This window comes from Chloroflexota bacterium, assembly GCA_026708035.1.
Lineage (GTDB): Bacteria > Chloroflexota > UBA11872 > UBA11872 > UBA11872 > JAJECS01.
Genome location: JAPOVQ010000035.1, coordinates 115344 through 230686 on the forward strand (window position 1 = coordinate 115344; position 115343 = coordinate 230686).

At 68.3% G+C, this 115343-nt stretch carries 114 protein-coding genes and 3 pseudogenes (2 of these 117 cut by a window edge); 41 read left to right on the forward strand and 76 right to left on the reverse strand.

From position 1 onward, the window contains the following. On the forward strand, nt 1–593 hold the 3' portion of the coding sequence (locus OXG33_14225) for a hypothetical protein (protein MCY4115072.1). It extends 310 nt beyond the left edge of the window; only the last 593 of its 903 coding nucleotides appear in the window; the start codon falls outside the window, past its left edge; the stop codon is at nt 591–593. Between the two features lie 31 nt (nt 594–624). Here the strand turns inward: OXG33_14225 and OXG33_14230 are convergent, their stop codons facing one another. Then, nucleotides 625–1779: a lactonase family protein gene (locus OXG33_14230; protein ID MCY4115073.1), complete on the reverse strand. Its 1155-nt coding sequence runs from the start codon at nt 1777–1779 to the stop codon at nt 625–627. 43 nt (nt 1780–1822) lie between these two features. Between OXG33_14230 and OXG33_14235 the strand changes: the two genes are divergently transcribed. Then, the gene (locus OXG33_14235) at nt 1823–3019 is read left to right on the forward strand and encodes an amidohydrolase family protein (protein ID MCY4115074.1); all 1197 of its coding nucleotides are present in this window, start codon (nt 1823–1825) and stop codon (nt 3017–3019) included. Between the two features lie 128 nt (nt 3020–3147). On the opposite strand, the pseudogene OXG33_14240 reads toward OXG33_14235, so the two are convergent. The 6 genes and pseudogenes from OXG33_14240 to OXG33_14265 all read right to left on the reverse strand — a co-directional run bounded on the left by OXG33_14240 (nt 3148) and on the right by OXG33_14265 (nt 9412). Beyond that, nucleotides 3148–4134: pseudogene (locus OXG33_14240) on the reverse strand (ATP-binding cassette domain-containing protein). Then, nucleotides 4134–5192, reverse strand: coding sequence for an ABC transporter ATP-binding protein (locus OXG33_14245; protein ID MCY4115075.1), 1059 nt, complete (start codon nt 5190–5192; stop codon nt 4134–4136). The pseudogene OXG33_14240 and the gene OXG33_14245 overlap by 1 nt, the downstream one beginning before the upstream one ends. A gap of 235 nt (nt 5193–5427) precedes the next feature. Next, nucleotides 5428–6912, reverse strand: a complete 1485-nt coding sequence (locus OXG33_14250; GenBank protein MCY4115076.1) for a SpoIID/LytB domain-containing protein — start codon at nt 6910–6912, stop codon at nt 5428–5430. Between the two features lie 161 nt (nt 6913–7073). After that, nucleotides 7074–7364, reverse strand: coding sequence for a twin-arginine translocase TatA/TatE family subunit (locus OXG33_14255; GenBank protein MCY4115077.1), 291 nt, complete (start codon nt 7362–7364; stop codon nt 7074–7076). A 215-nt stretch (nt 7365–7579) separates the two neighbouring features. Next, nucleotides 7580–8722, reverse strand: a complete 1143-nt coding sequence (locus tag OXG33_14260; GenBank protein MCY4115078.1) for a D-alanyl-D-alanine carboxypeptidase — start codon at nt 8720–8722, stop codon at nt 7580–7582. A gap of 6 nt (nt 8723–8728) precedes the next feature. Beyond that, nucleotides 8729–9412: a phosphoribosyltransferase family protein gene (locus OXG33_14265; GenBank protein MCY4115079.1), complete on the reverse strand. Its 684-nt coding sequence runs from the start codon at nt 9410–9412 to the stop codon at nt 8729–8731. A 233-nt stretch (nt 9413–9645) separates the two neighbouring features. Between OXG33_14265 and OXG33_14270 the strand changes: the two genes are divergently transcribed. Next, on the forward strand, nt 9646–12288 hold the full coding sequence (locus OXG33_14270; GenBank protein MCY4115080.1) for a valine--tRNA ligase: 2643 nt from the start codon (nt 9646–9648) through the stop codon (nt 12286–12288). Here the strand turns inward: OXG33_14270 and OXG33_14275 are convergent. After that, nucleotides 12285–13253: an HD domain-containing protein gene (locus tag OXG33_14275; GenBank protein MCY4115081.1), complete on the reverse strand. Its 969-nt coding sequence runs from the start codon at nt 13251–13253 to the stop codon at nt 12285–12287. The genes OXG33_14270 and OXG33_14275 overlap by 4 nt on opposite strands. A 114-nt stretch (nt 13254–13367) precedes the next feature. Then, a complete protein-coding gene (locus tag OXG33_14280; protein ID MCY4115082.1) occupies nt 13368–13808 on the reverse strand; it encodes a hypothetical protein in 441 nt (146 codons plus the stop codon). Between the two features lie 108 nt (nt 13809–13916). Between OXG33_14280 and OXG33_14285 the strand changes: the two genes are divergently transcribed. Further along, nucleotides 13917–15500 (forward strand): hydantoinase B/oxoprolinase family protein, encoded by a 1584-nt coding sequence (locus OXG33_14285; protein MCY4115083.1) that lies wholly within the window; start codon nt 13917–13919, stop codon nt 15498–15500. Here OXG33_14285 and thpR read toward each other — a convergent pair. Next, nucleotides 15484–16110 carry an RNA 2',3'-cyclic phosphodiesterase gene (gene thpR / locus OXG33_14290; GenBank protein MCY4115084.1) on the reverse strand — a complete coding sequence of 209 codons (627 nt, stop codon included), beginning with the start codon at nt 16108–16110 and terminating at the stop codon, nt 15484–15486. The two genes, OXG33_14285 and thpR, sit on opposite strands and share 17 nt — an antisense overlap. A gap of 93 nt (nt 16111–16203) precedes the next feature. Here thpR and OXG33_14295 point away from each other — a divergent pair, with 93 nt between their 5' ends. Together OXG33_14295 and OXG33_14300 are read left to right on the forward strand one after the other, a co-directional pair. Further along, nucleotides 16204–17505 (forward strand): hypothetical protein, encoded by a 1302-nt coding sequence (locus tag OXG33_14295; protein MCY4115085.1) that lies wholly within the window; start codon nt 16204–16206, stop codon nt 17503–17505. An 18-nt stretch (nt 17506–17523) separates the two neighbouring features. Further along, entirely contained in the window at nt 17524–18399 is an 876-nt protein-coding gene (locus OXG33_14300) for an amidohydrolase family protein (GenBank protein MCY4115086.1), read from the forward strand. A 241-nt stretch (nt 18400–18640) separates the two neighbouring features. On the opposite strand, the pseudogene OXG33_14305 reads toward OXG33_14300, so the two are convergent. Beyond that, nucleotides 18641–19288, reverse strand: a pseudogene (locus OXG33_14305) (corrinoid protein). A 211-nt stretch (nt 19289–19499) separates the two neighbouring features. On the opposite strand from OXG33_14305, the gene rdgB reads away from it, so the two are divergent. The 17 genes from rdgB to OXG33_14390 all read left to right on the forward strand — a co-directional run bounded on the left by rdgB (nt 19500) and on the right by OXG33_14390 (nt 38855). Further along, nucleotides 19500–20105 (forward strand): RdgB/HAM1 family non-canonical purine NTP pyrophosphatase, encoded by a 606-nt coding sequence (rdgB, locus tag OXG33_14310; protein MCY4115087.1) that lies wholly within the window; start codon nt 19500–19502, stop codon nt 20103–20105. 71 nt (nt 20106–20176) lie between these two features. Next, on the forward strand, nt 20177–20848 hold the full coding sequence (locus tag OXG33_14315; protein ID MCY4115088.1) for an SDR family oxidoreductase: 672 nt from the start codon (nt 20177–20179) through the stop codon (nt 20846–20848). Next, nucleotides 20833–21561: an SDR family NAD(P)-dependent oxidoreductase gene (locus tag OXG33_14320; GenBank protein MCY4115089.1), complete on the forward strand. Its 729-nt coding sequence runs from the start codon at nt 20833–20835 to the stop codon at nt 21559–21561. The genes OXG33_14315 and OXG33_14320 overlap by 16 nt, the downstream gene beginning before the upstream one ends. Nucleotides 21562–21603: 42 nt before the next feature. Continuing rightward, nucleotides 21604–22428 (forward strand): 16S rRNA (adenine(1518)-N(6)/adenine(1519)-N(6))-dimethyltransferase RsmA, encoded by an 825-nt coding sequence (gene rsmA, locus OXG33_14325; GenBank protein MCY4115090.1) that lies wholly within the window; start codon nt 21604–21606, stop codon nt 22426–22428. Beyond that, nucleotides 22425–23054: an aminoacyl-tRNA hydrolase gene (gene pth / locus OXG33_14330; protein MCY4115091.1), complete on the forward strand. Its 630-nt coding sequence runs from the start codon at nt 22425–22427 to the stop codon at nt 23052–23054. The genes rsmA and pth overlap by 4 nt, the downstream gene beginning before the upstream one ends. Next, complete coding sequence (gene mfd, locus OXG33_14335; protein MCY4115092.1) at nt 23029–26502, forward strand: transcription-repair coupling factor; 3474 nt, start codon at nt 23029–23031, stop codon at nt 26500–26502. The genes pth and mfd overlap by 26 nt, the downstream gene beginning before the upstream one ends. Nucleotides 26503–26552: 50 nt before the next feature. Continuing rightward, nucleotides 26553–29264 carry a type I DNA topoisomerase gene (topA, locus tag OXG33_14340; GenBank protein MCY4115093.1) on the forward strand — a complete coding sequence of 904 codons (2712 nt, stop codon included), beginning with the start codon at nt 26553–26555 and terminating at the stop codon, nt 29262–29264. A gap of 328 nt (nt 29265–29592) precedes the next feature. Then, on the forward strand, nt 29593–30636 hold the full coding sequence (gene rpsB / locus OXG33_14345; GenBank protein ID MCY4115094.1) for a 30S ribosomal protein S2: 1044 nt from the start codon (nt 29593–29595) through the stop codon (nt 30634–30636). Then, the gene (locus OXG33_14350; GenBank protein MCY4115095.1) at nt 30629–31108 is read left to right on the forward strand and encodes an elongation factor Ts; all 480 of its coding nucleotides are present in this window, start codon (nt 30629–30631) and stop codon (nt 31106–31108) included. Before rpsB ends, OXG33_14350 begins: the two co-directional genes overlap by 8 nt. Before the next feature lie 21 nt (nt 31109–31129). Next, nucleotides 31130–31840 carry a UMP kinase gene (gene pyrH, locus OXG33_14355; GenBank protein ID MCY4115096.1) on the forward strand — a complete coding sequence of 237 codons (711 nt, stop codon included), beginning with the start codon at nt 31130–31132 and terminating at the stop codon, nt 31838–31840. Between the two features lie 41 nt (nt 31841–31881). Further along, entirely contained in the window at nt 31882–32403 is a 522-nt protein-coding gene (gene frr / locus OXG33_14360) for a ribosome recycling factor (GenBank protein MCY4115097.1), read from the forward strand. Further along, nucleotides 32400–33158, forward strand: coding sequence for a polyprenyl diphosphate synthase (gene uppS, locus OXG33_14365; GenBank protein MCY4115098.1), 759 nt, complete (start codon nt 32400–32402; stop codon nt 33156–33158). The genes frr and uppS overlap by 4 nt, the downstream gene beginning before the upstream one ends. 6 nt (nt 33159–33164) lie before the next feature. Further along, entirely contained in the window at nt 33165–33950 is a 786-nt protein-coding gene (locus OXG33_14370) for a phosphatidate cytidylyltransferase (protein ID MCY4115099.1), read from the forward strand. Between the two features lie 46 nt (nt 33951–33996). Next, nucleotides 33997–35157, forward strand: coding sequence for a 1-deoxy-D-xylulose-5-phosphate reductoisomerase (gene dxr / locus OXG33_14375; protein ID MCY4115100.1), 1161 nt, complete (start codon nt 33997–33999; stop codon nt 35155–35157). Continuing rightward, nucleotides 35154–36587, forward strand: a complete 1434-nt coding sequence (locus OXG33_14380; protein MCY4115101.1) for a site-2 protease family protein — start codon at nt 35154–35156, stop codon at nt 36585–36587. Before dxr ends, OXG33_14380 begins: the two co-directional genes overlap by 4 nt. A 94-nt stretch (nt 36588–36681) precedes the next feature. Beyond that, entirely contained in the window at nt 36682–37785 is a 1104-nt protein-coding gene (gene ispG / locus OXG33_14385) for a flavodoxin-dependent (E)-4-hydroxy-3-methylbut-2-enyl-diphosphate synthase (protein ID MCY4115102.1), read from the forward strand. A 29-nt stretch (nt 37786–37814) separates the two neighbouring features. Continuing rightward, a complete protein-coding gene (locus tag OXG33_14390) occupies nt 37815–38855 on the forward strand; it encodes an alcohol dehydrogenase catalytic domain-containing protein (protein MCY4115103.1) in 1041 nt (346 codons plus the stop codon). Here OXG33_14390 and OXG33_14395 read toward each other — a convergent pair. After that, nucleotides 38852–39742, reverse strand: a complete 891-nt coding sequence (locus tag OXG33_14395; protein MCY4115104.1) for a DMT family transporter — start codon at nt 39740–39742, stop codon at nt 38852–38854. The two genes, OXG33_14390 and OXG33_14395, sit on opposite strands and share 4 nt — an antisense overlap. 376 nt (nt 39743–40118) lie before the next feature. Between OXG33_14395 and mutS the strand changes: the two genes are divergently transcribed. The 3 genes from mutS (at nt 40119) to OXG33_14410 (ending at nt 45318) form a co-directional block, all read left to right on the forward strand. After that, a complete protein-coding gene (mutS, locus tag OXG33_14400; protein MCY4115105.1) occupies nt 40119–42629 on the forward strand; it encodes a DNA mismatch repair protein MutS in 2511 nt (836 codons plus the stop codon). Then, nucleotides 42626–44341 (forward strand): DNA mismatch repair endonuclease MutL, encoded by a 1716-nt coding sequence (mutL, locus tag OXG33_14405; GenBank protein MCY4115106.1) that lies wholly within the window; start codon nt 42626–42628, stop codon nt 44339–44341. The genes mutS and mutL overlap by 4 nt, the downstream gene beginning before the upstream one ends. Nucleotides 44342–44532: 191 nt before the next feature. Beyond that, nucleotides 44533–45318, forward strand: coding sequence for a glucose 1-dehydrogenase (locus tag OXG33_14410; protein ID MCY4115107.1), 786 nt, complete (start codon nt 44533–44535; stop codon nt 45316–45318). A gap of 31 nt (nt 45319–45349) precedes the next feature. Here the strand turns inward: OXG33_14410 and OXG33_14415 are convergent, their stop codons facing one another. The 4 genes from OXG33_14415 to OXG33_14430 all read right to left on the reverse strand — a co-directional run bounded on the left by OXG33_14415 (nt 45350) and on the right by OXG33_14430 (nt 49342). After that, nucleotides 45350–46777, reverse strand: a complete 1428-nt coding sequence (locus tag OXG33_14415) for a sulfatase (protein MCY4115108.1) — start codon at nt 46775–46777, stop codon at nt 45350–45352. Between the two features lie 96 nt (nt 46778–46873). Next, nucleotides 46874–47710 (reverse strand): bifunctional 5,10-methylenetetrahydrofolate dehydrogenase/5,10-methenyltetrahydrofolate cyclohydrolase, encoded by an 837-nt coding sequence (locus OXG33_14420; protein ID MCY4115109.1) that lies wholly within the window; start codon nt 47708–47710, stop codon nt 46874–46876. After that, nucleotides 47707–48333: a cyclodeaminase/cyclohydrolase family protein gene (locus OXG33_14425; protein MCY4115110.1), complete on the reverse strand. Its 627-nt coding sequence runs from the start codon at nt 48331–48333 to the stop codon at nt 47707–47709. The genes OXG33_14420 and OXG33_14425 overlap by 4 nt, the downstream gene beginning before the upstream one ends. A 1-nt stretch (nt 48334) precedes the next feature. Further along, the gene (locus tag OXG33_14430; GenBank protein MCY4115111.1) at nt 48335–49342 is read right to left on the reverse strand and encodes a methylenetetrahydrofolate reductase; all 1008 of its coding nucleotides are present in this window, start codon (nt 49340–49342) and stop codon (nt 48335–48337) included. A gap of 90 nt (nt 49343–49432) precedes the next feature. Here OXG33_14430 and miaA point away from each other — a divergent pair, with 90 nt between their 5' ends. From miaA to OXG33_14455, 5 genes are read left to right on the forward strand one after another with little or no spacing between them, the layout of a single operon-like run. Next, nucleotides 49433–50332, forward strand: coding sequence for a tRNA (adenosine(37)-N6)-dimethylallyltransferase MiaA (gene miaA / locus OXG33_14435; protein ID MCY4115112.1), 900 nt, complete (start codon nt 49433–49435; stop codon nt 50330–50332). Between the two features lies 1 nt (nt 50333). Continuing rightward, nucleotides 50334–51173, forward strand: coding sequence for a diaminopimelate epimerase (gene dapF, locus OXG33_14440; GenBank protein MCY4115113.1), 840 nt, complete (start codon nt 50334–50336; stop codon nt 51171–51173). 34 nt (nt 51174–51207) lie between these two features. Beyond that, a complete protein-coding gene (locus tag OXG33_14445; GenBank protein ID MCY4115114.1) occupies nt 51208–52383 on the forward strand; it encodes an LL-diaminopimelate aminotransferase in 1176 nt (391 codons plus the stop codon). A gap of 37 nt (nt 52384–52420) precedes the next feature. Then, entirely contained in the window at nt 52421–53650 is a 1230-nt protein-coding gene (gene hflX, locus OXG33_14450; GenBank protein ID MCY4115115.1) for a GTPase HflX, read from the forward strand. Next, nucleotides 53647–54981, forward strand: coding sequence for a hypothetical protein (locus tag OXG33_14455; protein MCY4115116.1), 1335 nt, complete (start codon nt 53647–53649; stop codon nt 54979–54981). The genes hflX and OXG33_14455 overlap by 4 nt, the downstream gene beginning before the upstream one ends. A 104-nt stretch (nt 54982–55085) precedes the next feature. Here the strand turns inward: OXG33_14455 and OXG33_14460 are convergent, their stop codons facing one another. The 3 genes from OXG33_14460 to OXG33_14470 all read right to left on the reverse strand — a co-directional run bounded on the left by OXG33_14460 (nt 55086) and on the right by OXG33_14470 (nt 58838). Further along, nucleotides 55086–56141 carry a tyrosine-type recombinase/integrase gene (locus OXG33_14460; protein MCY4115117.1) on the reverse strand — a complete coding sequence of 352 codons (1056 nt, stop codon included), beginning with the start codon at nt 56139–56141 and terminating at the stop codon, nt 55086–55088. Between the two features lie 154 nt (nt 56142–56295). After that, nucleotides 56296–56880, reverse strand: a complete 585-nt coding sequence (locus tag OXG33_14465) for an HD domain-containing protein (GenBank protein MCY4115118.1) — start codon at nt 56878–56880, stop codon at nt 56296–56298. A gap of 701 nt (nt 56881–57581) precedes the next feature. Continuing rightward, on the reverse strand, nt 57582–58838 hold the full coding sequence (locus OXG33_14470) for an enolase (GenBank protein ID MCY4115119.1): 1257 nt from the start codon (nt 58836–58838) through the stop codon (nt 57582–57584). Between the two features lie 101 nt (nt 58839–58939). Here OXG33_14470 and OXG33_14475 point away from each other — a divergent pair, with 101 nt between their 5' ends. After that, entirely contained in the window at nt 58940–59650 is a 711-nt protein-coding gene (locus OXG33_14475) for a M23 family metallopeptidase (GenBank protein ID MCY4115120.1), read from the forward strand. Beyond that, complete coding sequence (locus OXG33_14480; protein MCY4115121.1) at nt 59635–60600, forward strand: hypothetical protein; 966 nt, start codon at nt 59635–59637, stop codon at nt 60598–60600. Before OXG33_14475 ends, OXG33_14480 begins: the two co-directional genes overlap by 16 nt. A 10-nt stretch (nt 60601–60610) precedes the next feature. Here OXG33_14480 and gcvPB read toward each other — a convergent pair whose 3' ends face one another. Genes gcvPB through gcvH form a run of 3 tightly spaced genes read right to left on the reverse strand, consistent with a single transcriptional unit; the run spans nt 60611 to nt 63789 of the window. Then, nucleotides 60611–62083, reverse strand: a complete 1473-nt coding sequence (gene gcvPB, locus OXG33_14485) for an aminomethyl-transferring glycine dehydrogenase subunit GcvPB (GenBank protein ID MCY4115122.1) — start codon at nt 62081–62083, stop codon at nt 60611–60613. After that, nucleotides 62055–63413 (reverse strand): aminomethyl-transferring glycine dehydrogenase subunit GcvPA, encoded by a 1359-nt coding sequence (gcvPA, locus tag OXG33_14490; GenBank protein ID MCY4115123.1) that lies wholly within the window; start codon nt 63411–63413, stop codon nt 62055–62057. The genes gcvPB and gcvPA overlap by 29 nt, the downstream gene beginning before the upstream one ends. Next, nucleotides 63397–63789 (reverse strand): glycine cleavage system protein GcvH, encoded by a 393-nt coding sequence (gcvH, locus tag OXG33_14495; GenBank protein MCY4115124.1) that lies wholly within the window; start codon nt 63787–63789, stop codon nt 63397–63399. The genes gcvPA and gcvH overlap by 17 nt, the downstream gene beginning before the upstream one ends. Nucleotides 63790–63908: 119 nt before the next feature. Between gcvH and OXG33_14500 the strand changes: the two genes are divergently transcribed. The 6 genes from OXG33_14500 (at nt 63909) to scpB (ending at nt 68606) form a co-directional block, all read left to right on the forward strand. Then, on the forward strand, nt 63909–65183 hold the full coding sequence (locus OXG33_14500) for a hypothetical protein (GenBank protein MCY4115125.1): 1275 nt from the start codon (nt 63909–63911) through the stop codon (nt 65181–65183). Nucleotides 65184–65276: 93 nt separating this feature from the next. Next, nucleotides 65277–66041, forward strand: a complete 765-nt coding sequence (locus tag OXG33_14505) for an SAM-dependent chlorinase/fluorinase (protein MCY4115126.1) — start codon at nt 65277–65279, stop codon at nt 66039–66041. Between the two features lie 58 nt (nt 66042–66099). Beyond that, nucleotides 66100–66750, forward strand: coding sequence for a site-2 protease family protein (locus OXG33_14510; protein MCY4115127.1), 651 nt, complete (start codon nt 66100–66102; stop codon nt 66748–66750). Further along, nucleotides 66740–67228: an HD domain-containing protein gene (locus OXG33_14515; protein MCY4115128.1), complete on the forward strand. Its 489-nt coding sequence runs from the start codon at nt 66740–66742 to the stop codon at nt 67226–67228. Before OXG33_14510 ends, OXG33_14515 begins: the two co-directional genes overlap by 11 nt. Next, nucleotides 67225–67998, forward strand: a complete 774-nt coding sequence (locus tag OXG33_14520) for a ScpA family protein (protein ID MCY4115129.1) — start codon at nt 67225–67227, stop codon at nt 67996–67998. Before OXG33_14515 ends, OXG33_14520 begins: the two co-directional genes overlap by 4 nt. Then, the gene (gene scpB, locus OXG33_14525; GenBank protein ID MCY4115130.1) at nt 67995–68606 is read left to right on the forward strand and encodes an SMC-Scp complex subunit ScpB; all 612 of its coding nucleotides are present in this window, start codon (nt 67995–67997) and stop codon (nt 68604–68606) included. Before OXG33_14520 ends, scpB begins: the two co-directional genes overlap by 4 nt. Before the next feature lie 7 nt (nt 68607–68613). Here the strand turns inward: scpB and rpsI are convergent, their stop codons facing one another. The 54 genes and pseudogenes from rpsI to OXG33_14795 all read right to left on the reverse strand — a co-directional run bounded on the left by rpsI (nt 68614) and on the right by OXG33_14795 (nt 113387). Beyond that, complete coding sequence (gene rpsI / locus OXG33_14530; GenBank protein MCY4115131.1) at nt 68614–69006, reverse strand: 30S ribosomal protein S9; 393 nt, start codon at nt 69004–69006, stop codon at nt 68614–68616. A gap of 4 nt (nt 69007–69010) precedes the next feature. After that, nucleotides 69011–69424, reverse strand: coding sequence for a 50S ribosomal protein L13 (gene rplM, locus OXG33_14535; protein MCY4115132.1), 414 nt, complete (start codon nt 69422–69424; stop codon nt 69011–69013). Continuing rightward, on the reverse strand, nt 69421–70212 hold the full coding sequence (truA, locus tag OXG33_14540; protein ID MCY4115133.1) for a tRNA pseudouridine(38-40) synthase TruA: 792 nt from the start codon (nt 70210–70212) through the stop codon (nt 69421–69423). Before truA ends, rplM begins: the two co-directional genes overlap by 4 nt. Next, nucleotides 70209–70559 (reverse strand): 50S ribosomal protein L17, encoded by a 351-nt coding sequence (rplQ, locus tag OXG33_14545; GenBank protein MCY4115134.1) that lies wholly within the window; start codon nt 70557–70559, stop codon nt 70209–70211. Before rplQ ends, truA begins: the two co-directional genes overlap by 4 nt. A 2-nt stretch (nt 70560–70561) precedes the next feature. Next, the gene (locus tag OXG33_14550) at nt 70562–71530 is read right to left on the reverse strand and encodes a DNA-directed RNA polymerase subunit alpha (protein ID MCY4115135.1); all 969 of its coding nucleotides are present in this window, start codon (nt 71528–71530) and stop codon (nt 70562–70564) included. Between the two features lie 57 nt (nt 71531–71587). Further along, on the reverse strand, nt 71588–72220 hold the full coding sequence (gene rpsD / locus OXG33_14555) for a 30S ribosomal protein S4 (GenBank protein MCY4115136.1): 633 nt from the start codon (nt 72218–72220) through the stop codon (nt 71588–71590). Between the two features lie 24 nt (nt 72221–72244). Further along, the gene (gene rpsK, locus OXG33_14560) at nt 72245–72634 is read right to left on the reverse strand and encodes a 30S ribosomal protein S11 (GenBank protein ID MCY4115137.1); all 390 of its coding nucleotides are present in this window, start codon (nt 72632–72634) and stop codon (nt 72245–72247) included. A 1-nt stretch (nt 72635) separates the two neighbouring features. After that, complete coding sequence (gene rpsM / locus OXG33_14565; protein MCY4115138.1) at nt 72636–73019, reverse strand: 30S ribosomal protein S13; 384 nt, start codon at nt 73017–73019, stop codon at nt 72636–72638. A 12-nt stretch (nt 73020–73031) separates the two neighbouring features. After that, nucleotides 73032–73145, reverse strand: a complete 114-nt coding sequence (rpmJ, locus tag OXG33_14570) for a 50S ribosomal protein L36 (protein ID MCY4115139.1) — start codon at nt 73143–73145, stop codon at nt 73032–73034. 9 nt (nt 73146–73154) lie between these two features. Continuing rightward, on the reverse strand, nt 73155–73484 hold the full coding sequence (locus OXG33_14575) for a translation initiation factor IF-1 (GenBank protein ID MCY4115140.1): 330 nt from the start codon (nt 73482–73484) through the stop codon (nt 73155–73157). After that, a complete protein-coding gene (map, locus tag OXG33_14580) occupies nt 73484–74272 on the reverse strand; it encodes a type I methionyl aminopeptidase (protein ID MCY4115141.1) in 789 nt (262 codons plus the stop codon). Before map ends, OXG33_14575 begins: the two co-directional genes overlap by 1 nt. Beyond that, nucleotides 74269–74844 carry an adenylate kinase gene (locus tag OXG33_14585; protein MCY4115142.1) on the reverse strand — a complete coding sequence of 192 codons (576 nt, stop codon included), beginning with the start codon at nt 74842–74844 and terminating at the stop codon, nt 74269–74271. The genes map and OXG33_14585 overlap by 4 nt, the downstream gene beginning before the upstream one ends. A gap of 1 nt (nt 74845) precedes the next feature. Further along, complete coding sequence (secY, locus tag OXG33_14590) at nt 74846–76126, reverse strand: preprotein translocase subunit SecY (GenBank protein MCY4115143.1); 1281 nt, start codon at nt 76124–76126, stop codon at nt 74846–74848. Further along, complete coding sequence (rplO, locus tag OXG33_14595) at nt 76123–76569, reverse strand: 50S ribosomal protein L15 (GenBank protein MCY4115144.1); 447 nt, start codon at nt 76567–76569, stop codon at nt 76123–76125. The genes secY and rplO overlap by 4 nt, the downstream gene beginning before the upstream one ends. A 7-nt stretch (nt 76570–76576) precedes the next feature. Beyond that, on the reverse strand, nt 76577–76771 hold the full coding sequence (gene rpmD, locus OXG33_14600) for a 50S ribosomal protein L30 (protein MCY4115145.1): 195 nt from the start codon (nt 76769–76771) through the stop codon (nt 76577–76579). Further along, entirely contained in the window at nt 76764–77306 is a 543-nt protein-coding gene (rpsE, locus tag OXG33_14605) for a 30S ribosomal protein S5 (protein ID MCY4115146.1), read from the reverse strand. Before rpsE ends, rpmD begins: the two co-directional genes overlap by 8 nt. A 2-nt stretch (nt 77307–77308) precedes the next feature. Then, on the reverse strand, nt 77309–77662 hold the full coding sequence (gene rplR, locus OXG33_14610; protein ID MCY4115147.1) for a 50S ribosomal protein L18: 354 nt from the start codon (nt 77660–77662) through the stop codon (nt 77309–77311). After that, nucleotides 77662–78216 (reverse strand): 50S ribosomal protein L6, encoded by a 555-nt coding sequence (gene rplF, locus OXG33_14615; GenBank protein MCY4115148.1) that lies wholly within the window; start codon nt 78214–78216, stop codon nt 77662–77664. Before rplF ends, rplR begins: the two co-directional genes overlap by 1 nt. Nucleotides 78217–78224: 8 nt before the next feature. Continuing rightward, on the reverse strand, nt 78225–78617 hold the full coding sequence (rpsH, locus tag OXG33_14620) for a 30S ribosomal protein S8 (GenBank protein ID MCY4115149.1): 393 nt from the start codon (nt 78615–78617) through the stop codon (nt 78225–78227). A 6-nt stretch (nt 78618–78623) separates the two neighbouring features. Continuing rightward, a complete protein-coding gene (locus OXG33_14625) occupies nt 78624–78863 on the reverse strand; it encodes a type Z 30S ribosomal protein S14 (GenBank protein MCY4115150.1) in 240 nt (79 codons plus the stop codon). A gap of 8 nt (nt 78864–78871) precedes the next feature. Further along, nucleotides 78872–79423, reverse strand: coding sequence for a 50S ribosomal protein L5 (gene rplE / locus OXG33_14630; GenBank protein MCY4115151.1), 552 nt, complete (start codon nt 79421–79423; stop codon nt 78872–78874). Further along, the gene (rplX, locus tag OXG33_14635; GenBank protein MCY4115152.1) at nt 79423–79755 is read right to left on the reverse strand and encodes a 50S ribosomal protein L24; all 333 of its coding nucleotides are present in this window, start codon (nt 79753–79755) and stop codon (nt 79423–79425) included. Before rplX ends, rplE begins: the two co-directional genes overlap by 1 nt. 2 nt (nt 79756–79757) lie before the next feature. Continuing rightward, nucleotides 79758–80123: a 50S ribosomal protein L14 gene (gene rplN / locus OXG33_14640; GenBank protein ID MCY4115153.1), complete on the reverse strand. Its 366-nt coding sequence runs from the start codon at nt 80121–80123 to the stop codon at nt 79758–79760. A gap of 205 nt (nt 80124–80328) precedes the next feature. Then, a pseudogene (gene rpsQ, locus OXG33_14645) lies at nt 80329–80583 on the reverse strand (30S ribosomal protein S17). Then, nucleotides 80583–80795: a 50S ribosomal protein L29 gene (gene rpmC / locus OXG33_14650; protein ID MCY4115154.1), complete on the reverse strand. Its 213-nt coding sequence runs from the start codon at nt 80793–80795 to the stop codon at nt 80583–80585. The pseudogene rpsQ and the gene rpmC overlap by 1 nt, the downstream one beginning before the upstream one ends. Nucleotide 80796: 1 nt before the next feature. Beyond that, complete coding sequence (gene rplP, locus OXG33_14655) at nt 80797–81222, reverse strand: 50S ribosomal protein L16 (protein MCY4115155.1); 426 nt, start codon at nt 81220–81222, stop codon at nt 80797–80799. Nucleotides 81223–81226: 4 nt separating this feature from the next. Then, nucleotides 81227–81976: a 30S ribosomal protein S3 gene (rpsC, locus tag OXG33_14660; GenBank protein MCY4115156.1), complete on the reverse strand. Its 750-nt coding sequence runs from the start codon at nt 81974–81976 to the stop codon at nt 81227–81229. Nucleotides 81977–81978: 2 nt separating this feature from the next. Then, nucleotides 81979–82317, reverse strand: coding sequence for a 50S ribosomal protein L22 (gene rplV, locus OXG33_14665; protein MCY4115157.1), 339 nt, complete (start codon nt 82315–82317; stop codon nt 81979–81981). Between the two features lie 4 nt (nt 82318–82321). Beyond that, a complete protein-coding gene (gene rpsS / locus OXG33_14670; GenBank protein MCY4115158.1) occupies nt 82322–82618 on the reverse strand; it encodes a 30S ribosomal protein S19 in 297 nt (98 codons plus the stop codon). A 6-nt stretch (nt 82619–82624) separates the two neighbouring features. Then, nucleotides 82625–83455 (reverse strand): 50S ribosomal protein L2, encoded by an 831-nt coding sequence (gene rplB / locus OXG33_14675; GenBank protein MCY4115159.1) that lies wholly within the window; start codon nt 83453–83455, stop codon nt 82625–82627. A 2-nt stretch (nt 83456–83457) separates the two neighbouring features. Continuing rightward, nucleotides 83458–83745: a 50S ribosomal protein L23 gene (rplW, locus tag OXG33_14680; GenBank protein MCY4115160.1), complete on the reverse strand. Its 288-nt coding sequence runs from the start codon at nt 83743–83745 to the stop codon at nt 83458–83460. Next, nucleotides 83738–84343: a 50S ribosomal protein L4 gene (gene rplD / locus OXG33_14685; GenBank protein MCY4115161.1), complete on the reverse strand. Its 606-nt coding sequence runs from the start codon at nt 84341–84343 to the stop codon at nt 83738–83740. Before rplD ends, rplW begins: the two co-directional genes overlap by 8 nt. After that, complete coding sequence (gene rplC / locus OXG33_14690) at nt 84343–84981, reverse strand: 50S ribosomal protein L3 (protein ID MCY4115162.1); 639 nt, start codon at nt 84979–84981, stop codon at nt 84343–84345. The genes rplD and rplC overlap by 1 nt, the downstream gene beginning before the upstream one ends. Nucleotides 84982–84985: 4 nt before the next feature. Beyond that, nucleotides 84986–85279, reverse strand: coding sequence for a 30S ribosomal protein S10 (gene rpsJ, locus OXG33_14695; protein ID MCY4115163.1), 294 nt, complete (start codon nt 85277–85279; stop codon nt 84986–84988). A gap of 101 nt (nt 85280–85380) precedes the next feature. Continuing rightward, on the reverse strand, nt 85381–86583 hold the full coding sequence (tuf, locus tag OXG33_14700) for an elongation factor Tu (GenBank protein MCY4115164.1): 1203 nt from the start codon (nt 86581–86583) through the stop codon (nt 85381–85383). A gap of 41 nt (nt 86584–86624) precedes the next feature. Further along, a complete protein-coding gene (gene fusA / locus OXG33_14705) occupies nt 86625–88694 on the reverse strand; it encodes an elongation factor G (GenBank protein MCY4115165.1) in 2070 nt (689 codons plus the stop codon). 17 nt (nt 88695–88711) lie between these two features. Then, nucleotides 88712–89182: a 30S ribosomal protein S7 gene (gene rpsG / locus OXG33_14710; protein ID MCY4115166.1), complete on the reverse strand. Its 471-nt coding sequence runs from the start codon at nt 89180–89182 to the stop codon at nt 88712–88714. A 94-nt stretch (nt 89183–89276) separates the two neighbouring features. Further along, complete coding sequence (gene rpsL, locus OXG33_14715; protein MCY4115167.1) at nt 89277–89690, reverse strand: 30S ribosomal protein S12; 414 nt, start codon at nt 89688–89690, stop codon at nt 89277–89279. Between the two features lie 72 nt (nt 89691–89762). After that, nucleotides 89763–94289 carry a DNA-directed RNA polymerase subunit beta' gene (gene rpoC / locus OXG33_14720; GenBank protein ID MCY4115168.1) on the reverse strand — a complete coding sequence of 1509 codons (4527 nt, stop codon included), beginning with the start codon at nt 94287–94289 and terminating at the stop codon, nt 89763–89765. A gap of 14 nt (nt 94290–94303) precedes the next feature. After that, nucleotides 94304–97762, reverse strand: coding sequence for a DNA-directed RNA polymerase subunit beta (locus OXG33_14725; GenBank protein ID MCY4115169.1), 3459 nt, complete (start codon nt 97760–97762; stop codon nt 94304–94306). 650 nt (nt 97763–98412) lie between these two features. Further along, a complete protein-coding gene (locus OXG33_14730; protein ID MCY4115170.1) occupies nt 98413–98787 on the reverse strand; it encodes a histidine triad nucleotide-binding protein in 375 nt (124 codons plus the stop codon). A gap of 122 nt (nt 98788–98909) precedes the next feature. Then, on the reverse strand, nt 98910–99803 hold the full coding sequence (locus OXG33_14735; protein ID MCY4115171.1) for a 50S ribosomal protein L11 methyltransferase: 894 nt from the start codon (nt 99801–99803) through the stop codon (nt 98910–98912). After that, on the reverse strand, nt 99800–100906 hold the full coding sequence (dnaJ, locus tag OXG33_14740) for a molecular chaperone DnaJ (GenBank protein ID MCY4115172.1): 1107 nt from the start codon (nt 100904–100906) through the stop codon (nt 99800–99802). The genes OXG33_14735 and dnaJ overlap by 4 nt, the downstream gene beginning before the upstream one ends. A gap of 20 nt (nt 100907–100926) precedes the next feature. After that, entirely contained in the window at nt 100927–101601 is a 675-nt protein-coding gene (locus OXG33_14745) for a nucleotide exchange factor GrpE (GenBank protein ID MCY4115173.1), read from the reverse strand. A gap of 151 nt (nt 101602–101752) precedes the next feature. After that, the gene (locus OXG33_14750; protein MCY4115174.1) at nt 101753–104485 is read right to left on the reverse strand and encodes a hypothetical protein; all 2733 of its coding nucleotides are present in this window, start codon (nt 104483–104485) and stop codon (nt 101753–101755) included. A 49-nt stretch (nt 104486–104534) separates the two neighbouring features. Further along, a complete protein-coding gene (locus OXG33_14755) occupies nt 104535–105944 on the reverse strand; it encodes an undecaprenyl-phosphate glucose phosphotransferase (protein MCY4115175.1) in 1410 nt (469 codons plus the stop codon). Beyond that, nucleotides 105941–106831 (reverse strand): glycosyltransferase family 2 protein, encoded by an 891-nt coding sequence (locus OXG33_14760; GenBank protein MCY4115176.1) that lies wholly within the window; start codon nt 106829–106831, stop codon nt 105941–105943. The genes OXG33_14755 and OXG33_14760 overlap by 4 nt, the downstream gene beginning before the upstream one ends. A 4-nt stretch (nt 106832–106835) precedes the next feature. Continuing rightward, nucleotides 106836–107762 (reverse strand): glycosyltransferase, encoded by a 927-nt coding sequence (locus tag OXG33_14765; GenBank protein ID MCY4115177.1) that lies wholly within the window; start codon nt 107760–107762, stop codon nt 106836–106838. After that, complete coding sequence (locus OXG33_14770; protein MCY4115178.1) at nt 107759–108967, reverse strand: glycosyltransferase; 1209 nt, start codon at nt 108965–108967, stop codon at nt 107759–107761. Before OXG33_14770 ends, OXG33_14765 begins: the two co-directional genes overlap by 4 nt. Then, nucleotides 108964–110067, reverse strand: a complete 1104-nt coding sequence (locus OXG33_14775) for a glycosyltransferase family 1 protein (protein MCY4115179.1) — start codon at nt 110065–110067, stop codon at nt 108964–108966. Before OXG33_14775 ends, OXG33_14770 begins: the two co-directional genes overlap by 4 nt. Continuing rightward, nucleotides 110027–111343: an O-antigen ligase family protein gene (locus tag OXG33_14780; GenBank protein ID MCY4115180.1), complete on the reverse strand. Its 1317-nt coding sequence runs from the start codon at nt 111341–111343 to the stop codon at nt 110027–110029. Before OXG33_14780 ends, OXG33_14775 begins: the two co-directional genes overlap by 41 nt. 35 nt (nt 111344–111378) lie before the next feature. Next, on the reverse strand, nt 111379–112326 hold the full coding sequence (locus OXG33_14785; protein ID MCY4115181.1) for a glycosyltransferase family 2 protein: 948 nt from the start codon (nt 112324–112326) through the stop codon (nt 111379–111381). After that, on the reverse strand, nt 112319–113182 hold the full coding sequence (gene rfbD, locus OXG33_14790) for a dTDP-4-dehydrorhamnose reductase (GenBank protein ID MCY4115182.1): 864 nt from the start codon (nt 113180–113182) through the stop codon (nt 112319–112321). Before rfbD ends, OXG33_14785 begins: the two co-directional genes overlap by 8 nt. Next, the gene (locus OXG33_14795) at nt 113175–113387 is read right to left on the reverse strand and encodes a hypothetical protein (GenBank protein ID MCY4115183.1); all 213 of its coding nucleotides are present in this window, start codon (nt 113385–113387) and stop codon (nt 113175–113177) included. Before OXG33_14795 ends, rfbD begins: the two co-directional genes overlap by 8 nt. Nucleotides 113388–113489: 102 nt before the next feature. Between OXG33_14795 and OXG33_14800 the strand changes: the two genes are divergently transcribed. Together OXG33_14800 and OXG33_14805 are read left to right on the forward strand one after the other, a co-directional pair. Beyond that, nucleotides 113490–114824 (forward strand): MiaB/RimO family radical SAM methylthiotransferase, encoded by a 1335-nt coding sequence (locus tag OXG33_14800; protein ID MCY4115184.1) that lies wholly within the window; start codon nt 113490–113492, stop codon nt 114822–114824. 44 nt (nt 114825–114868) lie between these two features. After that, a protein-coding gene (locus OXG33_14805; GenBank protein ID MCY4115185.1) for a hypothetical protein crosses the window boundary here: on the forward strand, nt 114869–115343 show its beginning. It continues 1289 nt past the right edge of the window; the window shows 475 of its 1764 coding nt (coding positions 1–475); the start codon lies at nt 114869–114871; its stop codon lies off the right edge, out of view.

The window sequence follows — 115343 nt, forward strand, 5'->3', positions numbered from 1 at the left end:
TTTCGGCGGGCGTCCACGGGCTCTATCTGGCCCACGTGCGCGACCCTGAAGCCGTGCGGGCGTTCGTCGAGGCCTGCCGCTTTCCGCATCAGACCGTGGGCATGGGCGACGACCTGGGCATCGGCACCCGCGGGCACGGCGCCGAGGGCTTTCCGGCCGACATCTGGGGACTGGACGTTTCCGACTACGTGCGCGTCGCCGACCCTTGGCCGCTCAATCCGGCGGGTGAGCTGGCCCTCGGCATCAAGGTCGAGGACCGCTTCGGCCTGCCGCACGCCGACGCCTGCATGGCCGTGCCGGGAGTGGCGTTCGGCGAGTGGGGCCCCGGCGACATGGGCCTGTTCTTCGGCCATCCGGAGTGGAAAAACGCTCCCTACAGCCCGCAGATGGAGGCCGCCTGGCGGCAGGTAAAGACCGCCTGCGACCGTGCGGGCATCCGCTTCCTCTGCGCCTGGGACGACCCGGCGCTCACGCCCGAGCAGCGGGCGGACCTGCTGATCAACGAAATCGGCGCCAAGCTCATCGCCGCTGGCGACGGTCCCATCCTGGCCGCCGCCGGCCGGGCGCTCACCGGGCGCACGATGCCCGTGTAGCCGCGCGATCCGCGCGGCGCCGACAGCCCGGCTATTCGCGGTGGGACAGCAGTTTCAGGCACACGGGCGCGGGCACCGCAACCTCGTGGCCGGAAAACTCAAGCTCTCCCGAAGCCCTATCGACCCGAAACGTGACGATACTGCCGGAGTTCTGGTTGGCGGCGAGCAGGAAGCGGCCGTCGGGCGTGATGAGAAAGTTTCGCGGGATTTCGCCGCGGGTCGGGGTATGACCAAGCGGCGTGAGCCGCCCCGTGGCGGACTCCACCGCAAACGCCGCAATCGAGTTGTGCCCCCGGTTCGAGGCGTACACGAACCGGCCATCGGGCGACACATGAATGTCGGCGCAGGTGCTGTCGCCGCTCCACGCCACGGGTAGCGTCGAGATTCTCTGCGTGACGGTCAGCGCCCCCGTTGCCGCGTCGTAGTCGTAGGCGGAGACTGACGACCCCAGTTCGTTGACCGCGTAGGCGTGGGCGGAGGCCGGATGAAATGCGAAATGTCGCGGCCCGTCGCCCGGCTCGGCAGGCACGCTCAAGTCCGGTTGCTCGATCAGCCGCCCGGTCGCGTGATCGATGCGATAGACCACGATGGCGTCCATGCCAAGGTCGCAGACGTACACGAGGGTGTTGGCGCCGTCGATCATCACGCAATGCGCATGGGCCTGTCGCTGGCGCTCGGGATTGACCGACGAGCCGTGATGCTGGACGAAATCGGTGCGCGCTCCCAGTGACCCATTCGCTTGGATCGGCAGGAGACTCACGCTGCCGCCAAAGTAGTTCGCCACGACGACGTAGGAATCCGTCTGATCAACTTGCAGGTGGCACGGCCCGGCGCCACCGGTGTGCGCCGAGTTGAGCAACGTCAGGGCGCCATTCCCATTGATCGCGTAAGCCGTGACCACACCGTCGCCGGAAACCTTCTCACAGGCGGCATACAGGTGTTCCCCGCTTGGGTCGATGACGAGGAACGTCGGATTCTCGATGCCCGGCTGCACGTCAACGCATTCGACGGCGCCGGTCGCAACGTTCAGGCGGCAGGTGTAAATGCCTTCGGCGCCCAGATCGGTATAAGTGCCCACGAACAGGAAGCGCTCGTCGTTCACGCTCACACCCTCATTTCGCGCGTCGTCGCCGGTGAGATTGGCGGACGATAGCACCGGATGCGGCTCGCCATGTCGAATTGTCATTCGCGGGCACAATGCGACCAGGTCGACGACCGGAGAGCCGCCAATGCACACCCACAACCACGAGTCCCACGGCTCGTCGCCGACGGGGCGAACTGTCGTGCGCGCCGGCAAGCTCTTCGACGGCGCGAGCCGCACGCTCACCGACGACGCCGTGGTAGTGGTCGCCGGCGGACAAGTGGCCGCCGCCGGACCGGCGTTCGACATCGAGATTCGTCCCGACGACCAAGTGATCGATCTCCGGCCTTGCACGGTGTTGCCGGGACTGATCGACGCCCACGTCCATCTCATGGGTCAGAACCCGGCGCACGCGCATCCCGGCCCCATCGAATACCGCGCCATTCGGTCGGCGGCGCAAGCCAAAGCGCTGCTCGACGCCGGATTCACCACCCTGCGAGACTTGGGCTCACAGACCTCCGTGGCTCTCAAGCAAGCCATCGACGACGGCGCCGTGCCGGGTCCGCGAATGATCGCCGCCGGCTACGCCATCGCCCGCACCGGCGGCCCCTGGTTTGGCATGGAGCCGTCGTGGCGCTGGGTGCGACCCGCCGAAGGCGTCGACGCCTGCCGCCAGGCCGTGCATCGCTGCATTCGGGAAGGATCAAGCGTCATCAAGATCGGCACCTCCACCGGGCGAGGGGACGCGGCCTGGGGTGAGATCCCGACCTACACGGTGGCCGAGGTGCAGGCCGTGGTCGAGGAGGCGCATGCCTGGGGCCTGCGCGTGGCGGCGCACGCCATGGGCGACGAGGGCGTCCGCCGGGCGGTGCTCGGCGGCGTCGACACCGTCGAGCACGGCTACAACATCACCGACGACACCCTGGGCTTGATCATCGAGCGCGGCGTCTATCTGGTTCCGACCCTGCGCGCGCGGGCCTTTACCACCAGCGACAGCGGACGACGGACCTACGCCCACCAGGTTCGCTCGCTGCGGCGGGCGTATGCGGCCGGCGCGCGGCTGGCGCTGGGAACCGACACGACGGGCGGCGCCGAGATGCCGCACGGCCACGAGAACGCGGTTGAATTCAGACTCATGGCCGAGACCATGGAGCCCATCGACGCGCTGCTGTCGGGTACGCGGGTGGCGGCGCAAGCGCTTGGGCTTCATCCGCACGTCGGCAGCCTGCAACCCGGAGCGGCCGCCGACCTGGTCGCCGTGCGCGAGAATCCCCTGCGTGAGCTCGACACCCTGCAACGGGTCGAATTCGTCATGCAGGGCGGCCGGGTGATCCTGGCGCCCTGACCCACGCGCCGCTTGACCGAACCTCGGTCCTATGCGGTCGTCGAAGTCCGGACGGAGTCGGTGATGGCGTCGTGCATTTCGCTGCTGAGCTGCGGCAGCGCCGTGCCGCGCCGGTCGAAATCCTCCGCGACGTGGCACGCCACGAGGTGACCATCGCCGAAGTCGCGCAGGGGCGGCTCCTCGTTGAAGCACACATCCTGGGCGACGGCGCAACGCGTATTGAACCGACACCCCTGGGGCGGGTTCGTCGGACTCGGCAACTCGCCGGGAATGATCAGGCGTTCCCGCTGCTCCGACGGGTCGGGGACCGGAATCGCGTCCATGAGCGCCCGGGTGTAGGGGTGAATGGCGTTGCTGAAGAGCTCCGGCGTATCGGCCTGCTCCACGATCTTGCCCAGATACATCACGGCCACGCGGTCGCAGACGTACCGCACGACGGCCAGGTTGTGGGCGATGAACAGGTAGGTGAGGCCAAACTCACCCTGCAGATCGCGCAGCAGGTTCAGAATCTGCGATTGAATCGAAACGTCGAGGGCGGAAACCGGCTCATCGCATACGAGAAATTGCGGGCGCAGCACCAGCGAACGCGCGATGCCGATGCGTTGCCGCTGACCGCCGGAGAACTCGTGCGGATATCGCTGCGCGTAGTGGCTGCTGATCCCGACGATATCCATGATCTCGCGGATTTGGTCGTTGCGTTCATCGGGCGAACCAATCTTGTGGACCTCGAGGCCCTCGCCGATGATGCCGCCCACGGTGATTCGCGGATCCAGCGATCCATAGGGATCCTGGAAGATGATCTGCATGTTGCGGGCGAGCACCTTGCGGTCGAGCTTCGACACATCCTCGCCGCCGAAGTAGATTTCGCCGCTCGTTGGCGGATAAATGCGGAGGATGGTGCGGCCCACGGTGGTCTTGCCGCACCCGCTCTCGCCCACCAGGCCGAACGTTTCGCCGCGCTTGATGTCAAACGAGACCTCGTCCGCGGCGTGCACGTGGGCGATGGTGCGCAGGAGGATGCCGCCGCGCACCGGAAAGTGCTTGGTGAGCTTCTGGACCGAGACGAGGACGTCGTCGGACGCGCCGTTGCCCGAGCCGGCGATTTCAGTAGCCATCAGTTCACCGATCCCGCGGTCGCTCGAGCCTGTGGCAGCGGCTCGCCGTCGTGCCCGGATGGTCGCTGGGGATACAGGTGACAGCGCACCGTGCGCCCATCGTCAAGCCGCTGAAGCTGCGGGCGATTGTCGCGGCAAATGTTCATCGCCTCCGGACAGCGCGCCTGGAAGAGGCACCCGAGCGGCAGCCGCATCATGTGCGGCACCGATCCGCGGATGGTCGAGAGCCGTTCGCTGCGATCCGTCATCAGGCTCGGAATGCTCGTCATCAGCCCGCGGGTATACGGGTGCTTCGGCGCGGCAAATAGAGATCCGACGTCGGCGTACTCGACCACCTCGCCCGTGTACATCACCGCCACGTCATCCGCCATCTCCGCAATCACCCCGAGATCGTGCGTGATCAGCAACAGCGCCATGCCCGTCCGGGCCCGGATTTCCCGGATCAATTCGAGAATCTGGGCCTGAATCGTCACGTCGAGGGCGGTCGTGGGTTCGTCGGCCAGGAGCAGCTGGGGTTCGCACGCCAGCGCCATGGCGATCATCACACGCTGCCGCATGCCGCCCGACAGCTCATGGGGATACGCCTTCACCCGCTGCTCCGGTTGGGGAATCCCCACCAGCCGCAGCACCTCGATGATCCGCTCGTAGCGCTGCTTGCCTGAGAAGTCGCGATGTTCACGCAGAACCTCGCCAATCTGATTGCCGGTGTTGAACACGGGATTCAGCGCCGTCATGGGCTCCTGGAAGATCATGGAAATCTCGTCGCCGCGCACGCGGCGCATCTCCCGATCACTAAGGTCGCGCAGATTGCGGTCCTGCCATATCACCTCGCCGCCGACAATGTCGCCCGGCGGACGAATCAGACGCATCACACTGAGCGCGCTGACGCTCTTGCCGCAGCCGGATTCGCCCACCAGCCCGAGCGTCTTGCCGCGTTCGATGGCATAGGACACGCCGTCAACGGCCCGAAGCACTCCGTCGCGAACCCGAAAGTGCGTGCGCAGGTTTCGCACCGACAGCAGCAGGTCGCCTCTTTCGACCCGTTCCGGCAGCTGCATGCCAGGCTCGGGCGCGCCGTTAGCTTCGCTCATGGCCGTTGCGGCGCGCGCTCCGCGCCGCCAGTCCAAGTCCGTGGGTCGTTCCGACGATGCACTACAGACATTGGTTGAACCGTTACTCCGTAGGTTGAGGTCCGGTATCTACCCGTGGGCGCCTCGCGCACGCTTCACGGACGACTGCTCAGCCGCGGGAATGAGTTTAGGTGCGAGCGCCGCTGGGCGTCAACGTGCAAACTCATGTCAATACACGCAACTCGATGCCCGTGTAGTAGTGGGTCAGGATTTCGTCATAGGTGTGCCCGGCCAGCGCCATGCCCTGCGCACCCCATTGGCTCATGCCCAGGCCGTGGCCGAATCCGCGACCCGTGAGGACCAGCGACGGCGGGCGCTCGAATACCGCGACGTGCACGGCTCCGTTCACCAGCTCGATATCGGACGGCGCCGTGGCAAAGGCGACGCTGCGGCGCACGGACGTGATGCGGTGCCCCTCCTGGAGCAACGCGCCCAGGCGGCGGGGCGCCGCGCCAATCAGCTCCAGCGACGCCACCGGGGCAAGCTCCAGCTCCACAAACGCGCTGGGCAGGCCAAGCGCCGTGCGCACGGCATCGCCAAAAAGCTCCACCTCTCCCGCGGCGCCGACCACCAGGACACGCAGCGGACGTCCCGCCGGCGTGCGCTCCAACACGCGCAAATCCACAATCGCGCCCACGCCTCCGTTGCGAAAGGCCCGATAGTCAGCCAGTTCGGACAGCGGAATCGTCCGCGTCCAGCGATAGCCCTCGGCGCCCCATGACACGGTCAGGGCGGCGGCGTCACCGGGTGACGGCACGCTGCGAAGATAGGGAATGGGCGTGCCCCACACGTGCTCGGAGCTCTCGGTCACATCGCCGGCGTTCGCTGAGTACAGCGCTTCGATCGGCGCGCCGTTGAACATCGCCACGACTCCCGCCGTCGCCGCCACCGCGGCCTGCGTTCGCTCGGACTCGCTGCGGGTGCCGCCATAGGCCTGGCAGTTTTGGTTGTCGCAAATGTCGAAGGTCTCGTTGGGTCGCAGGTGCTGGATGGCATAGGTCCGCGCCGCCACCGCCTGCGCCTTTAGCGCCTCCATCTCCCAGTTTCGGGGCATCTCCGCGCCCACCACCGACGCCAGGTAGTCGGCAAGGCCCACGTGATTCACCACGCGAAAGCCCCTATCGACCCGACGAATATCAAATCCGCCGCGGTAGGGCGTGCCGTTGAGCCGCGTCGTGGCATGAATCTCAGCCGGCCGCACGTCGAGCCGCTCCGGAAGCTCAAACGTCGCCCAATCGCCAACCGCCAGCGTGGGGCGCGGCGGCAGGACGCGTGCGCCGACGCCAGCCTCCGTCCGGAGCAACCGGCGGTGGCGCTCGAGCACCGCCAGGTCAAGGTAGGGGCCGAGATGCACGTGGCCCGGCTCGGCCGTCCGCACCGGGCCGCCGACGCCGATCTCGAGCGCCCACGGCGCCGCCGCCTGCGCGGGGAACGCCAGGAATCGCGACGAGCGTCCGACGACAATCCGCTGCCCCGACGCCATGTCCCGCGCGCGGCCATCGACAACCGCCGTCGAAGGGCCTTGGGGCTCGAGCGTGAGCGTGTCGCCCACGTCGCCGAGCAAGACCCGAATGACCTCGGGCAACGCCAGGTCGCGCTGCTGGGCGCCCACGCCGGTCGTCGCGAGCAGCGTGACCACAAGCGCCACGCCACCCGCGGCAGCGATTGCGATCAAATGCAGACGAGCGGTTGAACGACTCGCCGCGCCGGGGCGCAAGCGAGCGCCCGCCTCACGCGGCAGAAACATCAGACGCTCACGGTCCACCACCGCAAGTCAAGGTCGCCTGCGGTGCAGTGGGGAGCGTCGGACTAGGACTCGGGCTTTTTCTCGGCGGGGGCCTCGGCTGCGCCTTCGGCCGTGGCGTCGGCGCTGGCCATTGTGCTCGCGGGGGCCTCGGCCGATTCCGCAGCCTTCGCCTCGTCGTCGCCTTCGCCTTCTTCCTCTTCCTCGTCCTCGAGGCCCGCTCGCGCCTCGCTGCGGAACTCGCGCACGCTCTTGCCGAGCGCCTGCCCCACGCCCGCGATGCGGCCGGCGCCGAATAGCGCGATCACGATGAGCAAGATGATGAGCAGCTCAAGCGGCCCAAGTGATGTGAACACGGCTAATTTCTCCCTCGCTGCGGCAGCGAGAGCGCTGCCCTTGGTGGACGAGTCCTCATTGTCGGGGTTCTGCCACAGCCGCCCGCGCGACCGTTCCACGCGTCGCGACCGACGCGTTCCCGACCACGGTGTTTCGATACACCGTACGCCACTTTACCTTTTCCCGACGCCTTGGGATGAGAAATCGTCGCGCCTAACTTCGCCAACGCCGCATCCTAGCCCTGCGCGTTGAGGAGTTGGAATCCGAAGTCCAGCAGCACCGCCGCGTCGCGCTCGCGCTGGCTGCTCCCCAAGAGCACGACCATCAGACGGCGCCCGTCGCGTTCGGCAGCGGCGATGATATTGCCGCCGGCGTCTTTCGTGCGCCCCGTCTTGACGCCCAGGGCGCCGTCATAGGACCACAGCAGGCCGTTGAGGCTCGTGGCCGTGTAGGCGCCGTGGTTCGGACGGGCCGGAATCACATAGGAGCGCGTGGAGACTATGCGCGCGATGAGCGGAAAGCGTTCGATCGCGTCGGCGGCGAGCACGGCCATCTCGAAGGCGGTGCTCCGGTGGTCGGGCGAGTCAAATCCCACCGGGTTGGCGAACGTGGTGTTGCTCAGCCCCAGCCGTCGCGCGAGGTCGTTCATCTGCGCCACGGTGTAAGCCTCACCGCCAATCCCGTCCGCCACCGTCACCGCCGCATCGTTCGCCGACGGCAACAACATGGCGAACAGCAGATCTTGCAGCGTGAGTACCTCGCCGGGACGCAGGCCGAGAACGTTAGGCGGCTGCTCGGCGGCTTCAGGCGGCACCTGGATTCGCAAATCGGCCGGCGCCTGCTCCAAGGCGACCACGGCTGTCGCCAGTTTGGCCAGGCTCGCGGGTGCATGCGGCACATGCGTGTCGCGCCCATACAGGATGGTGCGCTGCGAGAGATCGACGACCATCGCCGAGGCAGCCGTGATGGGCGGAGCTTCGAGCGGTTGGATGAATGGGTCCTCGATAAACGCGGCGTTGCCGGTCCGAGCCAACGTCGGGGCATTGGCCTGCACGCGCTCGATGTCGCGGTCGAGCAAGTTCACCACCCGGCCCATGTCCGGCAGCGGCGCCTCCACCGACGAAAAGATCCGCGTCAGCACCAGCACGCCGGCAACGGCCGCCAGCAGGACCAGGAGCAACTCCGCGCCCCGGCGAAAACGCATCGCCTGCACCCGGCGCACCCGCGGCTTCTGCGCCGGGTGCCGCAACTGGGCGTGGTAGATCGGCGGCGGCACCGCGACGCCGGTCGCGTCCCCGGCGCCGGCGTCAAGCAATTCCTCCTGTCGCCAACCGTCCAGCGCCCGGCGTGCCCGGCGATCTCGTTTGCTTGTCGGCATGGCCCGCTACACCACCTGATGCCGCGCGATGTAGTCGAGGCTGCGGCGGTAGTCCGCTTCCCGGATCAACTGCTCGCTCATGTAGTAGTTGAGCATGGTGCGCAGCGAGAGGATGGGCAGCAGGTGCAAGCCGTGGTGCTGGAGACGGCGAGCCGCCCCCAGATCGCGATCGATCAGCACGATGACGTCGCGGACCACGAGCCCCTGCTCGCGCATGGCGTTCGCCGTGGCGATCACCGATCCGCCGGTGGTGATCAGATCGTCGACCAGCAGCGCATGTTGCCCCGGCAGGAATCGACCTTCGAGCAACAGTCCTTCGGATGACGGCTGGGGCGACAGGTAGACGAGCGGGACGTCGGTGGCCAGGGAGTAGGCGGTCGCCAGATGCAGGCCGCCCATGGGGACGCCCGCCACAAGCTCCCATGGCTCGGCGGGATGGTGCCGGCGCGCCACCGCAAGCTCCGCCGTCTGGCGCACCAAGTCGGCGGCGGCGCGAAGCGCGGCGGGGACGGCGATGAGACGCTTCGGGTTTACATAAACCGGCGAATCGACCGTCGACCGGCCGAGCGTAAAGCTGCCAAACTCAATGCCGCCGAGCTCGTAAATCTGGCGAGCCAAGCCCAGCGTCGTGTTGTCGTCGGCCGTCACGCGCGCCTCGCGCAAGCTGCGACGCGCCGCGCCCGCCGCCACGGCCTCCCAGGCGGACCCTGCGTCGCCATAATTATTGGGGCCAGGCCACGCGCGGTCAAGAATCGCCGCGCCGAGGGGCCTGTCGTGGAGTCCGCCCGCCGGGCCTGGGTGAGGTTGAGCTTCGCGCCAGACGCGGCAACGACGGCTGGCGCACCTACAATGCCTCGGAATTCGGTTTACGCACAGGAAAACTCGTGGCCCACGACCCCGTCCAAGCTCCCGCCATCGCGGGCATGGAGGGACCCTACGACGCCTCGCGCGTCGAGACCCACTGGTACGACCTGTGGGAGGACGCCGGCCACTTCGCCCCCGCCGAGGACCCCGCCCGCGAGCCGTTCGTTATCGCCATTCCTCCGCCAAACATCACCGGCGCCCTGCACAACGGCCACGTGATGTTCGTGGCCTACCAGGACCTTATGATTCGCTGGCACCGCATGCGGGGACGCGCCGCGCTGTGGATTCCGGGCACGGACCACGCCGCCATCGCCACGCAAGCGGTGATCGAGCGCGAGCTGCGGCGCGAAGGCACATCCCGGCACGAGATCGGCCGGACAGCGTTCGACTGCCGGTTTTGGCAGTGGCGCGACACCTACGGCTCCCGCATCACGCAGCAGCTCCGTCGCCTGGGTGCGTCCGCGGACTGGACGCGCGAGCGATTCACGATGGACGACCAGCTCTCGCGCGCCGTGCGCGAGGCCTTCGTGCGCCTCTACGAAAAGGGCCTCGTCTACCGCGGGGAATACCTGGTGAACTGGTGCCCGGAGGATCGCTCCGCCATCAGCGACCTCGAGGTCGAGCATGAGACCGTCGAGGGGCACCTCTGGCACATCCGCTACCCGCTGACGGACGGCAATCACGTCGTCGTCGCCACTACCCGCCCGGAAACGATGCTCGGGGACACCGCTGTCGCCGTGCATCCGGACGACGAGCGCTACCGCCATCTGGTCGGTGGCACGGCGGTCGTGCCCGGCGTCGGGCGCGAAATTCCCGTCATCGCCGACCCCGAGGTCGACCGCGAATTCGGCACCGGCGCGGTGAAGATCACCCCCGGCCACGACCCCAACGACTGGCGCATGGGCCGGCGGCACGGTCTGCCCGTCGTCAGCATTCTCAACGACGACGGCTCCCTCAACCAGGCAGCCGGACAGTGGGCCGGCATGGACCGCTTCGAGGGGCGCCGCGCCTACGTGGCGTACCTCGAGTCCGAAGGCCTGCTCGACCGCGTCGAGTCGCATGCCTACGCCCTCGGCCGCTGCCAACGCGACGGCTCGGTGGTCGAACCGCGCGTGTCGGAACAGTGGTTCGTCAATGCGCGGCCCCTGGCCGACCGCGCCGCGCAAGCTGTCCACGACGGCACGCTGACGTTCTATCCGCAACGCGCCGCCGCCGAGTTTCTGCGCTGGATGGAGATGATCCAGCCCTGGTGCATCTCCCGCCAACTGTGGCTGGGGCACCGCATCCCGGTGTGGTACTGCGGCGACTGTGGTGAGACGCTGGTCACCCGCACCGATCCGAAGTGCTGCTCGGCATGCGGCAGTGAAGACCTCGCCCAGGACCCCGACGTCCTCGACACCTGGTTCAGCTCCGGGCTATGGCCCTTCTCGACGCTCGGCTGGCCGGACGAGACGCCCGACTTCCAGCGCTTCTATCCCACCGACGTGCTCGAAACCGGCAGCGACATCATCTTCTTCTGGGTCGCGCGCATGGTCATGCTGGGACTCGAGCTCACCGAACGGCTGCCGTTCCACACTGTCTATCTGAACGGCATGGTGCGGCATGCCGACGGGTCGAAGATCGAGAAATCGAACTATCAGCCCGGCGACGATCCCGCCGACATCATTGAACCGTACGGCGCCGACGCTCTTCGCTTCATGATGGTGACGTCCACCGCCGAAGGCGCCGACCTGCGCATCAATCTGAAGCGCGTCGAGGCCGCGGCCCACTTTGCCAACAAGCTGTGGAACGGGGCCAAGTTCGTGATCGGCGCCATGGGGCGCACGGCGGAGTCCGACGCGCCGGCCCCGCCGACGATCGTCGATGAGTGGATCACCGCCCAGTTCGGCGCGCTGCACGCCGACGTCGTCCGCCTGGTGGAGGGCTACCAATTTGGGGAGGCCGGCCGCCGGTTGCACGATTTCCTGTGGTCCGAATTCTTCGACTGGTACGTCGAAGCGGCCAAGATTCGCCTCTACTCCGGCATCCCCGCTGAGGCGCGTCGGGTCACCGCGACGCTGGATCACGTGCTGGACGGCAGCCTGCGACTCCTGCATCCGTTCATGCCGTCCCTAACCGAAGAGATCTGGCATCACTTCCGCGAGGCCGGCGGCGCGCCCGACGCTCCCGAGTGGCTCATCGTGACGCCCATCGACGAACCACCGCCGCCGGGCAACGCGGAGGCCGTGCGCCAGGTTCGCGACCTCATTGCCGTCGTGCAAGGAATTCGCAACGCGCGGCACGAGTCCCAGGTGGAACCAGGCCGCATGATCGAGGCGCGCATCATCCTCAACGGCCAGGCCGCCTTCATCGAGCGCGAGCGGACCTTCGTGGAACGGCTCGCACGGGTGGAGCCGTTGTCATTCCATCCCCAGGGCACGCAGTTCGACGATCCCGCGGTGACGGTGCGCACGGCCGGAGTCGAAGTGAATCTTCCGCTCGCGGGGATGATCGACATCGCCGTCGAGCATGAGCGCCTGGCGCGTGAGCGGGCAGAGCGCCAGGCGGATCTCGAACGCGCGGAGGCGCTCCTCGGCAACGAGGCCTTCACGCAGCGCGCGCCCGCCGCCGTGGTCGAAAAGGAACGACAAAAGGCCGATGCCGCGCGAACGGCGCTGGCCCAGATCGACGACCGCCTGGCGGCCCTCCCGCCGCGGTCTTAGCGCGAGCTTCGCGCGCCGTCGTCGCCGACGGCGCGCACGTAAAGCTGACGCAGGCTCGTGGCGCCGCGCACCGTGCCCCCGCTGACGCCCTGCGCCTTGGCCGCCTTGACGTCTTCCAGCGCCGGCCGCACCTGCGACGAGAGCTGGTCGATGAAGTGCAGCGCGATGGCCTCCGGAATCATGGGCTCGACCACCGCCGCGAACTCACGCGTGCCCTGGTGGCTGAGGACCAGATGCCGCAGGAGCATGACGGTTTCCGCATCGCACTCGACCTCGTCGATGACGGCGTCGAGCAGTTGCACGCCATGCACCATGTGGCCTTCGAGGTTGCCGGCGGGCGTATAGGAGAACTCACTGGTCACGTCCAGCTCCAGCACCTTGCCCAGGTCGTGCAGAATCACCCCGGCCACCACCAGGTCGCGGTCCAGCTCGGGGAATGTCTCGGTCACCCGCTCCGCCAGCTGCAACATTTCGACTGTGTGCTCGGCCAGCCCGCCCACCCAGGCATGATGTCGTCCCTTGGCGGCGGGCCACGTCGTCAGCCGCTCCGCGACCGCCGGCTGCGCCAGCACCGCCTTCACCACGGCCTGCACGCCGGCGTTGTCGATCGACTCGGCGGCAGAGGCGATGGCCGCGCGCAGCGCCGCGGGATCGCGTTCGCCCTGCGGCAGCAGGGCCGTGGCGTCCCACTGCACCTCGGAGCGCTCCATGCGCGTCAGCTTCACGTTCACGCGCCCCCGAAATTCTTCCGCGCGGCCTTCGACGGTGTAGGTCTGGCCGGCGTCGACGGCAGCGGCAAGCTCCGGCGGCACGGAAAAGTAGAGCGCATCAATCGAGTCGCGGTCCTGATCCCGCAGCGTCACGCGCAAATACGGGTCGCCGGTGCGGCTGGTGCGCACGTCGGGCGAGGCGATTACGTAGGTCCCGGACACCATCTGTCCGGGACGAATCTCGGCAATCCTCACGGGCGGCTATCCAGGAGAAGGACGGCCCATCCTACCCGCGGCCGCCGAACAACAGGTCCGCGCCGCACGCCGAGACGGCGCTCGTCCGAGGGCATGGTTGACGCTGGCCGGCGGTTAGCGACGGCGGCGCCACCAGGCGCGCAATCGGTCGCCAAACGTCGACGCCGGCCGGTGGTCGTTGAGATCGATCACCTGCCCGCGCCACATTTGCGGACTCGACGGCTTGGCGGGACCGGTGCCCGACCGGCGCTCGATGATGCCGCGGCCAATGGCCAGGAGAAACGTGATCCCGCCGGAAAGCGCAAACACCGCGGCCACGGGCCGCAGCGGCGTGGCATAGAGCAGCAACCCCAGGACGACCAGGCTGGCAGCCGTCACCAGCATCTCGTTGGTGGTGGCAAAGCGGCGGCGCAGCCATGCGCCGAAGGTATCCAGCCAGGGGCCGCGGGATTGGTCGTGGTCAGGCTCTGACCGGGGCGGCTCGCCGCTCGCAGGCGAGTTGAAGTCGTTCTCGTCGAGGATGTCTCGAACTTCCTCGCGCCAGTCCTTGGTCACGCGTTCTCGCCGCTGCAGCACTGCCTACCGGCAATTATACCCGCGACCCGTTTCGACCATGCGCGTTTTCTGTATCGGAAGGTCCGGCTTCGATATGCTCCACAAATCGTGGCCGCCGTAGCTTTTGAGCTCGAAGTCTTTCGCCATCTCTTCGCGTCGGTTGCCGAGGAGATGGGCGTCACCGTGCAGCGCAGCGCGCACTCCCCCAACATCAAGGAGCGGCGCGACCACTCCTGCGCCGTGTTCGACCACGAGGGCCAAATGGTGGCGCAGGCGGCCCACGTTCCGGTGCACCTGGGCGCCATGCCCATGGCGGTGCAGGCCGCCGTCGACTTCTACCACGAGCGCGCGCCCGCCGCGGGCGACGTGATCATCGTCAACGATCCCTATCTCGGGGGCACGCACCTTCCCGACATCACCACCGTGTCACCAGTGTTCGTGGGCGAGCCGCTCGAAATGTGGGGCTGGGTGGCCACCCGCGCCCACCACGCGGACGTCGGCGGGCTGACCCCCGGCTCGATGCCCATGTCTACGGAGCTCTTCCACGAGGGCATCGTCATCCCGCCCCTCAAGCTGGTAGACGCGGGGAGGGTCGACGAGCAGTTGGTCGAGCTCATCTGCCGCAACGTGCGCACGCCCGACGAGCGCCGCGGCGACCTTGCGGCCCAGCTGGCCTCGCACCAGGTCGGCGAGACGCGGCTGCAAGCATTCGCCCGGCGCTACGGTCCGGGCGAGTTGAGTCGCATGGCGCGGGAACTCATGGCGTACACCGAGCAACTCGTGGTCGCGCGACTGCGCCGCGTCCCCAACGGCGAGTACGCGTTCGAAGACTTCCTCGACGACGATGGGAGAGGCGGCCCCTCGACGCCGCTTCGGGTCACCGTCACCGTGCGCGACGGGCGCTTCATCGTCGACTTCGCGGGCACGGCGGCGGCGGTGCCCGGATCGCTCAACGCGCCGTCCGCCATCACCCACTCCGCCGCGCTCTATATCGTGCGCTGCCTGGCGGGCGCCGATGTGCCGGCCAACGACGGCGCCAGGGCCGTGCTGGACGTCCGGGTGCCGCTGGGGACGGTGCTCAATCCGCAACCGCCCCACGCCGTGGCGGCCGGCAACGTCGAAACGTCCCAGCGAATCGTGGACGTGCTGTGGGGCGCCCTGGCCCAGGCGCTGCCGGACGAAGTGCCGGCCGCCAGCCAGGGGACGATGAACAACCTGGTCATCGGGGGAACCGATCCGCGATCGGGCGGCGCCTATACCTACTACGAGACCATCGCCGGAGGCGCCGGGGCGGGTCCCACACGACCGGGGGTCAGCGGCGTCCACGTCGCCATGACCAACACGTTGAACACGCCCATCGAGGCGCTCGAGCTCGCCTATCCGATGCGCGCGCGGCGCTATGCCCTACGTCCTGGTTCCGGCGGCGCCGGTGCGCATCGGGGCGGCAACGGCGTCGTGCGCGAGGTCGAAATGCTGGCGCCGGCGTCGGTGACCATCGTGGCCGAACGTCGGCGAATCGGTCCCTGGGGCCTGCGCGGCGGTGGCGACGGCCGCCGCGGACGAGACCGGATCCAGCGCCGCGGTCGCTGGCGCGACGTTCCGGGCAAGGGAACCCACAACCTGGGGGCCGGCGATCTGGTCCAGGTTTCCACGCCCGGCGGCGGCGGTTGGGGCGCTAGCGCCGCCGATTGAAGAGACGGAAGCCCCGCTCGGCCTCCACGGCCGGCGGCGCGTCGGCGTCAAAGTCGACTTCAAGCACCTCGCGGTAGACGGCGCCGGCCGGCGACAGGTCGCTCTCGAACAGCGACACCGCCGCCACCGTATGGGCGCCCAGCGTCCCGAGGCGCGCGGCCTCGAATCGACGCGCCACGCCCATCCGCGTCGACAGCGTCGCCTGTCGACCGATGCGCGCCAGCGTGACGTGCGGGCTGAATGGCCGGGCCCCCATGCGCAGGCCGATTGCCTGCATCTCGCGCGTGACGGCTGATTGCAAGTCGCGCACGGCGTCGAGGTCGCCGCTGACTCCGACCCACGCCACGCGCGGCTCGCCGCCGGTGGGAAACGTGCCGCCGCCGCCGAACCTGAGCACGAAGGGCGAGCGCCCGCGCGTCGCGGCCTCCAGGCCCGAGCGGATGCTGTCCGTGGTGTGGGCCGGCACTTCGCCCAGAAACGCCAGCGTGAGATGCAGACTCTCGGCCGACATGCAACGCACGTCGCGCACGTCGCCGACCAACGATCGTGCGCGTCGGGCAAGCTCGACCCGCAGGTCCTGCGGATATGAGATCGCGACAAACGCTCGCATAGGCTGCGAGTATAATTTCACGCCTCGGGTGGGCCTGATCGCCGGCTACGCCCGCTGCAACGCTCGGGGCGTTCCCACGCGCGAGGTACAACCATGGCCGCGGCCGAAGGCGTCCTCATCAGCGACGGAACCGCGCCGCTGGACACCGCGCGCCGACACGAGCTGGGCGAGCAGCTCCGCGAGCGCATGCGCCGCGGCGACACCGGCGCCTCGGCATCCGCCATGGCCGCCGCCGACCTGGCCGTGGCCATCCACACCACGGTTCCCAACCCGGCGACGACGGTGTTTTGGGATGCCGGCGGCCACACTGACGCCTACCGGCACCTGCTGGGTCGCCCACCGTCGACCGCGGCCCCGCCGGCGCCGGGGCGCGCGGTGTCCGAGGCCGTCGGCGCAGCCGTCGCGCGCCTGTTGCAACATGAGCCGACGTCAATCGTTGCGGTCATCGACGGACAGGGCCTCAGCGCCGGTCTGGCGTTCGAGGCGGTCAATCACGCCGGCCATCTGCAACTGCCGCTGGTGCTGGTGCTGGTCGACGCCCCGACCACCCGCACCCGCAGCGTCGGCGCGGTGTCGCGTCACCTCACGCGGCTTCGCGGGCACCCCCGCTATGCCGATGCCAAGGTCCTGATCGAGCAGGCGCTCAGCCGGATGCCCGCCGGCGGCCAGGCCGTCGAGGTCGCCCGCAGACTCAAGAACTCAATGCGCGAGTTGCTCATTCCGACGGAGATCTGGGAGGAGTTGCTCGGCTTCACCTATCTGGGACCCGTGGATGGAGCCGGCGCCGACGCCCTGGCGGAATCGCTGGCGCTGGCCTTGGAGGTGCGGCGGCCGGTGCTGCTGCACGTGGCGGCCCCCGCCGGGGCGGCCGTGCGGCGTCCACGGCTCGACGCCGACCGCAACGGCGTCGCCGCCGCGCGCGCGGCCTGGCTGGGGGCGGCGGCGACCGCCCTCGCCGACCTCGCGGAATCCGACGAGCTGTGCGTGACCGTCAGCGCGGGCGCCACGGCCCGCGGGGCGTTGCACGCCGTGGCGGAGCGCGTGCCGGAGCGGTTCCTGGATGTCGAGCTCGGTGAGGCGCACGGCATGTCGCTGGCGGCGAGCTTGGCCCGAGAAGGGCTGCGACCGGTGGTGGCGCTCGCCGCATCGCGCACGCTGGCCACCATCGCCCCCCTGCTCGACGAAGCGACGCAAGCCCATGCGCCGCTCACGATCCTGGCCTATCCGGACGCGGCGCCCGACGCGGCGGTCGATGTGCTTTCGCGCAACGCCGTCCCGGGTCTCGACGTGGTCGTCCCCTCGCAACCGCACGACTTGAAGGACCTGCTCGCGGCGGCGCTGGTCAGCCCGCGCTGGACCCTCATTCAGTTGCCCGCGTCCGTCACGCAGGAGTAACCGTCCGTCGGCGACGCGATGCACGGCGACCCCTCACCAATCATCGACGCCCACACCCACGTCGTGCCCCCGGAGGTTGCGGCCGATCGGGAGCGATTCCTCGAAGCCGATCTCTGGTTTCGCCGTCTCTACACCAATCCCCGGCGAACCCTCGCCACCGCCGACGACGTGGCGCTGGAGATGGCCCGCTCGGGCGTCGACACCACCGTGGCCTTTGGCTTTGCCTGGCGCGACCCGAGCCTGTGCGTGCTCAACAACGACTACATCCTGGAGCAGGCCGCGGCGCACCCCGATTCGCTGGTGCCCTATTGCGTGGTTTCGCCGTCCGACCTCGAGTTCAGCATCGTCGAGATGGAACGCTGCCGACGGCGGGGCGCGGTCGGCGTGGGCGAGCTATTTCCGGAAGGCCAGGGCTGGAACCTGAACGACCGCGGCGCCTTGCGGGCGTTCATCGGCGCGGTGCGCGGGCTCGAGTTGATCCTCAACTTGCACGTCAGCGAACCGGCCGGCCATGACTATCCCGGCAAGGACTCGACCACGCCCGCGGCCATCTGGCCGCTGATCGAGATGGCGGGCGGCGAGGTGCCCATCGTGCTTTCGCACTGGGGCGGCGGCGCCGCGTTCTACGAGCTGATGCCGGAGGTGCGCGACCTCACCCGGCAGATCTACTACGACTCGGCGGCCAGCCATCTGCTGTACCTGCCGGCCGTATTCGACGTGATGGCGCGGCTGGCGCCCGGCCGGATTCTCTTCGGCAGCGATTTCCCGCTGATGACGCAGCGTCGGGCGCTGCGTCACGTGCGGGCGGCGGGACTCGACGATGAGACGATGGCGGCATTGCTGGGCGGCAACGCTCGCATGCTGGGGCTGGGCGGCGCCTCTAAATTGACATAACGGACACGACGCGAGTTCGCTAGCGCGCCAGCTCCCGTTCGATCTCGGCGGTGAGGCGCGCCAGGTGGGTCGGGTCATAGCCGACCCCTGCGGCCTGATCCACGAGCTGACGCGTTTGCTCCAGCCCGCTGCGGTGCTCGGCCGATCCAGGCTCCTCGCGCACGGCCACCTGCAGCGCGTCCCGCGCTTGGAGGTAGAGCTGACGCCCCTGCTCCTCCGGCGACTCCTCCTGGACACCGACGCCGAGCAGCCGCTTGGTCAACGTGACTGCGGAAGCTGCATCCGGCGCGTAGCCGTCGGCATTGATCTCGTCGGCATAGCGCTGCGTCACCGGCGCGCCGCCGATGATGCACTGCACCTGGTCATCGAGACCCGCCGCCTCGACGGCTTCGATCGTGCTGCGCATGTTCGTCATCGTCGTGGTCAGCAGCGCCGACATGCCCACGATGTGCGCGCCCTGACTCAGCGCTTCCTGGACGTATTCGTCGGGGTGGGTGTCGATGCCGGTGTCGGTGACGTCGAACCCAGCGCCTTCGAGCATCATCGCCACCAGGTTCTTGCCGATGTCGTGCAGGTCGCCGCGGACCGTGCCGATCACCACTCGGCCCAGCGGCTCGATTCCCGACTCGGTCAGCAGCGGACGCAGGATGGCCATCCCCGTCTTCATCGCCCTGGCGGAAATCAGAACTTCCGGCACGTAGTACTGGTTCGTGCGGAACAGCTCGCCCACGACGTCCATCCCGGGGATCATGCCGTCGTTGATGATCGCTCCGGGTGATACCTCGGCCTCGAGGCACGCCTTGACTAGGCGGTCCACGCTCGGCGCGTCGCCCTTGATGATGCTGTCGCTTAATTCCTGGAATGCCGCGTCGATGTCGATATCCGCCATTGCACGTCCTGGGTCGTGGGGGGAAGTCTTGCCGGCCCTCCGCCGCGTCCTCTTCCACGTAGCGCGTACGGACCCGGTCCAGCCGCGAGCGTACCATCACCACGAGCCGCGCGACCGCCAATCGAGTCGCGCACAGGTGAGCGGCCCCGTGCCACGATGGGCTGCCCGACATTGGTGAAAAGGTCTCGTGCGCTGGCCTCAACCGTCCGCCGTGGTGCTCGCCAGCGGCAGTCCGCACAAGCTGGCCGAGTTTCGGCGGTTGTTTCTCGGCTCGCCGGTTCGGATCCTGCTCGCGGCGGAGGTGGCTTCGCCGCCGCAGGTGGAAGAGACCGGCGCCACCTTCCTGCAGAACGCGCGGCTCAAGGCCAACGCATATGCCCAAGCCTGCCGGGCGTGGTGTCTGGCCGATGACTCGGGATTGGCGGTTGACGCGCTGGGTGGCGCGCCGGGCTTGCGGTCGGCGCGCTACGCCGGGCCCGCGGCAAGCGATCACGCGCGCAACGCCAAGCTGCTCGCAGCGATGGCCGATGTACCCGATGCGCGGCGCACCGCGCGGTTTCGATGCGCGGTGGCGCTGGCGGCACCGGACGGATCGATCGCCTACACCGCCGTTCGCAGCTGCGAAGGCCGCATCGCGCATGCGCCGAGAGGCGACCAAGGATTCGGTTACGACCCGCTCTTCATCGTCGGCATGGGGGATCGCACCATGGCCGAGATGACGCCCGACGAGAAAAACCGCATCAGCCATCGCGGGCAGGCGGCCCGCGCGGCGCGACGTTTCGTGGAAGGCCGCCTGGCGACGACGGCGCCCACCTGACCGCCGCCGTTTCGCGGCGCGCGGCACCCCCTTTGCTACGCTCCGGCGCGGCAGCGATCCCCCACCGACACGTGCCACCCGACGCCCGCGCCGTCCTCCTCACCGCCGCCGGATCCCTCACCTCGCAAGCGATCGGATGTCGCCTGGCGCGAGACGGAGCGTGCGTAGCGTTCGCCGACGCCGACCACTACGCGGCATGCGCGGCCGCGCAGGCCATCCGCGCCGACGGCGGAGAGGCGGTGGGGTTCGGGATGGATGCTCGGGACTGGACGTCGACCCAATCCTCCGTGCAAGCGGCGCGAGATCGTTGGGGGCGGCTGGACCTTTTGGTGAACCTGGTCGACGACCTGCCGGCGGCGCCCTTCCTGGCGCTTTCCGAAGCCGACCTCGCCGAGTCATTCGACGCCGCCCTGGTCAGTCTCATGCACGGCGTGCGGGCGGCCACGGAGCAGATGCGGGCGGCGGGTGCGGGATGCATCGTCAACGTGTTCCCCCTCGGCGGTGAAGACAATGTGCTCGGCAGCGCGACGGCGGGCGCGGCGGAGATGCTCACGCGCGCCGCGGGCGTCGAGCTCGCCCTGCTCGGCATCCGCGTCGCCGGGATCGCCGCCGTGAGCGTTCGCGAGGACCCGGCGGCCGTTGCCGACGCCGTGGCGTTCGCGGCCTCATCCGACGCCAGCTATGTCACCGGGTCAACCCTGGTGATCGCGGAAAGGCACACCCAGCAGTGGATCGCCCGGTAGCCATCGTCACCGGCGCCGCTCACGGCATCGGACACGCATGCGCCCTGCGCCTGGCCGACGAGGGCTTCTACGTCGCGGCCACGGACATTGACGACGCGGTGCACGCGCACGCCGCCGAAGGCCGCATCGAAACGCATGAACTCGACGCCGCGGATATCGCCGCCGGCCGCTCGCTGGTCGACGATCTTTCCGAGCGGCTCGGCGGCGTGGATGCACTCGTAAACAACGCGGGATTCACGGAGCGCCGATCCATCGAAGAGCTGGAAACCGCTGAGTGGAGTCGCATGCTCGACGTGCACGTGCGCGGTCCGCTGTTTCTGATTCAGGCCGTCGCGCGCAATCTCATTCGTCGGGGCGCGGCCGGCGCCGTCGTAAACATGACGTCGATCCGCGCCATCGTGGCCGAGCCGGGCCAGCTGCACTACTGCGCGGCCAAGGGCGCCCTCCACGCGCTGGCGCCGGCGTTGGCCCCGGAACTCGGGCGGCACAACGTCAGGATCAACAACGTCTCGCCGGGCCTCGTTGCCACGCGCATGACGGCCAATGTGCGCGCCGACCCCGAGGCCCTGTCGCTGCGCCTGCCCCGTCTGCCGATGGCACGCTACGCGGAACCGGCCGAGGTCGCGGCCTGCGTGGCGCATCTTCTTTCGGACGACGCCCGGGCCATCTCCGGGCAAACGCTGGCGGCCGACGGCGGGTATCTGGCTGGCTAAGGCGAGTTCGGACTCGGCCGCGCCGATGCTTGATACTTGAGTATGCGTGTCTCCGATCGGCCGGCGTTTCGCCCCTCGCGCCGGCGCGGCCAGAACTTCCTGGTGGACCGCGGTATTCAGCGCCGCATCGCCCAGGCGGCGCAGCTGCCGCCCGAAGCGGTGGTGCTGGAGATCGGCGCGGGCACCGGCTTGCTCACCGAAGCGCTCCGACCGTTCGCGTCTCGCGTGATCGCGGTGGAAGTCGAACCCCAGCTGGCGGAGCCGTTGCGCGAGCGCTTCGCCGACGATGAAGCGATCACCGTGGTCAACGCCGACGCGCTGGCGTTGGACATCGCCACCCTGGGCGTCGGCGACTACCACGTCGTCGCGAACCTGCCGTTCAGCGTCGGCACCCGGCTGCTGGTGGAGTTGCTGCAATCCACGTCGCCGCCGCAGAGCCTCACGGTGCTGCTGCAGCGCGACGTGGTCGACCGCGCCTGTGCGCCCCCCGGCAAGATGCGGCTGCTGAGCGTGATCGTGCAGTCGCTGGCGGAGCCGCGGCGGCTCTTTGACATCCCGCCGGGCGCGTTCCGGCCTCGACCCAAGGTCACGTCCACGCTGCTTCGCTTGCGTCCGAGACCGCTCGACGCTCGGGATCGCGTCCACGTTTCCCGCCGCATCGCCGCCGCCCGCCGGGCGTTCGGGCAGCCGCGCAAACAGCTGGCCAATGCCCTGGGGTCGCCAACCGGAATCGCCGCGTCGCTGGAAGGACGCGGCATCGATCCGAAGCGGCGACCCGAGACGCTCACACTGGAGGAGTGGGACGCCGTGGCCGAGGCGCTTGCATACCTGCCAACGACCGCCACGACCGTTTCGCTAGCCCCGTGAGCTGGCTCCGGCGCTTTCGGCGCGACTCCACGAAGTTTGGCCCGGCGTACTTGATCGTTGGACTGGGAAACCCGGGGCCGGAATACGCGCGCACGCGGCACAACGCGGGCTTCGACGTGTGCGATCGACTGGCGGACCGGCGGCGGGATTGGCGCCGCACGCGCGATACGCTCACCTGGCAAGGCGAGGTTGCAGGCGTGCCCGTGACGCTTCTCAAGCCGAGGACCTATGTCAACGCCTCCGGACCGGCCGTCGGCCGTGCGCTCGACTCGGCCGGCCTTCCCATCGACCGCCTCATCGTGGTGCAGGACGATCTCGACCTGGCGTTTGCGCGCGTGCGCCTGCGGCACGGCGGATCGTCGGGCGGGCACCGGGGTATCGACTCGATCCTGCGTTCCGTGGGCGGCGCTCAATTCCTGCGCGTGAAGATCGGGATCGGGCGCCCGCCGCCGGAAATGGACCCGGCGGCATACGTCCTGCAACGATTCGCCGCCTCCGAGCGCGAGGCAATCGACGACGCGTTCGATCGCGCCGCAGACGCGGTGCGGGCGCTCCTGACGCGGCCGCCGGCCGACGTGATGCAAGAGGTGAACCAACAGCATGCGGCTGTCCGACCTCGCGGCTGAGTTCGCCGCGGAACCGACGCTGGCCGCGGCGCTGGCGGCGGCTGACCAGCGCGACGATGCGCTCACCGTCGAGCTGCGCGACGCGCTAAAGCCCCTGTACGTCGCGTTGCAGGTCGAACGCCTCGGGCGCCCGCTCATCATCGTCACCGCCGAGGAAACGCGAGCCGGCGAGCTGGCGCATGACATCGGCATGTGGGCCGGCGACACTCCCGTGCTCCACTTCCCCGACGTGGATCAACCGGCATTCGCCATGCTGGCCATCAACCACGAGCTGCTCGCACGGCGGGTGGCGGTTATGGGCCGGCTGGCCCACGCGAACGAGGGCGATCCCATCGTGGTGGTCGCGTCGGCGCGCGCCCTCATGCGGCGACTCATGCCGGTGGACGAGTTCCGGAGCAACTACCTCACACTGGCGCCGGGCGCCGTCACCGACCTGGAGGCGTTGACTCGGCGCCTCGTGAGCCTGGGCTACGAACCGACCCCGCTCGTCGAACGGCCGGGCGAGTTTGCCCATCGTGGCGGCATCGTGGACATCTTTGCTCCCGGCGCCGCGCTGCCGGTGCGGGTCGATTTCTTCGGAGACGAGATCGAGTCCGTGCGCACCTTCGATCCCGATTCCCAACGCTCCCTGCGACCGGCGCCGGAGCTGATCATCACGCCGGCGACCGAGGTGCCGATTTGGCTTGGAAATCGCGTCGCCGGGCGCCTGCGCGAGCTGCCGCTTTCCGACCTGCGGCCCGAGGATCGCCAGACCTGGAGCAGCCACCTCGATCGGCTCGAAGGCGGCGAGTATTTCGACGACGCCGCCTTCTACACCACCAGCCTGCTCCCGGATGCCGTGTCGCTGCTCGACTACGCGCCGCAGGGCATGTGCGTCATCGACGAGCTGGAGCAGCTGTGGCTGGCGCTGCGCGACACCGAGCGCACCGCGACGGAAAACCGCGAGCGCCTGGCGTCCAACGGGGAGCTGCCGGCGGACTTCGCGTCACCGCTGTTTCCCGCATCCGCCATGGTGGAGCGCGTCGAAGTCGCGCCGGTGCGCTTGACCTACGTGCCCAGCCTGCCCGGCGCCGCGGAGGGCCGGCGCGCGGTCGTCGAGGCATTCGGCCCCGTGCCGTCCTATGCGGGCCGCCTGCGGCGCCTCTCCGACGACCTGGAGGCGCTGCGCCGCGACGGCCGCCGCGTCGTGATCGTGAGCTATCAGGGGCGCCGCCTGCAGCGGCTGCTCCTCGATCAGCACCTGCCAACGACGTCGCTGGAGGAACTGAAGCAATTGGATGCCTCGGGTTCAATCAGCGTGCTCGGCGGCACGCTCAGCGAGGGGCTGCGCCACGACGGTCTCGGCCTTACGTTGGTCACCGACGCCGAGGTGTTTGGCCGCCGCCGTGTCCGGCGCGGACGCCGATCGCGCCGCGGCGCGGAGCGCACCTTCCTCGCCGACCTCCAACCCGGCGATTACGTGGTGCACGTCGACCACGGCGTGGCGCGCTTCAGCGGCATCGTGCAGCTGCAGGACACCGGCGGCGCGCGCGAGTACCTGCTGCTGCAGTACACGGGCGACGACCGCCTCTACGTGCCGGTGGACCAGGTCGCCCGCGTGCAGAAATTCGTCGGCATGAGCGACGCCGAGCCCAGGCTCAGCCGGCTCAACACCGCCGATTGGCAGCGGGCGAAGCGGCGCGCGCGGAAGTCGGCCGAGTCGATTGCGGGTGAGTTGCTCGAAATCTACGCCGCGCGCGAGCTGGCCACCGGCATGGCGTTCGGCGCCGATTCCGCAGCGCAGCGGGATTTCGAGGAAGCCTTCGCCTTCATCGAAACCCCCGACCAGCTCACGGCCATTGCCGACACCAAGACCGATATGGAACGCGAGCGCCCCATGGATCGCCTCGTGGCCGGCGACGTCGGCTACGGCAAGACCGAGGTGGCTTTGCGCGCGGCCTTCAAGGCCGCCATGGACGGACGGCAGGTGGCGGTGCTGGTTCCGACCACGATCCTGGCGCAGCAGCACTTCGACACCTTCGTCTCGCGCCTCACCGACTTCCCGGTCAAGGTCGAGCTGCTCAGCCGCTTCCGCGGCCGCCGGGAGCAGTTGGACGTCCTGGCGGGCCTGGCCTCGGGCGACGTCGACATCGTCATCGGGACGCATCGGCTCCTGCAGAGCGACGTGACCTTCGCCGACCTGGGATTGATCGTCGTCGATGAAGAGCAGCGCTTCGGCGTCGCGCACAAAGAACGGCTCAAGGCGCTGCGCAAGAACGTGGACGTGCTCACGCTCACCGCCACCCCGATTCCCCGCACGCTGCACATGGCGCTGGCCAGCCTGCGCGAGATCAGCGTCATCGAGTCGCCGCCCGAGCAGCGCCTCGCCGTCAAGACCTACGTAACGACCTACAACGACGACATCGTGCGCGATGCCGTCCGCTCCGAGCTTGGGCGCGGCGGTCAGGTCTACTTCCTGCACAACCGCGTGCAGACGATTTACACCTGGCAACGCCGACTGCAGGAATTGCTGCCGGACGTGGAGATGCAGGTGGCCCACGGGCAAATGCCGCCGGCCGAGCTCGAGGAGGTCATGTACCGCTTCGCGCGGGGCGACGCCCAGGTGCTGGTGGCCACCGCCATCATCGAGAACGGGCTCGACATTCCGAACGTGAACACCATCATCGTCAACGATGCGTGGCAGTTTGGCCTCGCGCAGCTCTATCAGCTCCGGGGGCGCGTTGGCCGGGCCGCGGCCCAGGCCTACGCCTACTTCATGTATCAGAAGGGGCACACCCTCACCGAGCAGGCGCAGAAGCGCCTCCAGACGATCCTGGAAGCCTCGGATTTGGGCGCCGGATTCCGCATCGCCATGCGCGACCTCGAGATTCGCGGTGCGGGAAACCTGCTCGGAGCCGAGCAGCACGGCCACATGAGCGCCGTGGGATTCGACCTCTATTCGCGCATGCTGGCGGAAGCCGTGGACCGGCTGCGGGGCGTGGCGCCCGAACCCGAGCTGCCGTCCGCGGTGGTGGACCTTCCGCTGGACGCCTATCTGCCCGACGACTACATGGGGTCCTACGCCACCAAGGTGCGCGAGTACCAACGGCTGGCGCGGCTGCGGGGGATCGACGAGGTCGAAGCGGCGATCACGGACATCCGGGACCGGTTTGGCGCGCTGCCGGAGCCCGTGGACAATCTGGCCTATCTGCTCCGGATCAAGGCGCGGGCGCAAGCGTTAGGATTCTCTGCCGTCACGACGTACGGGCGAGAGCTCATCATCAAGGCGCCGCCGGAGTTCGCGCCGAGCCCCACGGTGATGCTCAAGGCCGCCGGCTGGGGCGTCAAGCGCGGACAGGCCGGACTCGTGTGGCCGGATTTCGCGCGCGATGCAGAATGGCAGGCCAAATTGATGCGCTTGCTTGACGACCTCGTACGCTGGGACGCGCTCGCGCCGGCGTCTCGGTAGGGTCGGCACCGCACCAGGCAATCACAGAGGCAAGGACACCCGACACGACCATGGCCGCACGCAAACGCGCCGCCACCGCGGCGACCAAGACCCGCGGGGGAAAGAACCTCGTCATCGTGGAGTCGGGCGCCAAGGCCGCCACGCTGCAGCGCTTCCTGGGGTCGCAGTACAAGGTCGTGGCCTCGGTCGGGCACGTGCGCGACCTGCCGGCCAGCGCCGCCCAGGTTCCCAAGAACCTCAAGGGCAAGAGCTGGGCGACGTTGGCGGTCAACGTGGACGAGGGTTTCCGTCCCGTCTACATCGTGCCCGCCGACAGGAAGCGCGTCGTCGCCAATCTGCGGAGCGACCTAAAGACCGCCCAGGAGCTGTTGATCGCGACCGACGAGGACCGGGAGGGGGAGGCAATCGCCTGGCACCTGGTGGAGGTCCTGAAGCCGAAACTGCCGATCCGGCGCATGGTGTTCCATGAAATCACGCGCTCGGCCGTCGAGGAGGCGTTGGGGCAAACGCGCGACATCGATCAGCACCTGGTGCGCGCGCAGGAAGCGCGTCGCGTGCTGGACCGGCTGATCGGATATCTCGTGTCACCCGTGCTCTGGAAAAAGGTGCAGAGCGGCCTCTCCGCCGGTCGGGTGCAGACGCCGGCGCTGCGGCTCATCGTCGACCGCGAGCGCGAACGCATGGCCTTCGTGCACGCGGCGTACTGGGGCCTGACGGCCACACTGGCGCCGGCCGATCGCCCCGACGGCGAGTTTCCCGCGCGCCTTGTGCAACTCGATGGCCACGACATCGCGACCGGCGACGACTTCGACCCATCCACCGGCAGCTTGCTGGCCAACCGCCGGGTTCGCCGGATTGACGAGGCCGACGCGCGCCGCCTGACGGCGGCGCTTGCCGACGCCGCGTTTCACGTCGTCAGCGTGGACAAGCGCCCGGTGACGCGCCGCCCGGCGCCGCCATTTATCACGTCGACGCTGCAGCAGGCCGCCTCGCGCCGATTGCGCTTCAGCGCTCGCCAAACGATGCGCGTGGCCCAGCAGCTTTACGAGGGCGGCTACATCACCTACATGCGCACGGACTCGCCCACGCTGTCCCAGCAGGCGATTGCCGCGGCGCGGGACGAGGTCGATCAGCGCGCCGGCAAGGAGTACCTGCCCGAGAAACCGCGGCGATATCGGGCGCGGGCGGCTCGCGCGCAGGAGGCCCATGAAGCCATCCGGCCCGCGGGCGAGCGCTTCCGGCACCCGGATGACCTGGGCGACGATGTGGACGCCAATGGCCGGCGCCTCTACACCCTGATCTGGCAACGCACGCTGGCCTCGCAGATGCGAGACGCCCACTTCGAGCGGACGCGCGTCCGGATCGAGGCGGCGGCAGGCGACGACGGGACCGCGGTCTTCCAAGCCAACGGACAGATCGTGGTTTTCGACGGCTTCCTGCGGATCTACGGCGGCGGCGACGGTGACGACGACCGGGTCCTTCCGGACATGTCGAGCGGCGATGTCCTGAAGGTCCATGGCCTCGAGCCCAGCGAGCACGCGACCCGACCGCCCGACCGCTGGACCGAAGCCAGCCTGATCCGCGAGTTGGAGCGGCTGGACATCGGTCGCCCGTCCACCTACGCAACCATTCTCGAGACGATTCAAGACAAGTACGTGGCGCGCAAGGGGTCGGCGCTGGTTCCCCGCTGGCACGCGTTCGCCGTCATCCAGCTGATGGCCGTGCACTTCCCCGAGTTGGCCGACGCCGACTTCACCGCCCGCATGGAAGACGGGCTCGACCGGGTCGCCGCGGGCGAGCTCGACCCGCTGCCCTGGCTGTCGGCGTTCTACTTCGGCGCGGACGGCGCGTCGGCCAACGGCAAGGAGGCCATGCTGCGCGACGGCCTCCACCACCGCATCGACGCGAGTTGGGACGCCATCGACGCGCGCGCCGTCTGCACGATCCCGCTGGCGGGAACGAACGGCGCGCGGGCTTCGGTCCGCATTGGCCGCTATGGCCCGTACATCGAATCGGCGGAGGGCGGCCGACGCGCGCGGGTGCCGGAAGACCTGGAACCCGATCAGCTGACCGCCGACGCCGCCGCCGAGCTGCTGGAGCAGGCGACGCGGGGCGATCAACCGCTCGGCGCCGATCCCGATTCGGGGCTGCCCATCTATCTCAAGCAGGGCCGCCGTGGCGCGTACTTGCAGCGTGGCGAGGGCCAGACCGGCCGTGGGGCCGGCGGTCGAAAGCGCCCGCAGACCACCAGCGTGTGGCCCACCATCGACCCCGAGTCGATCACCCTCGACCAAGCGCTGGAGCTGCTCGCCTATCCGAAGCGGCTCGGCACGCACCCCGAAACGGGCGAGGACGTGACGGCGCAGGACGGGCCCTACGGCCCCTACGTGAGATGCGGCGGCGAATCTCGCAGCCTGCCCGGGCGCGGCAACGCCCGGTACGAGAAGCTGGCCTCCGTCGAGCTGGCCGAAGCCCTTGAGTTGCTGCGCACGCCGCGCCAGACACGCCGCCGGGGTGAGCCGCCGCCGTCGCTTGCAGAGCTCGGCGCCCATCCCACCTCGCAGGCGCCCATCACGGTCCGCGACGGTCGCTACGGCCCCTATGTCACCGACGGCACGCTCAACGCGAGCCTGCCCAAGGACCGCGAGCCCTCTTCGATCACCCTGGACGAGGCGGTGGCGCTGCTGGCGGCTCGCGCCGAGCGGGTCGCCGCCCAGGGCGGGCGCAGCCGACGGCGGTCGGGCAGGCGGCGGCGGACGTAACGTCGCCCGTGCGTCCGCGTCCGGGTCATGGGTTGCTTTGGTTTAGCCCAAGATCGTTTCCCTGCCCGCGTCTCTCGTCCGATCCCCTCTCCCCACCGTGGGAGAGGGTTAGGGTGAGGGGGTTCCGCGTCGACCGCGCGCCGCCCGGACCCAGATGACCCACTAGCCGCATCGGCCCGGCAAGTCGCCTGCGATATGCTTGGCGCACGCCCGTGACTTACGGGCGAATACGCACGCTGTCTGATCTGCTGCGCCCTGCCGCGAAAGCGGTTGGCAGCCGAGTCGACGACGGCGGATGAGCCAAGGGCAAACGAAAGGACGATGCGGCATGGCGGTTGCGACCATGCGAGACCTGTTGGAAGCCGGGGTGCACTTCGGTCACCGCACACCACGGTGGAACCCGAAGATGCGCCCGTTTATTTTTGGGGCCCGGGGCGGCATTCACATTGTCGACCTGCAGCACACCGTGCGCGGATTGATGGCCGCGCAGGCGTTTACGCGATCGGTGTCCGCCGACGGGGGCGACATCATCTTCGTCGGCACCAAGCAGCAAGCGCAGGAAGTGGTGCGCGAGGAGGCCGAGCGCTGCGGGGCCCACTTCGTGGTGCACCGCTGGCTCGGCGGCACGTTGACCAACTTCGACACCCTGCGGACGCGCGTGCAGCGCCTCCGCGAGTTGCAGGCGCGCCAGCAAGCCGGCGACTTCGAGCGCATGTCAAAGAAGGCCGCGCACGCTCACGCCATCGAGACGGCCCGGCTTGAGAAGCGGATGGGCGGCATTCGCAATCTGTCGCGGCTGCCCGCCGCGCTCTTCATCATCGATCCCAAGCGCGAGGCGATCGCCGTCAAGGAGGCCCGGCGCCTCAGCATCCCCATCATCGCCCTCACCGACACGAACTGCGATCCCGAGGACGTCGACTACGTGATTCCGGGCAATGACGACTCGATCCGCGCCGTTCGAGCGATCACCGAGCAAATCGCCAACGCCATTCTGGGCGGACGCGAAGAGCACGAGCGGCGCGAAGCCGAGCGCGCGGTGCGAGCCGCCCGCGAAGCCGAAGCCGCCATGGCCGCCGCGGCTCGCGCCGAGCAGCAGGGCGCATCCACGGCCGACATGGAAGCCGCCATGCTCGAAGCGGCCGGGGAAGTGGCGGCGACGCCATCCGCCGAGGCGCAGGAATCCGCCGAGCCCGCGGCTCCGGCCCCGGCGAAACCGGCCGCAGCAGAGGCCGCATCGGCCCCGCGTGCCGCTCGTGGCCGGCGACGGCCCGCGGCGCGATCCGGAGCCGCCCCGCGAGGCCGGCGCAAGCCGCGCGCCGCAGCGTCACCTCCGAACCCACCCGCCCCCCCACAGGACGCCAGCGATGCCTAAAGTCTCAATCGAGGATATTCGGGCACTTCGGGCCGAGACCGGCGCCGGCGTCATGGACGTCAAGCGGGCGCTCGAGGACGCCGACGGCTCAATCGAGAACGCGCGCACATTGCTTCGCGAGCGTGGCCTGGAGCTTTCCGCCAAGCGCGCCGACCGCGAAACGGGCGAGGGCATCATCGAGGCCTACGTACATCCGGGCCGTCCGCTGGGCGCAATGCTCGAGATTCGCTGCGAAACAGACTTCGTCGCCCGCACGCCCGAGTTCACGGCCCTGGCGCACGATCTCGTCATGCACATCGCGGCCATGGCGCCCGAGCGGGTCGCCGACGACGACGCGGGCGACGGGCAGGCCTTGCTCGACCAGCCGTGGTTTCGCGACACATCGCAAAAGGTGCACGAGGTCGTGCAGGAGGTCGAGGCCCGAGTCGGAGAGCGGATTCAGATCGCGCGGTTTAGTCGCTACGAGATTTAGCGCCGAAACGGGGGGACAGCGGTGCGAGCCCACACCTACCAGCGCGTACTCCTGAAAATCGGCGGCGAATCGCTCGCCGGTGACGACGGCTTCAGCATCGAGACAAGTCGCGCGCGCGCGGTGGCCGACCGCATCGTCGAAGCCCGCGCGCTGAACGTCGAGATCGCCATCGTCATCGGCGGCGGCAACTTCTGGCGCGGTGGCGAAATGCCGACCATGGCCCGCTCGACCGCCGATTACATCGGCATGCTCGGCACGGTGATGAACGCCCTCGCGCTGCAAGAGGCGCTTGAAAGCGTTGACGTCCCCACCCGTGTCCAAACGGCCATCGAGATGCGCGAGGTGGCGGAGCCCTACATCCGGCGCAAGGCCATGGCCCACCTCGAACAGGGGCGCGTCGTGATCTTCGCCGCCGGCACGGGCAATCCATTCTTCACCACGGACACCGCCGGGGCCCTGCGCGCCATGGAGATCAACGCCCAGGCCCTGCTCAAGGCAACCAAGGTCGACGGCGCCTATACGGACGATCCCGAGCTGAACCCCAATGCCACCCGGCTCGACGAGATCACCTATCTCGACGCGCTCAACCGCGGGCTGCGGATCATGGACGCGACCGCATTCAGCCTCTGCATGGACAACGACCTGCCCATCGTCGTCTTTCGGCTCGAAGATCCGGGCAGCCTGCAGCGCGTGCTCACCGGCGAGCGCGTCGGTACAGTGATCGCGGCATGAGCGAGCTCATCGACGAATTCCTGGACGACGCGGCCCACCGCATGCGGCAGGCCGTGGCCCACCTGGAACACGAGTTGCTGGCCACCCGCACCGGGCGCGCCTCGCCGGCCTTGGTGGAGAATCTCAGCGTCGAGTACTACGGCCAGCCGACGTCCCTCAAGCAGATCGCCGGCATCTCCGTGCCGGAAGTGCGGCTGCTGGTGATTCAACCTTGGGACAAGTCCGCCATTCCCGACATCGAGCGCGCGATCCTCAAGTCCGATCTCGGCATCACGCCGTCCAACGACGGCACGGTGATTCACTTGCCGATTCCGCCGCTCAGCGAGGACCGCCGACGCGACCTGGTGAAGCTTGTGCGCACCCGGGTCGAGGCGGCGCGCGTGGCGGTGCGCAATGTTCGGCGCGATGTGCAAGACGATCTGCGCGACCTGTCGCGCCAGAAGGAGGCCTCGGAAGACGAGGTGCGCCGTGGCACTCAGCAGCTGCAAGACCTCACCGACAGCCACATTGCGCAAGTCGACGCCGCCGGCGGGCGCAAGGAAACCGAGGTGATGACCGTCTGAACGCCAGCGCGGACGAAACGGGATCCGACACGGCGACGCCCGATCATGTTGCCATCATCATGGACGGCAACGGGCGCTGGGCGCGCAGCCGTGCCCTGCCCCGAACCGAGGGCCACCGCGAGGGCGCCCTGCGGGTGCGCGGGATCGCCGAAGCCTGCATCGACATCGGCATCTCCACCCTCACGGTGTTCGCCTTCTCCACCGAGAACTGGGACCGGCCGCACGACGAAGTGGACGTGCTGATGGCCCTGATTCCCGAGCGCCTCGCCGCCGAACGCGCCACCATCTTCAACAATGACGTGCGCATTCGCGTGCTTGGCGAAATCGAGTCGCTGCCCCTGGCGGACCGCGTGGCCGTGCGAACCATCGTTCGCCAGACCGTGAAGCACCAGGCGCTCACCCTCAACATCGCGTTCAACTATGGCGGTCGCTCGGAGATTCTGCGCGCGGTGCGCAATCTCATGCGGGACGGCATTGCCCCGGAAGACGTGAGCGAGGACCTTTTCGCCTCCTACCTCTATACCAGCGACATCCCCGACCCCGACCTTGTGATTCGCACGGCCGGGGAGCAGCGCTTGAGCAACTTCCTCATCTGGCAGGCGGCGTACGCGGAGCTCTACTCCACGCCGACGCTGTGGCCCGATTTCACCCGCGATGAGTTCGACAAGGCCCTGGCCACTTACCGGCAACGCGAGCGCAAGTTCGGGCGCGTGGCGGACCAGCCGCGCGTGGTCAGCGACCTGATCTCCGGATAGCCTTCGCTGCGCGCGCGCGTCCTCAGCGGGGCCGTCCTCATTCCGGCCGTGGTGGCGGTCGTCTGGTGGCACCCCTCGGCGCTGGCGGTGCTGGTCATCGTCGGGGCGGCCCTCACCGCGCGCGAGCTGGCGCACCTGCTGCTGCGCGGCCCCCGCCAACACCTGCGGGCGCTCGCTCCGGCGTTGGCGGCGTTGGTCGTGGCGCTGGCGGCAGTGCCCGAAGGCGAGCGGGTGTGGCTGGGGACGCTCACGGCCGCACTGCTTGCCGCGGGGCTGATTGCCCAATTGGCGACGACGGACTCGCACCGCTTTGCCAACTGGGCGCTCGCGGCGGCCGCCGGCGGCTACGCCGGGGCGCTGCTGGGGCTGGCCGTGGTGCTCCGTACCCTGCCCGACGGATTCGCCTGGACTCTGCTGGCGCTGGTGGTCACCTGGGCCTACGACTCACTGGCATACGCCGCCGGTCGCACGGTTGGGCGCCACGGCTTCATGACGCACATCTCGCCACGCAAGACTTGGGAAGGCGTGGCCGGCGGAACTCTCGGCAGCATCGCCGCCACGGCGGCCTTCGTACCGTTCCTTCCAATCGAGGCATGGCAGGTCGTCCCCTTTGGCCTGGCCTGGGCCGCCGCCGCGCAGACTGGCGACCTCGTGGCGTCGATGGTCAAGCGGGACGCCGGCGCCAAGGACAGCGGTCAGTTGATCCCCGGCCACGGTGGTATGTTGGATCGCGTGGACGGCCTGCTGTTCGTGGTGCCGGCCGTGTTCGCCGCCGCCCACTTCATCGGCTAGCGATCCCGAGGCGCGGGCACCCCGCCCCACCTATCCGGAGCACGCGATGACGACGGCCCGCAAGCGAATCGTGATCCTCGGCGCCACCGGATCCATCGGCACCCAGACCCTCGACGTCGTGCGGACGCACCCCGATCACTTCGAGGTCGTCGGGCTCACCTGCAACGCAAGCGTCGACCTGCTGATCGAACAAATCAACGAGTTCAATGTGCCGGCGGCCTGCCTGCGCGACGCCTCGCGGGCAACCGCGGAGTGGCCGGAGGCTTGCGAGCGCCTGCCCTATCCGGAGGGCCTGGAGCAGCTCGCGGCGCGCGACGACGTGGACATCGTGGTGGTGGCGACGATCGGCGGCGATGTCGGATTTCGCCCCACCGAGGCCGCCCTTCGCGCCGGCAATACCGTCGCCCTGGCGAGCAAGGAGCTGCTGGTGATGGGCGGCCGGTTGTTCCGCGATCTTGCGGACGGCACGGGCGCCCGGATTCTGCCGATTGACAGCGAGCACAGCGCCCTGTGGCAGTGCCTGGTGGGTGAGGACCCAAACTCGATTCGTCGGTTGATTCTCACGGCGTCGGGCGGACCGTTTCGCGCGACCGACGGCGCCGCGATACGCGACGCAACCGCCGAGGAAGCGCTCAAGCACCCGAACTGGGTCATGGGGCCGAAGATCACCACCGATTCCGCCAGCTTGATGAATAAGGGATTTGAGGTCATCGAGGCCCACTGGCTGTTCGACCTGCCCTACGACCGCATCGAGGTGATCATTCATCCTGAATCCATCGTGCACTCCATGGTTGAATTCCACGACGGTTCGCTGAAGGCTCAGCTCGGGACCCCGGATATGCGCCACCCCATTCAATACGCGTTGGCCTACCCGGAGCGACTGGACGCCGCCCATTCCAGCCTGGCCTTGGACGAGCTCCAACAGCTGCGGTTCGAGACGCCGGACCTGGAGCGCTTTCCCCTGCTGCGCGCGGCCATGGACGCCGGGCGGGCGGGCGGCACGGCCCCGGCCACGCTGTGCGGGGCCGACGACGCCGCGGTCGAGATTTTCCTGCGCGGGGACCTGCGCTTCGGGGAAATGGTTGACGCCGTGCTCGACGCCATGGCGGCAACGCCCGTGCGGCCCCTGGATTCGCTCGACACGGCCCTCGACGCCCATCGCGAGGGCGTCGAGCACGTTCGCCGGAGCCTCATCGCCGCGTCGTGAATCCCATCCAGGCTCTGCTCGACTCCGGGGCGAGCATGCTGGTGGTGATCCCGATTTTCCTGGCGCTGCTGTCGCTGATCGTGTTCGTGCACGAACTGGGGCACTTCGCCTTCGCGCACCGCTTTGGCGTCGCGGTCCACACCTTCGCCATCGGCCTTCCGCCGCGTCTCTGGTCGCGACTGCGCGGCGACGACGCCATCCCGGCGGAGCCGCTGGCGCAGGACGCCGCGTCGCAAGTCGACGGCGCGGTGCGGCTAGTGGGCGCGTCCGACTCGGACGCCCCCGGGCCGCGCAACCCCATCCTGCTGTACAGCGACATCGAGCCGCCAACGCGCGCGGAGCTGCGCGCCGCGCAGGCGACCGGTGCGGTTGGCGCCATTCTGGCCGTGCCGCCCGAGCTGACCGCGCACCTCGCGGGCGCCGATTCGCTGGCGCTGCCGGTGGTCCGCGTCGACCCCGAAACGGGAACCGCCATCGCCGCGCGGCTGCGCCAGGGTGAGCTCCAGGCCGAGTTGCGCCGGGACCGCCAGGCGGCCTTTGACGCGGCCGGCGCGTCCATTCATCTCGGCGGTACCAGGTTCGCCATCAACGCACTGCCGCTGGGCGGCTATGTGCGCCTGGCGGGCGAGTCCGACGACTTCGACGCGCCGCAGGGGTTCGCGCAACGGAAGCCCTGGCAGCGCGCGCTAATCCTCGTGGCCGGCCCGCTGATGAACTTCCTGCTCGCGCCGCTCCTCTTCATGCTCGGCTCGCTGATCGCCGACGAAGTTGGGGCGCGCATCGTGGACGTCGCCGAGGGCTCGCCGGCGCAGAGCGCCGGTCTGCTGGCCGACGACCGGATCATTTCGGTTGACGGCGCCGCCGTGGCCAGCGTGAGCGACCTGATCCGCGCCTTGGACGGCGCGGCTGGACGACCGGTCACCTTCGAGATTCGACGCAATGCGGGCACCGTCACCGTGCGCGCCGTGCCGCGTGCCCAGCCGCCTCCCGGTGAAGGCCCCCTCGGCATACGCATCGGTCAAGTGCGCGAGTCCGCCCCCATCCACATCGCGGCGGCGCGCGGCATCACGCGCACCATCGAGTCGCTCGCCCTTGTGCCGCTGGCCATTGGGGAATGGATCGCCGGCGGCCCGGTCCAGGTCGCCGGCCCTGTCGGCATCGCCGCGGTCGTCGACCAGGCGGCGAGACTCGGCCTCGAACGGGTGCTCTTCCTGGGCGCCATCCTCTCGGCCCAAATCGGGCTCATCAACCTCTTGCCTTGGCCCGGTCTGGACGGCGGCCGGCTGGTGTTCGTGGGCTTCGAGTGGCTCACCGGCCGGCGGCTCAATCCGCGCCGCGAGGCCGCCTTTCACTTCGTGGGCATCATGCTGCTCATGGCGCTGGCGGTGGTCATCACCGTCAGCGACGTGCAACGCTTGGCGGGGTTCTAGCCCAGCGGATTGCTGGAGTCTGTCCCGATAACCGGCTACGCTCGGAGCGACCCAGGTTCGTGTCCGCATATGTACAGGGCGAGGTGAAGCCACGGTGATTCGACGCCGAGGGTCATTCCCCATCAAGGTCCGCGACGTGGAGATCGGCGGCGGGGCGCCCATCAGCGTCCAGTCGATGACGATCACCGACACGAAGGACGTCGCCGCCACGCTCGCCCAGATCCACCAGCTCGTCGAGGCCGGCTGCGACATCGTGCGCGTGGCCGTGCCCGACAAATACGCCGCCGCGGCGCTCCCCGAAATCCGCGCGGGTACCGATGCGCCCCTTGTCGCCGACATTCATTTTGACCACCGGTTGGCGCTCATGGCCGCCGAAGCCGGCATGGACTGCCTGCGCATCAACCCCGGCAACATCGGTGGACGCGAGAAGGTCGAGGCGGTGGTTCGCGCCTGCAAGGAGCGCGAGATCCCGATTCGGATCGGGGTCAACGCCGGGTCGATTCAGGAGGCGTGGTCGAAGAAGATCGACCGGCGTCCCGAGGGCCAGGAACTCGTCGAGGCCATGGTCGAAGACGCCCTCGAGCACGTCAAGATTCTCGAAGACCTCAACTTCGACCAGATCAAGATCTCGCTCAAGTCGTTCGAGGTCGAGGTGACCATCGAGGCCTACAAGGCCATCGCCCAGCGCACCATGTACCCCTTCCACATCGGAATCACCGAGTCTGGTCCGCCGCGCACCGGCATCATCCGCTCGGCCGTCGGGCTCGGAAGTCTGCTCTACGACGGCTACGGCGACACCATGCGCGTATCGCTGACGACCGACCCCGTGGAGGAAGTCTTCGTCGCCAACGAGATTCTCAAGGTGCTGGGGCTCAAGGAAGCCGGTCCCACGATGGTCTCGTGCCCGTCCTGCGGGCGCTGCGAGATCGACCTCTTCGGCCTCTCCGACTCGGTTGAAGAGGTGATGGGCACGATCAAGGAGCCGCTCAAGGTCGCGGTGATGGGCTGCGTGGTCAACGGCCCCGGTGAGGCGATGGACGCGGATATCGGCATCGCCGGCGGCAAGGGCCGCGGCGTGATCTTCCGCAAGGGCGAAATCCTGCGCACCGTGGACGAGACCGACATGCTGCCCGTGCTCACCGACGAGATCCGCAAGCTGGAGGCCGAGTTCGCCGCGAATGGCGATTCGTCCGACTAAAGTTTCGGTCAATTCCAAGTAGGACTCTGATGACGTCGATGCTTGCCGTCCGCAAGGCCGCGCCCACCCCCGGCGTCGAGCTGGCCGAGTTGCCGCGGCCCCAACCGGCCGCCGATGAGTTCCTCATCAAAGTGCGGCGCAGCGGCATCTGCGGCTCGGACAAGCACCTCTACCTCTGGGACGAGTGGGCGGCGGGCAACTACCCCACGCCGTTCACCCTGGGGCACGAGCTGGTCGGCGAGGTCGCGGAATTGGGAGCCCACGTGCGGGGGTTCGCGCCCGGCGACGTCGTGGCCATCGAGAGCCACATCTTCGACGGCACGTGCCGTCCCTGCCGCACCGGCAACGCCCACGTATGCGAGAACCTGCGCATTCTCGGCATCGACGTGTCCGGTGGCTTCGCCGAATACGCCGCCGTGCCGAGCCGGCTCGCCTGGCGCGTGCCGCCGACGATTCCGCTGGAGCGGGCCGTCCTTTTCGAGCCGCTTGGCAACGCCGTGCACGCCGCCATGCGCTACGACGTTTCCGGCCAGCCGGTCGCGGTCTACGGCTGCGGCCCGATGGGACTCATGGCCATCGCGGTGGCGCACACGGCCGGGGCCTTCCCCATCGTCGCCTCCGACGTCTCGGACTATCGCCGCACGCTGGCGTTGCAGGTCGGCGCGCACCAGACCGTCGACGCGTCAAGGCCGAGCGTCGAGCAAGACATCGTCGACGCCCTAGGGGAGCGCCCCACGGTCAGCTTGGAAATGTCGGGGCACCCCACCGCGCTGCGGCAGGCGCTGCGGGTCTCGGCCAACGCCGGCAAGATCGTGTTCCTGGGTATTCCGCCCAAGCCGATCACCATCGATCTGGCCGAGGAATTTATGTTCAAGGGCCTGGAGGCCTACGGCGTCACCGGACGCTTGATCTGGGATACCTGGTATCGCACGGAGGCCTTCCTGCAAATCCACGGCGACCTGCTCGAGCCGCTGGTCACGCACACGTTTCCGCTGCGCGACTTCGAGGACGCCATGCAACTCGTGCTCTCGGGCGACTGCGGCAAGGTGCTGCTCGACATCGACGGTTAGCCGATCGTCAGCAAGGCCACGCCGCCGGCACTGACCAGCACGCCGACGATGGCGTAGCGTCCGGGCCGCTCGCGCAGGGTCACGCTGCTCAGCAAGAGCACGAAGACGGGTGCCGTGGCCGTGAGCGCGCCGCCGCGCGCCGCCCCGATGGCTTGAATGCCCGAGAGAAACATGTAGCCGCCCACCGTCAGAGCCAGCAGTCCGCTGGCCAGCGCGATCAGGCTGTCACGCCGGCCCAGGCTGACGGGCGCCCAGCGGCCGCTGGACGCCAGCGCGGCCACGTTCAACGCCAGCGCCGCCAGCGGCATCCGCACGGCATTGACGATCTCCGGCGGCAGACCCTCCAAGGCAAGCCTGAGGGCGTTCAAATCGAGCGCGAACAACAGCGACGCGAGCAGCGCGAGCACGGCGCCCACCGACGTGCGCAGACGCCACGGTCCCGGCAACGCCGCGCCGGACCGTGCGGCCGGCTCGATAGCGAGAAGCAGCCCACCGGCCACGATGAGTACCCCACCCACGCCGTCCATCACGGTGAGCGTCTCGCCGAGCAGCGTGACGGCGATCAGGGCGGTGAACAGCGGATAGGTCGAGGCCAGGGCGTAGGCGCGAGAGACCCCAACCCGAGGCACGGCGCGCACGAGGAGCACCTCGCCGCCGCCGATTCCAACCACCACCGCCACCAGGATGGCCAGCAGGTTCACCAGGGGCATGGACACGGCCTCGCCCCAGCGGCCGGCGACCGTGACGATCAGCGCGAAGGCCACCGCCGGCGCGATGGCTCGCACGGCGGTGATGGGCAGCGCGCCATGCCGCGCGGTGAGCGGCCGCAGGGCCACAATGCTCACCGCCCACGAGAGCGCGGCGCCCAGCACCAACAGCTCCGCCACAAACCTCTCCCGGCGGCAGGCCACATCGCAGATTCCGGCGACGCCAAGCGCAGCCTACGCCGCCAGCGGCCCAAAGGCGCGGCGCTCCGAGCGAAGTCCACTTCGCAATCCCTCCATCATCCCCGCGAAGGGAGATCCTTGCGAAGTCCCTCCCGCCGGTGGCGAGTGGAGCGCAGGTCCGATCCCCCTCCCTTGATGGGAGAGGGTTAGAGCCTGCCCCGTACTTGATACGGGGGTGAGGGTGATCCGACGCTTGGGCGTGGGATGTCGGGGCCTATGCAGAGGTCTCCGGGCGCGGGTAGTACCATCGCCCTACAGTTCGGCTTTTGTACGGCCCGAATTGGCGCGTTCGCAGGGGAGGCTGGGGCGTGGCGGCGTGAGCACGACGACGCTGACACCGCTGCGGCGCCAATATCTTGACATAAAACGCCAGCACCCCGAAGCTCTCCTATTCTTTCGCCTCGGCGATTTCTACGAGCTGTTCGACCGCGACGCCGAGGTCGCCGCTGAAGAGCTGCAAATCGTGCTCACCTCGCGCGAGTTCGGGCGCAGCGGCCGCTCACCCATGTGCGGCGTGCCCCACCACGCCGTGGCGGGCTACATCGCCAAACTCGTCGAGGCGGGGCATCGCGTCGCGGTGTGCGACCAGGTAACCGCCGCCGGCAACGGCCTTGTGGACCGCGCGGTCACCCGGGTGATCACGCCGGGCACGGTGGTCGACGAGGACATGTTGCGGCCCCAGACAAACAACTACCTGGCGGCCGTGGTTCCCTCGGAGAGCCAGGTGGGCTTCGCCTACGCCGACGTCACGACCGGGGAGTTCGCCGCCACCGAGCTGCACGCCGGTCAACTCGGTCCCGAGCTCAGCCGGGTCGCGCCGCGCGAGACGCTGGCCTTCGGCGACATCGACCTGTCGGGCGCCGTGACCGGCGCGGACTGGATGGCCGATCCGGGCACGGCCGGGGAGACGCTGCGGCGCCATCTGGCGGTCCACGACCTTGACGGATTGGGACTCGCCGACCGTCCCCAGGCGTCGCGCGCCGCGGGGGCGCTGCTGGCCTACGTCAGCGAAACGGACGCAAACGCGCTGCACGTGCTGACCGGCCTGCACGTCTACGGCGTGTCGACCTACATGGAGCTCGATCCCGCCACCCGCGCGAACCTGGAGCTCGAATCCGGGGGGCGCGCCTCACGCCGCGACCACAGCCTGCTGGGCGTGCTCGACCGAACCCGAACCCCGATGGGAGCCCGGCGATTGCGGCGGCACGTCGCCCGTCCGTCGCTCGAACGCGACGTGATCGAGCGGCGCCTGGACCTCGTCGAGGCGCTTGTCGCAGACGCCGACCGCCGGGCCGAGCTGCGCGACACCCTGAGGTCCGTCGGCGACCTGGAGCGGCTGGCCAATCGCGTGCTGCGGCGCACGGCGAGCGTCAACGACGTCCGCCGCGTCGCCACCGCGCTCGACGGGCTGGCCTCGGTTCGCCACACGCTCGACGGGGCAGGCGGGGCGCTCGAACACCTGCACGACCGCATCGACACCTGCGACGAGGCCCAGGCGCTGATTGCCCGAGCCATCGACGACGGCGAGCGCACCATTCGCGCCGGATACAGCGACGAGCTTGACCGGCTGGTCGCTGGCGCCGGGTCGGCCAAGGCCTGGATCGCCGCGCTGGAAACGCAAGAGCGCGAACGCCTGGGGATCAGGTCGCTCAAAGTCCGCTTCAACCGCGTGTTCGGCTACTACATCGAGCTCGGCCGCGCCTACGCTGACCAGGTGCCAGATCACTACGAGCGCCGCCAGACCCTGGCCAACGCCGAGCGCTACGTCATCCCGGAGCTCAAGGAGCGCGAGGCGGAGGTCCTCAACGCCCAGGAGCAGATCGAAGCCCTCGAAGCCCTTCTGTTCGAGGAGGTGGTGGAGCGCCTCGCGGGATGGGCGCCCGCCATGCTCGAGTCGTCGGCGGCCATCGCCGCTCTCGACGTCGCCGCGTCGCTGGCCGAGGTGGCCGTGCTCCAGGGCTACACGCGACCAACGCTCACCGACGAAGGCCGCATCGAAATCGAGGCCGGTCGCCACCCGGTCGTCGAGGCCAGCCAGACCGAGCCGTTCGTGCCCAACGACACCCGGCTCGATCCCGACGATCGGCAAATCCTGGTGCTCACCGGACCCAACATGGCCGGCAAGTCCACCTATCTGCGCCAGACGGCGCTGATCGTGCTGCTGGCGCAGGTCGGGAGCTTCGTGCCGGCCGCGCGCGCCGAGATCAGCCTGGTGGACCGCATTTTCACGCGCGCCGGCGCACGCGACGACCTCGCGGCGGGCGCCAGCACCTTCATGGTGGAGATGCTGGAGCTGGCCGCCATCCTGGCCCAGGCCACGCCCCGCAGCCTGCTCATTCTGGACGAAATCGGCCGCGGCACGAGCACCTACGACGGAATCTCAGTTGCCCAGGCGGTCGTCGAGCACCTGCACCATCACCCGCGCCTGCGCGCCAAGACGATCTTCGCCACGCACTACCACGAGCTGACCTCGGTGGCCGGCATGCTGCCCCGCGTGCACAACGCCAACGTCGCCGTCGCCGAGCAGGGTGAAAGGGTCGTGTTCCTGCGCCGCATCGTGGACGGTCCGGCGGACCGCAGCTACGGCGTGCAGGTGGCCCAGCTGGCGGGACTGCCGCCGGCCGTGATCCGGCGCGCGCGCGAGATCCTGGTCGAGCTCGAGCGGCTAGCGGCCGGCGCCAAAGGCGTGCCGAACGTCCAACTCACGCTGCTGACGCCCGACGAGCATCCTGTCGTCAAGCGCTTGCGCCATCTGGATCCCGAGCAGCTGAGTCCCCTGGACGCGCTGAGCCTGGTCTACGAGCTGCGCAACGAAGCCGACGCGTGAGCATCCGCCGCCTCCCGCCCGACATCGCCAGCAAGATCGCCGCCGGCGAGGTGATCGAGCGTCCCGCCTCGGTGGTGAAGGAGCTGATCGAGAACGCCATCGACGCCGGTGCCGGTCGGGTGACCGTGGAGGTGCACGAGGGCGGTCTGAGCTTCATTCAAGTCACCGACGACGGTCATGGCATCGCGTCGGACCAGCTGGAGCTTGCCGTGGAACGCCACAGCACCAGCAAGCTGCGCACCGTGGACGACCTGTCGCGCATCCGCACGCTGGGGTTCCGCGGCGAAGCGCTCGCCAGCATCGCCGCCGTCGCCGAGCTAACCATAGCGTCGGTGACCGGCGCGGGGTCTCCCGGGCATCGGGTGACGGCGTGCGATGACGCCATCATCGAGTCGACGCCCCACGGCGGGCCGGTCGGAACGCAAGTCACGGTGCGCGCGCTGTTCCGGTCGATTCCGGCGCGACGCCAGTTTCTAAGGGCCGAGCGCACGGAGCTCGGCCACGTCATGGACGCCGTGACGCACGCCGCCATCGGGCACCCATCAGTCGCGTTTCGCCTGCTCGACGGCGAACGCGAGCGACTGCGCACGCCCGGAACAGGCGATCTGCGGGCCACGCTCGTTGCCATCCACGGCCAATCCGTCGTCAAGGAACTGATCGAGCTGCCGCCCGGCGAGACGCTCGGCATCGACGGATTCGTCTCGCAGCCGCACGTCCAGCGGAGCACGCGCCGTGACATCTCGCTCTTCGTGAACGGCCGCTGGGTCGGCGACCGGCTGCTGGCCGGCGCCATCAGCGACGCCTACCAGGGCCTGCTGCCGAGCCGGCGCTACCCGGTCGTGGTTCTCCGGCTGGAGATCCCACCCGAGGACGTGGACGTCAACGTGCATCCGGCCAAGGCCGAGGTGCGATTCCGACGCGGCGGCGAAGTCTTCAGCCGCGTATCGGCCACCGTGCGCCGCGCCCTGACGGCCGGCGGCGCGGTGACGCCCGCGCGAGTGGACGAGCCCATCCTGGACCAGTTCTATCTGCCGACCGGCGCCATGCCCTGGGACGGGAATCCGCCACCGGCCCCGCGCAACCTGCCCGGCGAGCCGCCGGGGGAGCCGCAGCCGGAGGCGGACGCCAATGGCGGCGGACAGCTTCGCTCGCCCGTGCCCCGCGCGCTGGGACAGATCGATCACACCTACATCGTGGCCGTCGGTCCCGCCGGTGTGTACCTGATCGACCAGCACGCCGCCCACGAGCGCATCCTCTACCACCAGTTGGGCCAGACTGGCGCCAATTCCAGCCAAGCCTTGCTCGACCCGGCGCCGGTCACGCTCTCGGCTCCGGCCTCCGAGTGGGTCGGCGATCACCTGGCGGATCTCGCGGCGTTGGGCGTCGACGTGGAGCCGTTCGGCACGAATGCCTGGCTGGTGCGCCGAGTGCCCGCGACCGGACGGGCCATCGACGCGGCGGCCTACTTGTCTGCCGTGGTCGACGAAGCGCGCGAGGCGCCCACCGGCCGGCGCGTGGTCACCGAGCAGCTGCGCTGGTCCGCCGCGTGCCACGCGGCGGTGAAAGCCGGCGACCAGCTCGCCATCGACGAGATGCAGGCGGTCGTCGAAGGACTGGAGCGCTGCGATCTGGGCCTCACCTGCCCGCACGGCCGCCCCACCATGATCCTGCTCACGCGCGACCTGCTCGATCGGCAGTTCGGCCGCGGCTAGCGCAGGCCGCGGGCGGGTCTGAGACCCGCCCCTACCGAGCAAAGTGTGGGCGCGAGAATCCCGTAGGGGCGGGTTTCAAACCCGCCCGCACGTGCCGCCGGCAAGTGTGGCCGCGTGTCGCACAAGCCGAGACGCCCAGCGTCGCGTAGCATCACCGACGGATTCGAAGACTTTCACCCTGGGGGGTCCACATGCGGCTAGCCGACAAGGTGGCAATCGTGACCGGCGGCGCCAAGGGGATCGGACGAGGCATCGCGACGGCGTTCGCCGCCGAGGGGTGCCGCGTGATCATTGCTGACATCGACGCGGTGACCGCCGCCGAAACCGTGGACGAGATCCAGTCCGCCGGCGGGCAGGCGGAGTTCCAGTCCACCGACGTGCGCCTGCCCGCGGACATCGAGCAGACCATCAAGCGCACAGTCGACGCCCACGGCCGGCTGGACGTAATGGTCAACAACGCCGGCTGGCACCCGCCGGCCACAACCATCGACGAGACTTCGCTGGAGCTCTTCGAATCTCAGCTCACGCTCAATCTCACGAGCACCTATCTCGGCAGCAAATTCGCCGTGCCGCATTTGCGCCGGACCAAGGGCAACATCATCAACACGGCCTCCCTGGTGGGCGTCGTGGGGCAGACGCTGGCCGCGGCCTACGCGGCCTCCAAGGGCGGCCAAGTCGGCTTCACCAAGGCCCTGGCGGTCGAACTCGCGCCGCAGGGCGTGCGGGTGAACTGCATCTGCCCCGCGGGCGTCGACACGCCGCTGCTGTGGGAGTGGGCCAACACCCTCGACGACCCGGCGGCGGCCGCGCGGTCGGTAGACGCGCTGCACCCGCTGGGCCGCATGGCGCAGGCGGCGGAGATCGGCCGTGCCGCGCTCTTTCTCGCGAGCGAGGACGCGTCGTTCGTCACCGGCCACGCGCTGGTCGTGGACGGCGGCGCCACACTGGACTATTCGCCGGCCCAGTACTCGGCCTGATGGGTCCGGTCGCGGCGCCAACGTCTCCCGCCTAGAACCGCTCCGTCCGAACGCCCAGCTGCGTCCGGGAGAGATAAGGCGTGCATCCCGGCTGCCCTTGAAACTCGGCGAAGTGGGCCGGAATCTCACCGCCGGCGTCCTCGATCGCCAATCCGAGCAGTCGCTCCACGACGTCGGGATGCTGACTCGCCAGGTTGTTCGTGAGGTCCGGATCGTCCTGCACCCGGTACAGCAGCGGCTCCTCGCCCCAAATCGTGGCGTTGCACCACCAGGTGTCGTCGATCACCGTGACCAGCGGACCCCACGCCACCGTCGCGTGGCTGCGAGCGGACGACCCCTCACCCGTCAGCAGCGTCCCCAGGTCCGCCCCGTCGACATCGGGCGCCAGACCTCCAGCAGCCAGAATCGTCGCCGCCACGTCGGTGTTCATCACCAGGTCGTCGCAGGTCGTGTCACGCCCGGCGCCGTCCGGCGACCGGATCAGCAGCGCCAGGTCGGCCACCGCGCGGGTCAGGGGATGCCCCTGCTTGCTCACCAGGCCCTTGTCGCCGGGATCGAATCCCAGGTTGTGTCCGTGATCTGAGACGACGATCACCAGCGTGTCGTCCAAGCGGCCGCTGAACTTCAGTGCCTCGAAGAAATGGCCGAACCAGCGGTCGCACAGCGTCACCTCGCCGGCGTAGTTCGCCTGGCAGCGCTCCAGCTCGCGCGCCGTATACATCCCCTCGTGCGGCGCATAGAGCGACTGGATGATGTCCGCCGTGTCGTCCTCGACATCGTCGTACATGCGCCGGTAGTTCTCCGGCGGCTCCCACGGCTCGTGCGGATCGAACGAGTCCACCACCAGGAAGAACCGCTCCGCGTCCTGGTTTTCATAGATCCAGCGGCTCGCGCTGCGAAAGAGTCGCGCCGGGTAGTAGTCGGCCTCGTCCTGGCGGAATTGGTTGTTCAGCAGGTACTGCCGGAAGAACTCGGTGCGCTGGTGCACCGGCGGGAACCGCTCGGGGACGTGATGCCGGATGGCGCCGGGCGGCAGCGCCGGTCCCGAGCGAAATCGGTCGGTCTCCTGGCCGCGAATCCAGTCCCACTCGTCGAACCCGCGGTGGAAGTTCTTGGACGGCTTGAACTGGTGATAGCAATCCGTCAGCAGCGCCGTGCGGTATCCCACCTCCCGCAGCCGCTCCGCCACCGTGTCCTGCTCCTCGGGAATCGGCCCCCATCCCGGCGCGCCAATAAAGTCGCCCTTCAAGGTGCGGTGACCATGAAACGGATAGGTTCGCAAGCCCGTGTGCACGGCGCGTCGGAACGGCAGCGTCGGCAGCGACTCTGGATAGGCCCGCGTGAACCGCACCGACTCGCGCGCGAGGGCATCCAGGTGCGGGGTCGAGATCCACTCGTTGCCATAGGCCCCGAGATGGTCCTTCCGCAGCGTGTCGAAGATCACCAGCACGATGTTCATAAGTGACGAGGCCCTTGCCGCCGTGAGCCAGGCGAGCGGGAAGCTGACCGGCGGATCGTAGCCCAGCGGCGCACGAGGTCGCCGGCCGATGTTTGGCTACTCGCCCTGCGCCTCCCGGGTGAGTGTGAGCAGATTCTCCAGCAGGCAATAGACCGTCAGCGGCCCCACGCCCCCGGGCACCGGCGAATAGGCCGAGGCGACTTCGGCCACACCGTTCGCATCCACGTCGCCTTTCAGACCTTCGGACGTGTAGGTGGCGCCCACGTCGATGACCACCGCGCCCGGCTTCACGTGCTCGCGGGTAATCAGGCCGGGATGCCCCACGCACGTGACCAGCACGTCGGCCTGCGAGGTTACCGCCGCCAGATCGCGAGTCCGCGAGTGGCAAAGGGTCACGGTCGCGTCGCGCGCCAGCATCAGCAACGCCACCGGCTTGCCCACGCCGCGGCTGCGGCCCACGACCGCCACCGGACGCCCGGCCAGCGGGATTTCGTAGTACTCCAGCAGGCGCAGAACCGCCGTCGCCACGCCCGGCGCCAGCTCGGATGCGCCTGCCAGCACCGCGCCGATGGCGGCGCGAGTAATCCGGTCCACATCCTTCGAGGGCGGAACCGCGGCGACAATGGACGCAGTGTCCACCGACGACGGAAGTGGCAGCGCCAGGATTATTCCCTGGATCTGCTCGTCCGCCCCGAGCCGCTCCACGAGCCCGACGGCCTCGGCGGTCGTCGACGCTTCGTCGAGCAATTGTTCGGCGACTGGCACGCCAACGCGGCGAGCGCCGCGCGAAACCTGCCGGGCGTAGGCGGCCCCGGCGGGATGGGTCGCGCACCGAACGAAGGTTAGGGCGGGCAGCTTGGCGAACTGCGTGAGTTCCGCGGCAAGCGACGCCCGCAGCGCCCGAGCCGGCTCCCGGCCCGTCAGCGCCGTCACGATCGCAACTCCGCCAGGACGCCGTCCGCGGCAGCGTCGGCACGCGCCAGTGCGTCGCGAAAACGCTCGCAACTGCGCTCCAGCGCAGCGCGCGCGGCGTCGTCGGCGACCGAGCCGATATTGGCGGCGATGTTCATCTCGCAGATGCGCATGGCGCCGCGCGCCAGCGCCGCGCCGGCGGCGGCATCGCAGCGCACGTTCGGATTGGCCTCGGAAATGGCGGCGCCGGAAAGCTCGATCACCTCGAGCGCCAGCTCGCCCACCTCCGCGGGGACGCGGCTTGCCGCCAATGCCGCGGTGCCTATCGCTTCGGCCCGCGCGGCCTTGGCGGCGCGTGGCAGTCGATAGGACTCCAGCAACCCGGCGTAGGCGTCGGCATCCGCCTCGATGAGCGCCAGCGCCTCACCGCGAATCGCGTCCGTCCGGGCCACGATGCGTTTCATTTCGGCATGCACGGATTTGAAGCGTTTCCTGGCCAGCGTGAGCCGGGCGCTCATGCCCACCAGCGCCGCTCCCAGCGCCACGGCCGCCGCCGCCGCGCTGCCGCCGCCGGGCGTGGGTGAATCGGACGCCAGCGCCGCCGCGAAGCCCTCGATCGTTGCGTGAGCGGCGCCTTCCGCCACGCTAGGCCGCGGTGGCGGCCGTGCCCACGGCAGCAGCGGGCGCAAGTGCGGGAACCGGTGTCGGCCGGGGCAACTCGAGACCTGCGGCCTCCACGATGCGCGGCACGGCCTTCTCCCAGTCGATCGCCATCACGTGCACCCCGTGCACGCCCTCGATCTCGCGCACTTGCTCGATGATTTCCAGGCAGATGCGAATGCCCTCGGCGCGCGGCTTGCGCGCGCCGCGCATGCGCTGCATCACGGCGTCGGGAACTTCCATCCCCGCGACCTTGAACTTCATGAACTCGGCCATCCGAGCCGACTTTAGCGGACCCACGCCCGCCAGTATGTGAATTCGTTCATGAATGCCCTCATCGCGTATGCGCGACATCCACTCGGCGAAGCGCTCCACGTTGAAGATCATCTGCGTCAGCGCGAACTCCTGGCCCGCGGCGGCCTTCTTGACCATGCGCAGCGGGCGGAAGCCATAGGGCGGCGCAAAGGGATTGGCCGCACCGCCAATGAAGAGCCGGAAGTCGCCCTTGATCGGGTCGCCCGCAGCATTGCGATTCTCGTCTCGGAGCTGCTTCAACAAGCGCACGAGCTGCACGCCCTGCAGGTCAAAGACCGGCTTGGCCATGGGATGGTCGCCCAGGACGAGCGAGTCCCCGCTGATTGACATAAAATTCCGAATGCCAAACGCCTGCGCCGCAATGACGTCCGATTGGATGCCCAGCCGATTCCGGTCGCGGCATGAGAGCTGCATGATCGGTTCCACGCCGCCCTCGCGGCAGAGCAGCGCCGCGCCCCAGTGCGACATCTTGAGCGCCGCGCCCTGGTTGTCCGTGCAGCTGGCGGCGTCCACGAAGCCGCGCAGGATCTTCGCCTTCGCCCGCACGTCGGCCGCATCCGGGCCCTTGGGCGGCCCGAGTTCACAGGTGACGGCAAAGTGGCCGGCGTCGAGCACGGCCTGCAAATGGCTGTATGGCGGCCCCGACGCGGGGCCGTCGACGGGAGGCGAATCAGACACCGAAAGCGGTTATCCCAGCAGCCGGCAGATGTGCGTCATGCATGGTAACGCGGGCCGCCGCCCTCTCGGTCCGGCCACGCGGTGAGCCCAATGCTCGTGGTGTTGACGGGATCGACGGCGTCGGGCAAGACGTCCGCGGCGCTCACGCTGGCCGACGACTTCCCGATCGAGGTCATTTCGGCCGACTCGCGCCAGGTCTATCGCGGCATGGACATTGGCACGGCCAAGCCCAGCGCCGCTGAGCGAGCCCGAGTGCCGCACCATTTGGTTGACATAATTGACCCATCGGAAACCTACAGCGCCCACCGCTTCGTCCAAGACGCCCGCCGCGCGCTCGACGACATTCGCGGCCGCGGGCGAGTGCCCGTGGTGGTCGGCGGGACAGGGTTTTACATCAAGGCCCTGCTCGAGGCGTCGCTGCTCGCCGCAGTGCCGCCGAACACCGAACTTCGAGACGAACTCGACGCGCTGCAGGCACGCGAAGGCGTGGCCGGCCTGGCGGCGCGGCTGGAGCGCTTGGACCCCACACGGGCCGCCACCGTCGACCGCGCCAACCCGCGCCGACTGATTCGTGCCATCGAAGTCGCCGAGCGCCGCCAGCCTGTGGGCAAAGCCCCGGCGCCGCCGCCCAGCGTGATCTTCGGCATTGAACTCCCGGCGGATGTCCTGTCGGCCTTCATCGAGCGTCGCGTGCAGGCCATGTACGCCGGCGGGCTGGTCGAAGAGACGCGCACCCTACTGGAGCGCGGCGTATCGGCGGACGCCCCCGCGCTCACGGGCGTGGGGTACGGCGAAGCGGCCGCCGTGCTCGCCGGAGGCCTCACGCTCGACGACGCCAAGCAGCGCACAATGACCCGCACGCGCCAATACGCGCGTCGCCAACGCACCTGGTTTCGGCACCAGCTTCCCGTACACTGGCGTACTCCAGAAACAATCGTGGAGGCGCTCGCCGCGCAGCTGCGCGGATTGGATAAGGCGAGACGGTCCTGACATGAGCCTGGCATTCACCAAGATGCACGGAGCCGGCAACGACTTCGTGCTGCTCGATGGCCGCGCGGCGTTATCCGTCGACCTGGGTCCGCTGGCCGCCGAGCTTGCCGACCGGCGCTTCGGCGTGGGCTGCGACCAGGTGCTCGTGGTTCGCGACGGCCGGGAGGCCCGCTTCGCCATGGAGATCTGGAACGCGGACGGCTCGCGCGCCGAAATGTGCGGCAACGGCATCCGCTGCTTTGCCAAATGGCTCTACGAACGCGGCGAGTTGGGCAACCAGCGCGAGGTCATCGAGACGCTGGGCGGCCCCCGCTGGGTCGAGGTCGCGGAAGCAAACGGCGGCCTCCGCGTTACCACCGGCATGGGCGTCCCGTCGTTCGACCCAACGTCCTTACCAATGGTTCCCGGCGATTCCACGCCCAACAGGACGACGCTGCGCGTCAACGGACACGCAATCGAGATCACGGGCGTCTCGGTGGGTAACCCGCACGCCGTGGCCTTCATCGACGACGTGGACGCGTTTCCGCTGGCCACAGTTGGACCGCTGGTCGAGCACCACCCGACGTTTCCCGAGCGCACGAACTTCGAGATCGTCGACGTGACGGCCCCAGGTGAGCTGCGGGTCCGGGTCTGGGAGCGCGGCGCGGGCCTCACGCTCGCCTGCGGCACCGGCGCCGCCGCCACGGCGGCCGCGGCCATCGCCGCCGGTCGCGTGGCGCCCGGCAACGTCGCCCTGGATATGCCCGGCGGACGGCTGCACGTGACCTGGGACGGCGACGGAAACGAGGTAACCATGCAGGGACCCGCGGCGACGGTGTTCACCGGCCAGTGGTCCGCATAATGGCGCTGCCTCCCATGCCAGTGGGCGCCGCCTAGTGTCCGCATCACCCATCCAATTCGCCGACCGCATCTCGGCCCTGCCGCCCTATCTCTTCGCGGAGCTCGACAAGCTGCGCGACGCCAAGCGCGCCGAGGGCGTGGACGTCATCAGCCTCGGCATCGGCGACCCCGACCTGCCGACGCCGTCGCCGATCGTGGCGGAGCTCGAGCGGGCGGTGCGCGACCCCGCCAATCACCGCTATCCCGAGTACTACGGCCTGGACGAGCTCCGCGCCGCCATCGCGGATTGGTACGCCCGACGCTTCGACGTCACCCTCGACCCGGCCACCGAGGTCGTGCCGCTCATCGGGTCCAAGGAAGGCATCGCGCATCTGCCGCTCGCGCTGATCAACCCCGGCGACACCGTGCTCATGACCGATCCGGGCTATCCGGTCTACGCCATCGGCACGATGCTGGCCGGGGGACGCTCGCACATGGTCCCGCTCACCGCCGAGAACGCCTGGCTGCCCGATCTCGAGGCCATTCCGGTGGAGGCGCTGGAGGCGGCCAAGCTGATGTGGCTCTGCTATCCCAGCAATCCCACGGCGGCCATCGCGCCGTTCGAATTCTTCGAGCAGGCCGTGGCCTTCGCCCGCCGCCACAATCTGGTGCTTGCCCAGGACGCAGCCTACTCCGAGGTGACCTACGACGGCACGCGCTGCCGCAGCATCCTCGAAGTGCCCGGCGCGAGCGACGTGGCCGTCGAGTTCCACTCGCTCTCCAAGACCTACAACATGACCGGCTGGCGCATCGGCTGGATGGTCGGCAATGCCGAGGTGGTCGAGGCGCTCGGGCGGGTCAAGACCAACGTGGATTCGGGCATCTTTCAGGCCGTGCAGCTCGCGGGGATCGCCGCGTTGGACGTCTCGCAGCGTTGGATCGACAGCCGCAACGCCCACCTGCAACGGCGGCGGGACCTCGTGCTCGACGCGCTTCGTGCCTCGGGGCTGCAGCCGGAGACGCCCAAGGCCAGCCTCTATCTTTGGTCGCCGGTGCCCGAGGGCATGACGTCGGTTGACTTCGCGCACCAGCTCATCGAATCCGCCGGAGTCATCGTCACGCCGGGCGTGGGCTTCGGCGCCGGCGGCGAGGGCTATTTCCGCATCTCCCTCACCACGCCCGACGACCGCCTGCAGGAGGCTCTGGATCGAATCGCCGCGCTCACCTTCTGAGAGCGGTCCGCTCCAGGCTCGCGAGCGGGCCTTTCTTGTGGGCATCGACGGCCTCGCGTCGCTGGGCGATTGGCCAGCCGAGACCTCGCTGGATGAGCTGGCCCGATTGGTCGATACAGCCGGCGCATCGGTTGCCGGACGCCGCTGCGTCAGGATTCGCGAGCCCAGTCCCGCCACGCTGATCGGTCAAGGTCAGTTGCAGGAGTCCATCCAGGCCAGCCGCGCCGCCGCGGCGAACGTGCTGGTGATCGACGCCGAGCTGCTCCCGCGCCAGCAGCGCAACATCGAGCGCGCCTTTGAGGGCAAAGTGCTCGACCGCACCGGCGTGATCCTGGACATCTTCGCCGCCCGCGCGCAGACCGCCGAAGGCCGCCTGCAGGTGGAACGCGCCCAGCTCGAATACCTGCTGCCGCGCCTATCGGAGTTGTGGGTCCAATTCTCCCGCCAGCGGGGCGGCATCGGCCCCTTCCGCGGTCCGGGCGAGACGCAAATCGAAACCGACCGGCGGCTCTATCGCGACCACATCCGCGACATCGACGCCCGGCTGAAGCGCGTGCGCGAGCAGCGCGGCAGCCGCCGGCGCCGGCGTCGCGACGCCGGCCTCAACGTCGCCGCGCTGGTGGGCTACACCAACGCCGGCAAGAGCTCGCTGCTCAATGCGCTCACCGACGCCGCGGTGCTGACCGAAAACCGGCTCTTCGCCACGCTCGATCCGACCACCCGGCGGCTGCAGCTTCCCCAAGGCGGGGAGCTCTTGCTCACGGATACGGTTGGGTTCATTCAGCGCCTGCCGCCTCGGCTCGTGGACGCCTTTCGCGCCACGCTCGAAGAGGTGCTCGAAGCGCAGTTCCTGGTGCATGTCGTGGACGCGGCGGCGCCCGACATGCTGCGGCAAGTGCAGGTGGTGGAAGACACGCTCAGCGAGATCGGCGTGAACGCCCGGCCCGTCATCACGGCTCTCAACAAGAGCGATCTGGCCCCGGACGTGGATGTCGCCGACTTTCCCAACGCGGTGCGCGTCTCCGCGCTCACCGGGCAGGGACTGGAAGAGCTTCGGGATCGGCTCGGAGAGGCGGCGCGCGCGTCGAGCGTGAACCTCACCGTGCGGATCCCCTACGCCGACAGCGAGCTGGTGAGCCTGTTTCATCGTCGCGGCGCGGTCGTGCGCGAGGCGCATGAACCGGACGGGACCCGGATCGAAGGCACGCTGCCGGCGGCCTTGGCCGGTCGCTATGACCACTACCGCGTCGAGGCCGAGGCCCCATGACCGCACGTGGCCGAATCCACATCGGCGTCGCGAGCGGTGACATCACGCCAAGGGTGGGCGTTGACCTGTCGGGGTTCAGTCCGCGCATGGGGTCTGCCCTCGGCGCAAAGGACCCACTTGAGCTGCATGTCCTGGCAGCTACCAGTGGGGGCTCGACCGTGATGCTGGCGGCGTTCGACCTGGTCGGGCTCACGCCGGCATGGATTCAGCGGACTCGCGAGCGCGTCGGCGCGGCAACGGGGATATCGGTCGACCACCAGATGTACGCCTGCACCCACGGGCACGGGGGACCGGAAACCGGCGTGCTGCCGCCCATGGGCGACACGGACGACGACTTTCTCGAGGATCTGTCGGCGACTACCGTTGCCGTCGCCGGGGCAGCCCTGGAGCGGCAAACGCGCGCGGAGATCGTTGTTGGTTTTGGAACCTGGCTTGCCGGGGTCAACCGACGCTCGCGGCAGGTGGCCCCGGACGGACCCGGTGACGGATGGCCGCACGAAATCGACCCAACGCTCATTGCGGCGCAGGCGCGCGATGGCGGCGGCCAGCCCGTCGTCACGTTGGTGAACTATGGCTGCCACCCCACGAGCAGCCGCGAGCGCATCTTCTCCGCGGACTACCCCGGCCACCTGCGGCGTCGCGTGCAGCTGATCACCGGCGCGCCGTGCATCTTCATCAATGGGGCCGGCGCCAATGCGAATCTGCGCTTCACGGATCCCCGAGCGCGCGGCTACGGCGAGTCCCGCAGCCACGGCCACGCCCTCGCCCTGACGGCGGTCCGGGCCCTCCAGACAGCGCGCCCATCGGCCTCGGCCTCGGTCGCCGCAGCAACGCAAGGGGCGCTGCTTGCACACGCCGAGTTGCCGAGCCCCGAAGCAGCCCGCGCAATGCGTGCGGCAGGTGAAGCGCGCGTCGCAGCCGCCGACAGCGACGTGATGCGTCGTCACTACCAGGCCTACGAAGTCGAGCACGCCGAGCGCGTGCTCGCAGCCCACGACGACCCGGCGTGGACCGGCCGGCAGGAGGTCGAGCTTCAGGCGCTGCGAGTCGGCGACCTGGCCGTCGTCGCCACGCCGGTGGAGCTGTTTGCCGCGGATGGGCAGGCCATCCGGTCCGGGTCACCGGCGCCGGCAACCATCGTGGCCGGATGGAGCAACGGCAACTGGGGCTACCTGCCCACCCGCCGCGTGGCCGCGCACGGCGGCTATGAGGCCGAAACCGCCCATCCCTGGTACCAGCAGCCGGCGGCCTGGACGCCGGAGAGCGGCGACGCGCTGCGCGCCGCCGCGCTAGCGTCTCTCGCGAAGCTATTTGGGGAAGATTCGAACTAGTCCCTGAGCCACGCCCCAATCCGTTCGCCCTGAGCTTGTCGAAGGGGCTGCTTAACGGATTGGGGCGGATGCACGCCGTCTGCCCCTCATCGATCGGACGCTTACTAACGCGCCAGCTCCTCGGGCGACCGGCGTCGGCGCCGCGCGCGTGCGGACGCCTCGTCCGCCGGCACGCTGAACCGATCGAAGACCTCGCGCAGATGCGCCGTTTCGTAGTGGGCGTAAATCCGCTTGGTCGTATCCGGCGAGGCGTGTCCCAGGATGTCCTGCACGTGCGAGAGATTCGCGCCGCGATTGAGCAGCGAAGTGGCCTTGAGGTGACGGAAGCCGTGGGTGGTGGCCGTCACTCCGACCGCCGCCCCGTAGCGCTTCACAATCTTCCAGACCGACTGCGGCGATAGGCGGAGGCGTTCGCCTCCCCGGCCCGGGTCGCGCGGCGCGCCGTGGTGGCGGATGAAGAGCGGCACGTAGGCATCGCGCCGCAGCCCCAGGTAGGCCCGCATCGCCTCCCGCGCGTCGTCATCGAAAAAGACCACCCGCTCGCGCCGCCCTTTGCCGGTGATCAAGGCCTGCTCGGCGTGGCCGTCGTCGACGTCCCGGCGATCGAGCCGCGCCACCTCCGCGCGCCGCATTCCCGTGCCGTAGAGCACTTGCACCAGGGCGCGGTCGCGGGCGAAGCGCAGGCGCGTCTCCTCGCCGGCATCGGCGGGAATGAGTTTCGGGAGCTCGTTCTTGACATAATCAACGACAAGCGCCAGCGCGTCGTCGACCCGCGGCGTGCGATAGCGCGGCGCGGACCGCACGCCGTGGAGGCGCTCCACGGCACGCTCGATCGAGACGGTGGTCAGCGATCCCTCGCGCAAGCAATGCCGCAGGAATGCGCGCGCGGCGGCCACATAGGTCTGGATGGTCGCCTCACGCTCGGGCCCAAGCTCGTCGGCCAGCGCCAGATAGAAGCCCTCCAGCGAGCCGTCGTCCAGCCGGTCGAGCGTGATCTCCGCGGCTCCGGCATCCTGGCGCGCCCACGCCACAAAGCGACGCAAACCGGTGGCATAGGTGCTTCGCGTCCGCGGGGATTTGGCCCGCAGACTGTCCAGGAAGCGCTCGGAAGCAGCTTGCAGCGTTCGATCCATGGCGTTGACTTTACATAACAAAATCACCGGTGTCAAGCCGCCGTTACTGCCGCCGGGGAGTCACTCTGAGTCCGTCATTCCGGCGAAGGCCGGAATCCAGTTCAGTTGCTCCGGTGCGGCCGAGGAATGCCGGATTCTGGACCCCGGCATCCGCCGGGGTGACGACCTAACGTCCCCGCGATCAGGCGTCCTCCAGCAATCCTCCGGCCTCCGCCGCCCGCCAAAAGGCGTAGTCGGCGTGGTGGACGATGGTGTTCTCCAGACTGCGTTCGACGAGCTCGCCCTCGCCGGAGTGGGCGCCCGCCATGTGCGCCACCTCTTCCGGAAGCCCCACCGTCAGGCAGATGTGGACGCCGTAGGCCGGATGGCGGATCGACGGGCGGCCGGCTCTCCTGGGCGACGACTGCCAACGCGCCTGGTTCTCAGGGTCGAATTCCCAAGGCTTGCCCACGTCATGACACAGCGCGCCGGCGATGAGCAGATCGCGGTCGACGTGGAGTTCGGGAAACTGCCGCTGCAGCTCGTCTCCCAAGACGATGGCCAGCTGGGTCACCCCGCGAATGTGGTCGGCCTGGGTGCCATTGATGAGCGTCGGCATTCCCGGGTTGCCGGACGCCGGAATATCGGCGATGGCGTCGAAGCTGCTGCGGTTCAGCGCCACGGCCCACGCCTCCACGACCTTCTCACGCAATTCCGGGTCGACGATCTCGGCGATCTGCGGCAGCTCGTGTCTCACGTGCTCGCGCTGCTCATTGGTAGTCGACATGACGCACCCTCGCGGCGGCAATCGATGCAGTGTGCCCCAGCTCGAAAGTGCCCGGCGACTCCCTGGCAGCAGGCCGCATTCGTTCCGTCATTCCCGCGAAGAGCCTGCCCCGTACTTGATACGGGGTGGGAATCCACCCTCTCAGTTCACCCGCGCGCGCGCCAGGTACGCAGCCGGGCCGTCGTGTCACGGCCCCGTAGCCGCACCGGGCCGCAGGCTATAGATAGTAGAACTAATGCGTATTAGTTCTACTAATGCGAAAACCGCCCTGGTGCGAGAGAGGTGGGGCGATGAGCTAATTGCACGCCGCCTCTCCATGTGTAGAGTCCATGCATATTTTCGGCGTCCTAAACTAGCTGCCGAATGCCCCGTTGTGTAGTGTTGCCCACTACTGTGGCCTGATTGGGGACCAATAGGTCCACGAAATGCGGATTCATGGCAGTTGCTGGAATGGTCTTAGGAATTCTGAGCGCCCTAATTGCTTGGATTCCTTATTTGGGAACTTATGGGGCGCTTCTGGGGGTGCTCATCGGAATTCCGCTCTCGTGCTTCGGGCTCTTGAAGAGCGAGAAAACCGAGCGTGGTCGGGGAATGGCAATTGCCGGACTCGTACTAGGCCTATTCGCCGTGGTGCTGATTGCCATATCAGCGCCGCTATGGGCTGCCGGCGGAGTAATGACATTTGGAATCGAACGGTAGCCTCACGCACCAGAGGCGCCGACCAGGCAGCTGGCGGCCTCAATCGCCCGAAAGCGATTGTCAAAATCCACGCTGCCGTCGTCCTCGCTCGTGGTCAGCGTCACGCCGCGCTCGAAGACGGGCTGGTTGCCGGCCATGAAATCGGGCTCGTAGACGTCCCGGTCCACGTATTCGGCGGTGCGCCCGTCCGCCCAGCGGACCGAATAGATCGTGCGCGGCAACTCTATGGGCGTCGCATCCGGTCGCCGCAGGCGGTGGATGAGATCCTCATCAACCGTGACGCCGAGTCCCGGCCCATCGGGCACCGGCACGTAGCCATGCTCCACCGGCAACGGCTCGGTGAGCAGGTCGTAGGCGTAGGTGTTGAGGCAGCTGATGGCCGGCCAGCGCGCGGCCGGCAGCACCGCGCCCAGGTGCATGGCGAAGGCCGTCGTGATGCCCGTGCCCACCAGCTGCAGCCACAGCGGCATGTTGGCGGCGGCGGCCTGCGCCCCCTGGTGCAGGCAGGTCGCGGCGCCGCCACTCACGACGAAGCCGTCGCACACGCCCTCCTTCACAGCCGTCAAGAACGGCGGGGAATCGAAGTGCATCGCGATCGGTCGCGGCACGGACGCTCGCAGGGCGCGGTTCCCGCCGATGTCGGTCTGCGGAATCGGCGTTTCAAAGATCGCGACCTTGGGATAGCCGGCCAGCGTCGTAAGCACCGAAGTTGCGTGTCCGGCATCGACCAGCAGCGCGTTGAAGTCCAGGTCCAGCTTGGCGTGCGTGGGCGTGGCGGCGCTGACGGCCTCCACCTGCTCGATGATGTCGAACCACGGACGCGCTTTGAGCTTGAACGCGGTGTAGCCCGCCTCGATGCCGGCGCGAGCCTCCGCCGCCCAGTCGTGCGGCGGCATGTCGTAGCACCACCAGGCCAGGGGGCAACGCGCGCGCACGGCGGAGCCCAGGAGCCGGTGCACGGGCACTCCGAGCGACTGCCCAACCAGGTCGAACAGTGCCTGCTGCAGGCCGGCGCCGAGCGAGTCGTCCCAGAGCAGATCGGCTGGATTCGCACCCAGGGCGCGCTCCACGCCCGCGTCGGTCACCACGCCCCACGTGTAGTGCGGCAGGGTCTCGCCCCACCCCACGAGGCCGGTGTCGGTGGTAACTTTGCATACCTCGGACAGGGCCCAATCGGCCAGCCCGCGCCGCATGTGGCGTCCCGCCGTGGGCGTGTGACCAGCGTCGACGACAATTCGCTCGATGCGCGTAATCCGCATTCCGGCACCTGATGGCTGTGGCGCGCCACAGTCTCGCACGCTTGTTCGGCGGGCCGCCGACAGCGGCGACGCTGGCCCCAGCGGGGAGAGTTCACGCCCAAATGCCTCATCCCTCGTCGCTGCTCGGACGCCGGCGGCTCTTGGCCTATGTCGCCGGACTTGGGCTGGCAACCGTCGTGCCCGTGACCGCGCGCCCGGCGCCCGCCGTGGAAGCCCTTTCGCTCCCAATCGCCGGGGAGTCGTCACCCCGAACCTGGTGGCTCGACCAGTGGTACGGCAACACCACGTTTGCCTACCGCATGCGCCGCAGCATCTACAACGAGGGTCAGGGGCTGCATTTCGGAGTCGACTTCGGCATGGCATGCGGCACGGAAGTCATCGCCGCGGCCGATGGCGTCGTGCGCGAGATCGGCGGCGTGCGCCGCGCCTGGCCGCTGCACGTATCCGTCGATCATCCCGGGCTCGGCATAACAACCATCTACGGACATCTGTCACGAAGCCTCGTGTCGCACATTGGCGAGAGAGTTCGCCGCGGACAGGTGATCGGCGAAAGCGGCGACTCGGTGACATATGCCTGCAGCGGTTCGCCGCACCTGCACTTCGAGATCAGATACGACGCCATGCGCGCCAGCACCAACCCCTTGCCGTGGGTCGCCGCCGATTGGCCCGCGATCTACGCGCCTCGAGGGGGGCTCCCGTTCCAGATCGATCTCCAAAATCCTGCGCGCTGGCAATCGATCTACGACCAACCGGACGTGCGCTTCGGCGGGCCCTATCTCAACGAGTTCGAGCTACCGTGGCCACCGGCATAGACCCGGCGACCGTGCGGGTGCAGGCGGCGGTTTTGCGGCCGGTGCACCCCGGCTGGTTCTGGTCGCCTGGTGGGGACGAGGTCTGGATGCTCGACGTCGACGACGCGGGGCAGCCCTATACGCGAGCGGTGAACGTCCAAACAGGTGATGAGCGGGTCGTCTCGCACCTGTGGGGGACGTTTTCGAGGACAGGGCGCTACATCCTGACCGCCGGTCAACAGCACGAGACTGCGCGCGTGCACGACCGCAACACGTTGGCTACATGGGAAGTGCCACGGATCGGCAGTCATCCGCTCTCGAATCCGGCGGAGACGCACCTGGCCGGCAGCCTATGGAACTCAGGCGCCATCGCGCCCTTCATGTATCCGGCGGACGTGGTTCGCACGCGGATGGATGGCGGGGATCGCCGGGTCGTGGCCCAAGTCTTGGGCGGCGTCGCCGGCTGGCGGGCCGACGGCATGCTGCTGGTGATCGGCAGCGACAGCCTGGAGGCAGAGACCACCCTCCGCGTCATAGGACCGGAGGACCAGCTGCACGAGCAATGGCCGCTCGGTCGCCAGGTGCTCGCCGCGAATGTCTCTCCCTCCGGACGGTACATGACGTTCGCGGTCGTCCTCGACGAGCGCGGCCGCAACGGACAGTTCGTCATCGACCTGTTCAGCGGCCGCAGATGGACCCTGCCGTCGCGTATGAGCCTGCGCTGGCTGCCGGATGAGAGCGGCCTCTTGGCCGTATCCCTCCGACGAGCGCCGGGCCGCCCGTTTCGCCTTTGGCGACTGGCGGTCCCCGGGTTCTATGTGGAGGGCGCGCTCACGGATCCGGATCGACACGACATCGACATGGAGGTGCTGGACTGGCGGATCAGCCCCAACGGCGCCGCCCTGGCCTTCCGCGCGGCGCGTGAGGCGCACCTGCACGTCGTCACGTGGGAGCGCGCCCGGGCCAACTGAGCCTTGGGTTCTAGCCGGCCGGGGTCCAGTTCACGTCCGGCGAGCGGTTGGCCGTCACTTCGTCCAGCCGGCGAACGGGCGCCGTCGTAGGCGCGGCGTGCAGCAAATCCGGAGCCGTCTTGGCCTCGTGGGCCACGCTGATCAGGGCCTCCGCGAACTGGTCCAGCGACTCGATCGATTCGGTTTCCGTCGGCTCGATCATCAACGCCTCGTCGACGATCAGCGGAAAGTACACCGTGGGCGGATGGACGCCGTAGTCGATGAGCCGCTTGGCGATGTCCGTGGTGCGGACGCCCAGCCCTCGCTGCCTCGTGCCCGACAGCACCACCTCGTGCATGCAGATCCGGTCGTAGGGGATGTCGAAGTGCGGCGCCAGTCGCGCCCGCAGATAGTTGGCGTGCAGCACCGCGTCATCCGCGACCTCACGCATTCCCTCGCGTCCCAGGCTGCGAATGTAGGTGTAACCGCGGATCAGGTTGCCGACGTTGCCGACGTGCGAATGCACCCGGCCGATGCTGTCGGGACCCGCCGGCTCCAGGGCATAGCCCGCATCCGTCTGGACGATACGCGGGCCCGGCAGAAATGGCGTCAGGTGCGGCTGCACGCCGAGCGCCCCCGCCCCGGGCCCGCCGCCGCCGTGGGGCGTGGTGAAAGTTTTATGTAAATTCAAGTGCATCACGTCGATGCCCAGATCGCCGGGCCGCACCCGGCCCAGCATCGCGTTCATGTTGGCGCCGTCCCCATACACCTGCCCGCCGGCCGCATGGACGCGCCGCGTGACCTCCAGGATTCGCTGCTCGAACAGGCCAAGCGTGGTCGGCAGCGTGAGCATCAGGGCCGCCACATCGTCATTGAGCTTGGCGTCAAGCTCGTCCAGGTCGATGTTGCCGTCCGGCGCCGTGCCCAGGGGCTCCACGCGCATCCCGGTCATCGTGGCCGTGGCGGGGTTCGTGCCATGCGCCGAGTCGGGCACCAGCACCGTCGTCCGACGCTCACCGCGACTGCGCAGCCAGGCCTGGATGCAGAACAAGCCGACCATCTCGCCCTGCGAACCCGCCGCGGGCTGCGTGGTGACCGTGGCGAAGCCCGCAATCTCACCCAGCAGGGCTTCCAGATCATGAATGAGCGCAAGCAGCCCCTGCACCGACGCCTCGGGCTGGTAGGGATGCGGCTCGAGCAGTCCTGGCAGACGCGCCGTCACCTCGTTGATCTTGGGGTTGTATTTCATCGTGCAGGAGCCCAGCGGATAGATCGCCGTGTCGATGCTGTGATTGCGCTGCGAGAGGCGCACGAAGTGACGCATGACGTCGATTTCCGAGACCTCCGGCAGATCCAGCGTCTCGCGGATTTGACTCTCGGGCAGCACCGCCGCCGGATCGACGGCGTCGAACTGCGGCAGCGGCGGTCGCACGCCGGGCCGGCCGGGACTGGCCAGCTCGAAGATCAACGGCTCGCTAGCCACGATGCACCGCCTGCCAGGCATTCGAAAGCGCCTCGAGGTCGGCGCTTGTCGTGAGGTCCGTCGCGCACACCAGCAAGGCGTCATCGAGCACGGGATCGATCCGGCCCAGCGGATAGCCGCCGAAGACCCCCTGGTCCGCCAGCGCCTTGACGGTCTCCTCGCCGCCGCGTGGCGTATGCACGATGAACTCGTGAAAGTAGGGCGCTGCGCTCGAGATGGTGGCCCCAACGTTCCTGAGAGCATCCGCGCACCGATGCGCCGCGCTCAGGCTTCGCGTCGCGAGGGCGCGCACGCCCGCCGGCCCCAGGGCGCTGATCGAAATCGCCGCCCCAAGCGCTACCAGGGCCTGGTTGGTCGTGATATTCGAGGTCGCGCGTTCGCGCCGGATGTGCTGCTCGCGGGTCTGCAGGGTCAGCACGAATCCCTGCTGCCCGTCGAGGTCGGTCGTCCGTCCCGCAATACGCCCAGGCAGGCGGCGAATGAACGCCTGCCGCGTGGCAAGCATCCCCGCGCCCGGCCCGCCGTATGCGGGCGGGCCGACCAACGATCGCAGCTCGCCCGCCACGATATCGGCCCCCAGTTCGCCCGGAGGCGTGAGCAATCCAAGCGAAATCGGGTCCGTGACGACGTAGACGATCTTCGCCCCGTGACGTTTGGCGGCCTCCACCACCGGCGCCGGATCCACCACCCATCCGAAGAAATCGGGGCGCTGCAGCACCACGCAGGCGGTCGTATCGTCGATGGCCGCCGCCACCGCCTCGATGTCCGGCGCCACGTCATTGCCGGTCCGCATCCAAGCGTCGACGGTGCGCAGCTTCACGCCGACCGCTTGGGTGTAGGTGGCCGCGACCTCCCGGTAGGCCGGATGCACCGTGCCGGCCATGACGACGCCGGAGCGGCGGGTGATGGCCCGGCACATGAGCACCGCCTCGGCCACCGCGGTGGCGCCGTCGTAGAGCGAGGCGTTGGCCACCTCCATGCCCGTGAGCCGGCAGACGAGACTCTGAAACTCGTACATCGACTGCAGCGTGCCCTGCGTCATCTCGGCTTGATACGGCGTATAACCCGTGTACCACTCGGAGCGCAGCAGCAGTTGATCCACGAGCGCCGGCACGTAATGGCGGTAGAACCCGGCCCCTAGGAAACTGGGAACGCCCTCGGGGACCCGGTTCTGCTCGGCCAGCCCGCGCACCTCGCGCAACACGTCGACCTCGGGCAGGGCCTCGGGCAAATCGAGCCTGGGATCGCGGTAGGCGTCAGGGATATCGACGAACAGGTCATCAATCGAATCAACGCCGATGGTCCGCAGCATGCGCGCGCGATCGGCGTCGGTGCTAGGCGAGTAGCTCATCCACGAATGCGTCGTAGGCCTCGGCGTCCAGCAAATCCTCGATGGCCGTGTTGGCGTCATCCGGACGCACGCGGATCAGCCAGCCCTCGTGAAAGGGCGAGCTGTTGACCAGCTCCGGCGCGCCGTCGAGCGCTGTATTGACCGCGATTACTTCCCCGGCCACCGGCGCGTAGAGCGGCGACACGGCTTTCACGGACTCAACGGTGCCGAATTCGTCCATCACCTCGACGTGGAGGCCTTCGGCGGGAAGCTCCACATACACCACGTCGCCCAGTTCGTCGGCGGCATAGCGCGTGATGCCCACGACGACGTCATCGCCGTCAAATCGAGCCCATTCGTGCTCGCGCGAATAGCGCGCGTCGGTTGGGCTGGTCATGAAATCCCGTCTACCTGGTGTGGCGCGCGTGGTCCCGCAACGTTGCGGGGCGTGCCGCGATGCTCGGCTAGACCGACGCCTAGAATAGCCCAGCCTTCCTACCTGTGTTTGTGAATCTGATGACAGTGGTCCGGTCGTGCACGGTCGTCTTTGTGGGCGTCGGCAATCCCGCCGCGCTGGCGCCACGCGCTCGTCGGGCGATTCGCGGCGCCGACACGCTCGTCAGCTGGGTCGAGCCGCCGGACGGACTTGTGGATCGGCCCGTGGTGCGGCTGGCCACGCCGTCGCGCCGATCGTGGAAAGCACGGCTGCTTGGCCTGGGGACGGGCGACCTGACCTACCTGGCCCCTGGCTATGGAGCCGATGACGACCCGGGAGCGGCCATCGTTTCGGAGGTCCTGGCGGATACCGGTTGCGAGGTTGACGTGTTGGGTCTGGACGGACCTCAGGCGCCCGGACCGGCGTTGATCGGACCGGCGGCCCAAGCGTGGCTGCCCGACCCGGCGCTGGCGGCGGTGGTGCGGGGCATACGCGATGCGGCCGAGCTCGAACGCTGGCGCCAAACGATCGCGCGGGAGTTCGGCCATGCTGCCCAACTGCGCCTCCGCCCGTGGAGTTCAACCACCTGGCAGGACCTCGACGATCGACCGGCGGAGTTCCCCCTGACGCTGCGCGCGGAGCCTACCGAAGCCTCGCGCGAGCGATCGGTCACTCGTCTCCGCGAGGTCTTCGAAACGCTGCGGGGACCCGAAGGCTGTCCCTGGGACCGGGCCCAAACCCACGCCTCGCTGCGCAAGTATGTCCTGGAGGAGGCCGCGGAAGTCGTCGACGCCATTGACGACGGCGAGCCGAGCGACCTCGCGGGCGAGCTCGGCGACCTCCTGGCCAACATCGTGTTGCACGCCGAAATCGCGCGCCAGGCCGAGAACTTCGCCTGGCCGGACGTCGTCCAAGGAGTCACCGCCAAGATGGTGCGCCGCCATCCGCACGTCTTTGGCGAGCAGACCGCCCACGAGATATCCGAGGTCGCCGCCATCTGGCAGCACGCGAAACGCGCCGAAGCCGCGCGAGACGGCCAGGCGATCCGGGACGGCGCGCTGCCCGCCCTGGCGCAGGCGGCCAAGCTCTCCGCAATCCTGGATGGCCGTGCGGCGACGGACGGTCTGCCGCCGGGCGCCACGGCTGCGATTCGCTGGTATCGAAATTCAGAAATCGCCGCCGACGATGCCCGCGCCGGCGACGCGCTGTTGGGTCTGGCGCTCGACGCCAAGAGCGTGGGGATCGACCCCGAGCTGGCGCTCCGCGACGCGCTGCGGCGGACTCGCTCCCGGCTCGCGGCGATCAAGTCGACCCAGGCCGACGGTTCGTCGGCTGAGAATATTTATGTCAAATAGACCTCCGCGCATGCGACTGTCGGGGTCACCACGGCCAGCGGGCGTCATCCCTGCCACCATTGGCGGCATGTACTCCGTGGCATTCGGGGCCTGATGCAGCGCCTCGTCGCCCTGATCAGCGACTTTGGGACCACCGATTCCTACGCCGGCCAGATGGAGGCCGCCGTGCTGGCCCAAGCCCCGGACGCTCGTGTGGTCTCAATCACGCACGGAATCCCCCCACAAGACATTGCACTTGGCGCGGTCGTCGTTGCGGCCTCGTTGGAGCGCCTGCCACTTGGCGCGATCCTCGTGGCGGTCGTCGATCCCGGTGTGGGCGGCCGGCGCCGCGGCCTCATCGTGCGCGCGGCGTCGCGGTGGCTGGTGGGACCCGACAACGGCCTCCTGATGGGCCCGCCTGCCATCGAAGGCGTCTGGCATCTCGACCGACCCGACTACTGGAACCCCGATCCTCACCCCACGTTTCATGGTCGGGATGTGTTCGCCCCCGTCGCGGGGCACCTTGCGCGCTACGTGCGACCGGACGCGATGGCATCGCCCATCGGTGACGCCCTTCCCGCACCCGAGACCGTGGCGCAGGCGCGGGACGGCATGGCGGAGGGGCGGATCGTCCAGGTCGATCACTTTGGCAATCTGATCACCAACATCCCGAGCGCAGCCGTAGAGGCAATCGCGCACGGCGTTGTGGAACTCTGCGGTATGCGCATCGACGGCGTGCAGCCGACCTACGGATCGGGATCGGATCCTGTCGCCGTGGTGAGCAGCCTTGGGCTGTTGGAAATCGCGGTTCCCGGCAGCAGCGCCCAATCGACCCTGGGGGCGAAACGCGGCGACCCCGTTCGGCTGCGGCCGGCGTGATGCCGCGATTCGTGCATGCGCGACACATTATGTCAAGTTTAGGCTCCGGGACTGCGCCGTGCTGCTGAGATACGCCTCCGATCCCGAGTTCCTCATCATGGTGATCGTCGCGTTCGTCGTGGCGATCACTATTCACGAGGCCGCGCACGCGCTGGCCGCCACGTGGCTTGGCGACGACTTGCCGCGGCTCCAGGGGCGCTTGACGCTGAATCCCATGCGTCACCTCGATCCCCTGGGCACGCTCATGATCGCCTTCGCCTCATTCGGCTGGGGTCGGCCGGTGCTGGTCAATCCCTACCGGCTCCGCTTCGGCCTCAACCGCGGGATGGCGCTGGTCGCGCTCGCCGGCCCGGTGTCGAACGTAGCGCTTGCGTTGGCGCTGACCCCGGTCACGCGCCAGCTTCTCGACTCATTGCCGAACCTGATTGGATCTACGCCCGATGTCCTGGCGGCAAAGGCATTGCTGGTGGCGGTGGAAATCAACATCGTGCTTGCCGTCTTCAATCTGCTGCCGATCCCGCCGCTGGATGGATTCAGCGTGCTCGTCGGCGTCGCTCCGCAGCCGCTCGCCGACCGGCTGAACGAGCTGCGGCGATATGGTCCCTACCTGCTCATCGGCATCTTCATGCTCATTTGGCTGATTCCCCAGGGAACGATCATCATCACCGGCCCGGCCCAATGGATCTTCGAGTTTCTCCTTGGCGCTTAGCTACCGCGCAAAACAGTTCGCCCGGACCTTCGGCCGCGGGGTTCCGCGCCGGCAACTGGCTGCGGCCCTCCAGCAACTGACGCCGAACGAGCGACGGCTCGTGGGGCGGCTGCGGCCGGTCGATCAGCGGCACTCGCTGGCGGTATATGCGGCCGCCCGGGCCGCCGCGCCCGACGACCGCGTGCTCTGGGTGGCGGCGCTGCTGCATGATGTGGGCAAGGGCCGACCGGGCCGCATCGATCGGGTGATGCTGACGCTGCTGGAAACGTCCGCGCCGTGGCTGCTGATCCGCTGGCGACGGCATCCGCCGAGCAGCCGTCGCGGCCGGGTGTCGGGCCTGGTGGCGCATACCGAGGCCAGCGCGCAACTGGCGGAGCTTGCCGGCTCAGCGCCCGAGGTCGTGCAAACCATCCGCGCCTACGGCCACCGCGACCACGCCCGTGGGCGGCTGCTGGCGGAGTTGGACTCGAAGCGATGAAGGTTCCCTGGCGCGCGGTCGGTCAACATTCGGCGCTTACCGGCTTCGAGGTCCGGGTCGACGGATTCGACGGACCGCTCGACCTGCTGCTTGATCTCATCGAGCGTCAGGGATTGGACATCACGGGCGTCTCCGTGCTCGCAGTCACCGACCAATTCCTCGCCTACGCGCAGGACATCGAGGCGCAATACGCCGACGCCGCCTCGGAATTCCTCCTCGTCGGCTCCCAGTTGCTGCTGCTCAAGTCGCGCGCGCTCCTGCCGGCCCAACCCGACGACCCGGAGGAAGAGACGGCCGAGGATCTGGCCGCCCGGTTGCGGGTGTACGCCGCGTTCAGAGCCGTTGCCGCCGATCTGGGCGAACGTTGGGAATCGGGCGCCACCTCCTTCATTCGGGTAGCCACACCCCTTGTTGCTCAGCCGCCGCTCGAGTCCGGCGGCGGCGATTTGGACGTGCTCATGGCCGCCATGCGGTCGCTCGTGGCCGGCGCCGAGGAGGCCAACGCCGGGCCGCCGGTGCCGCACCGGCGCGTCACCGTGGAAGAACGCGTGCGCGCCGTGCGCGAGCGGATGGCCCGCGACGGTGAGCTGTCGTTCTCGGCGCTCGCCGCCGAGTGCAACGGACGCGACGAGCTTGTCGCGACGTTCATGGCGCTGCTCCACCTGGTGATCGAGCGCAGCGTGCAGGTCGTGCAGGCGCGGCCGTTTGGCGAAATCACGTTGCGTTGGTCGGCCGCGACGGCCAACGGCGACGGGCAAACGACCCGATGACCACGCCCGATCGCGAGTCGCCGGCCGCTGGCGGCCCCGATCTCGCCGACGAGCTGGTCGACGATCTGGGCCTGAGCGTCGTGATCGAGGCGCTGCTGTTCGTGGCCGACCGCCCGTTGACCGTCGACGAGATCGCCGAGATCACCGGCGCCCCGGCCGCCGACGTGTCCGACTCGATGTCGCGGCTGCAGGACGTCTACGCCGACCGCGGCATCGTGCTGCTGCAGCATGCCGACGGCTATCGGTTGGTCTCGTCGCCGCGGGCGGCGACGTTTTGTCGGCGCTTGCTTGGCCTCGAAACGCGAGCGCGCCTCTCGCGGGCCGCGCTCGAAACCCTGGGAATCATCGCCTATCGACAGCCCGTGACCCGGTCGGAAATTGAAAGCATCCGCGGGGTGGACGCCGACAGCGCCCTGGCCACCTTGCTCACCCGCGGGCTGGTCGAGGAAGTCGGGCGGCTCGATACGCCCGGACGCCCGGTCCAATTCGGGACGTCCGATCTGTTTCTGGCCTACTTCGGCATTCCGTCGCTCAGCGCGCTACCGGAGCTCGATCTTCCCGACCCTGAGCACGGTGAGGCCCCGCCGACTCAAACCGCGGACGACTGAGCGAAAACTAGCGCTTCGTAAACTGCTTGGCCTTGCGCGCGCCGACCAGTCCTGGCTTCTTGCGCTCCTTCACGCGGGCGTCGCGCGTGAGCATGCCGGCGCGCTTCAGCGGCGGACGAAACTCGCGGTCCATTTCGCAGAGCGCTCGCGCCAAGCCCAAGCGGATCGCGCCCGCCTGGCCGCGCTGACCGCCACCCTTCACCAGCGCCGAGATGCCAACGTTGGCCTCTTCAAGCACGCGCAGGGGTTCCAGGGCGTGGTACCGGTCAAACGCCAGCGGCAGGAATTGCTCGATGGGTTTGCCGTTCACGATGAACGGACCGCCGCCCGGAAAGACCCGCACTTGGGCAATGGCTGACTTTCGCCGGCCCAGACCGTAGTAGTAGTTCCCTTCAAGCATGGTGTCAGGTTACCGCCTTCGGCCGTTGGCCGGTATGGGGATGCTCTGCGCCCGCATACACCCGCAGGCGGCGAAAGCAGGCCCGCCCCAGGGAGTTCTTGGGCAGCATGCCGCGGACTGCAAGCTCGATCACCCGCTCCGGGCGCTGCTCCAGCATGCGGTCGAGACGCGTCTGCCGCAGCCCACCCGGATAGCCGGAATGGCGGTAGTAGTACTTCTGCGTCGGCTTGTTGCCCGTCACGCGCACCTGCGACGCGTTGATGACGATCACGCCGTCGCCGCAATCGAGATTGGGCGCAAATTCCGGCTTGTGCTTGCCCCGCAACAGCTGGGCGATCTCGGTTGCCAGCCGGCCGAGCACACGTTCGTTCGCGTCGACCACCCGCCAGTCGCGGGCGCCGCTCGCCTTGGCGCTCATGCCGACACCTCCAGGGCCACCGCCGACCGGTGGGCGCGGTTGGTTGCCGCCGGATACTGCACGCCGACGAGCGTCAAGCCGTGCGCGGGCGCCGTCGCCCCCACGGATGCGCGGTCGCCCGAGTGGAGCAGGCGTCGCACGTCGGCGGCCGTCAAGTCCCCGCGGCCGACTCGCACCAGGGCAGCCACCATGCGCCGCACCATGCGGTGGAGAAACGCGTTGCCCGACAAGCGCACGGCGATCATAGGGCCCTCGCGCCACACGGCGATGTTCGTGATGTCCCGCCGGGTGCGCGTCTCAGGTCCAATGGTGAACGCGCGAAAGTCATGGGCGCCAACGAATTCGCCTGCGGCTTCCTCCATCAGCGCAACGTCCAGCGGTTCGCGAACGTGCCACGCGCGGCCCCGGTCCAAGACCGGACGCTGCGGCGTCTGGGCGATGCGGTACTCGTAGGTGCGCTCGACCGCGTCCCGCCGCGCGTGGAAGCTGTCGGCCACGGTCGAGAGGCTTAGGGCGACGAGATCCTCGGGCAACCGGGCATTCCAGGCTCGCCAGAGCGTCGCGTCATCCAATCGCGTCGCCACGCGCGCGCTCACCACCTGACCCGTCGCATGCGTACCGGCATCCGTCCGGCCCGCGCCGGTGACGTGGATCTGGTGGCCCACGACCGTTGCCAGTGCGGCCTCCAACTCCTGCTGCACGGTGCGCGCGGCGGCTTGGCGCTGGAATCCGGCAAATCCGACGCCGTCGTACTCGATCGTGGCGCGTACCGTGCGCGATTGGGTCACAGCAACTCCAAGCGCGCCAAGGGGGCGCCATCGCCCAGCCGGCGGCCCAGTCGATACATCTTGGTGAAACCGCTGGTGCGATCGGGAAACCGCTCCGGCACGGTGTCGAACAGGTCTTTCACGACTTCGCGGTCGGGCAGCCACGCCAGCGCCTGGCGTCGGGCGTGAAGATCGCCGCGCTTCGCCAGCGTCACCAGGTGATCCACCTCGGGTCGGATGGCCTTGGCCCGCGCCTCGGTAGTTTGGACGTGGCCGTGCAGCAGCAACGATCGCACCAGGCCACGCACCAGCGACTTGCGGCGCGCCGGGTTGCAGCCGAGGTGCCGTCCCTTGCGGCGGTGGCGCATGGCTAGCTCGTCTCCTCCGCCCCATTGCCGTCGGCAAGCGTGAGCCCGCGTTGGGCCAGCCCGGCGCGGATCTCGTCAATGAGACGAACGCCCATGCCGCGCAGCGCGAAGAGGTCGTCCTCGGTCATCGCCGCGATCTCCTCGATCGTCTCCACCCCGTGCCGCTTCAGGCAGTTCACCGCCCGATTTGAGAGCTTGAGGTCTTCCAGCGGCTCGCCCGGCGCAACGCCCTGATCGGCCAGCAAATCGATCGCCGGCCCGGCCGCGACTTCGTCGCCGCCGATCATGCCGAACGAAGTAACGAGCTGCTGGGCGGCGGCGCGCAGCGCGTCGTGCGGTCCCGTCGATCCATCGGTCCACACCTGCAGCACCAGCCGGTCGTGCTCGGTGTCCTGCCCGACTTGGGCGTGCTCCACGTGATATTCGACCTTGGTCACCGGCGTGAACACGCGGTCGAGCGGGATCACGCCGATGGGCAACGACTTGGCGCCCTCCGACGGCACGTAGCCCACGCCCTGCTCGACGGTGAACTCGCAGCGCAGCAGACCTTCGCCAGGCAGTTCGCACAGGTAGTGGTCGGGATTGACGATCTCCACCCCGCTCGGCAGCTCGATGTGGCCGGCGGTGATGACGCCGGGCCCGGTTTGCTCCAGCATGCACAGCGAAGGCTCGCGGTTGAACGACCGCAGCCGCACGCGCTTGACGTTGAGCAGAAACTCGACGATGTCCTCGCGCATGAACTCAAGCGTGCTGAACTCGTGCAAGGCACCATCGATTCGCGCCGTGGCGATGGCCGCGCCGGGCAGCGACGACAGCAAGGCGCGTCGGAGCGGCGTGCCGAGGGTGTGGGCGAACCCGGGCCGCAACGGCTCGATGTGAAACAAGCCGTAGTCGTCGCCGAGTTCCTTCGACTCGACGGCGATCGGATCAGACTCGACCGGACTGGCGGCTTCCAACGATTCTAGTAACACAGGCGTCCTCTCGGGTGCGGCTGCTGCAGGTCGCGCATGCGCCTCCGCACGAAGTCCCTAGCGGGAATAGAACTCAACGATGAGCTGCTCGTTCACAGTGGCGTCAATGTGGTCGCGTTCAGGCAGCGCCGTCACCACGCCGCTGAATTCATCTGGAGTCACGTGCACCCAAGCCGGACGCCCCATGGCGTCGGCCCGGGTCAGCGCGCCGGCGATCGCCTCGATCCGGCGGCTCTTCTCGCGCACCTGCACGTTGTCGCCAACCTTCAGAGTGGCCGACGGAATGGTGTGCTTGCGGCCATTCAGCACGATGTGGCCGTGGGTGATCAGCTGGCGGGCCTGCGCCCGGCTGAGCGCGAATCCCATCCGATACACCACGTTGTCCACGCGCAGCTCCAACTCCTGCAGCAGGCGCTCGCCGCGCGATCCGGCGCCGCGGCCCGCGCGCTTGAAGTAGCGGCGGAACTGTCGCTCCAGCACCCCGTAGAGGCGACGGGCCTTCTGTTTCTCACGCAATTGCACGGCAAACTCGGTGGCCCGACGACGCGAGAGTCCGCGCGCGCCGGGACCGCCACGATCGCCGCGTCGCTCGATCGCGCATTTCGGCGTGTGGCATCGATCGCCCTTCAGGAAGAGCTTTTCGCCCTCGCGGCGGCAGAGCCGACAGACGGGACCGGTGTAGCGTGCCATGGGCGATTGTTCCTCGAATACGGCCTAGACGCGTCGGCGCTTCGGTGGGCGCGGACCGTTGTGGGGGATCGGCGTCACGTCGGAAATGCTCGTGATGTTGAGGCCGGACCCTTGCAGCGCGCGGATCGCCGCGTCGCGCCCGGAGCCCGGACCGCGAACGTAGACATCCAGGTCGCGCATGCCCATGTCCATGGCCTGCCGCGCCGCTTGATCGGCCGCCTGCTGCGCCGCGAAGGGCGTGCTCTTGCGCGACCCCCGGATGCCGACCGTTCCCCCGCTCACGCTGGTCAGCGTCTCGCCCTGGAGGTCCGTGATCGTGATGATCGTGTTGTTGAAAGTCGCGTGCACGTGGGCGGCCCCCTTGGGCACCGGCGTGCGGTCCCGGCGACGTGCGCGACTGGATCGTTCGGCCATGCTAACCCCGCTTGATCACGCGCTTGCGGATTCCCACCGCACGGCGTGGCCCTTTGCGTGACCGGGCGTTGGTTCGTGTGCGTTGGCCGCGCGCCGGCAGACCGACGCGATGGCGAATGCCGCGATAGCACCCAATCTCGCGCAGGCGCGCGAGATTGGTTTGTACCTCGCGACGCTTTTCACCCTCCACGCGCACGTGGCGGTCGATCTGGTCGCGAATCCGTCCCAGGTCGTCATTGGTCAAATCGATGACCCGCTTGGTCCCGGTCACGCCAGCGTCTGCCAGGATTCGGCGGCTGGACGTGCGCCCGATCCCGTAGATATAGGTCAGCGCGATCTCGACGGGTTTCTCCCGCGGAATGTCTACTCCGGCGATGCGTGCCATGGCGCTGCCTGTCTACCCTTGCCGCTGCTTGTGTTTCGGGTTCTCGCAGATCACGAGGACCCGGCCGCGACGACGAATGATGCGGCATTTGTCGCAACGCGGCTTCACGGATGCGCTGACTTTCATGCGACGGCCCTACTCGACCCGATCGTGGCGCAGACGCCAGGTGATGCGTCCGCGCGTCAGGTCATAGGGGGATAGCTCCAGCTTCACCCGGTCGCCCACGCCCACGCGAATGAAGCGCAGCCGCATGCGGCCGGACAGGTGGGCCAAGATCGCCGGCGGCTCGTCTTCGTCCGAACCCGTGACCAGCCGCAGTGGCTTGCCGTTCGGCCCGATGGGGCGCACCAGGAACATCGTGTTGGGCAGCGTGTCGACGACCTCGCCCTCGACCTCGATCATCGGCGACTTGCTCTTGCCGTTGGAGTCGGCCGTGCGGGCCTCGCGTGCCGATCGTTGGGCCATCAGGCGCCCGCCCGTTCGGTGAGGACCATCGATCCCGACGCACCCACGACCACCGTGTGCTCGAAGTGCGCCGACAGGCTGCCGTCGGCGCTGCGGGCGGTCCAGCCGTCGGCGTCGAAGCGCACGTCGGGACTGCCCACGTTCACCATGGGCTCGATGGCGAGCGCGGTGCCCACCTCGAGCACGGCGCCGGTGCCCGCCGTGCCGAAATTCGGCACCTGCGGCGGCTCGTGCATGGCCTTTCCAATTCCGTGTCCCACAAATCTCCTGACGACCGAGAACCCGGCGCTCTCAACGAGGCGCTGCACGGCCGCGCCGACATCTCCCAGCCGATTTCCCGGTAGGGCGGCGGCGACTGCCGCGTCTAGCGCGTTGCGCGTGACGGCGATCAGACGCTCCGCCTCGTCGTCGACTTCGCCGACGGCAACGGTTACCGCCGAGTCGGAGTGCCATCCGTCAAGGATCGCTCCGCAATCGACCCCAATGATATCGCCTTCCCGCAGCGCATTTCCACTGGGGATTCCATGCACGATGACATCGTTGGTCGAGGCGCAGATGCTGCCGGGAAAGGGCGCAACCCCGGGGGAGGCGGCCGGCACGCCCAGGAACGACGGCGTGCCTCCGTGATCGCGAATGTACTCGTCCGCCACCGTGTTGAGCTCGGTCGTCGTGACGCCGGGCGCCACCGCCGCCTCGACCAAGGCCAACGCCCGCGCCAGCAAACGGCCCGATGCCCGCATCCCCTCGATCTGCTCGGGTGTTTTCACAACCACTTTGCCCGCGTTCATGCAGGAATTGCCTCCAACGCGTCACCGATTCGCTGCGCCACGGTGTCGATGTCCGCGTCGCCGTCCACCCGAGCCACGAGGCCGCGCTCCGTGTAGTACTGAATCAGCGGCGCCGTCGTGGTCTGATAGACCTCCAGCCGATAACGCGCCGTCGCGTAGTCGTCGTCGTCTCGGCCGCGACTCATCAGCCGACCGAGCGCGACCTCGTCGGGAAGATCCAAGACCAGCACCACGTGCACGCGCGCGGCATAGCTGGCGAGCACGCCGTCCAGCGCCTCCGCCTGCGCCAGGGTGCGCGGGAATCCGTCGAAGCAAATTCCGGAATTTCGCTGCCCGGCCACAAGACTCTCGACAAGCTGCATCACCAGATTGTCGGGCACGAGTCGGCCCGACTCGACGTAGTCGCGCACCTCCATCCCGACAGGCGCGCCCTCCTCGATCGCCTGGCGAAAGAGCCCGCCCGTTGACACATGGGGGATCTTGAGGCGCTGAACCAGCATCTCGGCTTGGGTGCCCTTGCCGGCGCCCGGCGGCCCGAGAAAAACCATGATCAACGGTGAGTGACTCGCCAACCTACCGGATGAATCCTTCGTAGTTGCGCATCAAGAGTTGGGCCTCGAGCTGCCGCATGGTGTCGAGCACGACGCCGACCACGATCAGCAATCCCGTGCTGCTGAGCGCCACGGCGTTGACGTTGGTCACCAGCTGCGCCAGGAAGGGAAGCACGGCGACGAACCCAAGGAACAGCGACCCTGCCACCGTCAGGCGATTCACCACGCGCATCAGGTACTGCTGCGTGGGACGGCCCGGCCGTATCCCCGGAATGAAGCCGCCATTCTTCTGCAGGTTCTCCGCCAGGTTCTGCTGTTGAAAGATGACCAAGGTGTAGAAGTAGGTGAAGGCGATCACCAGGAAGAACGTCGCAACCCAGTAGATGAAATTGCTGGGGCTCATGGCATTGGCAATGCCGCTGGCCAGGCCGGCCAACCAGGTGATGTCGGTGCCCTCGAAGTAGCTGGCAATGGTTCCCGGCAGCAGCATGAAGGAGAAGGCGAAGATCAGCGGAATCATTCCCGCCGAGTTCACCTTGAGCGGAATGTGCGTGCTCTGGCCGCCGTACATACGATTGCCGCGCACGCGCTTGGCGTAGTGCACGGGGATGCGCCGTTGCGCCTCCTGTACAAACACGATCGCGCTGATCATCGCCAGGCCAATCACCACCACTGCCAGGAATCCGCCGATGTTCTCCCCGGCGAACAGGGCCTGTCCCACGGCCTGCGGCGCCCCCGCCACGATGCCCGCAAAGATGATGATGGAGACGCCGTTGCCCACGCCGTTTTCCGTGATCAGCTCGCCGAGCCACAAGAGGAACATCGACCCGGCGGCCATGACGATCAGCATGGCCACGATCTCGGGGGCTCCCAGAGAGGGCGAGATCAAATCGGCCTGCGAGCTCCGCAGCAGCGTGATCTGGCCGAAGCCTTGCAGCATGGCGAACGGAACCGTGGCAATTCGCGTGTACTGTGCGATTTTCTTGCGTCCGCTCTCGCCTTCCTTGGAAAGCTCCTGCAACCGCGGAATCAGCGGCGTGAGGACCTGAAACGCAATCATCGCGGTGACGTAGGGATAGACGCCCAGGGCCACGATGGAAAAGTTTTCGAGCGCGCCGCCCGAAAGCAGATTCAGAAATCCGAGGAGCTGATTGCCCTCGAAGAACTCCTGCAGCCGATCCGTCGCCACCCCCGGCATGGGGATATGCGCCACGAGGCGAAAGAGCACCAGGAGGCCAATCGTGAACAGGATCTTCCGGCGCACATCCGGCAATCGGAACGCGGTGATGGCGGTCTGGATCACGCAGGAATTTCCTCGGCGGTGCCGCCGGCCTCCTCGATCTTCTTCTTGGCCGCAGCCGAAAACTTGGGTGCGCGAATCGTCAGCGCATGCGGCAATTCGCCGCCCGCCAGGATTTTGAACAGGCCGTCGTCGATGATGCCGCGGGCGCGCAGCTCATCGCCCCCCACCACGGACCCTTCGTCAAACTGAGCCAGACGGCCCAGGTTCACCGGCTGGTAGTCCGTCCGAAATCGGTCGTTGGTGAATCCGCGGCGGGCCGGAAAGCGCCGCAGGAGCGGTGTTTGGCCGCCCTCGAATCCCGGCGTCGGCCCCGACCCGCTTCGCGCGCCCTGGCCCAACATGCCGCGACCGGAGGTCTTGCCGCGCCCGCTGCCTTCGCCGCGACCGACCCGTTGGCGACGTCGTCGCCGTCGCGACGTTCGAACAAGCTCGTGGGGCTTCACGATTCGATTACTCCGCGGCCTCACGGCGGCATTCGACGAGGTGTCCCACCACCACGAGCATGCCGTCGATCGCCGCCGACTGCTCGCGCTCGGCGGTCTTGCCAATCCGGCCCAGACCCAGCGCGCGCAGCGTTTCCTGCTGGCGACGCGTGGTGCCGATTGAACTCCGCACCTGCCGCAGATGCAGCTTCGCGCTAGCCATCGCCGCCTGAATCGATCTGGGCCAGTCGCAGCGCCCGCTGCTCGCTCGGGTCGCTCAGCGCCTGCAGGGCTTCAACGGTTGCCTGAACAACGTTGATGGCGTTCGACGAGCCGATGATCTTCGTGAGCACATTTCGCACACCGGCCAACTCCAACACGGCGCGCACGGCGCCGCCCGCGATCACGCCTGTCCCCGAGCCGGCCGGACGCAGGATGACCTTGGACGCGCGGAATCTTGCCTCCACGTAGTGCGGGATGGAGCCATCCTCGGTGAGCGGCACGTCGAACATGCCGCGGCGCGCACGCTCCTGGCCCTTCTGAATGGCGTCCGCCACTTCGCGGGCCCGGCCGACGCTGACGCCGACCCGACCGTTGCGATCGCCCACCACCACGATGGCGTTGAAGCCAAAGCGGCGCCCGCCCCGGACAACTTTCGATACACGCTTGATTCGCACCACGCGATCTTCGAATCGCTGGCGCTCGCCATCAGCGTCCAGAAAGCTGGCTTGTCGTCGCCCGCGACCATCAAACTGCATGGTTAGAACTCCAGCCCATCGGCGCGCGCCGCGTCCGCCACGGCCTTCACGCGGCCGGCGTAGGCAAATCCGCCGCGATCGAATACCACGCGCGACACCTTCAGCGCCTTGGCGCGCTCGGCGATGGCGCGACCCACGCCGCTGGCCTGCTCCCGCCTCGAGCCCTCGCCCGCGTCCGAATCAAGCGTCGAGGCAGCGGCCAGCGTGACTCCGCGGGCGTCGTCGATCACCTGGGCGTAGGTGTGCTTCAAACTGCGAAATACGGCCAAGCGCGGACGCTCCGCCGTGCCGCGAACCCGCATCCGGAGGCGTTGATGGCGCCGCAATCGGCTGGCGCGCCGTGAGTGCGTCGCCATCAGGCGGTCGCCAATCCGGCAGCGGTCTTGCCGGGCTTCTGCCGGACATACTCGCCGGCATAGCGGACGCCCTTGCCCTTGTAAGGATCGGCCGGACGCACCGCGCGAATCTCGGCGGCAATCTGACCCACGGCCTCTTTGTCGATCCCCTCGACCACGATGCGCGTTGGGTCTGGCACCTGAATGTCCACGCCCTCCGGCGGCCTGATCACCTGCGGATGCGAGAACCCCAACTGCAAATCCAGAGCGCGGCCCTGGAGCGAGGCGCGGTATCCCGTGCCTTGAATCTCGAGGCGCTTCTGAAAGCCTTCAGTGACGCCCATCACCATATTTGCCAGTAGTTGACGCGTCAGGCCATGCAGCGCCCGCTGCTTGCGCTCGTCATTCGGTCGGGTCACCTGCACCATGCCATCGGCCGCGGTGATCGTCATCGACACGGGTAGGGCGCGCGCTAGCGAGCCCCGCGGCCCCTTGACTTCAACCGCGTTGCCGTCGCCGATGTTCACCGTCACCCCAGCGGGGATTGGTAGGGGAAGCTGGCCGATGCGTGACATGACGTTGGCTACCAGACGAAGGCGAGCACTTCGCCACCGAGTCGGCGCCGTCGCGCCTCGCTGCCGGTCATCAGTCCACTGGACGTCGAGACCAGGGCCACGCCGATACCGCCCATCACGCGCGGGATCTCGCGGGCGCGGGTGTACACGCGCAGGCCCGGTCGGCTCACGCGCTTCGAGCCTCGCAGCAATGGCTCGTCGTTGGCGTCGTACCGCAGGTCGATTTCAAGTGACGCCCGCGGCGACTCTTCGACCACGGAAAAGCCGGCGATAAAGCCTTCAGCGCGCAGCAGCTCAGCGATACCTTCCTTGAGCCCGGAATGCGGCACCCGCACCTTGCGGTGGCGCGCCGTCACGGCGTTGCGCATCCGCGTCAGCATGTCGGCAATAGGGTCAGTCATCGCGCCCTACCAGCTCGACTTCGTCACGCCGGGAATCTCACCCTGTGCCGCCAGGGTGCGAAAACAGATTCGGCAGAGATCGAACCGCCGAATGAATGCCCGCGGTCGGCCGCATAGCACGCAGCGATTGCGATAGCGCACCTTGTAGCGAAGCTTCCGGCCACGCAGCGATCGCTCGTCGAAGTTCGGCGAGTTGAACGCGTTTCGCTCGCGCTCCCATTTCACGATTTTGCACTTCTTGGCCATGCAGACTCCTAGATGGCTTCTTTGCGTTCGAACGGCAGACCGATGGCCTCCAGCAAGCGTCGCGCGTGCGCATCGGTCTGCGCGCTGGTGACCATGGTGACTTCCAGACCACGGATTTGGTCGATCGAGTCGTAGTCGATTTCGGGAAAGACCAGCTGCTCGGGCAGGCCGATCGAGTAGTTGCCGCGTCCATCGAAGGCCCGCGGCGACAAACCGCGAAAGTCGCGCAGCCGCGGCAGCGCCAGGTTGATCAACCGGTCGACGAACTCATACATCCGCCGGCCGCGCAGTGTGGTCTTCACGCCCACGCGCTGGCCCGCGCGCAGGCGAAAGGCCGCCACGCTGCGCCGCGCCCGCGTCACGATCGGCCGCTGACCCGTGGCCGCGGCGATATCGCGCACCGTGTGGTCCACGATCGCGTCGTTGCTCAGCGCCGCGCCGATGCCGACGTTCACCACGACCTTCTCCAGCCGCGGCACCTCGTGGAGGTTGCCGAGCCCAAGGTCCCGTTGCAATTCGGGGCGAATTGACTCTCGATATCGGTCAAGCAAGCGTGCCATCACTCGTCCAGTGGTTCGTTGCAGCTCTTGCAGTGGCGGATTCGCGCCCCGCGACGACCCACGCGAATCCCAATTCGGGAACGCGCGCCGCAATGCGGGCAGACCAGCATGACGTTCGAGGCGTCGAGCGGGGCGTTGAACTCAATGATACCGGCCCGCTGACCAATGGCCCGCGGCTTGGTGTGCCGCTTGCGCACATTGATGGCTTCAACCACGAGCTGACCCGTTTCCGGCACGACGCGTTCGATGGCGCCCTGGCGACCCTTGTCACGCCCGGTGAGCACCTCGACGGTGTCACCCTTGCGGAGCCGAAATCGGTGCGGGCCGGCCATGCTCAGAGCACCTCGGGCGCCAGCGACACGATGCGCATGAAGCGCCGCTCGCGGAGCTCTCGCGCCACGGGGCCGAAGATGCGCGTGCCGCGCGGCGCCGTGCCGTCCAAGACGACGGCCGCGTTATCGTCAAAGCGAATTCGCGATCCGTCGACGCGTCGGTATTCCTTCGCGACGCGCACGACCACCGCCTGCACCACGCTGCCCTTCGGCACGGGGCTATTGGGCGCGGCTTGCTTGACGCTGGCCACCACGATGTCGCCCACGCCGGCGTACTTGCGGCCGGAACCGCCGAGCACGCGGATGCACATGATTTCGCGCGCGCCGCTGTTGTCGGCGACCTTGAGCCGGCTCTGTTGTTGAACCATGGAGCTAGCGAGATTCACTTTCCGATGCGTCGGCCTCGACATCCGCCTCGACTTCAGCCGCTGCGTCGGTGGTCGCCTCGGCATCAGCTTCGGCATCGGCGGATGCGCTAACGGACGCCTCGATTTCTTCTTCAGGCTCGGCGTCCGCCACCTGCGCGGCCTCGCTGGCGGCCTCCACCGCTGCCTGCTCTTCCTCGGTGAGGGTGGCGCGATTCACGATGCGCGTGAGCCGCCAGCGTTTGCGGCGGCTATAGGGCCGCGACGAAACAATCTCCACCACGTCACCGACATCGCACGCGTTTTCGGCGTCGTGCGCCAGCAGTTTGCGTCGAACGCGAACCGGCTTGCGGTACAGCGGGTGGCGACGCACGGCCTCCACCCGGACCGAGATTGTCTTGTCGGAGCGATTGCTCACCACGGTCCCGACGCGCCGCTGGCGTCGTTGATTGTCCGGAACCATCACGCGTCCTCTTCCACGGCAACGGCGCCAACAAGCTCGCGCTCACGCTGCACGGTCATGATCTGCGCGACGTCGCGCCGCAACTCACGCAGCCGCGAGGTCGCGGTGAGCTGGAGGGTCGCATGCTGCAGACGCAGGCGGAACAGCTCTTCCTTCGCCTCTCGGCGTCGGGTCTCCAAGGCATCGGGATCAAGCGCCCGAATCTCTGCCAGATCAGCCAACGACCACCTCGCGATTTCGGGTGATGACGCGGGTCGCCACGGAGATCTTGTGCGACGCGAGTCGCATGGCCTCTCGGCCGAGTTCCTCATCGATGCCCGCGATTTCAAACAGCACGCGACCGGGCTTCACCACGGCCACCCAATGGTCCACGTTGCCCTTGCCGCTCCCCATGCGCGTCTCGGCCGGCTTGGCGCTGACCGGCTTGTCGGGAAAGAGCCGAATCCACACCTGGCCGCCGCGGTGGATGGCGTGGGTGATGGCGCGCCGCGCCGCCTCGATCTCTCGGCTGTCAACCCAGCCTGCGCTGAGCGCCTGCAGCCCGACTTCTCCGAACTGCAAGTCATTGCCGCGCGCGGCGCGGCCGCGCCGCCGGCCGCGGTGAGCCTTGCGGAACTTGGTTCGCCTGGGCATCAACATGACGCTAGTTGCCTCTCGGGGCGCGTCGACCGCCCATCCCGGTCCGGCCGACGCGGCCGGCCAGCATATCCGCGGTGTCGCTCAGCGCGTCGCGGCGATGGATCCACGCCTTGACGCCGATGCGCCCCTGCGCCGTGCGAGCTTCGGTGAAGCCGTAGTCAATGTCGGCGTCGAGCGTCTGCAGCGGCACCGTGCCGCTGAGCTCGAACTCGGTCCGCGCCATCTCTCGCCCGCCCAGGCGGCCGCTCACCATGACCTTCACGCCCAGGGCGCCGGCGCGCATGCTGCGCTCGGCGGTGACCTTCATGGCCCGCCGGAAGGACACTCGGCGCTCCAGCTGCTCGGCCACGTTGCGCGCCACCAGGAACGCGTCCAACTCGGGCTGACCTATTTCCTGAACGTCGACGACGGTGCGTTTCTTGGTGTGCAACTCCAGCAAGCGCTGGATTTCCTCACGGTTGCTTCCCCCGCGGCCAATCACGATGCCCGGTCGCGCTGTGTGAATGATCACGCGCAGCTGGCTGACCTGGCGCTCGATCTCAATGCGCGAGACGCCGGCGCCGAATCCGCGCCGCCGTCCGCCGCGACGCTGATCGCGCCGTCCGGGCGGGTTGTCGAGGAACTGCCGCACGATCTTGCGGATCTGAAAATCCTCGGCCAGCAGCGCCGTGTAGTCGCGGTCGGCGTACCACGTGCTGAGCCAGCGCTTGGTGTACCCGAGGCGATAGGCGATTGGGTGAACTTTTCGGCCCATGCTTATTCGCTTTCGTCGTCCACGACGACGGTGATGTGGGCGGACCGCTTCCGATAGAACCCCGGGCGCCCGCGAGCTTTCGCGCGATAGCGCTTCAGCGAAGGCCCTTGATCGACGCGCACGTCCCGCACGATCAGGCTTTCCCGCTCTAGGCCGTAGTTGTGCTCGGCATTCGCCAATGCCGATTTCAGCACCTTGGCAATCTCGAACGCCGCGCGCTGGGGCAGGTGCGCCAGCGTTGCCAAGGCAACCTCCGGGCGCAATCCCCGAACCTCATTGGCCACCAGGCGCGCGCGTCGTGGCGCCATGCGCACGTACTTGGCCGTTGCCCAGACTTGCATGCGCCTAGCGTGCTCCCTGCTGCTGCGCCGCCACGCGCGACCCCGCCTGGCTGTGGCTGCGATAGGTGCGAGTGGGCGCAAATTCGCCGAGGCGATGGCCCACCATGTTTTCCGTGACGTACACCGGCACATGGCGTCGACCGTCATGCACGGCGATGGTGAGCCCAACCATTTCCGGATGGATCACGCTTGCCCGGCTCCAGGTGCGAATGACCTGCTTTTGCCGGCTGCGGCTCGCTTCGGCCACGCGCTTCTCCAGCTTGGGGTCGATGTACCAGCCTTTTTTCGAGCTTCGTGACATGCTGCCCTATCTCCTGCGGCGTCGAATGATATAGCGATCGCTGCGGCGCCGCCCGAGGCGGGTCCGTCGCCCATGGGCCGGCTTGCCCCACGGCGTCTTCGGGCCGGGGAGTCCCACTGGGGCCTTCCCTTCGCCGCCGCCGTGCGGATGATCGCGCGGCGTCATGGCCGAGCCCCGCACCTGCGGCCGGCGGCGGCGCCAGCGAATGCGCCCGGCCTTGCCGGCCGATTGGTTGCTGTGATCCTGGTTCCCGACGCGGCCCACGGTGGCCATGCCGGCCAGCGGGACCTGCCGCATTTCGCCCGACGGCAGCCGCAGCGTGGCCAGGCCGCGGTCCTTGGCCATCAGCTGTCCGCCCATGCCGGCGCTGCGAATCAGCTTGGCCCCGCCACCGGGCACCAGCTCGACCGCGTGCACCTCGGTCCCGGCCGGCATGTCCGCCAAGCGCATGGCATTGCCGACGCGCGGCTCGGCCTTTGGCCCCGAGACGACCTCGGCGCCAACCCGCAGGCCCTGCGGCGCCAGGATGTAGCGCTTCTCGCCGTCGGCATACACCAGCAGTGCGATGTGAGCCGATCGATTCGGGTCATATTCGATGCTCGCGATAGTTGCGGGCACGCCCGGCTTGTTGCGGCGCCAGTCAATCACGCGATAGCGGCGCTTGGCCCCGCCGCCGCGGTGTCGCACCGTGATGCGGCCCTGGTTGTTGCGTCCGGCTCGTTCGGTCAGCGGTCGCAACAGCGGCTTGTGCGGCTTGGACTCGGTCACTTCCTCGTGATCGACCGACACGTAGCCCCGGCGCCCCGGAGAGGTCGGATCGTAGGTGCGAAGTCCCATGCCTAGGTTCCTGGATAGATGTCGATGGCGTGCCCCTCGGCGAGCGTCACGATGGCCCTGCGCTTGGAGGATCGGTAGCCGGTGAACCGCCCGAATCGCCGCGGTTTGCCGCGAAGATTCATGACATTCACGCCGGTCACGTCCACGCGGAACAGGGCCTCAACGGCTTCCCGAATCATGTGTTTGGACGCCGTGGGATGCACTTCGAACACGTACTTGCGATCTTCCACGAGCGTGGTCGACTTTTCGGTCACCACTGGTCGAATCACGATGTCGGCGGGATCAGCCATTGCGAACTCCCCGCAGGACCTCGAGCGCGGCGTCGGTCGCCACGACGTGATCGGCTGCGGCAACATCCATGAATCCCACGGCATCGGCGCGCTCCACCGTCACGCCCGGAATGTTGCGTGAGGATCGCCGGAGCGCCTCGGGCGGCTCGGCATCGAGCAGCAGCAATCGTCCGGCCAATCCGGCGTCGGCCAGCCAGGCTGCGCGTTCCTTGGTCTTTGGCGAATCTCCCCAGGCTTCGACGCGATGCACGCGATCGGCCTGCGCCTTTTGCGCCAACAGACTGCGCAGCGCCTCGCGCCGCTCGCGACGACTGAGCCGGCGCCGCACGGTGCGCGGACGGGGTCCAAAGGTTACCGCGCCGCCCCGCCGTTGTCCGGCGGACGCGCTGCCGGCGCGCGCGCGTCCCACGCCCTTCTGGCGGTAGAGCTTTTGCGCGCTCGCCGTTACCTCGCCACGTGTCTGCGTGCTGCTCGTGCTTTGCCGACGGCGCTGCGCGCCGACGATGGCCGCCCGACGCAGAAGCTCGTCCCGCGCTCCGGGATCGCCGAACAAGTCGGTGTCGACGGGCGCGACCGGCGCCGTGTCATTGGCAGCCATCAATCCCGGCTCCCATGTCGCGATGTCGGACGTACCACGAGGATCCCCTTGCGCGGACCAGGCACGGCGCCGCGCAACACGATGTAGTTCTTCTCCGCGTCCACGTGCTCCACCCGCAGGCGCTTGGCGGTCACGCGCTTGCCGCCCATGCGGCCGGCCATGCGCATGCCCTTGAACACGCGACTCGGGCTAGTACCCGCGCCCACCGATCCGGGAGCCCGCAGCCGGTCCGACTGGCCGTGCGTGCGCGGCCCACCCCGAAAGTTGTGACGCCGCACGACGCCGGCAAAGCCTTTGCCCTTCGAGATGCCCGTCACGTCAACCAGGTCGCCGGGCGCAAACATGTCGGCCCGCACCTCAGCGCCCACGTCGAGGTCAGGCGCGCTGTCCAGGCGAAATTCGCGCAGCACGCGGTAGGCCGGCGCATCCTGCAGGTGTCCTCGCTCCGCTCGCGAAAGCCGCGAATCGCGGGTCGCGTCGAATCCCAGTTGCAGCGCGATGTAGCCATCGCGCTCCACCGTCCGCACGTCGGTCACCGTACATGGGCCGGCCTCGATCAATGTCACGCCAAAGGCGTGCCCAGCGTCGTCGAAGCGTTGGGTCATGCCGAGCTTGCGCCCAAGGATTCCAGTGGCCATGCCGCTAGGACTTCAGCTCGATGTCGACACCGGCGGCAAGCTGCAGCCGCAGCAGCTCGTCCATCGTCTGCTGCGTCGGGTCGATCACGTCGATGAGGCGCTTATGGGTGCGCATCTCGAACTGCTCACGCGAATCCTTGTCGATGAAGGGCGATCGGATGACCGTCCACTTTTTCTTCTGCGTGGGAAGCGGAATCGGGCCGCGCACGTCCGCCCCGGTGCGATCCGCCGCCTCGATGATGCGTCGGGCGGCATCGTCGAGGACCTTGTGATCGTAGGCCTTGAGGCGAATGCGAATCCGCTGCCGCGGGGCCTGTCGCCGGGCGCGCCCGCTGGTCGGCCGCCCGGCCGACGGTTCGGACGGAGTGTCGGCGGGTGCGCGTGCCTCGGCCATCGCAGCTAGTTGACGATCTTCGTCACGACGCCGGCGCCAACCGTCACGCCGCCTTCGCGAATGGCGAAGTGCACACCATCCTCGAGGGCCACGGGCGCGCCGAGCGTCACCGTCATCTCGATGTTGTCGCCGGGCACGCACATCTCCGTGCCTTCCGGCAGATTGACCTCACCGGTCACGTCGGTGGTGTGGATATAGAACTGCGGGCGATATCCGTTGAAGAACGGGGTGTGGCGCCCGCCCTCGTCCTTGGTCAAGACGTAGACATTCGCCATGAACTCCGTATGCGGTGTAATCGACCCGGGAGCGGCCAAAACCATGCCGCGCTCGACCTCGTGCCGCTCGATCCCGCGGAGCAAGCAGCCGACGTTGTCGCCGGCCACGCCCTCGTCAAGGGTCTTGCGGAACATCTCGACGCCCGTGCACACCCGACGGTCCACCAGGTCGCGCATGCCGACGATGTCGACTTCCTCGCCGGGCGTGATCACGCCGCGCTCGACCCGGCCCGTCACCACCGTTCCACGCCCCTTGATGCCGAAGACATCCTCGATGGGCATGAGGAACGGCTCGTCGACCGGGCGCTGCGGCTCCTCGAAGTACGTGTCGATGGTCTCGACCAACTCGAGAATCGGCGCGAACTCGGGAGCGTCCGGATCGGTGTTCTCGGATTCCAGCGCGTGGAGGGCGCTGCCGCGCACGATCGGCACGTCGTCGCCCGGAAACTCATACTTGTTCAGGAGGTCGCGCAACTCGAGCTCCACCAGCTCCAGCAGCTCCTCGTCGTCCACCATGTCGACCTTGTTCAAGTAGACGACGATCGCGCCCACCTCGACCTGCCGTGCCAGCAGCACGTGCTCGAAGGTCTGCGGCATGGGGCCGTCGGGCGCGCTCACCACCAGGATGGCGCCGTCCATCTGCGCCGCGCCGGTGATCATGTTCTTGATGTAGTCGCGGTGGCCCGGCGCGTCGATGTGCGCGTAGTGCCGGCTATCGCTCTCGTACTCGACGTGAGCGATCGAAATCGTAATGCCACGCTCGCGCTCTTCGGGCGCCTTGTCGATGGCGTCGAACGCCTCAAACTGCGCCAAGCCCTTCAGCGACAGCACTTTGGTCATGGCTGCCGTGAGCGTGGTCTTGCCATGGTCGACATGGCCGATGGTGCCGACGTTGACGTGCGGTTTCGTGCGTTCGAACTTGACTCGTCCCATTCGCTGCGTGCTCCTGATGCGCTGGCCATGCGGCCCCGCGCCTAGACTCCTGTCAGAACTTCCTGTCCCGTCCCGGCCCCCGGCCGGACGGCGTAATGTGAAAACTCCATCGAAAACGTACCCCGGCCCTGAGTGGCCGAGCGTAACGCACTAGCGTACCCAAACATTGTGGCCAGCGGTACTTCGGCGCGAATAACGCTCGACCCGCCCCTCGGCTCGGTCCCCTGAACTTCGCCCCGCTTGGACAACAAGCCCGCCAGCACGTCGCCCACGTACTCGTCGGGAATCACGACGTCGACGGCCATCACCGGCTCGAGAACTGCGGTTCCCGATCGCCGCAGGGCCTCTTCCACCGCCCACGATCCGGCGATTTCAAAGGCAAGCTCGGATGAATCCACCTCGTGGAACGATCCGTCGACGATGCGAATTCGCACGTCAATGACCTGAAAGCCCTGCAGTCCCCCGGTCAGCGCGCGCCGCGCCCCGCGTTCCGCGGCCGGCAAGAAGCCGACCGGAATGGCGCCGCCCACAATGCGCGACTCGATCTCGACGCCAGCGCCCGGCTCCAGCGGCTCGAGCTCGACGACCACGTGGCCATACTGCCCGCGCCCGCCCGTCTGGCGAATGAAGCGGCCCGGCGCCTGGACGGCCCGCAAGGGGCGTTCGCGATAGGCCACCTGCGGGCGGCCCACGTTGGCGCCGACGCGGAACTCGCGCAGCAGGCGGTCCACAATCACTTCGAGGTGCAGCTCGCCCATGCCGGCGATCAGCGTCTGGCCGGTTTCCTCGTCGGCTCGCACCTGGAAGGTTGGGTCTTCATCGCCGAGCTTGCCCAACGCCGTGATGATGCGATCTTGGTCCGCGCGGCTCTTGGGTTCGATGGCGATCGTCACGACCGGGTCGGGGAACGTAATCGACTCCAGCAGCACGGGATGCGCCGGGTCGGCCAGCGTGTCGCCGGTGCTCACGTCGCGCATGCCGACGGCGGCGACGATGTCGCCGGGCACGATGGGATCCTTGATCTCCTCGCGCTTGTCGGCGTGCATGCGGAGCACCCGGCTCAGGCGTTGCCGCTTGCCCGTCCCGACGTTGAGAACCGTCGTGCCGGGCTCGATCCGCCCGGAGTAGACCCGGAAATATGCCAGCTTGCCCGAATGCGGATCCGCCACCATCTTGAACGCCAGCGCCGCAAACGGCGCGTCTTCCGATGCCCCGCGCTCGAGCGTTTCGTCGGTCGCGGGATCAATGCCGCGAACGGGCGGCACGTCCAGTGGCGAGGGCAAATAGCGCGCCACGGCGTCGAGCACCGGCTCGATGCCCCGGTTGCGCAACGCGCTGCCAAACAGGACTGGCACAAGCAGCGAATCGATGGTGCCGCGTCGCAGCGCGGCGATCATCGACCCTGCGTCGACCTCTTCGTCGTTGAGGTAAAGCTCGGCGATGTGATCGTCGAATTCACTCAGCGCTTCCAGCAATTGCAACCGCGCGACGACCGCCACTTCGGCCAGATCGTCCGGAATGGCCTCGACCGACGGCTGGGCGGCGCCGTCACCGGCCCACACGATGGCCTGCATCTCGATGAGATCGACCACGCCGCGAAACTCCTGCTCGCGGCCAACGGGAAGTTGCACTGGAACCGGATTCGCCCCCAGCCGCTCACGGATCGAGCGGACCGCCGCGTCGGGGTCGGCCCCAACGCGATCCATCTTGTTGATCAAGGCCACGCGCGGCACGTCGTACTTGTCGGCCTGACGCCAGACGGTTTCTGACTGCGACTCCACGCCGTGCACGGCATCGAAGACCACCAGCCCGCCGTCGAGGACGCGCAGCGAACGCTCGACCTCGGCCGTGAAGTCCACGTGCCCAGGCGTGTCGATGATGTTAATGCGCCGGTCCTGCCAATAGCAGGTGGTGGCCGCCGCGACGATGGTGATGCCGCGCTCGCGTTCCTGCGCCATCCAGTCCATTTGGGTCGTGCCGTCGTCGATGACGCCAATGCGATGGATGCGCCCCGTGTAAAAGAGGATGCGCTCGGTCGTAGTGGTCTTGCCGGCATCGATGTGGGCGATGATGCCGATGTTGCGAGTTTGCGCGATGTCAGCTTCGGACATGGTGCTTCGGGCTCGGGCTAAAACGCGTAGATGGCGAAGGCGCGATTCGCCTCGGCCATGCGATGCATCTCTTCACGGCGGCGCACCGCTCCGCCCTGTCCGGAAGCTGCATCAAGAAGTTCAAAGGCCAGGCGCTCGCGCATCGAGCGACCGGATCGCGCCCGTGCGGAGCTGATGAGCCAGCGCACGGCCAGGGAGTATCGGCGGTCGCCGCGAATCTCGACCGGCACCTGATAGGTCGCACCGCCAACCCGGCGCGGCTTGACTTCGATCTGCGGCATGACGTTGCGAATGGCCTCTTCGAAGGCGTCCAGCGCCGGCGTCCCGCCCCGCTCCTCGACGAGGTCGAAGGCGCCGTAGACGATGGCCTGCGCCTTGGCCTTGTAGCCGTGGCGCATCAGCTTGTTGATGAAGCGCTCCACCGTCCGGTTGTTGTATTTCGGATCGGGGGCGGTCATTCGCCGCTCGGGGCGCTTCCGACGAGGCATGGTTGCTAGATCTCCTGGTTAGTGGGGTTGGCCGCGGGTTTCAGTCAGCCGTAGGCGGTGAGGGGCCGACGATTGCTCCACGGGAGAGCTACCCCTATGCGCCGCGCCTGGTGCCGTACTTTGACCGCCCTTGCTTGCGATTCTCGACGCCCGTGGCATCCAGAGGTCCTCGTACGACGTGGTAACGCACGCCGGGCAGGTCCTTGACGCGTCCGCCGCGAATCAGGACGACCGAGTGCTCCTGGAGTTGGTGACCTTCACCCGGAATGTAGGCCGTGACCTCCATCCCGTTCGACAACCGAACCCGCGCCACCTTCCGCAGCGCCGAGTTCGGCTTGCGCGGCGTGACGGTGCGCACCAGCGTGCACACGCCGCGCTTTTGGGGCGCCCCGCGCGTGCGCACCATGCGCCGCCGCAGCCCGTTATAGGCGAAGTGCAGCGCAGGCGCCGTCACTTTGCGCCGTGACTTGCGCCGACCCTTGCGAACAAGCTGGTTTATCGTTGGCACACGACCACCAAGGTCTGTCGAATTAGGGGCACGACAAAACAGGACGCGCTTCGGCGTCCACCCGGCACGCTATCACTGTGCACGGTCTCCGTCAACGTCCGCGTCGCCATTCTCGGCTTCGGACACGGGCACGTCCTGAACGTTGGCCTCCTCGATCGGGTCATCGGCGCCCGAACTCAGGAACGCGGAAAACTGGTCGGCCGCGGCGCTGGGGCGCTCGGGAATCCCGGCGAGCAGCGCCCGGTCATCGTCGCCTTCGCCGGCCAGGGCCTGCATCAGGCTGTCGATCGCTCGACCGTCGCCGTCGTCGGCCGCCTCCGCGCCGGAACCGACCGCTGCCAGCACGCCTTCGCCGTCAACATCATCAGCCAGCAGCGAATCGGCATCGCCTTCGCCGGCCGTGATCAACGTGCCTTCGTGATACCGCTTCCATCCGGTGCCGGCCGGAATCAGCTTGCCGATAATCACGTTCTCCTTCAGGCCGTGGAGGTGATCGGTCTTGCCCTCGACGACGGCCTCGGTGAGCACCCGCGTCGTGTCCTGGAACGATGCCGCGGCCAGGAAGCTCTCATTGTTGAGCGACGCCTTGGTGACGCCGAGCAACACCCAGCGAGCGGTCGCCGGACGCTGCCCCTCGGCAACGGCCTTTTCGTTGGCCTCGTCGAACACGTGTCGATCGATCAGGGTGCCGGGCAGCATGTCGGTGTCGCCGGGCATCTCGATCAGGACGCGCCGGAGCATCTGCCGCACGATCACCTCGATGTGCTTGTCGTTCACGGCCACACCAACGATGCGGTACACCGACTGGACCTGCTGCACGACATAGCGCTGCAGCGCCTCGCGACCGCGCAGGCGCAAGATGTCCTGTGGATTGAGCGGACCCGCGGTGAGCTGCGCGCCCTTGGAGATGAGTTGGCCACTCTGCACGCGAATCTCCGCGGCCGGGGACACGGGGTATTCGAGGGTTTCCTCGGACTCCGACCGAAGCACGATCTGGCCGTCGCGCACGCTGACCACGCCGTCGCTGGTCGCCCGCGGACCGGCGCCCGCGACGCTGGCCAGCGCCCGCTTGCTGATCGTCTTCGACTTGCTCTTGGCCTTGCGGGCCAGCAAGTCCTCCGCCTGCTCGCGTGGCAACGCGAGGGTCACGTCCTTCGCGACCTCGTCGCCGTCCTCCACTATCGGCACAAAGCCTTCGGCGAGCTCGTAGACCTGTTCATGGATGTGCGCCGACACGACGCGAATCACCTTGCGATCGTCTTCCTCGATGATCTCGGCCGTGCCCTCGAGATCGCTCATCACGGCCACGCCCTTGGGAACGCGGGCCTCGAAGAGCTCCTCGACGCGCGGCAGTCCCTGCACGCGGTCCGTGATGTCCGTGCCCATCACCACTCCGCCCAGGTGGAAGGTGCGCATGGTCAACTGCGTCGCCGGCTCGCCCATGGACTGAGCGGCGATGATGCCGACCGCCGCGCCCTCCTCCACCAGCTCATGCCGGGCCAGGTCCATGCCGTAGCACCGCTGGCAGACGCCGCGCGCATTGCGGCAGTTCATGACGGAGCGGGCGAAGACTTCGCCCACCCCGGCGTCGTCGATCGCCCGGCTGAGATGTCGGTCGACCATGACGTCCGCCGGCACGATGATCTCCCCGGTGTCCGGATGGACCACCGGCCCCAGGGTGAAGCGACCAAAGGCGCGATCGCCCACCGAGCCTTCAACCTGCTCGGGGTCCGCCGTGACGATGTGGTCGCCTTCCGTGGCTCCACAGTCCTCGCCCATCACGATCACGTCTTGCGCCACGTCCACCAGGCGCCGGGTGAGATAGCCGCTGTCGGCGGTTCGCAAGGCCGTATCGGCCAGGCCCTTGCGCGCGCCGTGAGTCGAAATGAAGTACTCCAGCACGCTCAGGCCCTCGCGGAAGTTGGCGCGCACCGGCATCTCGATGATCTGACCCGTCGGGTCGGACATGAGGCCGCGCATCCCGGAAACCTGTCGAATCTGGTCGAAATTCCCCTTGGCCGCGCCGGAGTTCCCCATCATGTAGACGGGGCCGAGCCGGTCGAGATACTCGGGCACGGCCGCGGTCACCCGTTCCATCGCCTCGGTCCACTTCTGGACCGTCAGCTTGTAACGCTCGCGGTCCGTGATGAACCCGTCGCTGTAGCTGCGCTCGATCTCGGCCACGTCCGCGTCGGCGCCGGCCAGCACGTCGTGCTTGACCGGTGGAATCACCAGGTCGAACACACCCATCGTCACGCCCGAGCGCGTGGCCCAGTACATGCCAATGTCCTTCACGCGGTCGGCCACCTCGGCGGTCGCCTCGATGCCGCTGGAGAAGAAGGCCCCGGCCAACACGCGACGCAGCCCGCCCTTGTCGAGCCGCTCGTTGACGAACCGCAAATCGCGCGGCAACGCGATGTTGAAGATGATTCGTCCGATCGTGGTCTCGATGAACGCCGGCGACGGCGGCTGGTCCTCCGGCACCGGAAAGTCCTGCGCCGTAACCCGCAGATTGATCTTGGCGTGCAGATGCACCGCGCCGTGCTCGAAGGCCAGCAGGGCGTCGCCAAAATCGGCGAACGTTCGGCCTTCGCCCAAAGCGCCCTCAACCATCTCCGTCAGGTAATAGGCGCCAAGCGCCATGTCCTTGGTCGGCGCGATGATCGGCGCACCGTCCGCCGGCGACAGCACGTTGAGCGTGCTCTTCATGATGTAGCGGGCCTCGTCTTGCGCGGCCCGGCTCAGCGGCACGTGCACCGCCATCTGGTCGCCGTCGAAGTCGGCATTGAAGGCCGTGCATACGAGCGGATGGATCTGAATCGCGCTGCCCGTCACCAGCACGATGTCGAACGCCTGAATGCCGAGCCGGTGCAGCGTCGGCGCGCGATTCAGCAGCACCGGGTGGTCCTGCGTGACTTCCGCGAGCGCATCCCACACCACGGGCTCGGGGTGCTCGACCATGCGTTTGGCGCTCTTGATGTTGCTGGCATGCCCGTAGTCCACGAGCTTGCGCATGACGAATGGCTTGAATAGCTCCAGCGCCATCTTGGTGGGCAGGCCGCACTGGTTCAGCTTCAGGTGCGGGCCGACCACGATCACCGAGCGGCCCGAATAGTCCACGCGCTTGCCCAGCAAGTTCTGGCGGAATCGCCCTTGCTTGCCGCGCAGCTGATCGCTCAGCGACTTGTAGGGATGGTTGGACGAGCCGGTGACCGCGCGACCGCGCCGGCCGTTGTCGATCAGCGCATCCACCGCCTCTTGGAGCATCCGCTTCTCGTTGCGCACGATGATCTCGGGCGCGCCAAGCTCCACCAGCCGCTTGAGCCGGTTGTTGCGGTTGATCACGCGGCGGTAGAGATCGTTCAGGTCACTGGTTGCAAACCGTCCGCCATCGAGCTGCACCATGGGCCGGATATCCGGCGGCAGCACGGGCAGCACCGACAGGATCATCCACTCCGGGCGATTGCCCGAGCGGCGAAACGCCTCAACGACCTTGAGGCGCTTGGTCGCCTTCTTGCGCCGCTGGATCGACGGCGACTCGATTTCCTCGCGCAGCTCGGCCGCCAGGGAATCAAGATCGACGTTGCCGATCAACTCAACGACGGCCTCGGCGCCGATGCCGGCGCGGAAGACCTCGCCACAGGTGTGGCTGAGCTGCTGGTAGCGCGGCTCGCTCAGGAGCTGGTGCAGCTCCAGGGTCGTCAGATCGTCGGCGCGCGTCTGATAGAACTCGCGGGTGCCCGCAATCCGGGACGCGCGCTCTTCCTCCAGCCCCATGGCTTCCTGGTCGGCCTCTCGCCGCCGCGCCAGCTTGGTAGCGCCAAACCGCTCGTTGGCTGAGGCGACGGCAGTCTCGGCCGCCGCCTCGATGGCTGCCAGCGACTCGGCATTGATGGCGTCACCGGCGGCGATGATCGGCTCGTCAAGCCAGCTCAGCCGGATCTCTTCCTCGGCATTGCTGCCGCTCTCGGCAACCGGCGTGAGACGCGCAACGGTTGTTTCGGCCTCCTCGTGCAGCCGGTCGACTTCACCTTCGAGCTGCTCGTCCAGCTTCGTGATCTGCTCGGCCGTCTCCGCCTCGAGATCCTCCGCCCGCTGGGCCATCTCGGCCTGGACCTCCGCCTCGCGCGCCGCCAGGTCGTCATCGATGCGACCCAACGCCGCGTCGCGCTCGGCTTCGTCAAACTCCGTCACGATGAACGACGCGAAGTAGACGATCTTCTCCAGATCGCGCGGAGTGATGTCCAGGATCTGCCCAATCCGGCTCGGCGTACCCTTCAGGAACCAGATATGAGTCACGGGGGCGGCCAGCTCGATGTGGCCCATGCGCTCGCGCCGCACCCGCGAACGGGTGACCTCCACGCCGCACTTGTCGCAGATGATGCCGCGATAGCGGATCTTCTTGTACTTGCCGCACGAGCATTCCCAGTCCTTCGTCGGACCGAAGATGCGCTCGCAGAACAATCCGTCACGCTCCGGCTTGAGCGTTCGGTAGTTGATGGTCTCCGGCTTGATGACCTCGCCGTAGGACCACGACCGAACTTGCTCCGGCGATGCGAGGCGGATACGGATCGCGTTGAACTTGTTTACCTCAAGCACGCTCGTTTTGCCTCCTACAGCCGGTATTCACGGCCCTGAATGTTGATGCCGTCCAGGTCCGGCAACATGTCATGTGTGTGCTCGACCACTAGCGGCACCTCTTCTTCGTATTCGTCCAGAATGTCCACCGCCACCCCCAGGCTCTGCAGCTCCTTGACGAGCACGCGGAAGGACTCGGGAATGCCGGGTTCCAGGATGGTTTCTCCCTTCACGATCGCCTCATAGGTCTTGACGCGACCGAGGATGTCGTCGGACTTCACGGTGAGCATTTCCTGCAGCGTGTGAGCGGCGCCGTAGGCCTCCAGCGCCCACACCTCCATTTCGCCGAATCGCTGGCCGCCCATTTGCGCCTTGCCGCCGAGCGGCTGCTGTGTGATCAGCGAGTAGGGCCCCGTCGACCGGGCGTGGATCTTGTCGTCCACCATGTGTCCGAGCTTCATCATGTAGATCACGCCCACGACGACCTCCTGGTCGAACGGCTCGCCGGTGCGACCGTCGATCAGGCGCGCCTTGCCGTGCTCGGGCAGGTCGGCCTCCGCGAGCGCCGCGATGATGTCGGCCTCGTCGGCGCTGTCGAAGACCGGCGTGATCGCCCGGAAATCCATCTTGGCCGCCGCCCGGCCCAGGTGAGTCTCCAGCGACTGCCCCACGTTCATTCGCGAGGCCACCCCCAACGGATTGAGGATGAGATCGATGGGCGTGCCGTCTTCGAGGTGCGGCATGTCCTCTTGGGGCAGGATCATGGACACGACGCCCTTGTTGCCGTGACGTCCGGCCATCTTGTCGCCGACCATCAGCTTGCGCTTGGAGGCGACGCTCACCCGCACCATCTCGGTCACGCCGGCTTGCAGGTCGGCGGCGTCGGCGGCGGTGAAGCGCTTCACGTCGATCACCCGCCCGGACTCACCGGTCGGCAGGTGCTTCGACGTGTCCTTCACTTCACGCGCGTCGCGGCCAAAGATCGCGCGCAGCAGGCGGTCCTCGCCGCTGAGCTCGGTCTCTCCCTTCGGGGTGATCTTGCCGACCAGGATGTCGTCCGGTCCGACCTCGGCCCCCACGTAGACCACGCCGGTGTCGTCGAGGTTGCGCAGGCCTTCCTCGCTCTGATTGGGAATGTCCCGCGTGATCTCCTCGGGTCCCAGCTTGGTGTCGCGCGCTTCCACCTCGTACTGCTCGATGTGGATCGAGGTGAACACGTCGTCCTTCACCAGGCGTTCGCTGACGACGATCGCGTCCTCGTAGTTCCCGCCCTCCCAGAACATGAAGGCCACCAGGATGTTCTGGCCGAGCGAAAGCATGGTGTCGCTCGTCGCCATGCTCTCGGCGATCACCTGGTCGGCTTCGACCTTATCGCCGACCCGCACCACGGGCCGCTGGCTGATGCACGTGGCGGTATTCGAGCGCTCGAATTTGCGCAGCCGATAGGTGTGCTCGCCCTCGTCGGGATGCTCCACCACGATCTCGCGGGCGGTGACTTCGCGCACGGTGCCGTCCGCGACGGCGTTCACCATGTGCCCGGAGTCACGCGCGGCGCGAGTCTCCATGCCCGTGGCCACCAGCGGCGCCTCGGGCGTGATCAGCGGCACGGCCTGCCGCTGCATGTTGGCCCCCATCAGGGCGCGGTTGGCATCGTCGTGCTCCAGGAACGGAATCATGGCCGCCGGCACGCTCACGATCTGCTGCGGCGAGGCGTCGATGAATTCGACCTCGGCCACGGGAGACTCGTGGATCTGCGCCCCATGGCGCACGGACACGCGGTCGGCGGCGAACTCGCCGTTTGGCTTCAACGTCGCGTTCGCCTGGGCAATCGTGAACTGCTCCTCGGCGTCGGCGGTCATGTACTCGATCTCATCCGTGACCCACGGGCGCACCGGGATCTCGGCGTCGCCATTCGCGGCAGCCAGGGTGTCCGCCGCCTCGGGCGTGATCTCTGCGCCGGCGGCTATCAGCACGTCGCCGCCATCCGGTCCGTGAATTGGCTTAGTGGCGGTTCGGCCGGCGAGCGCCGCCGCATCCGACGCCGGCACGCTGTGGGCCACGCGGCGGTACGGCGTTTCGATGAACCCATACGGATTCACCTTGGCGAACGTGGCCAGGGTGTTGATCAAGCCGATGCTCGGACCCTCCGGCGTTTCGATCGGACACACGCGGCCGTAGTGGCTGTAGTGCACGTCCCGCACGTCGAATCCCGCGCGCTCGCGCGAGAGCCCGCCGGGTCCCATGGCGCTGAGGCGACGCTTGTGCCCAAGCTCGGCCAGCGGATTGGCCTGGTCCATGAACTGCGACAGCTGGCTGCCGCCGAAGAATTCCTTGATCGCGGCGGTCACGGGCCGCGTGTTGATGAGCCCTGAGGGCGTCGCCTCCGCGGCGTCCTGAATGCTCATCCGTTCCTTGATCACGCGCTCCATCCGGAGTAGCCCGATCCGGAACTGCTCGGCCAGCAGCTCGCCAACCGCGCGGACGCGCCGGTTGCCGAGGTGGTCGATGTGGTCGGGCTGTCCCTGCACCACATTCAGGCGGACGATCTCCCGCACAATGGCCAGCAGATCCTCCGGCCGCAGCGTGCGCGTTTCGTCGTCGGGATCGGCGCTCAGCCGCTTGTTGAGCTTGTATCGCCCAACGGGGCCAAGGTCATAGCGGCGAATGGTGAAGAACGTCTGCTCAATCAGGGCGCGGGCGTTGTCCACCGTGGCCGGGTCGCCGGGTCGCAGCCGGTGGTACAGCTCGATGAGGCCGTCTTCGTGGCTCAAGGCGGTATCGCGCCGCGTGGTGGCATCGCCGATGGTGGACCGGATGAACTGGTGATCCGGGTCCGTGTCGATATCGGCGAACAGGTCCAACAGCACGTCGTCCGCCCCCCACTCCGACGAGATCGCGCGCAGGAACGTGGTCACCGGAATGCGTCGCTTGCGGTCGATCTTCACCCCGATCAGGTTCTGGCTCGCGGTTTCGAACTCGAGCCAGGCGCCACGCTTCGGGATCAGCTTGGCGCCGAATCGACGCCTCCCGGTGGCCGGGTCGTCTTCCGCCGAGAAGTACACGCCAGGCGAGCGCACGAGCTGGCTCACGACCACTCGCTCCGCGCCGTTGTAGATGAACGTGCCCTGGCTGGTCATGAGCGGGAAGTCGCCCATGTAGACCGTCATCTCTTTGATCTCGTCGGTTTGCTTGTTGTGCAGCCGAGCCTTGACGCGCAGCGGCGCCTGATAGGTGCGGTCGGCCTCGCGGCATTGCTCTTCGGAATAGGCCGGCGTGTCGAACGGCTCGTCCGGCACCTCGAAGTGCAACTCGAGGTTGCGCCCGGTGAAATCCTGAATCGGTGAAATCTCGGCGAACAGCTCCCGCAGATATTCCTCTTTGAACCGGTTGAACGACTCGACCTGCAGATCGATGAGGTTCGGCGGGTCGATCAGACTTCGAGTCTTGCCGTAATACCGGGCCTCTACCTGCGATGCCGCACCGTTGTTAGCCATGGAGCCTCAGCTTCTCAGGTCCGGCGAATGTGCCGGACGTATACCGTCGTGAATCCAATCGGCCCGGGTCCAAGACGAGCAAGCGCGCGCCGGGCCTTGATGCACGCTCGCGGTGCAGGGTCGACATCCACGTCCCATCAGACGCAATCGCCCAACGTTCGCTAATGGCCTCGCCTTGTCAGTCGCAAATCCAACACCCCGAATTGGGAATTATCTGAAGACAGCACAAAACACCCAGAGCGGCCTGAAAACCGCCTGGGTGATAGACCTATTCGATTCGCCCTAGCGCAAGCTGGGCGCAAAATCCCCGCACGTCACCATAAGCTTAGCAGGCCGCCAATGGCCGTCAAAGGTCGTCCGACCTGGGCAGTTGGCGACTGTAAGTTCGTCTTTCCCGCGCAGGGAGACTCTTGCGCCCCCCGGTGTGGATTGGAGAGCGGGCCCGATCCCCTCTCCCTCGATGGGACAGGATTAGGGTGAGGGTGATCCGAGGCTTGGCCCCGGTGTGGTTTGGAGAGCGGGTCCGATCCCCTCTCCCTCGATGGGAGAGGGTGAGGGTGAGGGTGATCCGAGGCTTGGCCGTGGGATGTCGATCTCATTTTGCGGAGGCCTCCCAAGGCTGGCATCCATCCCCTTAGGCCAATGCCCGCCTACCCAAGCTCCCCCTGAAGCTGCCGGCCACCGAGCACGTGCAGGTGCACGTGGCCCACGGACTGCGCCCCGTGGCGTCCGTGATTCACGGCCACCCGATAGCCCGACGCATGCACGCCTTCCATCCGCGCCACCGTCGCGGCGGCGGTGAGCAGGCGTCCTGCCAGGTCGGGATCGTCCCGCAGGCCGTCAAGACCCGACACGTGCCGACGCGGCACAACCAGGACGTGCACGGGGGCCTGGGGCGCGATGTCGCGAAATGCGAACACCGCGTCGTCCGCATAGACCTGATCCGACGGGATGCCCCCCGCCACGATCTTGCAGAACAAACAGTCGGCGACAGCGTCTGCCAAACCTGTCCCATTTGCCGTCATGGTGCGGCTCCCATTGGTCGAGACTCTGGCGTGACCCGTCCGTCATTCCCGCGAAGCCTGTCCCCGCGTAGGCGGGGAGCGGGATTCCATCCGTCGGTCAACCGAAAAGCCCACTCATCTATTCAAGAGTCTCCCGCCGGCGGCACGCTGAGGTTAAGGCATTCCCACCCATCCCGGCACAACACGCTCTCGACATCGAGTCCATGGTGGGCAACCGCCTCCTGCATCTCGGCGCTCCTGGCCGACGTGATGCCCCCCAGGATCACGCGACCGTCTCGGCGCACGGCGGCGCGGTAGTGGTCGAGACTGCGCAGGTGCGTGTCAGCCACAATGTTGGCCACCACGATGTCCGCCGCGTCGCAACTGTGGAGCGGCAGCCGTCCCTGCACCACCGACACCCGGTCGCCACAACCGTTCTTGGCCACGTTGGCCCGCGCCGTCCGCACAGCGTCCGCATCGGTGTCGACGGCGCGCACGCGCCGCGCACCGCTCAGGGCCGCGACGATCGCCAGGACACCGGAGCCCGTGCCCACGTCGATGACGTCGTGCCCGGGACCGACCGCTCCCTCGAGGACCTCTACCGCCAGTTGCGTGGTTGGATGCAGCCCGGTGCCGAACGCCATGCCGGGATCGAGCCGAATCACCTGGCGGTCTCCGTCTGGCGCATCCGTCCACGAAGGCGCGATCACGAAGCAGCGGCCGACGGTGAACGGGCGGTAGAACGCTCGCCATTCGTTCAGGTATTGCTCGGGTCGCACCCACCGGACGTGCGGCGTTCGCAGGGTCGAGGCGCCGGTGGCGCCGAGATGCCACAGCGCGCGCTCGAGGGCCTCACGCGTCGACTGGCACTCCGGACCGTCGGCGACGTAGGCCCGTACGGTCACCTGGCCATGCGCGTCGTCCGCCGAGTGCTCCACGGCCAGCGCCGGTCCCACCCACCGACCGAGCTCGATTCGCACGTCGTCGGCGTCCGAAGGATCGACATTGACCGAGATCTCGAGCCAGCGCTGGCTCACCGAAATGCGGCGCGTGCCTTCTCGACGAAGCTTCGGCCATCGGCATCGCGCCCGGCGGGCAGCGACTCCCGCAGCTGTTCCAGCACCTGCCGCTGGTCCGACGACAGCTTCTTGGGAACCACCACCTTGACCGTGATGCGCTGATCGCCCCGTCCCGATCCGCGATACCGCGGCACGCCGCGGCCGCGCAGCTTGAGCACCGTGCCGGGCTGCGTGCCGGCCGGGACCGTCACGGTTTCCTCACCGTCGACCGTCGGAATCTCCACCGTGCTCCCAAGGGCGGCTTCGGCGATGTTGAGCGCGAGATCGCTCACGATGTCGTCGCCCTCCCGCTCGAGCTGCGGATGAGGCTCGACCTCAATCGCGACATAGAGATCTCCCGGCGTGCCGCGATTTCTGCCGTGATCGCCGGCGCCCGAGAGACGCAACTCGGTGCCGGGCGCCAACCCGGCGGGAATCTCAATTTCCCGGCTCATGGCACGGCGCTCCAGCCCGGTGCCGCGGCACCCGGAGCACGGCTCCGTGATCTCGCGCCCCTCGCCGTGGCAGCGCGGACACGTCGCGACATTCACGAACTGTCCGAAGAGCGATTGCTGAGTCCGTTGCACCTGCCCGGCGCCTCGACACATCCGGCAAGTTGTCGGCTTGGTGCCCGGCTCGGCGCCATCGCCCCCGCAGGCGCCGCACGGCTCGTGGCGCTCGTAGTCGACCACCTTCGTCGCGCCGAACACCGACTCGATGAAGTCCATCGCCACGACGGCGCGAAGATCGCCGCCGCGATGCTCCGTTCTGCGGGTGCGCGAGGTGCCGCGCCCGAAGAACGCGTCGAAGATGTCACCGACGCCGGCGAAGTCGTCGACCCCGGCCCCGAATCCGCCGCGCGCGTCGGCGTGTCCGAAGCGGTCATACATCTGCCGCTTCTCCGCGTCGCGCAACACCTCGTAGGCCTCGTTGATCTGCTTGAACTTGGCGTCGGCATCCGGCGCCTTGCTGACGTCCGGGTGGTATTCACGCGCCAGCTTGCGGAAGGCACGGCGAATCTCGGCTTCGGAGGCGTCTCGACCGACCCCCAGCACGTCGTAGTAGTCGGGCTTGCTGCTCACTGGCGCGCCACCGTTCGCCGTTAGCCCACGCCGCCGTCGGCCGGTTTCGCGTCATCCGAGGCCGTCGACTCGGCCTCCGACTCCAGGCTGGCCGCCGGCGCCGATTTGACGAGCGTCGGACGCAACACCCGGTCGTGCATGCGATAACCGCGCTGCAGCTGCTCGGCCACCGCCATCGGACCGTCGCCGTCGTCCGACATCACCACCTCGTGGATCGCGGTGTCGATGGCGTCGCCGCGTTTGCACTCGATCGGCGTGACGCCGTGCGCTTCCAGCGCGCCCAGCAGCTGAGCCTGCGTCAGCGCGATCCCGTCCACCCAGCTCAGCAACCGCAGTTCGCTCGGCAGCGACTGAAACGCGCGTTCGAATCCGTCAATCACCCGCAAGATGTCGAACGCGATCGCCATGTTGGCGAACGAGGCGCGTTCCCGCGCGTCGGCCTCAGTGCGTCGCCGGTAGTTGGCGAAGTCGGCCTGCACCCGCGTGAGTCGATTGAGAAGATCCCGATGTCGCCGTTCGAGATCGGGCGCCTCGTCGGTCGACGGCTCGGACGATCCCGCATCGGCCTCTGGCTGATCCGCGGAGCCCGACGCCGCACGGCGATCGGTCACGCGAATGGTCGGACGATCGTCGTCGTCGACCCGTGGCGCCTGGTCGTCCGGCGCCTCAGATTCACGAGGTTCGGCTTCCGCCATGCCTATCGGTTCTCCCCAGTGCTTCCGTGGGCCGCGGCCCCCGGGCCCAGTGCCTTCAGCCGAGGCATTATCCATGCCCGCGCGTAGCGGAGTTGTGAATTTCCGCGTCCGCAGTCGAGCCATGCACCTCGGCGACCGGCGCCGACGACCGCTAGCCGCCGTCCCGTTGAATTCTGACGTCACCTGGCACGACGACAAAATCGGCCCGGCTCACGGACTGCGAACCGACAAGAACCTCGACGCTCCATTGCCCCGCGGCGGCGGTTGGCGGAAGGAAGAACCAAAAGCCATACGTCGCTCGCGGCGAGGCTTGCACCGGATCGGTGAGAAAGCGGCCGATCTCACGATCTCCCTCGTTCCAGCGAATGCCGAGGCGTGTGCCGTCGGCGATGTCGGTGAATTCGATGGAAATACTCACCCGCTCGCCGGGGTGGAATTGGAGCGTTGGCTCCACCGCACGTTGGGCAGAGTCGAGATCGAGCGCCAGCGTCACGGATTCGATGTTGGCCGATTCGTTCGCGGCGGGCTCGATCGTCGGCGTCGGAGTCGGCGTCTCCTCCTCGGCAGCCTCCGGTGTCGCTTCCGCCTCACCGGCCGGCGATGGCGCGGGCTCCGCGGGCAGCGGCTGTCCGGGCGGGGCAATGCGCCACACGATGCCGCGTCCCTCGAGCAAATAGATGCTGCCGTCATTGGCGATTGCGATATCGATGGCGGTGAACAGCGGAATTTCGCCGGCCGGTCCACCCGGCTGTCCCGAACCCGTCGGGTCGCCGGCGATCACGCGCGCGGCGCCACCGCCAACGGCCGTCACCGTCCCCGCTCCGCTTTCGACCACGTAGAACCCACCGGCAGCGTCTGCCGCGAGCCCAATGGGAGCCTCGATGCGGACCGACCCCGCCGGTCCCGTGTCGGGCGCGGTGGTGTCCGACGAGCCGGCGGCAAGCTCGATAGTTCCATCGCGGCGCAAGCGGCGCACGACACCCGCTTGCAGCTGCGAGATCAGCACGTCGCCGCCGGCGTCGACCACCGCGCGCTGGGGAAAACCGACCGCTGCCGCCGTGCCGGGTCCGCCGTCGCCGCCCGAGCCGAAGTTGCCGGTGCCGGCAATGGTGACGATGGTTCCATCGCGTTCCACGCGGCGCACCCGATGATCCGGCGCGTCGACCACGTACAGCCGTCCCGACGGATCCAGCGCCACGCCAACCGGCTCGGTGAGTGACGCGAAGGCCGCCGGGCCGCCGTCGCCGCCTGAGCCCGGAGCGCTGACGCCGACCATCGTGCCGATCACGCCTTGGGGAGTAACCCGCCGCACGCGGAAGTTGCCGGCGTCGGCAATGTAGAGCGCGCCTTGCGCGTCGACGGTGACGTGGTGCGGGCGATTCAGCTGCGCCGCCGTCGCCAGGCCGCCGTCGCCCGAGAATCCCGGACTCCCGTTCCCCGCCACGGTCCGCACGGTGCCGTCAAGCTCGATGCGCCGAATGCGGTGGTTGCCGGTGTCGGCCACGAGCACGCGCCCGGCACTGTCCACGGCAATGCCGCGAGGCGTGGTGAACTGGGCGTCCGCCCGCGAGCCTCCTTCGCCGTCGTAGCCCGGTTCGCCGCGGCCCGCGAACACCTCGGCAATCAGCTCCGCGGCAACCGGCGGCGGCAGCGCCTGGGACGGAGCCGGCGGCTGATACGGCGGGGCCGCCGGCGCTTCGGGCTCGGCGGGAATCTGGGCAATGGGAACCAGCGCCCGCAGCCGGCGCGTGCCCTGCTCGACCACGAGCAATTCGCCGCGCGTGGTCACCGTCACGTCGGCCGGCAGCTCCAACCGGGTGTCAACGGCCAGGCGGCCGGATGCCGATGGCTGTTGAATGTCACCGGCGATCGTGGTGATGCCGCCGCTGGGGTCAATGCGTCGGACGCGCCGGTTGTTCCAATCCGCGACAAACACGTTGCCGTCGGTATCGACGGCCACGGCTTGAGGCCCGTGAAGCTGGGCGCTCACCGCCGAGCCGCCATCGCCCCCCATCCCAGGCTCGCCGGTGCCGGCGAGCGTGTGGATGGCCGCGACGCTGCTCTGACCGGATACGCGACGAATCCGGTTCCCGCCAAGCTCGGCAATGAGGATGTTGGCAAATGCGTCGACATCCACATCGACGGGCTGATTCAACTGCGCGTTTGCGGCGGCGCCACCGTCCCCCGCGCTGCCGGCGATGCCGGTGCCCGCCATGGTTGTCACCACGCCGTCCGGGCCGATGCGTCGCACGCGGTGCGCCGCGCGTTCGGCAATGAACAGCGTGCCCTCGCCGTCCAGCGCCATGCCGGCGTTGCCCGCCAGGCGGGCCAGGCTCGCCGGTCCTCCGTCGCCCTCGATCCCCGGCTGCCCGTCGCCAATCACCGTCGTGATCGTGCCGTCGATCGCCACCCGTCGAACTCGGTGCAACTCGGCGATGAGCAGTACTCCGGCGCCGTCAACCAGCAGCCGGGTCGGCTCGGTGAGCTCGGCCTGCATCGCTGGACCACCGTCACCGGCGGATCCGCGAATGCCCGTGCCGGCCACGGTCTGAATCACGCCGTCGGCGCCGATGCGCCGCACGCGATTCGCCTGAGGGTCCGAGATATAGACCCGGCCCTGAGGATCCACCGTCACGCCGCCGATGCTTCGGAACTGCGCCAGCGCGGCCGGCTGCCCATCGCCGGCATCGCCGAAGTTGCCGCTGCCGGCAAGATCAATGACCACCAGCGGGAGTTGCACGGCCGGCGGCAAGCTCGACACGGCCAGCGGGAGATATGGCGTCGCGACTGGCGGATCGGTCCGCGCAGGCTCCGCAGTCTGCACCGGATCTTGGCCGTCGCCGAACCCACCGATATCGCATCCCGTTGCCGCAATGGCAGCCATGGCCCCCACGAGCAACTGCCGCCGCGTCAACCGACGCCTTTGCCGGTTCCTACGCGACATCGCCCCGCATCACAATTCGCAGCGTGCGCATCAGAATTCGAAGATCGAACAGCAAGGACCAGTTTTCCACGTAGTACAGGTCATATCGCGTACGCTCGTCGATTGACGAATTGCCGCGCAACCCATTGACCTGTGCCCAACCGGTCATCCCGGCGCGCTCACGGTGACGGACCATATAGCGAGAATACTCGCGCTCGAACTGGCGCACGTAGGACGTCCGCTCGGGCCGTGGGCCCACAAGGCTCATGTCCCCACGTATCACGTTGATCAGCTGCGGCAGTTCATCGATCCAGTAGCGCCGGAGCCAGCGACCAACGCGAGTGATCCGCGGATCGTTCGCAACGGTCCATGTCTGGCCGCTGAGTTCCGCGTCGCGGTGCATCGTCCGAAACTTGACGATCGGAAATCGCCGCTGATCGCGACCGACGCGCTGCTGGACGTAGAACACGGGCCCGGCAGAGTCCAAGCGGATGGCGAGCGCGACCAGCACCATCGGAACCGACAAGACGACCATTCCGAACATCGCGCCCGCGAGGTCCAGCGAGCGCTTGGTGAATCGGCGCAGCCCCTGGAGCCGAACGTCGTTGACGGCCATCAACGGCAGCCCGCGAATCCCGCCCGTGGTCACCGGCGACACCATCAGCTGGAACAAGTCCGGCAGCAGCCACACGTCGGTAAACGACGCCTCGGTCTGCTCAAGAATGCCCAGCAGCGCGTCGTGCGAAAGCGACGGGATAGCCACCACCACCTTGTCGACCTGGTGCTCGCTCAGCACGCCCGCCAGCGAGTCCACGCGACCCAGCACCGGCACTTGCTGGCCGCCGGCGGTCACCGAAGTGGCAAAGTCGTCCACAAAGCCGACCACCCGGAATCGCCGCGTGCGCTCGTCAAACAGCCGCGCCAGCACCTCGGTGCCCTCGGTTCCAGCCCCGACCACGATGACGCGCGTGATCCCGATGCCGAAGCGATTCAGCGCCTGCCGCACCCCGATGAGCAGTGATCGTCCGACAACCACCAGCACGATGCCGGCCAGCCACATGTACGCCACGAGCAGGCGCACGAATTCGAGTCGATCCTGGATCACGAAAAACGTGGCGGCCACCGTGAGCAGCGCGCCGACGGTGACCGCCCCGGCCGTTCGCACAACCCGATCCAGCGGACCTGCCGTGCGATGCCGCGTGTACAGGCCGAGGGCGAGCCCAGCCAGGACGCTCGCAACCGTGAAGGTGAGGTTGACCGGCACGAAGAAGAGAAACCGGTTCGACGCCACTTCGGGCCCCCACCCCAACCGGAATCGCACGACGTACGCGATGGCGGTGGCCGCGAGCAACGCCGCAACGTCCAAGGCCACCGTTCCCGTGGCCTCGAGTCCCTCCCAGTTGCGTCGAACCCAGGTCAACTCACTGCCCCCTTGCGCCGACCCAGCGCCAACATTTGGCGAGCGACTTGGCGGGCAACGGCGCCAAGCGCTAGGACGACGATCGCGGCGGTGACGACCGCCCGCAGCCAAACACCGTCACGTTGCCGGTGCTTCCGATAGTAAAGCCAAATGGCTCGATAGAATTCCACTCGCGCACGGACGGCGCGCTGCCGCGTTGATTGCCGCTTGAGGTGCCGCACCACCACCGACGGCACGAAGAGGGTCGGCCAGCCGGCCTGTCGAATGCGATATCCGAGGTCGAGGTCTTCGCCGTAGGTGAAGAACTGCGGGTCGAAGCCGCCGACCCGGCGAAAGGCCTCGGCGCGCACCAGCATGCACGCGCCGGAAACCGCGTCCACCATTGCTTCGCGTCTGGAGGAAGGCGCAACGTTATAGGGCCGCACACCGCGCGGCGGCAGGCGGCGAGGCCAGCGGAGCAAGCGCAATGCCGCGGAGGCAGGCGTCGGAAACGAGCGGCACGCCGCCGGGTCCAACGATCCATCGGCCAGCTCGAGCCGCGGCCCCAGGATGCCCAGCGCGGGATCGGCATCGCCGCGCTCCACCAGGCGCCGGAGTCCGAGCGGCGTGAACTCCGTATCGGGATTGAGGAACAGCAACCACCGTCCCCGTGCGCGCGAAGCGGCAAGATTGTTGCCCCGGCCGAATCCCAGCTCGCGGCTGCCCCGAATCGCCTGCACGTCCGGCCGGGACACGATGCTGTCCCAGGTGCCGTAGCCGGAGCCGTTGTCCACCACCAAGACCTCCGCCGACAGCCCGCCGGTCGAGTCCGGGATAGTCGCCAGGCATCGCTGCAAGAGGTCGGGCACGTTGTACGTGACGATGATGATCGAGACATCCACGGTCATCGTCCTAGCCCCTCAGCCGACGCCAACAGCCCGCCGCATAGCCCAGCATTTTGGCCGCGTCGCCAACCACCCGCACGAGCGGGACGAGAGCCGGTGCAGCCGATCCACCGCCGGGCATTGCCCGCGCCCGCGCGATCGGTCGGCCCAGGTATCGATAGCCCAGGAACGCGAGCAGCGCGATGCGGCCCCACGATGGCCGCCGTACCAGGGATAGACCCACGGCGTAGGCCGCGAAGCGCGCGGCGTGGCGTTTCCCGAGCATGCCGGCCCGGCCATCGCCCGACGCGTAGTGAAAATACTGGCGGAAGAATGCCGGCAGGCTCGAACGCGGTCGATTCCAAACGTCGGCGCCCGGAGCGTGAACAAACCAACCGCCCTCGGCCCAGATCCTCCGATCGAGCCACAGATCCTCGCCGTAGTCGAGCCACTCGGGAAAACCGCCGACTTGATCAAACCATTGCCGTCGCAGCAGCACCGACCCACCGCTCGGCGGATAGTGCGCCGGATCGATCTCCCGCGCGAACGGAAGCCCCACGGCGCCAATGGCCGTTTCGACGGCGTTGCCGGGCGCGGCCAGGATGTAGCCAAACGCCCCGGCGGCGAGCGGCGCCCGCTCCGCGGCATCCACCAGCGCCCCAAGCCAATCCGGCGACCGGACGATTCCCGCATCGGTGAAGGCGATCAGGTCGGACGTCACCGAGCGCGCCGCCAGGTTTCGACCGGCCGAAATGTTGCTGCCGGGCGCGGCGATGACCTGCACGCCCTCCATGCCGGCCAGGGACTCCCGCAGAATCTCGACAGTCCCGTCGCTCGATCCACCGTCGACGATGACGAGTTCGTCAGGTGTCCGGCGCTGCGACCGAAGACTCTCGGCCAATGCTTGGGCGTCGCGGGCCTCGTTGAGGACCGTCGCGCACACCGCCACCGTCATCCCGCGCCTCCATCCTGTCCCCAATCCCGCAGGTCGCCGTGGACGTCCACCAGCGCCTTTCCCACAAGCGGCGGTGCATGGTGCTCGGCGACGTAAGCGTGGCCGCTTCGCCCCATCTCGCGCCGTCGCTCGTGGCCCTGCAGCAGATCGGCAATGGCGTCGGCAAACGCCGCGGCCGAGTCCGCCGCGGCAATGCCGGCCAGTGACCGCGCCAGCCCCGCAAGCCCCTTGGCTTGAACCACAACGGGGCGCGCCTGGGCGAGGGATTGCAGCACCTTCAGCGGCGCCCCCGACCCCACCGGCGCGGGCGAGGTGCTGAGCCAGGCTTCCCGCTGCTCCGCCTCGAAGTCATCAACCAGCCCGCCCACGCTGCAGCGCGCCGGGGCAATCGCGCGCAGGCTCAGCGACCCCGGACCCACCACTCGCAGCTCGGCCTCCGGCACGCGTCGCAGCACCGCGGGCCACACGGTGCCAAACAGCCACTCGGCCCCAAGGATGTTCGGGCGGTAGGCGAAATTGGCGGCCAGCAGCACGCGCGGCAGTTCGGACTCGCAGTCGGCGCCGGGCGGCTCCGCCGGCGCCGGAACCGGGTGTGGAATCGCCGCGACCGAGCGATTGCCGAGCGTCGCCAGCGACGCGGCGTCGGCCGCCGACGAGGCGACCACGGCATCAGCCGCACCTACGACCCACCGCTCGACGCCATGCAGCAGCGCCGCCTGCCGCCGCGAGTGCCAGGCGCGTGCGCCGCGCGCGAGATTGGCGAGTTGGCTCTGAATGCGCCATTCCACGTTGTGTGCGTCAAAGACCACGGGCGGCCGTCGCCGCTCACCTTCGGTGGAGGCAGCCACGTCGTGCACGATGTGCGCCAGCTGCAAGCCTTCCACCTGCACCGCCTCGACACCGCCCGCGACAAGGCGCTGCTGCACGGCGGCTCGAAGCTCCGGCGTGCGGTGGCGAAACACAAGATCAGGCGCAGGTCCGACGGCGGCGTTGGCCAGACGTCGCCACAATGGCGCCCGCCGCAGGCGGATGGCGGTTGTGCTGCGCGCATTCGGGTGCGGGCGCACACGCTCGCGCGCGCCGGCGAGGGTGATCACGTCAACGTCGTACTCCTCGGCGAGCGTCGTGATGAACGCGCTGTTGCGCACCGCCGCGCCATGCGTCGGCGGCCACGGGACCGACGGCGTGACGACGAGGACGCTCACGTGAGGCGGTCGTAAACCGACAGGGTGGCCGCGGCGGCCCGCGCCCAGGAAAACCCGGCGGCTCGCTCGCGTCCGGCCGATCGCAGTTTCGCGCGCAGCGACGGATCGCCCACGACCTGGTCGATTGCGTCCGTCAGCGCCACGGGATCCTGCGGGTCCACGTACAGCGCCGCATCGGCCGCCACTTCCCGCAGGGCGCCAATGTCGGAAATGACGCAGGGCGTCCCGGCCCGCATGGCCTCGAGCACCGGCAACCCAAACCCTTCGTCGAGCGATGGCTGCAGCAACAGGCTCGCATGTCGATAGAGCACTCCCAGCATCGCGTCCGACACCGAGCCGATGAACCGCACCCGTGCCTGACGATCCAACATCCTCACGGTTCTCACGATATCGACGCCTTGATAGCCAAGGGCGCCCGCCACCAGCAGCGGCATGGCGCGCGCGGCCTTGGAGCGCACCCACGCGCTCGCGGCATGCACGTGGTTCTTGCGTGGTTGCACTGTTCCCACCATCAGGGCGTAGCCCTTGCCGGTCGGATTCGAATCGCAGCCCGCATGCAGCGGGGTCGCTGGCGCCGCGTGAACGACGCTGACACGGTCCTGAGGGATGAGATTCCGCTCCAGGAGCTGATCGCGAACGTGCGCCGACAAGGTGATCACGTGCGCCGCCCTGGACAGTCGCCGAATGGCAGTGCCATAGAACTCGAGGCTCGATGGGTCGTACGCCGATGGGTGGGTCAGGAAGGAAACGTCCATGACCGTCACTGCGCTCGGCGTCCGCACGCCGGGCGGCAGGGCGTGGTCGGGAAAATGCGCCGCGTCGAATGTCCGTAGCCCCCAGGCCAGCGTCGCCCGTTCCAAGCGATGCCGTGCCGGCGCCGGCGCGGATCGGACCGGCAGCGCGGCGCCACGGTGGCGCCGGTCGCGCGGATCGAGCAGAAGCATGACGTCGAGTCTGGGATCGCCTAGCTCGGCGATGGCCTGCTGGAGCTCCCAGATATACCGGCCGATCCCCGCGCGGTCGCGATGCAGCATCCGGCCGTCGAGAGCGACGCGCACGTCAGGGGCTGCGCCGAACGACGACCAGCGTGGCGCCGACAAGGACGCCGCCCAGCACGGCCAGGTGCTGGAAGCTCGCCAAGTGGTGGTCGACCAGGGAGGCCGCGAGCAGCGCCGCCAGCCCCGCCGCGCACGCGCGCGCCATCGGGTCGCGTCGTACGACACGGACGGCCCGCGCCGTCGTGGCAACGACCACGCCCAGCGCGCTTGCCGCCGCAAGCACGCCGGCGCGCTCCGCGATCCATAGCCACGTATTCGATACACCGACAAAAACGTCCGCGTCAGGCGAAGCGCCGTAGCCCACGCCAAACCAGGGATACCGACCAATCACGCGGGCCGCCTCCTGCAGTTCGCCCAGCCGCAGGGCGTCGGAAAGGTCGCGCTGCACCACTGCCGCACGCATCGCCTCCCCCAGCCCCCCCGGCCACGGCACGATCAGCCCAAGCGCACCGGCCAGCGCGAGCCCGGCGCCCAATCGCGGGCGTGTGCTCGCGATGACGTAAAGCGCCGCCACCGCGGCGCCCACCCAGGAGCCCCTCGACAGCGTGAGCATGAGCGCCGCCGCGATCAGACCAATGGCCGTCGCCTGGAGCGCGAACCGACGCGCCGACCCGGTGCAACCAACCATCGCGAACGGCAGCGCCATGGCCAGCGTGACGCCCAGAACGTTCGGATCCACGAGCAGTCCCGTGGCGCGCGGCGTGACCTCGTCGGGCAGGAACCGCTGAATGTCGGCTGCGGGATAGCCGGCCGGAGACAGCGCCTCCAGGAACCGGATGCCAACGTCCCCGGCCAGGTGCAGCGCCACGGCCAGCGCGGCCTGGACCGCCGCGGCGCCAACGATCACCAGTTGTCCATGGCGCCTGATTGACGACCGCGGCAGCCACATCACAACCAGTAGCGGGACCGCCGCGGCCATCGCCAGCTTGAGGCCCGTCTGCAGCGCCTCGAAATCCCGCTCGATGGGCCAGGCAATCCCCGTGGCCAGGAGAACGAGCAGCAGGTAGAGAGCCTGGACGATCAGGATGCGGTCTCGGGAGAGCGTTCGGCTGCCCCGGACCATGGCCAGCGCCGTGGCGCCGATCAGGAGGGCCAAGAGCACCGCGATCACGGGCGGTTGAGCGCCCACGCGCACCGGCACGATCACGAACGGCGCCACGATCGCCAGGGCCAGCAGTCCGCCCAGCCCCAACGCGGGCCGTCGGACGACCGCGAGGGCGCCAACCAGCAACACGCCACCGGCCATCGCCGCCGACGGCTGCAGCCGCGCGGCCATCCATCCGGCAAGTCCGGCGGCGAGCGCAACTGCCGGCGTCAACGCCCATCGCGCCGATACTCGTCGGGCGGCCGATCCTAGTCCAGCAGCGACCACACGTATGCCTCACTCACCGTTCGGGTTCGCTGGCGACGTCGACGCTTGCGCAAGGCGCGGCCCAGCTGCGGAATCGCCGCCAGCTGGCCGTTCAGGGTTGCCCGCGCCGCGCGACCCTGAAAATTGCGCAGCGCGTCGAGCGCGATTTGCCCCTGGGCTCGCAGCATGGACCACCACCGGCGGCGCATCACGAATCCCGGAACGTTCATCACCGTGACCAGCGGTCGGTTTCGCCCGACCAGAAAACTCTCGAACTCGCTGGTGGCGCTCGCGCCCCGCCGATGCCGCACGCGCGCCGTCGGCACGTAGCGGCACCGGTGGCCGGCGAGCTGCGCCCGCCAGCTCAGGTCCACGTCCTCGCAGTACATCATGAGGTCTTCGTCCAGCCCGCCAATCGCATCGAACAGCGACTTCCGGTAGGCCGCGGCGGCGGCGCACGCGCCAAACACTTCGCGCGGCTCGTCAAACTCCGCGCCGTCCCGCTCCCACACGCCGCGATTGCCCGGCAACCCGCTGGCCGTGAAGAAGTCGCCGGCGGCGTGCAATCGGTCCGGCGTCGCATAGAGCAGAATCCGCGAGGCCAACATGCTGGCGTCCGGATGCTCGTCAAAAGTTCGTTCCAGCTCGCCCAGCCACTCGGGCTCCGGCACTGCGTCGTTGTTGAGGAACGCGAGGCGCTCGGCGCGGGCAACGGCCAGTCCCTGGTTGATCGCGTGCGCCAGCCCGCGTCGCTGGGCAAGCTCGACGGAGACCACGTCAGGTCGGTGCTGCCGCAGCCAGAGGCACGTGTCGTCGTCGGACGCGTCGTCGACCACGATGGTCTCGAAGTCCCGCAGCGTTTGCCGGCTCAGCCCGTCCAGCGCCTCGGCCAGGAGGTGCCGTCCGTTCCACGTCGGGATGACGATGCTCCAACGCGGCGCGTCAGCCACGATCAGCCACCCACTGCCGCACGAATTCCTCCAGCGCGTCGTGCCAGGGCCTCAGCGTGAGCCCCACCGCTCGCGCCATCTCGTTCGCCAGCTCGCTGTTCGCCGGCAGGCGCGCCTCGCGCTGGAAGTCCTCGGCCGAGATCTCGTCCAGCTCCACGTCGTCACGTCCGGCGGCGCGCAGCACCGCGGTCGCCCAGCCATACCAGCTGGTCGCGCCTTCGTTGACGAGGTGGTGCACGCCATACGCCTGCGTATCGATGAGTCGAAGAATGGCAGCCGCCAGGTCGCCCGCAGACGTTGGGTTGGCAACCTGGTCGCCCACGTAACGCACGTTGGACGCGTCGTCGGCCAACTCCAGCAGCCGGGCCACGAAGCCTCGGTTCCACCGGCTATACACCCATCCCGAGCGCACGACATAGAGGCGGTCCAAGGCTTGGCGGGCGGCGCGTTCGCCGCCGAGCTTGCTCACGCCGTAGGCGTTGATCGGGCCGGGTTCGTCGTATTCCCGGTATGGCCCCAGCTTGTCGCCGCCGAATACGTAGCTGGTGCTCAGATACACCATCTCCGCACCGGCGCGGGCGACCGCGCGGGCCACGTTCCAGGCGCCCACCACGTTCACCCGCTGCGCCGCGCCGCGATCGCGCTCGCAGGCCTCGGGATCGGTCATCGCCGCGGCATGAATCACCACGTTGGGCTTGATCTCGCCCAGCGCGCGGTCCATCGCCGCGCCGCTCGTCACGTCCAGTGCGCTGCGACCCAGCGCCGTCACGTTGGCCTCATCGAGCTGCCGCGCAATCTCGATGCCGATCTGGCCGCCGCCGCCGGTGATGAGGATGCGCGGCGGACGGCTAGCCATCGAACTCGGGATCGTCACTCCGGCTGAACGTGAGCGCCACGCTGAGTCCCGCAATGGCAATCGCGACGGCGCTCAGCCCGATGTATTGCCAGACGTCGAGCTCGCGACCCAGGGACACGACAAGAACCAATGCGACGAAGACGGCGGACATTGCGGCCCAGGCCACAAGGCGCGGATGCCGCGACGCCTGGCGAAGAAGCTTCATGGGCGAATCTCGGGAATCATCGCCGGCCGACGACATTGCCAGCGTATGATGCAGGGTGTCTTGCGGCGACGGTGCGTCGCGACATTCTCCCCCAGGTCGGGTATGCCTGCCACCAATTCTGGCCATCGGTTCTTCATTTGGACGATCGGGTGCCAGATGAACAAGGCCGACGGCGAGCGAATCTCACGCGACCTGATGAGCGCCGGGCACGCGCCGGCCCACAGCCTGGCGGACGCAACCGCCGTGGTGGTAAACGGCTGCGCCGTGCGCGAAAACGCGGACCGCAAAGTCTGGGGCATGCTGGGCCTGCTGCAAGGCGCCAAGCGGCGGCGGCCCGAGCTGCTGGTCGGACTCACCGGCTGCACCGTTCACGCCGACCGCACCGAGCTCGAGCCGCATCTCCGGCCGGTCGACGTGCTGTTCGATTCGCTGAATACCGAGCCCATGCTCGCCCGCATGTCACGGCAGATCCCCGGCACCGAGGCGTACGAGGACGTTGAGGCCGCGCCGCCTCCCGGCGTAGGCGCCGTCTCGCGTTATGTCAACGTCATCTACGGCTGTGACAAGCGGTGCACCTACTGCATCGTGCCGTTTCGGCGCGGCGCCCAGCGCAGTCGCCCGCTCGACGAGATCGTCGACGAGGCGCGGCAATGGGTCGACGAGGGCGCGCGCGAAATCGTCCTCGTCGGCCAAATCGTCAACGCCTACGGGTTCGACCTCAACGGACACCGCCTGCCCGACGCCTTGGCGGCCGTCGACGCGCTTCCCGGCGTGGAGCGCGTGCGGTTCGTCACCGCCCATCCGCAATTCATGACCGAGCCGCTCGCCCTGGCCATGCGCGACCTGCCGAGCGTCTGCGAGGAAATCAACTTGCCGGTGCAATCCGGCGACGACGCCGTGTTGCGGCGCATGGCGCGCGGCTACAGCGTGTCGCACTACCGCGAGACGATCGGCATGTTGCGGTCGATCGTGCCCGGCGTCGCCGTCACCACTGACGTCATCGTGGGCTTCTGCGGCGAAACCGAGTCGCAGTTCGAGAACTCGCGCGACCTCGTCGCCGATCTGAGGTTCGACCAGGTCCACGTCGCCGCCTTCAGCCCGCGGCACGGCACCGTGGCCGACCAGTGGGCCGACGACATTCCCCAAGACGAGAAACTGCGGCGGCTGCACGAGATCGAACGCGTGCAAACGCCCATCGCGCGGGAGATCAACAGCGCCCTGGTTGGCTCGGTCGAGGACGTGCTGCTGGAGTCGCTGGAAAGCGGCAAGGCGCCGGGACGCCCGCCCACCTGGCGCGGTCGAACCCGCTCGAACAAGCTGGTGTTCAGCGCCGACCAGGCGGGCTTGGCCGCCGGCGACACCGTGCCCATTCAGCTGACGGATGCGACCCCGTGGTCACTCCGCGGGGCCGTGCAGCCGGCCGCGGTGCCCGTCTAGCGGCTATGGAATCCACCGCTGGCCGTCGCGTACTGACGCGGCGGATGGCTCTGGCGGCCATCATGCTTGGGGGCGGCGCCGTCGCCTGCGGGGAGATGCAGCCCCGACCACTCGCCGGCCGCTTGCGGCCCTACTGGGAACCCGCGCTCGAGGTCGCGACGGGATCGCTCGACGTGCTGCGGACGCTGGCGATTAATTCCAACGCCTTTGCCCGCGGCTCCCTGTCGGCCGACCAATTCGTGCTGAGCGTCGAGGCGCAATGGCCGTCGATTTCCGCGCTATCCCAACAGGTCATCCCGCTGGGCCCGGCGCCGGACGATCAGGCAACCCACCTGGACCTGGTCGCCGTGGTGGACGCCCTGGTCGAAATTGGCCCGACCGTCCGCGGCTACCGCGAGACCGAGCAGCCCGAACGACTGATGCACCTGGTGACCTTGCAGCAACGGGTGCGCGAGCGACTTGGCGCATTCATCGAGGGCATCGGGCCGGGACTGGCCCAGGATGGGCTGCGGGCGCGGC

Coding starts and splice junctions, on each gene's coding strand:
- OXG33_14230 (MCY4115073.1), bottom strand. CDS start 1,779: ATGACAATTCGACATGGCGAGCCGCATCCGGTGCTATCGTCCGCCAAT.
- OXG33_14235 (MCY4115074.1), top strand. CDS start 1,823: ATGCACACCCACAACCACGAGTCCCACGGCTCGTCGCCGACGGGGCGA.
- OXG33_14245 (MCY4115075.1), bottom strand. CDS start 5,192: ATGCAGCTGCCGGAACGGGTCGAAAGAGGCGACCTGCTGCTGTCGGTG.
- OXG33_14260 (MCY4115078.1), bottom strand. CDS start 8,722: ATGCCGACAAGCAAACGAGATCGCCGGGCACGCCGGGCGCTGGACGGT.
- OXG33_14270 (MCY4115080.1), top strand. CDS start 9,646: ATGGAGGGACCCTACGACGCCTCGCGCGTCGAGACCCACTGGTACGAC.
- thpR (MCY4115084.1), bottom strand. CDS start 16,110: ATGCGAGCGTTTGTCGCGATCTCATATCCGCAGGACCTGCGGGTCGAG.
- OXG33_14295 (MCY4115085.1), top strand. CDS start 16,204: ATGGCCGCGGCCGAAGGCGTCCTCATCAGCGACGGAACCGCGCCGCTG.
- OXG33_14300 (MCY4115086.1), top strand. CDS start 17,524: ATGCACGGCGACCCCTCACCAATCATCGACGCCCACACCCACGTCGTG.
- rsmA (MCY4115090.1), top strand. CDS start 21,604: ATGCGTGTCTCCGATCGGCCGGCGTTTCGCCCCTCGCGCCGGCGCGGC.
- mfd (MCY4115092.1), top strand. CDS start 23,029: ATGCGGCTGTCCGACCTCGCGGCTGAGTTCGCCGCGGAACCGACGCTG.
- topA (MCY4115093.1), top strand. CDS start 26,553: ATGGCCGCACGCAAACGCGCCGCCACCGCGGCGACCAAGACCCGCGGG.
- rpsB (MCY4115094.1), top strand. CDS start 29,593: ATGGCGGTTGCGACCATGCGAGACCTGTTGGAAGCCGGGGTGCACTTC.
- OXG33_14350 (MCY4115095.1), top strand. CDS start 30,629: ATGCCTAAAGTCTCAATCGAGGATATTCGGGCACTTCGGGCCGAGACC.
- frr (MCY4115097.1), top strand. CDS start 31,882: ATGCGGCAGGCCGTGGCCCACCTGGAACACGAGTTGCTGGCCACCCGC.
- dxr (MCY4115100.1), top strand. CDS start 33,997: ATGACGACGGCCCGCAAGCGAATCGTGATCCTCGGCGCCACCGGATCC.
- OXG33_14390 (MCY4115103.1), top strand. CDS start 37,815: ATGACGTCGATGCTTGCCGTCCGCAAGGCCGCGCCCACCCCCGGCGTC.
- OXG33_14410 (MCY4115107.1), top strand. CDS start 44,533: ATGCGGCTAGCCGACAAGGTGGCAATCGTGACCGGCGGCGCCAAGGGG.
- OXG33_14415 (MCY4115108.1), bottom strand. CDS start 46,777: ATGAACATCGTGCTGGTGATCTTCGACACGCTGCGGAAGGACCATCTC.
- miaA (MCY4115112.1), top strand. CDS start 49,433: ATGCTCGTGGTGTTGACGGGATCGACGGCGTCGGGCAAGACGTCCGCG.
- dapF (MCY4115113.1), top strand. CDS start 50,334: ATGAGCCTGGCATTCACCAAGATGCACGGAGCCGGCAACGACTTCGTG.
- OXG33_14455 (MCY4115116.1), top strand. CDS start 53,647: ATGACCGCACGTGGCCGAATCCACATCGGCGTCGCGAGCGGTGACATC.
- OXG33_14465 (MCY4115118.1), bottom strand. CDS start 56,880: ATGTCGACTACCAATGAGCAGCGCGAGCACGTGAGACACGAGCTGCCG.
- OXG33_14470 (MCY4115119.1), bottom strand. CDS start 58,838: ATGCGGATTACGCGCATCGAGCGAATTGTCGTCGACGCTGGTCACACG.
- OXG33_14475 (MCY4115120.1), top strand. CDS start 58,940: ATGCCTCATCCCTCGTCGCTGCTCGGACGCCGGCGGCTCTTGGCCTAT.
- gcvPB (MCY4115122.1), bottom strand. CDS start 62,083: ATGCCTGGCAGGCGGTGCATCGTGGCTAGCGAGCCGTTGATCTTCGAG.
- gcvPA (MCY4115123.1), bottom strand. CDS start 63,413: ATGAGCTACTCGCCTAGCACCGACGCCGATCGCGCGCGCATGCTGCGG.
- gcvH (MCY4115124.1), bottom strand. CDS start 63,789: ATGACCAGCCCAACCGACGCGCGCTATTCGCGCGAGCACGAATGGGCT.
- OXG33_14500 (MCY4115125.1), top strand. CDS start 63,909: ATGACAGTGGTCCGGTCGTGCACGGTCGTCTTTGTGGGCGTCGGCAAT.
- OXG33_14505 (MCY4115126.1), top strand. CDS start 65,277: ATGCAGCGCCTCGTCGCCCTGATCAGCGACTTTGGGACCACCGATTCC.
- OXG33_14520 (MCY4115129.1), top strand. CDS start 67,225: ATGAAGGTTCCCTGGCGCGCGGTCGGTCAACATTCGGCGCTTACCGGC.
- scpB (MCY4115130.1), top strand. CDS start 67,995: ATGACCACGCCCGATCGCGAGTCGCCGGCCGCTGGCGGCCCCGATCTC.
- rpsI (MCY4115131.1), bottom strand. CDS start 69,006: ATGCTTGAAGGGAACTACTACTACGGTCTGGGCCGGCGAAAGTCAGCC.
- rplM (MCY4115132.1), bottom strand. CDS start 69,424: ATGAGCGCCAAGGCGAGCGGCGCCCGCGACTGGCGGGTGGTCGACGCG.
- rplQ (MCY4115134.1), bottom strand. CDS start 70,559: ATGCGCCACCGCCGCAAGGGACGGCACCTCGGCTGCAACCCGGCGCGC.
- rpsD (MCY4115136.1), bottom strand. CDS start 72,220: ATGGCACGCTACACCGGTCCCGTCTGTCGGCTCTGCCGCCGCGAGGGC.
- rpsK (MCY4115137.1), bottom strand. CDS start 72,634: ATGGCCGAACGATCCAGTCGCGCACGTCGCCGGGACCGCACGCCGGTG.
- rpsM (MCY4115138.1), bottom strand. CDS start 73,019: ATGGCACGCATCGCCGGAGTAGACATTCCGCGGGAGAAACCCGTCGAG.
- rpmJ (MCY4115139.1), bottom strand. CDS start 73,145: ATGAAAGTCAGCGCATCCGTGAAGCCGCGTTGCGACAAATGCCGCATC.
- OXG33_14575 (MCY4115140.1), bottom strand. CDS start 73,484: ATGGCCCAACGATCGGCACGCGAGGCCCGCACGGCCGACTCCAACGGC.
- map (MCY4115141.1), bottom strand. CDS start 74,272: ATGAACGCGGGCAAAGTGGTTGTGAAAACACCCGAGCAGATCGAGGGG.
- rpmD (MCY4115145.1), bottom strand. CDS start 76,771: ATGGCTAGCGCGAAGCTGCATCTGCGGCAGGTGCGGAGTTCAATCGGC.
- rpsE (MCY4115146.1), bottom strand. CDS start 77,306: ATGCAGTTTGATGGTCGCGGGCGACGACAAGCCAGCTTTCTGGACGCT.
- rplR (MCY4115147.1), bottom strand. CDS start 77,662: ATGGCGACGCACTCACGGCGCGCCAGCCGATTGCGGCGCCATCAACGC.
- rplF (MCY4115148.1), bottom strand. CDS start 78,216: ATGTCACGCATCGGCCAGCTTCCCCTACCAATCCCCGCTGGGGTGACG.
- rpsH (MCY4115149.1), bottom strand. CDS start 78,617: ATGACTGACCCTATTGCCGACATGCTGACGCGGATGCGCAACGCCGTG.
- OXG33_14625 (MCY4115150.1), bottom strand. CDS start 78,863: ATGGCCAAGAAGTGCAAAATCGTGAAATGGGAGCGCGAGCGAAACGCG.
- rplE (MCY4115151.1), bottom strand. CDS start 79,423: ATGGCACGCTTGCTTGACCGATATCGAGAGTCAATTCGCCCCGAATTG.
- rplX (MCY4115152.1), bottom strand. CDS start 79,755: ATGGCCGGCCCGCACCGATTTCGGCTCCGCAAGGGTGACACCGTCGAG.
- rplN (MCY4115153.1), bottom strand. CDS start 80,123: ATGGTTCAACAACAGAGCCGGCTCAAGGTCGCCGACAACAGCGGCGCG.
- rplP (MCY4115155.1), bottom strand. CDS start 81,222: ATGTTGATGCCCAGGCGAACCAAGTTCCGCAAGGCTCACCGCGGCCGG.
- rpsC (MCY4115156.1), bottom strand. CDS start 81,976: ATGGGCCGAAAAGTTCACCCAATCGCCTATCGCCTCGGGTACACCAAG.
- rplV (MCY4115157.1), bottom strand. CDS start 82,317: ATGCAAGTCTGGGCAACGGCCAAGTACGTGCGCATGGCGCCACGACGC.
- rpsS (MCY4115158.1), bottom strand. CDS start 82,618: ATGTCACGAAGCTCGAAAAAAGGCTGGTACATCGACCCCAAGCTGGAG.
- rplB (MCY4115159.1), bottom strand. CDS start 83,455: ATGGGACTTCGCACCTACGATCCGACCTCTCCGGGGCGCCGGGGCTAC.
- rplW (MCY4115160.1), bottom strand. CDS start 83,745: ATGGCTGATCCCGCCGACATCGTGATTCGACCAGTGGTGACCGAAAAG.
- rplD (MCY4115161.1), bottom strand. CDS start 84,343: ATGGCTGCCAATGACACGGCGCCGGTCGCGCCCGTCGACACCGACTTG.
- rplC (MCY4115162.1), bottom strand. CDS start 84,981: ATGGCCACTGGAATCCTTGGGCGCAAGCTCGGCATGACCCAACGCTTC.
- tuf (MCY4115164.1), bottom strand. CDS start 86,583: ATGGGACGAGTCAAGTTCGAACGCACGAAACCGCACGTCAACGTCGGC.
- fusA (MCY4115165.1), bottom strand. CDS start 88,694: ATGTCCGAAGCTGACATCGCGCAAACTCGCAACATCGGCATCATCGCC.
- rpsG (MCY4115166.1), bottom strand. CDS start 89,182: ATGCCTCGTCGGAAGCGCCCCGAGCGGCGAATGACCGCCCCCGATCCG.
- OXG33_14725 (MCY4115169.1), bottom strand. CDS start 97,762: ATGGCTAACAACGGTGCGGCATCGCAGGTAGAGGCCCGGTATTACGGC.
- OXG33_14730 (MCY4115170.1), bottom strand. CDS start 98,787: ATGACGGCAAATGGGACAGGTTTGGCAGACGCTGTCGCCGACTGTTTG.
- OXG33_14745 (MCY4115173.1), bottom strand. CDS start 101,601: ATGGCGGAAGCCGAACCTCGTGAATCTGAGGCGCCGGACGACCAGGCG.
- OXG33_14750 (MCY4115174.1), bottom strand. CDS start 104,485: ATGGCTGCCATTGCGGCAACGGGATGCGATATCGGTGGGTTCGGCGAC.
- OXG33_14760 (MCY4115176.1), bottom strand. CDS start 106,831: ATGACCGTGGATGTCTCGATCATCATCGTCACGTACAACGTGCCCGAC.
- OXG33_14765 (MCY4115177.1), bottom strand. CDS start 107,762: ATGACGGTGGCGGTGTGCGCGACGGTCCTCAACGAGGCCCGCGACGCC.
- rfbD (MCY4115182.1), bottom strand. CDS start 113,182: ATGGCTAGCCGTCCGCCGCGCATCCTCATCACCGGCGGCGGCGGCCAG.
- OXG33_14795 (MCY4115183.1), bottom strand. CDS start 113,387: ATGAAGCTTCTTCGCCAGGCGTCGCGGCATCCGCGCCTTGTGGCCTGG.
- OXG33_14800 (MCY4115184.1), top strand. CDS start 113,490: ATGCCTGCCACCAATTCTGGCCATCGGTTCTTCATTTGGACGATCGGG.